102 protein-coding genes, 2 pseudogenes and 1 riboswitch (1 of these 105 only partly in view) are annotated in these 115,343 nt (G+C 42.3%); of the genes and pseudogenes, 77 read left to right on the forward strand and 27 right to left on the reverse strand.

Annotated elements, in window-relative coordinates; translation table 11 throughout:
* Nucleotides 1-86: 86 nt before the first annotated feature.
* Nucleotides 87-1,304, reverse strand: a complete 1,218-nt coding sequence (locus ACTJJQ_RS13260; protein WP_440600273.1) for a multidrug effflux MFS transporter — start codon at nucleotides 1,302-1,304, stop codon at nucleotides 87-89.
* Nucleotides 1,305-1,515: 211 nt separating this feature from the next.
* On the opposite strand from ACTJJQ_RS13260, the gene ACTJJQ_RS13265 reads away from it, so the two are divergent.
* The gene (locus ACTJJQ_RS13265; RefSeq protein WP_008342165.1) at nucleotides 1,516-2,052 is read left to right on the forward strand and encodes a GNAT family N-acetyltransferase; all 537 of its coding nucleotides are present in this window, start codon (nucleotides 1,516-1,518) and stop codon (nucleotides 2,050-2,052) included.
* 59 nt (nucleotides 2,053-2,111) lie between these two features.
* On the opposite strand, the gene ACTJJQ_RS13270 is transcribed toward ACTJJQ_RS13265, so the two are convergent.
* Nucleotides 2,112-2,318: a hypothetical protein gene (locus ACTJJQ_RS13270; protein WP_008342164.1), complete on the reverse strand. Its 207-nt coding sequence runs from the start codon at nucleotides 2,316-2,318 to the stop codon at nucleotides 2,112-2,114.
* 114 nt (nucleotides 2,319-2,432) lie between these two features.
* Between ACTJJQ_RS13270 and ACTJJQ_RS13275 the strand changes: the two genes are divergently transcribed.
* The gene (locus ACTJJQ_RS13275) at nucleotides 2,433-2,969 is read left to right on the forward strand and encodes a DUF402 domain-containing protein (protein WP_025206677.1); all 537 of its coding nucleotides are present in this window, start codon (nucleotides 2,433-2,435) and stop codon (nucleotides 2,967-2,969) included.
* Nucleotides 2,970-3,006: 37 nt separating this feature from the next.
* Here ACTJJQ_RS13275 and ACTJJQ_RS13280 read toward each other — a convergent pair whose 3' ends face one another.
* A complete protein-coding gene (locus tag ACTJJQ_RS13280; RefSeq protein WP_223255657.1) occupies nucleotides 3,007-4,620 on the reverse strand; it encodes a S8 family peptidase in 1,614 nt (537 codons plus the stop codon).
* Nucleotides 4,621-4,808: 188 nt separating this feature from the next.
* On the opposite strand from ACTJJQ_RS13280, the gene ACTJJQ_RS13285 reads away from it, so the two are divergent.
* From ACTJJQ_RS13285 to ACTJJQ_RS13295, 3 genes are all read left to right on the forward strand, one after another.
* Nucleotides 4,809-6,293, forward strand: a complete 1,485-nt coding sequence (locus tag ACTJJQ_RS13285) for an amidase (RefSeq protein WP_017358616.1) — start codon at nucleotides 4,809-4,811, stop codon at nucleotides 6,291-6,293.
* A 45-nt stretch (nucleotides 6,294-6,338) separates the two neighbouring features.
* The gene (locus ACTJJQ_RS13290; RefSeq protein WP_008342160.1) at nucleotides 6,339-6,902 is read left to right on the forward strand and encodes a TetR/AcrR family transcriptional regulator; all 564 of its coding nucleotides are present in this window, start codon (nucleotides 6,339-6,341) and stop codon (nucleotides 6,900-6,902) included.
* Between the two features lie 80 nt (nucleotides 6,903-6,982).
* Nucleotides 6,983-8,005, forward strand: coding sequence for a quercetin 2,3-dioxygenase (locus ACTJJQ_RS13295; protein WP_048001337.1), 1,023 nt, complete (start codon nucleotides 6,983-6,985; stop codon nucleotides 8,003-8,005).
* A 277-nt stretch (nucleotides 8,006-8,282) separates the two neighbouring features.
* On the opposite strand, the gene ACTJJQ_RS13300 is transcribed toward ACTJJQ_RS13295, so the two are convergent.
* Nucleotides 8,283-8,720: a MarR family winged helix-turn-helix transcriptional regulator gene (locus tag ACTJJQ_RS13300; protein ID WP_007498406.1), complete on the reverse strand. Its 438-nt coding sequence runs from the start codon at nucleotides 8,718-8,720 to the stop codon at nucleotides 8,283-8,285.
* A 262-nt stretch (nucleotides 8,721-8,982) separates the two neighbouring features.
* On the opposite strand from ACTJJQ_RS13300, the gene ACTJJQ_RS13305 reads away from it, so the two are divergent.
* From ACTJJQ_RS13305 to ACTJJQ_RS13320, 4 genes are all read left to right on the forward strand, one after another.
* Nucleotides 8,983-10,491 carry a class I adenylate-forming enzyme family protein gene (locus ACTJJQ_RS13305; protein WP_251185525.1) on the forward strand — a complete coding sequence of 503 codons (1,509 nt, stop codon included), beginning with the start codon at nucleotides 8,983-8,985 and terminating at the stop codon, nucleotides 10,489-10,491.
* Between the two features lie 66 nt (nucleotides 10,492-10,557).
* Nucleotides 10,558-11,940: an amino acid permease gene (locus ACTJJQ_RS13310; RefSeq protein WP_019743569.1), complete on the forward strand. Its 1,383-nt coding sequence runs from the start codon at nucleotides 10,558-10,560 to the stop codon at nucleotides 11,938-11,940.
* Between the two features lie 100 nt (nucleotides 11,941-12,040).
* A complete protein-coding gene (locus ACTJJQ_RS13315) occupies nucleotides 12,041-12,406 on the forward strand; it encodes a VOC family protein (RefSeq protein WP_008342155.1) in 366 nt (121 codons plus the stop codon).
* Nucleotides 12,407-12,519: 113 nt separating this feature from the next.
* A complete protein-coding gene (locus ACTJJQ_RS13320) occupies nucleotides 12,520-13,380 on the forward strand; it encodes an alpha/beta fold hydrolase (protein ID WP_065459765.1) in 861 nt (286 codons plus the stop codon).
* Nucleotides 13,381-13,419: 39 nt separating this feature from the next.
* Here ACTJJQ_RS13320 and ACTJJQ_RS13325 read toward each other — a convergent pair whose 3' ends face one another.
* Nucleotides 13,420-14,847, reverse strand: a complete 1,428-nt coding sequence (locus tag ACTJJQ_RS13325; protein WP_008342153.1) for an alanine/glycine:cation symporter family protein — start codon at nucleotides 14,845-14,847, stop codon at nucleotides 13,420-13,422.
* 33 nt (nucleotides 14,848-14,880) lie between these two features.
* Nucleotides 14,881-15,861, reverse strand: a complete 981-nt coding sequence (locus tag ACTJJQ_RS13330; protein ID WP_008342152.1) for a glutaminase — start codon at nucleotides 15,859-15,861, stop codon at nucleotides 14,881-14,883.
* A gap of 517 nt (nucleotides 15,862-16,378) precedes the next feature.
* Between ACTJJQ_RS13330 and ACTJJQ_RS13335 the strand changes: the two genes are divergently transcribed.
* The 3 genes from ACTJJQ_RS13335 (at nucleotide 16,379) to ACTJJQ_RS13345 (ending at nucleotide 19,893) form a co-directional block, all read left to right on the forward strand.
* On the forward strand, nucleotides 16,379-17,665 hold the full coding sequence (locus ACTJJQ_RS13335) for an ATP-binding protein (RefSeq protein WP_272511965.1): 1,287 nt from the start codon (nucleotides 16,379-16,381) through the stop codon (nucleotides 17,663-17,665).
* 4 nt (nucleotides 17,666-17,669) lie between these two features.
* Nucleotides 17,670-18,608, forward strand: a complete 939-nt coding sequence (locus ACTJJQ_RS13340; RefSeq protein ID WP_046526602.1) for a response regulator — start codon at nucleotides 17,670-17,672, stop codon at nucleotides 18,606-18,608.
* Nucleotides 18,609-18,801: 193 nt separating this feature from the next.
* Nucleotides 18,802-19,893, forward strand: a complete 1,092-nt coding sequence (locus tag ACTJJQ_RS13345) for an SEC-C metal-binding domain-containing protein (RefSeq protein WP_017366546.1) — start codon at nucleotides 18,802-18,804, stop codon at nucleotides 19,891-19,893.
* 48 nt (nucleotides 19,894-19,941) lie between these two features.
* Here ACTJJQ_RS13345 and ACTJJQ_RS13350 read toward each other — a convergent pair whose 3' ends face one another.
* Nucleotides 19,942-20,982 carry a DUF4352 domain-containing protein gene (locus ACTJJQ_RS13350; RefSeq protein ID WP_440600274.1) on the reverse strand — a complete coding sequence of 347 codons (1,041 nt, stop codon included), beginning with the start codon at nucleotides 20,980-20,982 and terminating at the stop codon, nucleotides 19,942-19,944.
* A gap of 466 nt (nucleotides 20,983-21,448) precedes the next feature.
* On the opposite strand from ACTJJQ_RS13350, the gene ACTJJQ_RS13355 reads away from it, so the two are divergent.
* A complete protein-coding gene (locus tag ACTJJQ_RS13355) occupies nucleotides 21,449-22,378 on the forward strand; it encodes an aldo/keto reductase (protein ID WP_008342143.1) in 930 nt (309 codons plus the stop codon).
* 35 nt (nucleotides 22,379-22,413) lie between these two features.
* On the opposite strand, the gene ACTJJQ_RS13360 is transcribed toward ACTJJQ_RS13355, so the two are convergent.
* Complete coding sequence (locus ACTJJQ_RS13360) at nucleotides 22,414-23,379, reverse strand: sensor histidine kinase (RefSeq protein ID WP_440600275.1); 966 nt, start codon at nucleotides 23,377-23,379, stop codon at nucleotides 22,414-22,416.
* Between the two features lie 11 nt (nucleotides 23,380-23,390).
* A complete protein-coding gene (locus ACTJJQ_RS13365; protein WP_024719011.1) occupies nucleotides 23,391-24,092 on the reverse strand; it encodes a LytR/AlgR family response regulator transcription factor in 702 nt (233 codons plus the stop codon).
* Nucleotides 24,093-24,252: 160 nt separating this feature from the next.
* Here ACTJJQ_RS13365 and ACTJJQ_RS13370 point away from each other — a divergent pair, with 160 nt between their 5' ends.
* From ACTJJQ_RS13370 to ACTJJQ_RS13380, 3 genes are all read left to right on the forward strand, one after another.
* Nucleotides 24,253-24,993 (forward strand): ATP-binding cassette domain-containing protein, encoded by a 741-nt coding sequence (locus ACTJJQ_RS13370; RefSeq protein ID WP_041508193.1) that lies wholly within the window; start codon nucleotides 24,253-24,255, stop codon nucleotides 24,991-24,993.
* The gene (locus tag ACTJJQ_RS13375; protein WP_017358600.1) at nucleotides 24,993-26,174 is read left to right on the forward strand and encodes an ABC transporter permease; all 1,182 of its coding nucleotides are present in this window, start codon (nucleotides 24,993-24,995) and stop codon (nucleotides 26,172-26,174) included. Before ACTJJQ_RS13370 ends, ACTJJQ_RS13375 begins: the two co-directional genes overlap by 1 nt.
* A 99-nt stretch (nucleotides 26,175-26,273) precedes the next feature.
* Complete coding sequence (locus ACTJJQ_RS13380; RefSeq protein ID WP_017358599.1) at nucleotides 26,274-26,492, forward strand: hypothetical protein; 219 nt, start codon at nucleotides 26,274-26,276, stop codon at nucleotides 26,490-26,492.
* A 305-nt stretch (nucleotides 26,493-26,797) separates the two neighbouring features.
* On the opposite strand, the gene ACTJJQ_RS13385 is transcribed toward ACTJJQ_RS13380, so the two are convergent.
* Nucleotides 26,798-27,859, reverse strand: a complete 1,062-nt coding sequence (locus ACTJJQ_RS13385; protein WP_024719008.1) for a DUF4352 domain-containing protein — start codon at nucleotides 27,857-27,859, stop codon at nucleotides 26,798-26,800.
* Between the two features lie 539 nt (nucleotides 27,860-28,398).
* Between ACTJJQ_RS13385 and ACTJJQ_RS13390 the strand changes: the two genes are divergently transcribed.
* Nucleotides 28,399-28,827, forward strand: a complete 429-nt coding sequence (locus ACTJJQ_RS13390) for a cell wall hydrolase (RefSeq protein WP_008342138.1) — start codon at nucleotides 28,399-28,401, stop codon at nucleotides 28,825-28,827.
* A gap of 112 nt (nucleotides 28,828-28,939) precedes the next feature.
* Entirely contained in the window at nucleotides 28,940-29,719 is a 780-nt protein-coding gene (locus ACTJJQ_RS13395; protein WP_008342137.1) for a glucose 1-dehydrogenase, read from the forward strand.
* Between the two features lie 19 nt (nucleotides 29,720-29,738).
* Here the strand turns inward: ACTJJQ_RS13395 and ACTJJQ_RS13400 are convergent, their stop codons facing one another.
* Nucleotides 29,739-30,779: an acyltransferase family protein gene (locus ACTJJQ_RS13400; protein WP_440600276.1), complete on the reverse strand. Its 1,041-nt coding sequence runs from the start codon at nucleotides 30,777-30,779 to the stop codon at nucleotides 29,739-29,741.
* Between the two features lie 213 nt (nucleotides 30,780-30,992).
* A complete protein-coding gene (locus ACTJJQ_RS13405; protein WP_242731487.1) occupies nucleotides 30,993-31,985 on the reverse strand; it encodes an LLM class flavin-dependent oxidoreductase in 993 nt (330 codons plus the stop codon).
* A gap of 417 nt (nucleotides 31,986-32,402) precedes the next feature.
* Between ACTJJQ_RS13405 and ACTJJQ_RS13410 the strand changes: the two genes are divergently transcribed.
* From ACTJJQ_RS13410 to ACTJJQ_RS13480, 15 genes are all read left to right on the forward strand, one after another.
* Nucleotides 32,403-33,005, forward strand: a complete 603-nt coding sequence (locus ACTJJQ_RS13410) for a TerD family protein (protein WP_017358594.1) — start codon at nucleotides 32,403-32,405, stop codon at nucleotides 33,003-33,005.
* Nucleotides 33,006-33,025: 20 nt separating this feature from the next.
* Nucleotides 33,026-33,607: a TerD family protein gene (locus ACTJJQ_RS13415; RefSeq protein WP_008342133.1), complete on the forward strand. Its 582-nt coding sequence runs from the start codon at nucleotides 33,026-33,028 to the stop codon at nucleotides 33,605-33,607.
* A 41-nt stretch (nucleotides 33,608-33,648) separates the two neighbouring features.
* On the forward strand, nucleotides 33,649-34,227 hold the full coding sequence (locus ACTJJQ_RS13420) for a TerD family protein (protein WP_007498343.1): 579 nt from the start codon (nucleotides 33,649-33,651) through the stop codon (nucleotides 34,225-34,227).
* 140 nt (nucleotides 34,228-34,367) lie between these two features.
* Nucleotides 34,368-35,147 carry a TerC family protein gene (locus tag ACTJJQ_RS13425; protein WP_008342130.1) on the forward strand — a complete coding sequence of 260 codons (780 nt, stop codon included), beginning with the start codon at nucleotides 34,368-34,370 and terminating at the stop codon, nucleotides 35,145-35,147.
* 82 nt (nucleotides 35,148-35,229) lie between these two features.
* Nucleotides 35,230-36,423, forward strand: a complete 1,194-nt coding sequence (locus ACTJJQ_RS13430) for an HpcH/HpaI aldolase/citrate lyase family protein (protein ID WP_417901070.1) — start codon at nucleotides 35,230-35,232, stop codon at nucleotides 36,421-36,423.
* Entirely contained in the window at nucleotides 36,407-37,738 is a 1,332-nt protein-coding gene (locus tag ACTJJQ_RS13435) for a phosphoribosyltransferase family protein (protein WP_440600288.1), read from the forward strand. Before ACTJJQ_RS13430 ends, ACTJJQ_RS13435 begins: the two co-directional genes overlap by 17 nt.
* Nucleotides 37,731-38,840, forward strand: a complete 1,110-nt coding sequence (locus tag ACTJJQ_RS13440; RefSeq protein WP_007498339.1) for a cysteine protease StiP family protein — start codon at nucleotides 37,731-37,733, stop codon at nucleotides 38,838-38,840. Before ACTJJQ_RS13435 ends, ACTJJQ_RS13440 begins: the two co-directional genes overlap by 8 nt.
* Nucleotides 38,837-39,652: an HAD family hydrolase gene (locus ACTJJQ_RS13445; protein ID WP_440600277.1), complete on the forward strand. Its 816-nt coding sequence runs from the start codon at nucleotides 38,837-38,839 to the stop codon at nucleotides 39,650-39,652. The genes ACTJJQ_RS13440 and ACTJJQ_RS13445 overlap by 4 nt, the downstream gene beginning before the upstream one ends.
* A gap of 70 nt (nucleotides 39,653-39,722) precedes the next feature.
* A complete protein-coding gene (locus ACTJJQ_RS13450; RefSeq protein WP_050826904.1) occupies nucleotides 39,723-41,339 on the forward strand; it encodes a YceG family protein in 1,617 nt (538 codons plus the stop codon).
* 14 nt (nucleotides 41,340-41,353) lie between these two features.
* Nucleotides 41,354-42,448, forward strand: coding sequence for a toxic anion resistance protein (locus ACTJJQ_RS13455; protein ID WP_025206695.1), 1,095 nt, complete (start codon nucleotides 41,354-41,356; stop codon nucleotides 42,446-42,448).
* Nucleotides 42,449-42,849: 401 nt separating this feature from the next.
* Complete coding sequence (gene opuAA, locus ACTJJQ_RS13460) at nucleotides 42,850-44,115, forward strand: glycine/proline betaine ABC transporter ATP-binding protein OpuAA (RefSeq protein WP_343489057.1); 1,266 nt, start codon at nucleotides 42,850-42,852, stop codon at nucleotides 44,113-44,115.
* 10 nt (nucleotides 44,116-44,125) lie between these two features.
* Complete coding sequence (gene opuAB / locus ACTJJQ_RS13465; RefSeq protein ID WP_024718999.1) at nucleotides 44,126-44,971, forward strand: glycine/proline betaine ABC transporter permease subunit OpuAB; 846 nt, start codon at nucleotides 44,126-44,128, stop codon at nucleotides 44,969-44,971.
* Nucleotides 44,971-45,852 carry a glycine betaine ABC transporter substrate-binding protein gene (locus ACTJJQ_RS13470; RefSeq protein WP_008342122.1) on the forward strand — a complete coding sequence of 294 codons (882 nt, stop codon included), beginning with the start codon at nucleotides 44,971-44,973 and terminating at the stop codon, nucleotides 45,850-45,852. Before opuAB ends, ACTJJQ_RS13470 begins: the two co-directional genes overlap by 1 nt.
* Nucleotides 45,853-45,960: 108 nt before the next feature.
* Nucleotides 45,961-46,767 carry an alpha/beta fold hydrolase gene (locus tag ACTJJQ_RS13475; protein WP_440600289.1) on the forward strand — a complete coding sequence of 269 codons (807 nt, stop codon included), beginning with the start codon at nucleotides 45,961-45,963 and terminating at the stop codon, nucleotides 46,765-46,767.
* Nucleotides 46,768-46,852: 85 nt separating this feature from the next.
* The gene (locus ACTJJQ_RS13480; RefSeq protein ID WP_242731499.1) at nucleotides 46,853-47,575 is read left to right on the forward strand and encodes an SDR family NAD(P)-dependent oxidoreductase; all 723 of its coding nucleotides are present in this window, start codon (nucleotides 46,853-46,855) and stop codon (nucleotides 47,573-47,575) included.
* A 47-nt stretch (nucleotides 47,576-47,622) separates the two neighbouring features.
* Here ACTJJQ_RS13480 and ACTJJQ_RS13485 read toward each other — a convergent pair whose 3' ends face one another.
* Complete coding sequence (locus ACTJJQ_RS13485) at nucleotides 47,623-48,750, reverse strand: M20 peptidase aminoacylase family protein (RefSeq protein WP_440600278.1); 1,128 nt, start codon at nucleotides 48,748-48,750, stop codon at nucleotides 47,623-47,625.
* 153 nt (nucleotides 48,751-48,903) lie between these two features.
* Here ACTJJQ_RS13485 and ACTJJQ_RS13490 point away from each other — a divergent pair, with 153 nt between their 5' ends.
* The 3 genes from ACTJJQ_RS13490 to ACTJJQ_RS13500 all read left to right on the forward strand — a co-directional run bounded on the left by ACTJJQ_RS13490 (nucleotide 48,904) and on the right by ACTJJQ_RS13500 (nucleotide 53,165).
* Nucleotides 48,904-50,334 carry a YfcC family protein gene (locus ACTJJQ_RS13490; protein ID WP_007498311.1) on the forward strand — a complete coding sequence of 477 codons (1,431 nt, stop codon included), beginning with the start codon at nucleotides 48,904-48,906 and terminating at the stop codon, nucleotides 50,332-50,334.
* Nucleotides 50,335-50,551: 217 nt separating this feature from the next.
* Entirely contained in the window at nucleotides 50,552-51,499 is a 948-nt protein-coding gene (locus ACTJJQ_RS13495; protein ID WP_025206699.1) for an L-lactate dehydrogenase, read from the forward strand.
* Between the two features lie 43 nt (nucleotides 51,500-51,542).
* Nucleotides 51,543-53,165: an L-lactate permease gene (locus ACTJJQ_RS13500; protein WP_061417836.1), complete on the forward strand. Its 1,623-nt coding sequence runs from the start codon at nucleotides 51,543-51,545 to the stop codon at nucleotides 53,163-53,165.
* 250 nt (nucleotides 53,166-53,415) lie between these two features.
* Here the strand turns inward: ACTJJQ_RS13500 and ACTJJQ_RS13505 are convergent, their stop codons facing one another.
* Nucleotides 53,416-54,405 (reverse strand): LacI family DNA-binding transcriptional regulator, encoded by a 990-nt coding sequence (locus ACTJJQ_RS13505; RefSeq protein ID WP_025206701.1) that lies wholly within the window; start codon nucleotides 54,403-54,405, stop codon nucleotides 53,416-53,418.
* A 109-nt stretch (nucleotides 54,406-54,514) separates the two neighbouring features.
* Here ACTJJQ_RS13505 and ACTJJQ_RS13510 point away from each other — a divergent pair, with 109 nt between their 5' ends.
* From ACTJJQ_RS13510 to ACTJJQ_RS13540, 7 genes are all read left to right on the forward strand, one after another.
* Nucleotides 54,515-55,840, forward strand: coding sequence for a DegT/DnrJ/EryC1/StrS family aminotransferase (locus ACTJJQ_RS13510; RefSeq protein ID WP_440600279.1), 1,326 nt, complete (start codon nucleotides 54,515-54,517; stop codon nucleotides 55,838-55,840).
* On the forward strand, nucleotides 55,815-56,681 hold the full coding sequence (locus ACTJJQ_RS13515) for an HAD-IIB family hydrolase (protein ID WP_242731507.1): 867 nt from the start codon (nucleotides 55,815-55,817) through the stop codon (nucleotides 56,679-56,681). Before ACTJJQ_RS13510 ends, ACTJJQ_RS13515 begins: the two co-directional genes overlap by 26 nt.
* Nucleotides 56,678-57,724 carry a Gfo/Idh/MocA family protein gene (locus tag ACTJJQ_RS13520; RefSeq protein WP_007498302.1) on the forward strand — a complete coding sequence of 349 codons (1,047 nt, stop codon included), beginning with the start codon at nucleotides 56,678-56,680 and terminating at the stop codon, nucleotides 57,722-57,724. The genes ACTJJQ_RS13515 and ACTJJQ_RS13520 overlap by 4 nt, the downstream gene beginning before the upstream one ends.
* 57 nt (nucleotides 57,725-57,781) lie before the next feature.
* Nucleotides 57,782-58,969 (forward strand): MFS transporter, encoded by a 1,188-nt coding sequence (locus ACTJJQ_RS13525; protein WP_065459787.1) that lies wholly within the window; start codon nucleotides 57,782-57,784, stop codon nucleotides 58,967-58,969.
* Nucleotides 58,970-59,094: 125 nt separating this feature from the next.
* On the forward strand, nucleotides 59,095-59,724 hold the full coding sequence (locus ACTJJQ_RS13530) for a LysE family translocator (protein ID WP_017358576.1): 630 nt from the start codon (nucleotides 59,095-59,097) through the stop codon (nucleotides 59,722-59,724).
* Between the two features lie 121 nt (nucleotides 59,725-59,845).
* Complete coding sequence (locus tag ACTJJQ_RS13535) at nucleotides 59,846-60,229, forward strand: UPF0715 family protein (RefSeq protein ID WP_138278070.1); 384 nt, start codon at nucleotides 59,846-59,848, stop codon at nucleotides 60,227-60,229.
* A 504-nt stretch (nucleotides 60,230-60,733) separates the two neighbouring features.
* On the forward strand, nucleotides 60,734-61,492 hold the full coding sequence (locus ACTJJQ_RS13540) for a YqcI/YcgG family protein (RefSeq protein ID WP_035703119.1): 759 nt from the start codon (nucleotides 60,734-60,736) through the stop codon (nucleotides 61,490-61,492).
* On the opposite strand, the gene ACTJJQ_RS13545 is transcribed toward ACTJJQ_RS13540, so the two are convergent.
* Complete coding sequence (locus tag ACTJJQ_RS13545) at nucleotides 61,487-62,836, reverse strand: amino acid permease (protein WP_025206708.1); 1,350 nt, start codon at nucleotides 62,834-62,836, stop codon at nucleotides 61,487-61,489. The two genes, ACTJJQ_RS13540 and ACTJJQ_RS13545, sit on opposite strands and share 6 nt — an antisense overlap.
* Before the next feature lie 82 nt (nucleotides 62,837-62,918).
* Between ACTJJQ_RS13545 and ACTJJQ_RS13550 the strand changes: the two genes are divergently transcribed.
* The 3 genes and pseudogenes from ACTJJQ_RS13550 to ACTJJQ_RS13560 all read left to right on the forward strand — a co-directional run.
* Nucleotides 62,919-63,515 (forward strand): DUF1989 domain-containing protein, encoded by a 597-nt coding sequence (locus ACTJJQ_RS13550; RefSeq protein WP_440600280.1) that lies wholly within the window; start codon nucleotides 62,919-62,921, stop codon nucleotides 63,513-63,515.
* A 195-nt stretch (nucleotides 63,516-63,710) separates the two neighbouring features.
* The gene (gene nadE, locus ACTJJQ_RS13555) at nucleotides 63,711-64,532 is read left to right on the forward strand and encodes an ammonia-dependent NAD(+) synthetase (RefSeq protein ID WP_007498287.1); all 822 of its coding nucleotides are present in this window, start codon (nucleotides 63,711-63,713) and stop codon (nucleotides 64,530-64,532) included.
* Nucleotides 64,533-64,876: 344 nt separating this feature from the next.
* A pseudogene (locus ACTJJQ_RS13560) lies at nucleotides 64,877-65,460 on the forward strand (transposase); the annotation flags it as partial.
* Between the two features lie 45 nt (nucleotides 65,461-65,505).
* Here ACTJJQ_RS13560 and ACTJJQ_RS13565 read toward each other — a convergent pair.
* Nucleotides 65,506-66,084, reverse strand: a complete 579-nt coding sequence (locus ACTJJQ_RS13565) for a hypothetical protein (protein WP_440600281.1) — start codon at nucleotides 66,082-66,084, stop codon at nucleotides 65,506-65,508.
* Between the two features lie 38 nt (nucleotides 66,085-66,122).
* Between ACTJJQ_RS13565 and ACTJJQ_RS13570 the strand changes: the two genes are divergently transcribed.
* Together ACTJJQ_RS13570 and ACTJJQ_RS13575 are read left to right on the forward strand one after the other, a co-directional pair.
* Nucleotides 66,123-66,542 carry a hypothetical protein gene (locus tag ACTJJQ_RS13570; RefSeq protein ID WP_440600282.1) on the forward strand — a complete coding sequence of 140 codons (420 nt, stop codon included), beginning with the start codon at nucleotides 66,123-66,125 and terminating at the stop codon, nucleotides 66,540-66,542.
* Between the two features lie 772 nt (nucleotides 66,543-67,314).
* The gene (locus ACTJJQ_RS13575; protein WP_041106640.1) at nucleotides 67,315-68,427 is read left to right on the forward strand and encodes a Rap family tetratricopeptide repeat protein; all 1,113 of its coding nucleotides are present in this window, start codon (nucleotides 67,315-67,317) and stop codon (nucleotides 68,425-68,427) included.
* A gap of 249 nt (nucleotides 68,428-68,676) precedes the next feature.
* Here the strand turns inward: ACTJJQ_RS13575 and ACTJJQ_RS13580 are convergent.
* Nucleotides 68,677-69,006, reverse strand: a pseudogene (locus ACTJJQ_RS13580) (sporulation protein); the annotation flags it as partial.
* Between the two features lie 305 nt (nucleotides 69,007-69,311).
* On the opposite strand from ACTJJQ_RS13580, the gene ACTJJQ_RS13585 reads away from it, so the two are divergent.
* The 7 genes from ACTJJQ_RS13585 (at nucleotide 69,312) to ACTJJQ_RS13615 (ending at nucleotide 77,231) form a co-directional block, all read left to right on the forward strand.
* Complete coding sequence (locus ACTJJQ_RS13585) at nucleotides 69,312-70,169, forward strand: citryl-CoA lyase (protein WP_268373360.1); 858 nt, start codon at nucleotides 69,312-69,314, stop codon at nucleotides 70,167-70,169.
* Entirely contained in the window at nucleotides 70,166-71,599 is a 1,434-nt protein-coding gene (locus tag ACTJJQ_RS13590; protein WP_440600283.1) for an aldehyde dehydrogenase family protein, read from the forward strand. Before ACTJJQ_RS13585 ends, ACTJJQ_RS13590 begins: the two co-directional genes overlap by 4 nt.
* A gap of 9 nt (nucleotides 71,600-71,608) precedes the next feature.
* Nucleotides 71,609-72,382, forward strand: a complete 774-nt coding sequence (aroD, locus tag ACTJJQ_RS13595; protein WP_242731513.1) for a type I 3-dehydroquinate dehydratase — start codon at nucleotides 71,609-71,611, stop codon at nucleotides 72,380-72,382.
* A 38-nt stretch (nucleotides 72,383-72,420) separates the two neighbouring features.
* On the forward strand, nucleotides 72,421-74,181 hold the full coding sequence (locus tag ACTJJQ_RS13600; protein WP_041508217.1) for a thiamine pyrophosphate-binding protein: 1,761 nt from the start codon (nucleotides 72,421-72,423) through the stop codon (nucleotides 74,179-74,181).
* A gap of 23 nt (nucleotides 74,182-74,204) precedes the next feature.
* Nucleotides 74,205-74,585: a cupin domain-containing protein gene (locus tag ACTJJQ_RS13605; protein WP_008342095.1), complete on the forward strand. Its 381-nt coding sequence runs from the start codon at nucleotides 74,205-74,207 to the stop codon at nucleotides 74,583-74,585.
* An 87-nt stretch (nucleotides 74,586-74,672) separates the two neighbouring features.
* Entirely contained in the window at nucleotides 74,673-75,875 is a 1,203-nt protein-coding gene (locus tag ACTJJQ_RS13610; RefSeq protein WP_017366576.1) for a CaiB/BaiF CoA transferase family protein, read from the forward strand.
* A gap of 45 nt (nucleotides 75,876-75,920) precedes the next feature.
* Complete coding sequence (locus ACTJJQ_RS13615) at nucleotides 75,921-77,231, forward strand: MFS transporter (protein WP_284564866.1); 1,311 nt, start codon at nucleotides 75,921-75,923, stop codon at nucleotides 77,229-77,231.
* A 241-nt stretch (nucleotides 77,232-77,472) separates the two neighbouring features.
* On the opposite strand, the gene ACTJJQ_RS13620 is transcribed toward ACTJJQ_RS13615, so the two are convergent.
* On the reverse strand, nucleotides 77,473-78,834 hold the full coding sequence (locus ACTJJQ_RS13620; protein ID WP_156060862.1) for a hypothetical protein: 1,362 nt from the start codon (nucleotides 78,832-78,834) through the stop codon (nucleotides 77,473-77,475).
* Nucleotides 78,835-78,977: 143 nt separating this feature from the next.
* On the opposite strand from ACTJJQ_RS13620, the gene ACTJJQ_RS13625 reads away from it, so the two are divergent.
* The 5 genes from ACTJJQ_RS13625 to ACTJJQ_RS13645 all read left to right on the forward strand — a co-directional run bounded on the left by ACTJJQ_RS13625 (nucleotide 78,978) and on the right by ACTJJQ_RS13645 (nucleotide 84,336).
* Nucleotides 78,978-79,751, forward strand: coding sequence for an IclR family transcriptional regulator (locus ACTJJQ_RS13625; protein ID WP_017366579.1), 774 nt, complete (start codon nucleotides 78,978-78,980; stop codon nucleotides 79,749-79,751).
* Between the two features lie 85 nt (nucleotides 79,752-79,836).
* Entirely contained in the window at nucleotides 79,837-80,394 is a 558-nt protein-coding gene (locus ACTJJQ_RS13630) for a shikimate kinase (protein WP_025206715.1), read from the forward strand.
* Nucleotides 80,395-80,806: 412 nt separating this feature from the next.
* Nucleotides 80,807-81,754: a dihydrodipicolinate synthase family protein gene (locus tag ACTJJQ_RS13635; RefSeq protein ID WP_017358563.1), complete on the forward strand. Its 948-nt coding sequence runs from the start codon at nucleotides 80,807-80,809 to the stop codon at nucleotides 81,752-81,754.
* A gap of 77 nt (nucleotides 81,755-81,831) precedes the next feature.
* The gene (locus ACTJJQ_RS13640) at nucleotides 81,832-82,839 is read left to right on the forward strand and encodes a LacI family DNA-binding transcriptional regulator (protein ID WP_039166332.1); all 1,008 of its coding nucleotides are present in this window, start codon (nucleotides 81,832-81,834) and stop codon (nucleotides 82,837-82,839) included.
* 120 nt (nucleotides 82,840-82,959) lie between these two features.
* The gene (locus ACTJJQ_RS13645) at nucleotides 82,960-84,336 is read left to right on the forward strand and encodes an MFS transporter (RefSeq protein ID WP_024718969.1); all 1,377 of its coding nucleotides are present in this window, start codon (nucleotides 82,960-82,962) and stop codon (nucleotides 84,334-84,336) included.
* A 230-nt stretch (nucleotides 84,337-84,566) separates the two neighbouring features.
* On the opposite strand, the gene ACTJJQ_RS13650 is transcribed toward ACTJJQ_RS13645, so the two are convergent.
* Entirely contained in the window at nucleotides 84,567-85,340 is a 774-nt protein-coding gene (locus ACTJJQ_RS13650; RefSeq protein ID WP_440600284.1) for a methyltransferase domain-containing protein, read from the reverse strand.
* Between the two features lie 118 nt (nucleotides 85,341-85,458).
* Here ACTJJQ_RS13650 and ACTJJQ_RS13655 point away from each other — a divergent pair, with 118 nt between their 5' ends.
* Nucleotides 85,459-86,364: a LysR family transcriptional regulator gene (locus tag ACTJJQ_RS13655; RefSeq protein WP_046342587.1), complete on the forward strand. Its 906-nt coding sequence runs from the start codon at nucleotides 85,459-85,461 to the stop codon at nucleotides 86,362-86,364.
* A gap of 198 nt (nucleotides 86,365-86,562) precedes the next feature.
* On the opposite strand, the gene ACTJJQ_RS13660 is transcribed toward ACTJJQ_RS13655, so the two are convergent.
* Complete coding sequence (locus ACTJJQ_RS13660) at nucleotides 86,563-87,348, reverse strand: carbon-nitrogen family hydrolase (protein WP_181891158.1); 786 nt, start codon at nucleotides 87,346-87,348, stop codon at nucleotides 86,563-86,565.
* 210 nt (nucleotides 87,349-87,558) lie between these two features.
* On the opposite strand from ACTJJQ_RS13660, the gene ACTJJQ_RS13665 reads away from it, so the two are divergent.
* Nucleotides 87,559-88,521, forward strand: coding sequence for an acetylxylan esterase (locus tag ACTJJQ_RS13665; protein ID WP_113747512.1), 963 nt, complete (start codon nucleotides 87,559-87,561; stop codon nucleotides 88,519-88,521).
* Between the two features lie 71 nt (nucleotides 88,522-88,592).
* On the opposite strand, the gene ACTJJQ_RS13670 is transcribed toward ACTJJQ_RS13665, so the two are convergent.
* Nucleotides 88,593-88,907, reverse strand: coding sequence for a hypothetical protein (locus tag ACTJJQ_RS13670; RefSeq protein ID WP_008342068.1), 315 nt, complete (start codon nucleotides 88,905-88,907; stop codon nucleotides 88,593-88,595).
* 60 nt (nucleotides 88,908-88,967) lie between these two features.
* On the opposite strand from ACTJJQ_RS13670, the gene ACTJJQ_RS13675 reads away from it, so the two are divergent.
* From ACTJJQ_RS13675 to ACTJJQ_RS13695, 5 genes are all read left to right on the forward strand, one after another.
* Entirely contained in the window at nucleotides 88,968-89,771 is an 804-nt protein-coding gene (locus ACTJJQ_RS13675; protein WP_080987776.1) for a nucleotidyltransferase domain-containing protein, read from the forward strand.
* 161 nt (nucleotides 89,772-89,932) lie between these two features.
* On the forward strand, nucleotides 89,933-90,850 hold the full coding sequence (locus ACTJJQ_RS13680) for a proline dehydrogenase family protein (RefSeq protein WP_007498256.1): 918 nt from the start codon (nucleotides 89,933-89,935) through the stop codon (nucleotides 90,848-90,850).
* A 23-nt stretch (nucleotides 90,851-90,873) separates the two neighbouring features.
* Complete coding sequence (gene pruA, locus ACTJJQ_RS13685; RefSeq protein WP_269379395.1) at nucleotides 90,874-92,421, forward strand: L-glutamate gamma-semialdehyde dehydrogenase; 1,548 nt, start codon at nucleotides 90,874-90,876, stop codon at nucleotides 92,419-92,421.
* A gap of 125 nt (nucleotides 92,422-92,546) precedes the next feature.
* Entirely contained in the window at nucleotides 92,547-93,779 is a 1,233-nt protein-coding gene (locus ACTJJQ_RS13690; protein ID WP_008342058.1) for a PucR family transcriptional regulator, read from the forward strand.
* Nucleotides 93,780-93,908: 129 nt separating this feature from the next.
* Nucleotides 93,909-95,207 (forward strand): arsenical efflux pump membrane protein ArsB, encoded by a 1,299-nt coding sequence (locus ACTJJQ_RS13695; RefSeq protein ID WP_035703154.1) that lies wholly within the window; start codon nucleotides 93,909-93,911, stop codon nucleotides 95,205-95,207.
* A gap of 227 nt (nucleotides 95,208-95,434) precedes the next feature.
* Here ACTJJQ_RS13695 and ACTJJQ_RS13700 read toward each other — a convergent pair whose 3' ends face one another.
* Nucleotides 95,435-96,112 (reverse strand): amino acid ABC transporter permease, encoded by a 678-nt coding sequence (locus tag ACTJJQ_RS13700; protein WP_008347854.1) that lies wholly within the window; start codon nucleotides 96,110-96,112, stop codon nucleotides 95,435-95,437.
* A 12-nt stretch (nucleotides 96,113-96,124) separates the two neighbouring features.
* Nucleotides 96,125-96,940, reverse strand: a complete 816-nt coding sequence (locus ACTJJQ_RS13705) for a transporter substrate-binding domain-containing protein (RefSeq protein WP_395947871.1) — start codon at nucleotides 96,938-96,940, stop codon at nucleotides 96,125-96,127.
* Between the two features lie 238 nt (nucleotides 96,941-97,178).
* Between ACTJJQ_RS13705 and ACTJJQ_RS13710 the strand changes: the two genes are divergently transcribed.
* Nucleotides 97,179-97,508, forward strand: coding sequence for a YckD family protein (locus tag ACTJJQ_RS13710; protein WP_007498247.1), 330 nt, complete (start codon nucleotides 97,179-97,181; stop codon nucleotides 97,506-97,508).
* 46 nt (nucleotides 97,509-97,554) lie between these two features.
* Here the strand turns inward: ACTJJQ_RS13710 and ACTJJQ_RS13715 are convergent, their stop codons facing one another.
* Entirely contained in the window at nucleotides 97,555-98,319 is a 765-nt protein-coding gene (locus ACTJJQ_RS13715; protein WP_281215650.1) for an MBL fold metallo-hydrolase, read from the reverse strand.
* Between the two features lie 115 nt (nucleotides 98,320-98,434).
* On the opposite strand from ACTJJQ_RS13715, the gene ACTJJQ_RS13720 reads away from it, so the two are divergent.
* Together ACTJJQ_RS13720 and ACTJJQ_RS13725 are read left to right on the forward strand one after the other, a co-directional pair.
* A complete protein-coding gene (locus ACTJJQ_RS13720) occupies nucleotides 98,435-98,854 on the forward strand; it encodes an Lrp/AsnC family transcriptional regulator (protein ID WP_008347846.1) in 420 nt (139 codons plus the stop codon).
* A gap of 24 nt (nucleotides 98,855-98,878) precedes the next feature.
* Nucleotides 98,879-99,685 carry an aminoglycoside N(3)-acetyltransferase gene (locus ACTJJQ_RS13725; protein ID WP_440600285.1) on the forward strand — a complete coding sequence of 269 codons (807 nt, stop codon included), beginning with the start codon at nucleotides 98,879-98,881 and terminating at the stop codon, nucleotides 99,683-99,685.
* A gap of 1 nt (nucleotide 99,686) precedes the next feature.
* Here ACTJJQ_RS13725 and ACTJJQ_RS13730 read toward each other — a convergent pair whose 3' ends face one another.
* From ACTJJQ_RS13730 to ACTJJQ_RS13740, 3 genes are all read right to left on the reverse strand, one after another.
* Entirely contained in the window at nucleotides 99,687-100,073 is a 387-nt protein-coding gene (locus ACTJJQ_RS13730) for a competence protein ComJ (RefSeq protein WP_041091056.1), read from the reverse strand.
* Between the two features lie 136 nt (nucleotides 100,074-100,209).
* Entirely contained in the window at nucleotides 100,210-101,907 is a 1,698-nt protein-coding gene (locus ACTJJQ_RS13735) for a methyl-accepting chemotaxis protein (RefSeq protein ID WP_251185510.1), read from the reverse strand.
* A 126-nt stretch (nucleotides 101,908-102,033) separates the two neighbouring features.
* On the reverse strand, nucleotides 102,034-102,462 hold the full coding sequence (locus tag ACTJJQ_RS13740; RefSeq protein ID WP_007498233.1) for a NucA/NucB deoxyribonuclease domain-containing protein: 429 nt from the start codon (nucleotides 102,460-102,462) through the stop codon (nucleotides 102,034-102,036).
* Between the two features lie 366 nt (nucleotides 102,463-102,828).
* On the opposite strand from ACTJJQ_RS13740, the gene ACTJJQ_RS13745 reads away from it, so the two are divergent.
* The 7 genes from ACTJJQ_RS13745 to ACTJJQ_RS13775 all read left to right on the forward strand — a co-directional run.
* Nucleotides 102,829-104,898 carry a hydantoinase/oxoprolinase family protein gene (locus ACTJJQ_RS13745; RefSeq protein ID WP_035703168.1) on the forward strand — a complete coding sequence of 690 codons (2,070 nt, stop codon included), beginning with the start codon at nucleotides 102,829-102,831 and terminating at the stop codon, nucleotides 104,896-104,898.
* On the forward strand, nucleotides 104,888-106,873 hold the full coding sequence (locus ACTJJQ_RS13750) for a hydantoinase B/oxoprolinase family protein (RefSeq protein ID WP_035703172.1): 1,986 nt from the start codon (nucleotides 104,888-104,890) through the stop codon (nucleotides 106,871-106,873). The genes ACTJJQ_RS13745 and ACTJJQ_RS13750 overlap by 11 nt, the downstream gene beginning before the upstream one ends.
* Complete coding sequence (locus ACTJJQ_RS13755) at nucleotides 106,870-107,955, forward strand: ABC transporter substrate-binding protein (protein ID WP_035703174.1); 1,086 nt, start codon at nucleotides 106,870-106,872, stop codon at nucleotides 107,953-107,955. Before ACTJJQ_RS13750 ends, ACTJJQ_RS13755 begins: the two co-directional genes overlap by 4 nt.
* Before the next feature lie 8 nt (nucleotides 107,956-107,963).
* The gene (locus ACTJJQ_RS13760; protein ID WP_284564871.1) at nucleotides 107,964-109,055 is read left to right on the forward strand and encodes an ABC transporter ATP-binding protein; all 1,092 of its coding nucleotides are present in this window, start codon (nucleotides 107,964-107,966) and stop codon (nucleotides 109,053-109,055) included.
* Complete coding sequence (locus tag ACTJJQ_RS13765) at nucleotides 109,055-109,924, forward strand: ABC transporter permease (protein ID WP_008347830.1); 870 nt, start codon at nucleotides 109,055-109,057, stop codon at nucleotides 109,922-109,924. Before ACTJJQ_RS13760 ends, ACTJJQ_RS13765 begins: the two co-directional genes overlap by 1 nt.
* A complete protein-coding gene (locus ACTJJQ_RS13770; protein WP_440600286.1) occupies nucleotides 109,917-110,720 on the forward strand; it encodes an ABC transporter permease in 804 nt (267 codons plus the stop codon). Before ACTJJQ_RS13765 ends, ACTJJQ_RS13770 begins: the two co-directional genes overlap by 8 nt.
* A 368-nt stretch (nucleotides 110,721-111,088) precedes the next feature.
* A riboswitch (cyclic di-GMP riboswitch) is annotated at nucleotides 111,089-111,181 on the forward strand.
* A 141-nt stretch (nucleotides 111,182-111,322) separates the two neighbouring features.
* Nucleotides 111,323-115,343, forward strand: part of the annotated coding region (locus ACTJJQ_RS13775) for an amino acid adenylation domain-containing protein (protein ID WP_440600287.1) (this coding region is incomplete at its 3' end). The annotated region continues 4,636 nt past the right edge of the window; 4,021 of its 8,657 annotated nt are in view.

Raw genomic sequence — 115,343 nt, forward strand, 5'->3', positions numbered from 1 at the left:
TGCAAAGGTTTTCTATCACGCTGAAAAGAAGACAAAGGGCTAAAATCAAGTTCATTTTAGCCCTTTGTCAACAATCTGCCACCCGCTTATGCGGGTCTTTTTTTCGCTCTGGCAACAAAGAAAAAATAACAGCAGAGTGCGCCAAGGTCACAGAGCATAATAATCAGCCCCATGGGAAAGGCAGTCTGGCTTCCAGCTAAGCCGACAAGGGGTGTCATGCAAGCGCCTAGCAGCATTTGCGCCACACCGATGAGGGCAGCGGCACTTCCAGCATGTGCGCCGTGATGTTGCATCGCAAGAGATGGTGCAGAGGTGCCGACAATCCCAACGCTTGAGACCACAAAAAAGAGCGGAATGAGAATGCCATAAAGCCCTGCATCAATAGAGATCATCACACACAAGGTGACGCCTCCTAAAGCAGCTGTCAGCAGCCCGATGCGAAGGACTTTCTCCTCACCAATTTTCGCAGCAACGCGGGCAAATACTTGTCCGGCTGTGATGATGCCAAGACTATTCACCGCAAAGGCAGCGCTGAAGCCCTGCGGAGAAAGGTTGAAAATTTCCTGCAATACAAACGGTGACCCAGAGATATACGCAAACATGGCGGCGAAGACAAGCCCTTGTGAGAGAGCATATCCGACAAAGAGTCGATCGCTCGCTAGAATTTTCATCGCACCTAGGATCTGTTTGAAGCCTCCAGTCTGTCTGCGTTCCTCAGGTAAGCTTTCTTTCAATGAAAACATCGATCTTAGGAGCATGAGCGCCCCGAGGATTCCTAGCAGAACAAACACACCCTGCCACGTCGTGAATCGTAACATTTGTCCGCCCACGATCGGTGCCGCTGCTGGAGCCACTCCGTTGACTAACATGAGCAAAGCAAAGAATTTCGTCATTTCTGAGCCTTCATAATGATCTCGCACGATGGCTCGTGCAATGACAATGCCTGCTGAACCAGCAAGTCCTTGAATCAGCCTTAAAAGAATGAATGTCCAAATTGATGTGACCACTGTACATAAAAGAGAGGCCGCAATAAAAATGATCAATCCAATCATGAGCGGCTTTCTTCTGCCGACTGTATCACTGATTGGACCTGCAATCAGCTGTCCAAGCGCAAGTCCAATCAAACAAGCCATGAGACTTAACTGAGACAGCGCCGTGCTTGCTTCAAAGTCACGGGCGATATTAGGTAAAGTAGGTAAATACATATCCATTGCCAGCGGTGCAAGGGCTGTTAAAGAGCCAAGAAGCGCGGCAAGGAGGAATCGATTTTTTTTCGATTCTTGGGGATAAGATAAAGAATTCATATGATGCCACTCCTCGTATACGTCCTCAAATCAGCATAATGAATCAAGCTTTCCATTTCAATCAAAATTTTCAAAGAAGTTTTCGTGCAAAATCATTGATCTTTCGAAGGAGACTCTTTACATTGAATGAGTAGAGAAAAGAATCAGATCATCGGCATGCAATGATTGCATGATTCGTATATCCATTCATAGACAAACAGGAGGTGCTGGCATGGAGCAACAAGAGTTGATCATTCGTCAAGCGGTGAGCGAAGATCATGAGGCGATCACACATGTGTTGATCAAATCATACGCACAGTATGAGCCTCAATTTACAGAGGAAGGCTGGCAAAATTATTCTGCAGCGCTGCGAGCGGCTGTAGATAACCCAAACATGGAGTTGATGCTCGTGGCCGAGCTTGAGGGCAAGGTCGTGGGGACCCTTCAAATGTTTCGATCATCAGAACAGGCATATGACAAGCCGGAGATGGGCATTACTTCAGCGATTGTCCGGTTTTTAGGGGTAGATCCTGATGTGAGAGGAAAAGGCATTGCAGAGTCATTGTTGCGTAAAAGTATAGAACTAACGCAATCGTGGGGCGAGAACGTCCTGTACCTTCATACGTCGGATAAAATGCAGGCCGCCATTCGTTTATATGAAAGAATGGGCTTTGAACGGGCACTTGATAAAGAATTTGTGAATCAAAATGGGACGCATGTGAAGAGCTATCAGTATGTGATTAAAAAAGAACAGCCGGCTGGCTCATAATATACACCGAATAAGAAGAGGAAGAGTATGTCCTGCATGGACGGGACTCTTCCTTTTTCTCATGACACCCATACGTTCAGTGCCATATATGAAAAGCACCAAGAGATTAACCCGAACATGACAAAAAATTTCAACACATGTTCATAAGGGGTCAGCTTTCGATCTCTTTTCGTTTTCACAAGCCGCCAGTAAAGGGCATAGCCACAAAAAACCAAGATGATTTGTCCGAGTTCTGCTACGGTTTCGATGATTGTGATTCCGTTCATTTGTTTTCACCTCACCATATGTCTTCCATAGGCAGCAGCAGTGAACCTTTATTTCTTCAAAAGAAAGCAGTGTATACTAGAATAAGAAGTAGATGCAGAAGGGGTTGTGACCGATTGTTTCCGCTATATGCAAATTCTTGGGATGACGTCATTGAGAGAAAAATCAAATACGATGATCAGGTTGTGGAACATACGTGTCAGCTGTTAGACGCACAGGAGCAGCAAGTCGTGTTGTTTCATAAAATTCAAGAACCATTTACAATGGTTGCTGGTGATGGCACTGTCACGATTCCAAAAGGGAGTTATACGACCGCCTATTATTGGACAGACCGGCCTTACAATGTCTATTTTTGGCGGGATGATCAAGGCAATGAAATTGGCTCTTATTTGAATATCGTCAGACATACATGGTTTGAAGAACGGGCGGTTGTTTTTGAAGATTTATTGATTGATCTACTCGTTCTTCCGAATGGTGATTTCTTTGTTTTGGATGAAGATGAACTGCCGGAGAGTTTAGCTTCCTTTGAGCAGGGCTCGGTTCATCGGGCACTCCGTGATGTCATCCATTCGTTAGCGCACATCCTCGATCAAGTGAGGCTGGATGCGAAAGGGAAATATCATCACACCCTGTTTCAGAAGATGTTGAAATAGAAAAAACGATTCCTTGCTGAAAGGAATCGTTTTTTTATCAAACCTTGATCCGGTTGATTCGTTTTTGTAAATCAGTTTTTGTTTTAGATGCTTTTAGTTGTTTGACCGCACTTTGAGCGGTTGCTTTTGTTTTCTTTGTTCGTTTGGCTTCGGCTTTTTTGACTTTTTGTTTGGCATCTGTCACTTTCTTTTGATAGGCGACTTGTTTTTTGACTTTGTCGAGCCGGTTTTGCAGGCTTGTTTTTTCTTTGCCTTTGGATAGCTTTTTAATAGCCGTTTGGGCACTTTTAATCGAGCCTTGGGTTTTACTTTTTTCAGCTGATTTGACCTTCGCTCGTGCGTCACGAATATCAATGGCTGTTTGGACTTTTTTGACTCGGTCAGTGAGTGCGGTTTTTTGCTTGCTGGCAGTCAGTCTGCCAATTTTCGTTTTGGCTTGATCAACATCTGTCTGTTTTTTAGATGTTTCGGCTGTCTTGACTGCGCTTGTCGCAGCCTTTAAAAAGGTTGACTGCGGCACATATTGCACGCGGCCATAGCCGAATTGTGGATCTTTTCCTTTTGCGCCAAGATCCACTGTATAGCTGCGCAATAAAGTGCGGAGCTGAACATTTGTTTTCTTAGGATGTAGCTGTTTTAAGAGCGCCAGCATCCCTGTGACATGCGGTGCCGCTTGTGATGTACCCGTGGCATACCAATATTCATTTTTCAAATAGGTACTGATGACGTTCTCGCCGGGAGCGGAAAATTCAATTCCTTTCCCCGTATTAGAGATGGAGGCGAGTTTGTCTTTGTCTGTCGTTGCGGAAACAGCAATGACGCTATTGTATGCGGCAGGATAACTAATCCCATTCTTCTTTCCATCATTTCCACTTGCAGCAACGACCAGCAGTCCTTTTTTGTATGCTTCATCAACTGCTGAACGTAAAATCGGAATGTTATCTTCAAAAGCTAGACTTAGGTTGATGATGTCCATCTTATTGCTAATCGCCCAATCAATGCCTCGGAGCAGACTGTATAAGTCGCCCTCTCCTTTTTTATCTAATACTTTTACAGCATACAGCTTCACACCAGAAGCGACGCCGACCGTACCGTAATCATTATTGAGCGCCCCAATTGTACCGGCGACATGTGTTCCATGTCCTTCATCATCTTTGTAAGAAGACGTGTAATCGACGAATGATTTACCGCCGGCTACCTTTAAATCTTCATGTGGGAAAATACCAGTATCGAGAACGGCTACTTTCACATTTTTCCCTGTCACGCCTTCTTTGATTGCTTGCTTTACATTGAGCTTCTGCAAGTTATAAGATTTTTGTACCAAAGCATCCTGACCAGTAGCAGCAGCCGTTTTTTTCACGGTAGAAGCAGCGAGTTTGACCCTGACGTTTTTTGAAACATAAGCGATGTTCGGGTCTTTTTTAAGTGAGGTGACAGCTTGCTCATCTGCTGTCACTGCTACAGCTGGAAGGTGTATGTATTGAGCGTTCACTTTTTCACTTTCTTGAATAGCCGTCTGTTTTCCTTTTTGATTTTTATAGACGATGATGACATCTGTTTCTTTTGGTGGTGCAACTGCCTGCGAATGGAAGGGCAAAGCAGTTGTCAAAGCAAGAAGAAACGCGATGACCACGACGATTTTCTTTTTCAAGGCAATGGCTCCTTGCATATGAGGTGACCTCCGTCTTTTTTTCTTTATTATATCGGAGAAATAAGATAGATGGTTAGAAGAATCATAGTCTAGAAAGAAAGTTTTTTTCACACGTATCCCGAAATTGAATTTCATAGAATTCTAGTAGACAATAGAGAGATCATAATATGAGAAAGAAGGACATGCCGATGAATGTAAAAGAGTATATGACGTATGATGCGACGGGACTGGCGTCACTTGTGCAGAAAAAGCAGGTCACGCCCGAAGAGCTTGTACAAGCCGCATTTGCTAGATTGGAAGAAGTGAATCCAGTACTAAATGCGGTGATTCAGACAAGGCGAGATCAAGTGTTCAAAGACATGAAGTCACTAGATGCGGATCAGCCGTTTGCTGGTGTTCCGTTTGTGTTGAAAAATATATCGCAGGGGCTGGAGCATGAACCTTTGACGGCGGGTGCTTTGCTGTTAAAGGATGTAAAGGCGCAAACAGATTCCCACTTTGTCCGTCGATTGAAGCAGGCTGGGCTCCTCATGATCGGTCATACGAACACACCTGAATTCGGATTGAGAAATGTGACAGAACCCTTTTTATATGGTCCGACGAGAAACCCTTGGAATGCTGACTATTCTCCGGGCGGTTCAAGCGGCGGGACGGCAGCAGCTGTGGCAAGCGGCATCGTACCGGCGGGTGGAGCGAGTGATGGCGGAGGGTCTATTCGGATTCCGGCATCCTTTACTGGTTTATTTGGACTCAAGCCAACAAGGGGGAGAACACCGGTCGGCCCGGGTGCAGGAAGGCAGTGGCAAGGAGCTTCCATTGACTTTACGCTCACAAAAACAGTTCGAGACAGTGCAGCCCTGCTTGATTTGCTTCAAGTCATTCAGCCAGAGGCTGCGTTCCAAACGCCATTATATGACGGTAGCTATCAGGAGGATTTAGTGAAACGAACCTCTTCGATGCGAATTGCTTACAGTGTAGACTCTCCAGTAGGCACGAAGGTGAGTGAGGAAGCAAAGCAGGCAGTCTTGAACACTGTGAAATGGCTGAGTGAACAAGGGCATCAAATAGAGGAAGCGAAGCCGGACATTGATGGTGTCCATCTGATGCAGCAATATTATGTCATGAACAGCGGTGAAATGTCTGCCTTATTTACCTCTCTGGCTCGTTCATTCGGGCGTCCGGTGAAGCCTGAGGAGACAGATATTGTGGCATGGGTACTGGCGGAAGCAGGAAAAAATGTGACAGCTGCTGCTTATACAGAAAGTCTTGATGCATGGGATATGGCCGCTGCAAAAATGGCCGCATTTCATCAAACCTACGATCTATATGTGACCCCAGCTACTGCCTATTCGGCTCCAAAGGTTGGCGAGCTGATGCATAACGATCAAGAAATTGCTGCATTGTTACGTGTGTCATCCCTTTCAATGCAAGCACAGCAGGATCTGATTTATGAAATGTTCCTCAAGAGTTTGACCTACACACCATTTACACAGCTGGCTAACCTAACCGGCCAGCCATCTATGAGTGTGCCAGTTCATCTCACAGAAGCAGGCATGCCTTTAGGCGTACAGGTGACAGCACCGAAAGGAAAAGAGGACTGGCTGCTCAGACTGGCGTCAGAAATAGAATCATCCTCATTATGGAAAGGAACGCATCCATTACTGAATCAATAATACAATGGCATCGACGTTGGTCTATGGAGGAAAGGAGTGTCACACGTGAGTACGAAGGACAAAATCATTCAAACGGCCGCACTTCTTTTACGTAAACAGGGGTATCATGCGACAGGGTTGAATCAAATCATTCGAGAGAGCGGCACGCCGAAAGGATCTCTTTATTATTACTTTCCAAATGGAAAAGAAGAGCTAGCCATAGCAGCCGTTGAATATATGAGTCAAAGGGTCATCGATCAAATTGAAGCAAGCTTTGCCTATTCTGATGACCCATATGTCGCCGTCGATCATTTTATGACAAATATTATTCGGGGTTTTATGGAGCAAGAAAGTGAAAGAGGGATACCGATTGTCTTACTGGCGGCAGAGTCAAAACCTGAACATACAAAACTTCATGCTGCATGCAAACAAGAAATGATCCGCTGGCAAGAGCTTGTCAAAGAAAAGCTGATGAATAGCGGATATGATGAAATAAAAGCGGATGAGCGGGCATCTCTCCTTCATTCAATGGTCATCGGCGGATTATCAATGACTACTGCATTAAAGCAAACGACACCTTTAGAGCACGTAAAATGTTACCTTAGACACTTATTTATGCGAGAAGAGTAAAATCTCTCGCATATTGCCTATCTATTATATCAATTGGTCTATATAATAAAGATAGTCAATTAGTCATGAGGAGTGATGGGATGTCGGAGCAACCACAATCGATCAAGCAATCCGAAGATACCTCTTTTTATACCGTGTCCGGTTCGGGGGAGCTGTATGGTTTGGAAAATCAGCTTGTACATGTGCTGGCAGAAGCAAATCAAACAAATCAACTGTTTGAGCTTGTCTTAATCACAGGTGGGAAAGGTGCTTACTTTCCGCTGCATTGTCATGAGACGCTATTTGAAACCATCTTTGTGCTGGAAGGGAAGCTGGAAGTGATACTGGACGGTAAAAAGTATATGGTGACGGCCTGCGATTATATTCATATTCCGCCCAAAACAATTCATGGCTATAGAATGCATAGTCACAAAACAAGGTTTATTTCTTATACACTGGGCGGGCAAATGACAGATGTCTATCAGCAAATCGGAAAGAGGCTGTTGCAGAATGAATGGCCGATGACTGATCACCCATTTGATGCAGACAGCTTTCATCAGGCTGAAAAAGAAAGCGATATCATATTGATGCACGGCATTAGGGAGCTATCCAATACAACCAAGCCAGCTGTTTTGTTTCATAGTCAGCTCCCGCGCGCAGTGCAGCCATATGTGCTGGAGGCTGGTGAAGGAAAGCAATACATGGTCGAAGGTCAGCTTCATGAGCTGATTGCGACAACGGAAACAACAGGAGACGGATTTAGTTATTTTGTGATTGAAGGGACAAAGGGAAAAGGATTACGTTCGCATTATCATGAAATGCATACAGAAGCACTTTATTGTGTTGAAGGCAGAATAAATCTTCAGTTAAACGGAGAAAATATTTGCTTGATGCCGGGGGATTTTGCCTATATTCCTCCGAATACCGTTCACTCGTATGAATTCGTGTCTCATTCAAATAAAATGTTGGTTTTGCTGCTGCCTGGCTATATTGAGCAAGTGTTTGAACAATTTGAAGAAGCACAAAGTCCAGGAATGTGCCCTTATTTTATACAGGAAGGGAACATGATGGAGGGTGGGGAGACCTCTACTCAGTATGATTTGGTGTTTGTCGAAGATAAATAGCTGTGTAACGCGTTACACAGATTTGAATAAACAGCCTGTCGAATCAATCGGCGGGTTATTTTATTTCCCTTATGGAACAGCATCCCTATTTACATGCATGAACCCTCGCATTCGGTGTCAGTCCTGCGTGATGGTGCTCATTAATGTCACATTCACTCCGCGCCAGTACGTGTCCTTCCTAGACTGCAAAGGTTTTCTATCACGCTAAAAGAAAACAAAGGGCTAAAATAAAGTTCATTTTAGCCCTTTGTCAAAAATCCGAGGCTTAGGATAATTCCTAAGCCTTTAATGTGCGCTCGTCCATCATTTTTTCGATTAATTCAAAAAATGTTTTTTTATCTTCTTCTGATAGGTGATTGAACAGTTGATTGACAAGCAGCTGACGATTGTCGATCATTTGTCTGGCGATTTGTTCACCTGATTCAGAGAGTGTAATCCATACCGTACGGCGGTCATTGTTATTTCTAGAGCGGATAATCAGCCCTTCATCTTCTAAGTGATTGAGAGCGGTTGTTGTTGCGGAGGGAGATAATGAAACTTCCTGCAGAATATTTTTAACAGTACATGATTGATGGCGGTAGATGATGCGTAAAATAAACCCTTTTACATTCGTGACGTTTTTGGGGATATTCTCTTCATCTATTCGTTTCGTCGCCTTTAAATACTTTGTCAGTGCATGGTCTAACAAACTTGCCTCTAGCTCGAAATGTTGCATTCTCCATACCTCTTTTCCTATTGCATTCGCATTTTCCGATCAATTACTAGGTCTATCTTATCATAATAAGCATCATCATTTAAACCAAAATGGAAGACGGCTATAAAATTACCTATATTATCAATTAATAAAAGGAACAATTCCAAAATGAAATGATTTTACTTTCACCTTTTTTTATTTTAGAATGTGAATGAGATAAAATCTGCCAATCCAATTCTCTGGAAATTGGCTATTGGACATCAAACGTTTGGAGATGAAGATATTGAATACTTTACAGGCATTACTAAACGACAGAATGGAACGCTCTTCACAAATTGAAGCGGTAACTGGCGGAGGTGTGTCTTATACATTTGAAGAATATGCAAAACGCATTGATCAGCTGGCGCATTACTTACATCGTAAAGGAATTCGAAAAGGTGACCGGGTTTGTTTTATTTGTCAAAACCATCATCACTTTTCTACGATTATGCTGGCAGCCATTAAAGCAGGTGCAGTCGCCGTACCGCTTAGCTGGCAGCTTACCTCTTTTGAGCTAGAAGGTATCTTGAAAAAAGCAGAGCCAAAGGCTTTATTTTTTGACCGTGAATTCCGTGACATCATTGCGGCAGTGAATGTGTCTTTAGAAGATTGTCTCATGGTGGAATCTGGTGTCAATGCGAAAACAACACAGCTGTTTGAAGACATATTGGCGTCTAATGATGGAAGTGATCTTGCTGAAGAGGTATCAGAAGAGGATTTGGCCATGATTTTATTCACTTCAGGTACAACAGGCAATCCAAAAGGTTGTATGGTCGGACATGGGCGAATCTATCAATTTTTAACAAGACAAGGGAACCGAGGATTTGATCTGAAAGGAAAACGATACTTGGCAAGTCATCCGCTGTATCATATGAGTTCAATTAATCACCTGATTGCAGCTGCAATTGAAGGGTATACGTTAGTCTTCTTACATGATGCAACGCCGAAACGCATTTTAGAAACAATTGAGAAAGAAAGAATTACGTTTATGATGGCTTTCCCATCAGCTTACACGTACATGCTAGAAGAAATGAAGCGCGGTTCTTACGATCTCTCATCTTTTGAAATTGCAATTTCTGGCGGTACGAAGGTACCGGTACGCTTAATTAAAGATTACAAAGAAGTAGGCATTCAGATGATGCATGGCTATGGAAGTACGGAAGCGTGGGTTGTGAGTGCGTGGCATCCAGCGATGGGCGAGGATAAAATGGGCTCTGCTGGTAAAGTGGATCCGGATGTAGAAGTCAAAATCGTGCATCCTGAGACAGAGGAGGCGCTGCCAGCTGGAGAAATTGGCGAGGTCGTCATGAGAAGCCCATTTTATTTCTTAGGCTACTATCATCAACCTGAAGCGACAGAGAAAGTGCTCAAAGATGGCTGGTTCCATATGGGGGATGCAGGCTATCTGGATGAAGACGGTTTTCTTTACATCACAGGGAGATACAAAGATGTGATTCTATACGGTGGGGATAATATTTATCCTGACCAAGTGGAAGAGGTCATTGATCAAATTCCAGGTGTAATTGAATCTGCTGTCATTGGGGTACCAGATGACTTATATGGTGAAGTACCAAGTGCGTATATCGTAAAAGACGAATCTGTCGATTTCTGCGAAGAAGATGTGTTGAATTACTGCAAGGAACGTTTAGCAGATTACAAAGTGCCATCCATTCATTTCACGCAGGATCTGCCAAAAAATAAACTTGGTAAAATCATGAAGAAAGATTTACGTGAATTGGTTGTGAATGCGTAGGACCTATTCTGCTATAATGAAATTTGAATGATTTTTTGTTTTTCTAACGTTTTGGAGGGAAAGGGTTTGCGACATATACTTCGTAAGAAACACATTCACGATTTGTTAGAACAGAGCAGACAGCAAAAGGTAAAGAAAACACTGGGCGGGCTCGATCTCACGCTCCTTGGCATAGGGGCTGTGATTGGGACGGGGGTCATGGTGTTAACCGGAATTACAGCAGCTAAGGATGCAGGACCGGCTGTTATTTTCTCCTTTGCGATCGCAGCGATTGTGTGCAGTTTAGCAGCACTCTGTTATGCAGAAATGGCTTCCGCGCTGCCTGTGTTCGGCAGTGCGTACATTTATTCATATACCACAATGGGTGAACTCGTAGGTCATCTCATGGGATGGACGTTATTATCTGTTTATATGCTGACTGCTTCAGCTGTAGCGAGTGGCTGGTCGAGTTATTTTAACAGCCTGCTGGAGGGGTTTGGAATCTCAATTCCACATCAATTTTTAGCTGGTCCAGAACAAGGCGGATATATGAATTTGCCAGCAATTATCATTGCTTTACTCATTGCGTGGATCCTATCTAGAGGAACGAAAGAAAGTAAAAAATTCAATAATATCATGGTGTTTGTGAAACTTGGCATTATTGTTCTTTTCATTGTAGTAGGAGGTTTTTATGTAGAGCCAGCCAATTGGCAGCCGTTCATGCCGTTTGGTACGGAAGGGATTATTGCTGGAGCCGCTGCTGTGTTTTTTGCCTTTTTAGGATTCGATGCCATTTCGGCTTCTGCAGAAGAGGTGAAAAATCCACAGCGGAACCTGCCAATTGGCATTATTGGTTCATTGCTCATTTGTACGATCATTTATATTGTCGTTTGTTTGGTCATGACAGGCATGGTGCACTATACGAAGTTGAATGTGACAGAGGCAATGTCTTATGTACTGCAAAGTGTCCATCAACATAGCGTGGCTGGTATTATTTCTGTCGGTGCTGTGATTGGATTGATGGCTGTGATTTTCGCCAATAATTATGCGGCAACTCGAATTGCTTTTGCGATGGGGCGGGACGGGCTTTTGCCTAAAGTGTTTTCAAAAACAAACAAAAGTGATACACCTGTTGCAAGTATATGGGTGATTGGCGGAATGACAGCTGTTATTTCAGGGTTTATTGATTTGAAGGATCTGTCCAACCTAGCCAATATCGGTGCATTATTAACGTTTGCGATGGTGAGTTTATCCGTACTCATTTTGAGAAAGACACATAAACAGCTGGAAAGGGGATTCCGGGTTCCGTTTGTACCGGTTTTGCCAATTATCTCGATGGGCTGTTGTGTGTTTCTGATGCTCAATTTACCAGGCCGGACATGGCTGTACTTCGGGGTTTGGCTGATTATCGGTGTCGTCATGTACGCAGCGTATTCTAACAAACACAGTGAATTAGCGAAATCTGCTTAAGAAAAAGGTGCAAATCCGTTGACGATTTGTGCCTTTTTTCATACGATTTGGGATAAGCTATATAAGAGATAATGAACGGAACAAGAGGAGGATGAGGGAAATGATCAGCGTTAGTCCTTATATTGTCGTAGAAGATGTCAAAGAATCTCTTCAATATTATCAAGGAATTTTTGGCGGAGATATTCGTATCTTAAATGAACATCAAGACCGTGTATTGCATGCTGAGCTACACCTTGGAGAATCACTGCTCCACTTTTCAGATACATTTGGTCGCACACCAAAACCGGAGAATCTTCGATTGATCATGCAGTTTGACAATGAGGAAGAGTTAAAGGCTGTATACGAGGCGCTTGAAGCTGATGGAGATGTCCTTGTGGAATTACAGGATACGTTCTTTGGCGCACTTCATGGACAAGTACAAGATCGGAAGAATGGTTTGATATGGGTGCTGAATTATATGAAATAAATAAAGACCTTCACCCTTGTGAAGGTTTTTTTGTGAGTGTTTTTATTTTCTGAAAAATGGAAAATATGCTATGTTGGAAGAATGATAAGACATGGGGAAAGGGTGGAAAAGGAATGGATCAAGTTGAGTTTCAATATATTCAAACAAACGGCATAAAGCTCCATACAGCAATGGCTGGTCCTGAAGATGGTCCGCTGCTGGTCCTGCTGCATGGATTTCCTGAGTTTTGGTATGGTTGGAAAAATCAAATCCTCCCCCTAGCTGAGGCGGGGTATCGTGTCGTTGTTCCTGATCAAAGGGGATACCATCTGAGTGACAAACCAGAAGGAGTCGAATCATACGTCTTAGACAAATTAAGAGATGATATCGTGGGATTAATTAAGGCGCTGAGCCCAAATCAAAAGGCTATTGTCGGCGGACATGATTGGGGTGGAGCTGTTGCTTGGCATCTTGCTTCAACCCGTTCTCAATATGTAGAAAAATTAATCATCGTCAACATGCCGCATCCTCGTGTGATGATGAAGGTCCTTCCGTTTTATCCGCCGCAGTGGAAGAAGAGCTCTTATATCGCGTTCTTTCAGCTTCCAAATGTACCGGAGGCAGCCCTTCAAGAAAATCACTTTCAAAGACTGGATGAAGCCATTGGATTGTCTGCTAGACCTCATCTGTTCACGAAGGAAGATGTCTCAAGCTATAAGTTGGCATGGACGCAGCCGGGAGCCATTACGTCCATGTTGAATTGGTATCGAGGCATTAAAAAAGGCGGCTTTGAAAAACCGATTTCCAAACGAATTCTCGTTCCTGTCCGCATGATCTGGGGAATGGAGGACAAATTTCTAAGCAGAAAGCTCGCAAAAGAAACGATCAAGATTTGCCCAAATGGACAGCTGATTTTTGTCGATGATGCCACTCATTGGATCAATCACGAAAAACCAGATGTCGTGAATAAGCTCATACTCGAATTTTTGACATAAAGAAAAAAGCTCTGATCAGATGACCAGAGCTTTTTTAATTTACCCGATTTGATTCTTTTTCAAGGAAACAGGTTCGTCGTCCCAGCATTCAATCTGTTCATTGTTCGGAACGGCGTTTTTATAGAAAACAGGATCTTTGCCTTCTTTTTTCTGTCGCATGTAATCCTTCAGTGCTGCAAAGGCGACTTTAGACAGCATGGTAATGGCAATGAGGTTGACGATGACCATGAGACCCATGAATAAGTCGGCCAGACCCCAAACGAGAGGAACAGTGGCAATGGCTCCGAATAGAACCATGCCAATGACAGCCACACGATAGATGTTGAGCCAAATTTTATTCGCTCCCAAGAATTCAATGTTCGTTTCACCATAGTAATAGTTACCGATTAACGTACTAAAAGCGAATAAGAAAATCATGATCGCTAGGAATCCAGAAGCCCAAGGCCCAATGTGCTGACTTAATGAAGCCTGAGTTAGCTCAATTCCTTGCAGATTGGTTGTTTTATAAGCATCAGAGAACAGGACAAGAAAGGCTGTGCTTGTACATATAATTAACGTATCTGTTAACACACCAAATGCTTGGATTAACCCTTGTTTGACTGGGTGGCTCGTGACAGCAGTTGCTGCTGCGTTAGGGGCGCTACCCATACCAGCTTCGTTTGAGAAGAGACCGCGTTTAATCCCTTGTAACAGTGCTCCGCCTAGTGTACCGCCGGCAAACTGTTCAAATCCGAAAGCATGTTTCACAATCGTACTGATGACACCTGGCAGTTCAGTGATATTTGTGACAATCACAAAGAAAGCAATACCGATGTAAGCAACGGCAAGAACAACGACAATATATTCAGATGCTTTTGCAATCGCTTTGATCCCTTTGAAAATAATCGCTGCAAAAATAACAGCCATAACGATTCCGACAGTTAAACGATCTAGACCAAAAGAGTTTTTAAAAGCGACGGTGATTGTATTTGATTGCACTGCGTTAAAGACAATCCCAAAAGAGATCGTGATCAGGATGGCAAATAAAATCCCCATCCAGCGCTTATTTAACCCTTTTTCCATGTAATAAGCAGGTCCACCGCGGAATCCTGTTTTATCTTTTACTTTATACACCTGAGCTAGTGTACTTTCAACAAAGCTTGAAGCAGAACCGATAATCGCTACGATCCACATCCAGAAGATTGCGCCAGGTCCACCGATCGCAATAGCGATGGCAATCCCTGTGATATTCCCTGTTCCTACACGTGCTGCCATACTGATGGCAAATGCTTGAAACGGTGAGATTCCCTCTTTTTCTTTTCTTCCTTCTTTTAGAACACGCAGCATTTCTTTCAGCATTCTGACTTGCAAGAAGCGTGATCTATATGTGAAGTAGACCCCTACTCCAAGTAACAGAGCAATGACAAGATAAGTCCAAATAAAATCATTTGTAGTTGTTAAATAAGATAGCAAAGCTTTTTCGTTCATAACATCACCTCTTCGAATTCATCACTGTTCTTTTTAAAAAATACTGAGATCCCACTCTTTGGCGAGTTTCTTCAGCATCATGACACCGGTAATACTATTTCCACAATCGTCAATGGCAGGACCATAAATGCCGATCCCGCAGCCTGTCTGAAATGGGAATTCTCTTCTTGCGCTTGGCGGAACGCAAGCCATGATTCCTCCAGACACACCACTTTTGGCTGGAACGCCTACGAAAGCAGCAAAATTACCAGACGCATTGTACATGCCGCATGTCAGCATCAATGCCTTTGTTAGTCTTGCGATATCTTTTGGGATGACTTGGACTTGTTTAAAGGGATGGTAGCCATCACTTGAAATAATCAGTCCAATCAAGGCGATGTCCTCTGTTGTGACCTCAATGGAACATTGCTTTAAATACACTTCTAACGTGTCCTCGACATCTGATTCTAAGTAATTGGTTTCTTTTAAATAATAAGCAAGTGCCCGGTTGCGGTGTGCCGTTGCCCATTCTGATTGATAAACCTCTTCATTAACAGAAGGACGCTTACCTATTAAGTTTTCGATTAAATCGAAAATATATGCTAGCTTTTCTGTAGAAGTCTTTCCAGGAAGGATGGAGGATACGGTAATAGCTCCAGCATTAATCATTGGATTAAAGGGCTTCCCTGGTTTATGCATCTCAAGGCGGTAGATGGAATTAAATGCATCACCAGTTGGCTCTACATCTACCCGATCCAAGACGTATGGAACGCCTCTTCCTAAACAGGCAGCTATAAAGCTGATGACTTTTGAGATACTTTGCAGGGTAAAGGGAACGTCCCAATCACCATAACGTACAGATGATCCATCTGGGCCTATCACGCTGATACCAAGTTGAGAGGAATTTACTTTTCCGAGTGCTGGAATGTAGCCAGCGTTCTGCCCGTTTTTGTAATACGGACGTATTTCTTCTGCCCATTGATCAACAGAAGACTGGCATGCGTGTTGTGTATTATTAGAAATTGCTGTTTTCATACGATTCCTCCAATCAAAAATCAAAAAGTACCCTATTGAATTGGCGGATGACAAAAAATGCGATCAAATAGGCACGAAAACATGTTACACATCTTCAAAGAACTTGTCATGCGCTGCTTGTACCACTCCTTTACACCTAAATATATGTTCAAATGAAGGCTTTGGCGGCGAAACAACAAAAAGGGTTTTTAGTGAAAATTCAGAAAACGCTTACATATAGTTTCACTAAAATTGTTCATTCAATTTATCTTGGAAACTACACAATCTGACGAAAATCTACAGAAAAACTTACAAATAAAAATCAGTCTGCATGCAATTGTCTAAACAATTCCCATTATTGTAGACAATCTCCAAATCGTAGGATAGCTGAAAGGTCACCATGCCTCCTCGGAGAATAGTCATAAAAAATGATTTTGAAGAGAGAAGAAGCCGTGAAAATAATTTTTTTGCTCATTGTGGAGCAAAGAGTCTCCTTGTATACTGTGGCTATGTAAACAGGGGAAGGGATGTCAGTCATTTGAGTTTAAACCAGCTTGTCAAAAAAGACGCATTTATTTTGATTTTTATGATCGTCATTGTGCCGCTTGCGGGAGAGCTGAAGTTTTATCCTGTGAATGAAACATTTCGTATTAGTTTTGGGGCACCTGCGTTTTTCTTTTGCTTATTACTTTTAAGAAAATCAAGACCCTTGCTGCCAGGGTTTTTAACAGGCGCAGCCATTGTCCTATTTCGGGTAGGTTTAGATCTTATTCAGCAAAAAGCTGATCTGGCTCTGTCATTTTATCAGCAGTTTCCGAGCTTCTTTTTTTACTTTACTTATGCTTTTCTTTTCTTTGTTGTCCGTACAGGACGTTTTAAGCAGCGTTCCATTTTTATTGGGCTGATCGGACTGATGATTGAACTGCTTGCTGATTTTGTTGAGCTGTTTGTACAATTTTTAGTGTTTGATACAACCATGACTTTCTCAAAGCTGAGTGATATGATCCTCATTGCATTTGCTCACAGCTTCGTGGTCATCAGCTTTTTTAATATGATGAGGCTGTATGAGGCACAATCAAGAGAGAAACAAATCATGAAGCAAAATGAGCATATGATGATGGTCATTTCAAATTTATATGAGGAAACAGTTCATTTAAAGAAAACGTTAAATCATACAGAGCACATAACGCAAGAATCCTATCGGCTCTATCGTCTGCTGAATGAACATGAGGCGGGAAGGAAAGTGAGTCAGGAGCTGCTCAAGCTTGCAGGGGAAATACATGAAGTCAAAAAGGACAATCAGCGTATTTACGCTGGGCTTTCAAAGCTGATTTCAAAGGAAAATATGCAAGATTATATGAGGGCAGAGGATCTTGTTCAAATCGTGATTCGCATTCAAGAGAAATATGCGCTATCTCTCGGGAAGAACATTTCCTTTACATCTGATATAAAAGGCATTCACTTGCATGAGTATCATGTGTTCATTTTCTTATCGCTGATTAATAATTTAATGGCAAATGCAGTTGAAGCAATTAAGCATGATGGAGCCATCTCACTCGTATTAAAAGGAAGTCATGATAAAATAGAGGTTCGGGTCGAGGATGATGGACCGGGTATTCCTGAGAAATTGAGAGAGATTGTATTTGATCCTGGATATACCTCAAAATTTGATGCATATGGAACACCGTCAACTGGGATTGGCTTATCCTATGTGAGAGAGCTGGTTCAAGAGCTGGACGGTCAAATCCAGATTGAGCAAAAAGAAACGAAAGGAACAGCTTTTCAGCTTGTCCTTCCGATAAAAAATTTAATACAGAGAGGGTGAGTGTATGCGATTTTTCATTGCAGATGATGATCGTGCAATACGCTCGATTTTAGGTCAAATCATCGAGGATGAGGATTTGGGAGAGGTCGTGGATGAGGCTGATGACGGCGTTGGATTAGAGGCGCATTCATTGAACCTGAAAAAAGTAGACATCCTTCTGATTGATCTTTTAATGCCAGCTAGAGACGGCATTCAAACCATACGTCATATTCACCCTGAATTCAAAGGCAAGGTCATCATGATATCTCAAGTAGAAGCAAAAGAGATGATGGCAGAAGCCTATGAACTTGGAATTGAATATTATATTCATAAACCTGTCAATCGAATTGAAATTGTCAGTGTCATTCGAAAGGTCATGGAGCGGATCAAGCTGGAAAAATCAATTTACGATATTCAAGCTTCTCTTCGGCATGTGCTGCCATTAGAGCCAGTGATTTCTCATGAGACAGGTACTGGATCAAAGCGAAGAACGATGAAAGAGGCAGGAGAATTCCTCCTATCTGAATTAGGAATTGTCGGAGAGAGTGGCTCTAAGGATTTACTAGAGATATTGATCTACTTACATGAAACGCAGACAGCCAATTCTCATGAGGTGAATTTTCCGCCATTAAAGCAGCTATTTATCAAAACGGCGGAACGAAAGCTTGGTCGTGGTGCGGCGGATGTGGAAGTGATGCGGGAAGTGAAAGCAGCAGAGCAGCGAATTAGACGAGCCATCCATCATTCCTTAAATCATTTCGCATCACTAGGGCTTACAGATTTTTCAAACCCTAAATTTGAGCACTATGCGTCGAAGTTTTTTGATTTCACTGATGTCAGCCAAAGAATGAAAGAAATGCAGAAGACTTCTTCATCCGCAGGGTCAACAGGCAGAGTCAATACGAAAAAGTTCGTGCAAATCTTTTATTTTGAAGCAAAGCAGCTATTCGAAGGAATGAGCTGAGGGAAATCTATTGGAATGATTGGAGAAAATAAACAGAGACAGAGTGCTTTTGACTATGAGCCGCCTTGCTCTTTTAGACGTCTTTGTTATTTATCTGATCATTCTGATTTTTCTTTTTTCTTGAAAATAAAACTCTCCTGTGCAATCGTTTGTTAAAATAGTGAGGTTAGACTAGAATGTCGGAGGTTTTATTTTGGGAAAAATTAAACGAAATGCGCTCTGCCCATGCGGAAGCGGAAAAAAATATAAACATTGCTGTGGTCAAAAGTCAGGCGGAGAACAAACGTCTGAGCTTGTGTTTAAGGAAGCTGTACAAGTTCAAAAGGATTTAATGAATTATGCGTTCTCTAAGCATCAGAGAGCGATCAATCAATTCATTAATGAGTTTTCTTTCCTAGCAGATATGGATAAAGAAACGCAACAAATCTCAGTCTTTCATTTGAGTGTATGGGGCATCTTCTTCCGCCCATTAACAGATAAGAAAGAGACCATCTTCCAAGAATTCCTGACAAAAAAAGCAGAAGATATTACCCGGCCTAAAACAAGACAAGTGGTTGAATCTTGGACAGACATGGAGCCATCTTTGCTTTTATTAAATGAAAAAACGGACGAGTCTCTTTACTTTGAGAATATGGTGACAGCTGAGAAGGTTGAAGTTGATGTGAAGCCGGATCAAACCGTGCTGCCAGAGAAAGGTAGCCTTGTTCTTGGTTTCCCTGTTCAGTTTGAAGAAAAAGCAGAGTTTTTCATTCAATATACGATGTTCGCGAAAGAGTTTACTGATACGCTTCTTCTTCAAGTTCGCCAGCTCGTTGAAGCACATGAGGCAAACGGAGGAGCACGTAGTACATTTATGAGAGAAGCCTTCCCTGAAGTGCTGAAGTGTATGTTTGCGAAGCAAGAAGTTGAAGAAACAGAAGCGCCTGCTCAAACAGAAGGAAATACAGTAGGACTATCAGCAGATCGTATGGAATGGGCTAGTGACGTTCAGCTGGAAACAGCCAAGCTGATTGAAGACGGGATGAAAGAGCACGGTGACCAAAGCCTGACAGATGGCGCTTTAACGGTTTGGAAAGCTTACTGTGATCAGAAAGCACCTGTGATCCGTAAAGCGGCGTCATTTGCTGCAGGAATCGAATATTATATTCATTCACTTGCAAGCGATGCCCCGCTTTCTCAAGCACAAGTTGCTAAAAAGTATGGAATTAGTGCGTCCACTGTATCGAGCCGATTTAAAGACATTGAAAAAGCGGTCAAAGAAGAGCAAGAGACGACTGTATCATAGCATGAAAAAAGACGCGGCACCTTTCAAGGAGCCAGCGTCTTTTTTTCATCATCTTGTTTTAATAAAACCACTCATGTATTGCTCTGTATTATAATCATTGAGGTCAATTTTCCACTGACCATCTCCGTTACGTTTCATTTTCACTTCATACTCAGCAGGGCTTGAGACTGGAGGAAGCTTTTCAAACTCAGATGCGTACATATTCAAGCTTTTCTTATACAATTCTTCTTTCGAACGGATTTTGCCGTTGTAAAACTCATCTCTTTGTTTGTCTAGTTTGTCTTTTAAGTTAGAAGCATCAATACCGGTTACTTGAGCGACAACCTTCGCTTCGTCATCTGAGATGGTTTTCACACTTGTTTCCACTTTCGCTTTATCCTTCATTGCATTTTGCATGCGTTTGTACATGGATAAAATATCGCGGTCACTGACTTCGTTTCCGTATATGCCTGCACTTCTCTTGAAGTCTTTCACAAACATTTCGTGATATTTATTAACGACATCTGATTGATTGTCACCTGTTAATTCTGAGAATTGATCATTCTTTTTGTCAAAAACAATGATATCTGTATAAGCAGATAGTGCTTTTGCTGGGTTATCTAGCTTTTTCGCTGTATCCAGTATCTTTTCGCCATCTAGTTCAATTTCGATCGAATCGCTGTTTTTCTTGATGCTATCTTGGTACACGAACTGATATTTTTTGCCTTTATCTACTAGGAAATAAAGAGCTCCTGATAGTGATTTCCCTTTGTTCAATGACCCAAGATCAAGGCGGTCTTTACTGCCGTAGAATTTTAAATCAGAGACTTTGGCATCGTCCTGATAAAGGGTGAAATCAGAGTTATATAATGAAAGGGCTTTGTCACCTTTGTTCGTGATCGTCAGGTTGACTTTTAACACCAATTCATTGTCCCGCAGGGTAGTTGTTGAGTCTTCTGGTAACGTATATTCGTAGCTATTCACTTTTACCTCTGCTGTTTTTGTTGATTTTTGGTCAGCCTTTGTTGATTTTGCTGAGCTCTGGCAGGCTGCAGAGATGATCATCACGAATGAAATCATGAGGAGTGCACTTATTTTTTTAAGATTCACAGTTGATGCTCCTTTGCTTTTCTTTCGTCATTTTCTTCCCGCTATCTGACTGAGAAAAAAGAAACAGATAGAATGGTATATTCGGGTGTTAAAGGGGAAAATATCCTAATGACGATTTGCACTATTCATTCTATCGAATTTCATTCGTGATGAGGAATAGGTTTTAGTACCTATCTTTGATAGATTTTTACACAAATACCTATAAAAAACGGAATTTAATAAGTAAAATATACTAGTTAATTAGAATTAATTTATCTATTTATCATGGGTTTTAAATGTTTTTTGTATAAAATTCTTGAAATGGAGGTAGTTTTCATTTCAAAAGATGTGTTAGAATTCACATCGCAAAACTTTTTTCTTTCAAAGCGTCCACCTTCAGATTGATTTTCAGAGAGCAGAATACTTGAATGTTGAAAATGATTCATGGGAAAATAAGGATGATTAAGCAGATAAGGGAGATGAGCTTTTGAAAAAAGTAACGCTTGGACGAACTGATTTACAGGTGAATCCGATAGGGCTTGGAACAAATGCAGTAGGCGGGCATAATTTATTCCCGAATCTGAGTGAAGATGCAGGGCGGGAGCTAGTAGAAACTGCTCTTGATCATGGTGTCAATTTCTTAGATTCTGCTTTTATTTATGGGCTGGGCCGTTCAGAAGAATTGATTGGCGAGATCATTGCCAAAAGAGGCGGCAGAAAAGAACTGGTTCTTGCGACAAAAGGGGCTCATAAAGAAGTAAACGGACAAATCGAACTGGATAATAGCCGTGATTTCTTAAGACAGCAGGTCGAAGACAGCCTGAAGAGGCTGCAAACCGATTATATTGATTTGTACTATATGCATTTCCCAGATGGCCGCACGCCGCTGGATGAAGTGGCCGGTACTTTAAAGGAATTGAAGGATGAGGGGAAAATCCGGGCAATTGGGGCATCAAACCTTGATTTTGAACAGCTTCAAACCTTTAATCGAGATGGATACCTAGACGTGCTTCAATCAGAGTATTCTCTGCTGAAACGTCAGGCCGAGCAAGACCTTCTCCCATACTGCGTGGAGCATGGGATTTCCTTTATCCCTTATTTTCCATTGGCGTCAGGCCTGTTGACCGGGAAGTTTACAAAGGATGCGACATTTGATGATATTCGAGCAAAGGACCCGCTTTTCCAAGGCGATGCTTTCCTTCAAAACCTCGAAAAAGTAGACAAGCTGAAGGCCATTGCGCAATCAAAACATGCCGAAACAGCTCATGTAGCGCTGGCGTGGCTATTGGCGCAGGATGGCATTGATGCCATAATTCCGGGTGCAAAACGAGCCGAGCAAGTCTTACAAAACTTGAAAACAAACGATGTTCAATTAACAAAAGAAGAAATCAACGAAATCGATCAGATCTTTTCATAATATAAAAAATAAGGTGCCAAGTAGCACCTTATTTTTTATGCCATTGTGAGAGGAATCTTGATTACGAGCCTCAGGTTTGGAGAACGATACGTAAAATCAAGCGTGCCGTCTGCCTTTTCAACAAGCTGATGAATGATATAAGTACCCATACCTTGATGATCACCGCCTTTTGTCGAGCGGCCAAACGTCTTGAACAGATGATCTAATACGTGTTTTTCCATTCCCTTCGTACTGTTTTCACAATGAATCAAAAAGAGCCCGCTCCGGATGGAAGTCGTGATCGAGATGCTTCCCTCGTTCCCAGCTTGCTTCGCTTCAATGGCGGCATCTAATGCGTTATCAAGCAGGTTGCCAGTAAAACTCACCTGATCCGCTTTAGAAAAAGGAAGAGAAGAAAAGGGTGCTTGAAGATCTAGTGAAAGGGCAATCTCCTCTTTTTCAGCCCGCTGGAAAAAGGAATGAAGGGAGGAAGCCAAATAAGCATTTTCCCCTTTGATCCAAGGGAAATGTTTCACGTATTGCTGAATCAAATCTTTGATCTCATGCTCGTCATTCGATGCGGAAAAGGCATTTAAATGTCTAGCTGTTTCATGGTGTTTACTTCGCAGCTCAAGCAGCAAGTCATTGGTTCTCGACTCAGCATGAATCAGCTCTTGAAGCCGTCCATTTAATCGTTGCTCCGTTTGCATCACCTTGAAGGAAAGGAGATCGGCTGTCAAAATGATGATGACAGTTAAAAGATGGCTTAGTCCATTTCCGTGCGTGAGAAAAAGTGAAATGCCTGAACAGGTGATGAGCACAAAAGTGCCTAATATCATGTAACCATTCATACCTAGCCAAAACCTTTTGTAAATGAAAAAGGTGTAAAGGCACATGATGCAAAAGGTCAGAAGCCACACCATGCTTGATGACAAAGGCAGAACAGCTTTAGCAGCAGCTTGAACTGCAAGACCGAGCCAGATGAGCGTATATATGCGAAATCCAAGATAGAAAGCGTTCACGTTCGTTCTCCTTAAAAGTAGTATTTCTTAAAGTATTCTAATTGCTGCTTCGTCATCATGGCTTTTTTATCAGTCCCTTCAAAAGACACGATAAATGAATTTTTAGCATACGCCGAAAAGTTCTTAATGTAATGAATATTGATGATAAACGAGCGGTGGGAGCGGATAAAGTCTTTCTCAGCTAAATCACCTTTTAACTCGTTGAGAGTTTGGTATGTTTGAATATCTCCTGTTGTTGTGACAATGGTCGTCGACCTGCCAGTACGTTCAACAAAGATGACATCCTTTTTTTGCAGTACATGGATATTTGATTGCTGCTTGATGAGAAGCCGTCCGTGAATGCTTTTCTCCTGCTTGGTGGACATGTAGCGCTCTAAGGATTTGGCGATTCGATCAGCTTGATAAGGCTTCATAATATAATCATGGACATTCAAATCAAAGGCATGGACAGCATACCCACTGTTTCCCGTCACAAATACAACATCCACATTCAGTGCATGAGAGTGAATAAGGTCTGCTAATTCATAGCCTGACATGCCAGGCATCTCAATGTCTGCAAACAATAGATCAATGTCGCCCTGTTTGACCTTCTCATATGCATCCTCCGCTGACTGCGTCACAAAAACGATGTCAACGGCATCCATTCTGCCGACAATGGCATGCAGCTTTTCTAAATCCACTCGGTAATCATCGACAAGACCTACTTTTATCATAAAAATCACCTATGACTCTTCTTATTATTTGTCTATTTTACCATTTGTTTTTTAAAATGGATCATTTCAAGACAGAAAAAGGACGTTTCGCGACATTTTTATGTCAGACAGGCTGTATTTTTTCTATCATAGACGTAGATAGTCGAAAGGGGCGAACCAAATGATTACTCTCAGCGATTGTAGTTGCTGGTTTACAGATAAGAAAAAAGTCGTAAAGGCGATGAAACATATGACATTCTCCGTGAAGGAAGGAGAAGTCGTCGGCATCTTAGGAGAAAATGGAGCGGGGAAAACCACATTATTACGCGCCGTTGCCACATTATTAGAGCCTACGCACGGATCAGTCACTGTCGCAGGCTTTGATACAGTCAAAGAAGCAACTGAAGTGAAGAAGCGAATTGGGGTCTTATTTGGCGGTGAGACGGGACTTTATGACCGTTTGACGGCTCGTGAAAACCTTGAATACTTTGGGAAATTATATGGCTTAGATCAGCATGAAATCAAAGCAAGAATTGAGGATTTAGCAAAGCGATTCGGGATGAGGCAGTACATGGATCGCAAGGTAAAAGGATTTTCAAGAGGGATGAAGCAAAAGGTGGCGATTGCCAGAACATTGATTCATGACCCTGACATTATTTTGTTTGACGAACCGACAACAGGTTTAGATATCACATCGAGTAATATTTTCAGAGAATTTATTCATCAGTTGAAACAGCAAAATAAAACGATTCTATTTTCAAGCCACATCATGGAAGAAGTCAGCCTGCTTTGTGACAGTGTCATGATGATTCATCAAGGAGAGCTCGTGTACAAAGGAACGCTTCCAGAATTATATGCACAGGAACAAAGTGAAGACTTGAATTACATCTTTATGTCGAAGCTCGCAAGGGGGAATGCATAATGTGGAAAACCGTCTTTTTAAAAGAAATGACAGATTCGCTCAGAGACAGGAAAACGTTGCTCTTAACAGTGTTGATCCCTCTTTTGACGATGCTCGGACTCGTGTTTTTCTACGAAAGCATGATCGCTGATCCAGGCGACAAAACGTATACAGTCGCAATCAATGAAAAGCTTCCGTCCGATATGAATGATATGATCAAAGAAGTGAAAAACCTGAAACTTGAAACATTTGATGACCCGCAGCAAGCCGTTAAAGACGGTGAGGCAAATGCTTATCTAGAAATGCCAAAAGATGCAGGCGATATGCTTCAGCATCAAACATCGTTTGCCATTAAAGTCCATGGGTATCCAACAGATGATGATTCCGTGATTGCGGTTCAAATGCTGCAATCATTGCTTGAACAATATCAAAATCAAGTCGTAGAAAAGCGTTTGGCACAGGATCAGATCAAATCGTCAGTGATTCATCCGTTTGAGGTGCAATCGGTTGATGTGCAAGAAGGAGAGGACGGGGATGGAGAAAACGGGGTGACCACCATGCTGCTGTCGATTCTTCTTCCAATGATTTTAGTGACCTCTGTGATCTCAGGTGCTTTGCCAGCTGCGCTTGATATCGTAGCAGGTGAAAAGGATAGAAAGTCAATTGAAGCTTTATTCCTGACACCGGCCAGCAGACTTCAGCTTTTAATTGGAAAATGGCTAGCTGTTTCTATGTTTGGTATATTAAGTGGCATTGTGGCGATTGGCATGCTGCTGCTCTCTACATTGCTCTTTACAGAAAAACTGAAACAAGCGCTGAACTTCGGAGATCAAGTGTGGAGCATCATCGGTGTTATGTTTGCGGCATTAATTATTTTCTCATTCATGGTATCCATGATTGAACTGCTGCTCAGTGTCGTTTCAAGCTCAGTGAAAGAAGCACAATCGTACATGTCCATGATCATTACACTAGGTGTGATTCCGATGTTTTTCACCATGAGAGCAGGCGCTACGCAGCTAGATACGTATTATTTTGCGATCCCATTCCTTAATATTCACGCACTATGCAAGCAATTGATGTTTGGCATTGTTGACCCGATGTCAATTGCCCTGACGCTCGGCTCCTCGGCGCTGACAGTGATGATCTTGTTTGTCATCGTGAGAAGTTTGTTTATGAAAGAGAAATGGATGCTTGCGAAATAGAAAGAACATTTCATTGATAGAAATGAAGAACTTGTAGATTTTTTCTACAAGTTTTTTGTTTTGTATGTTTAAGTGAGTGATAAAAAAGGGCTGATAGAATTGAGAAATGCAATTGATAGAGCTTTAGGTTCTGTTGCACATTTATTCCAATCTGACTATGAAGGCGATGAAACTTATATTGCTTTAGTAGACGATGAGCAAAGGTTCGAGAAATTAATCACTCCTTATGTAGAGGAATACATACAAGAAGATGATGCAGTTGATCCGATTGACATCATAAAAGGATATGATGCTGAAAAGGGGAATTCATCTTCATAGTATGTTGTATCCTTTTGTCAGTATACGCCTTACAATAAGGAGGTGCGAAAATTGCCCGCAGCTTTCAGTTATGGAATCACCTGTTTCATCGCTTTTCTACTAATCATTTTCGTTATCACCCATAAAAAACTAGAAAAAAATTAGATCTCACAATTTTGATCGTAGTAGCCACCACATTATTGATGGTGAATATCTTGTAGGTGTGGATCACCATTTTCTTCCTTACTTGTTTGTATGTCGGAATCAAATATAGACTTCAATCAAAAAAAGACTAAAGAAAACCCCCGGGAACCGGGGGTTTTTCTTTAGTTCTTGATGAACTTTTCAACCAATGAGCTTGTTTTGTAGTCGTTCAAATCAAGTTTCCATTGGTCGATATCGTTTTTCTTCATGTTCACTTCTACTGTTTCTTCAGAAGATGATGGTCCTAATTTTTTAAATTCATCTGGATAGATAGAAAGTAGATATTTCTGAGCATCATCATAAGATGCTGTACGGTTTTTGCTGTAGAATTCAGTTGCTTTTTCTTTTAAACGATCGACAAGCGGGCTTGCATCAATTGGTGTAAGTGTCACAGTCACGACAGCTTTATCACCGCTGATTGATTTTGTTTTCGTTGATACTTTTGATTTTTCAGCTAATGTTTCTTTTACAGCTTTTAGAAGCTTATCAAGGTTTTCGTCTTTTGCTGAGCTAGATGAAATACCAGAAGAAGAAATATAGCCTTGTTTGAATGATTTATCAAATTCGTTTACGACAGTTGATTTGTTATCACCTGTTAGTTTTTCGAAATCGTCATTTTTCTTGCCAAAAATCATGACATCAATATAAGAAGAAAGGGCTTTTGCAGACGCTTGAAGTGTATCTGCCTTTTTCATCAAGTCTTTTCCTTTAATATCGAATTCTAGTGTTTTGTCATCTTTTTTCGATCCAGTACCAGGCTCTGTGTAAACCAATTGATAGTCTTTTTCTTTATCAACCACAAAGAAAAGACCGCCTTTTGATACTTTACCTGCATTTAGAGAGCTTGAAGATAATACTTCGTTGTAGTCATCAGGAGAGATGGTAGACACCTGAGCGTCATCTTGGTAAAGCGTAAAGTTGCTTTTATCCACATTCAATGGTTCTTTGCTGATGTTTTTTACAGATACATTCACTTTTAGGACATATTGATCATCCTGAACAGATGTATCGTATTGAGGTGGTAAAGTGTACTCAGCACTTTCTACTTTTACTTCAGCTGCATCAAGGGATTTTTTTGTATCGCTTTCTTTCGCAGCAGTTTTGTCTTTTCCACCACTACAAGCAGCAGCGACAACAGTTACACACAAAATCAGAAGAAACAGGGATAATTTCTTTTTAAACATGAGATGTTTTCCTCCTCGGGTTTTATGGTGAATTTCATTGGAAAGCTTTAGTTCATATCGTTCTTTTTGCACAAAAAGAAAAATACTGTATGTTTTTTACTGTAGAATGAAGCGAAAGTACTGTCAATACCTCAGTGCGTTCGAAAGGTTCATCCACTTCAAGTAGTAAAAATGACACTATGTTGAGAGGAGAAATGTGTATTTTATTGTTTGAAATCTCCTGTAAAAACTCAACATTTTATATTTTAAGGTTTTGAGTCGGATTATTGAATAGGTTCAAATGACTGTTTTTGAAGAAGATGTAGCAAATAGAAGGATTTTTATGACTTGTAAATGAGTCGTTAGTAATGAATATTTTTTCCTGTGATGTGTATGATCACTAGGTTTGTGTGTTGTTGACATAGAGACACTTGTCCAGCGAAATGTTGAGGTATTTAGACAGGCTCTCGACACGGAATGTGTCTTTTCCCTTCAAAATGGCAGTCATCTACACAGAAACCCTACATAAAATAAAAGAGAAATGAATGGGAGGTGGATGTATGGCAGTGGTAAGAGCGACAAGCTCTGATATTGATTTAATGGCCAGACTGCTGAGAGCCGAAGCGGAAGGTGAAGGGAAACAAGGGATGCTGCTTGTAGGAAATGTAGGCATCAATCGTTTGCGTGCCAACTGTTCTGACTTTAAAGGGCTGCGTACGATTCCACAAATGATTTATCAGGAGCATGCGTTTGAGGCAGTCACGCATGGCTATTTTTATCAGCGAGCACGAGAAAGTGAAAAGACACTTGCACGGAGGAACATTAATGGTGAACGATTTTGGCCTGCGAAATTCAGCCTTTGGTATTTCAAACCGCCTGGAAATTGTCCATCCACTTGGTACAATCAGCCGTTTGTGGCAAGGTATAAGTCACATTGCTTTTACCAGCCCACAGCTGAAACATGTGAGAATGTTTATAACACCTTTTAGCTTAATGAACAGCACAATCCTTTGTATTCAAGAGGATTGTGTTTTTCTTTTTTTCAAAATGGGTAACCATTGTGTATCAACAAGATGAAGCACGTGATTGGAGGAAATGAGAATGTATCAAGACTTAAAAGGGAAAACAGCCATTGTGACAGGTTCTTCTAAAGGCATAGGACAAGCCATCGCCTTGAGATTTGGACAAGAACAAATGAACGTGGTTGTGAATTATAAAGGTGATGAAGAGGGTGCTGAAGAAACAGTACAAGCCATCCAGCAGCATGGAGGTAGGGCGGTGAAAGTACACGCAGATGTCTCCAAAGAGGAAGGAATTCAGGCGTTAATGGATGCCGCGCTGGAGAATTTTAACGCACTAGACGTGTTCGTCAATAATTCGGGATTTAATGGTGAAGAAGCAATGCCGCATGAAATGACGTTGGAACAATGGCAAAAGGTCATTGATGTGAATATCACAGGCTCATTTTTAGGAGCAAAGGCAGCGATTGCCTATATGATGGAACATGATGTGAAAGGATCAATCTTGAATATATCCAGTGTCCATCAAGAGATCCCGCGTCCGTTTAATGTTCATTACTCTACTTCTAAAGGAGGAATGAATATGATGACGAAGACGCTGGCTCTTGATTATGCCGAAGCGGGTATTCGGGTCAATGCGATTGCACCAGGTACAATGGCAACGGAATCAAATGACGATCTTCAAGATGAACAGAAAAAACAAAAGCAGCTTGAGAAAATTCCAATGAGAACGTTTGGCGATCCGAAAGAGATTGGGTCTGCCGCTGCATTTCTCGTATCGAAAGAAGCTGCCTATATTACAGGTACTACATTATTTGTTGATGGAGGAATGACACTTTATCCATCTCAATTAAATGAATAATAGAAAAACATCCGCCCCGTTAGCCGGCGGATGTTTTTTCTTTGTAGCGGTGTGCTGACTTTGCTGGTTTGCCGAGCAGCATAGGATACTTGCTCAAGAAAGAGATACATGGCACCATGAGCAGCAATGTACCGATCGTATAAAAGAGCGTCCAAGAAAGCTGCGCTGTATCAGAGATATTGATGCCTAGCCCATAATAAACAAATGCCTTCATGATATCGATACCGGCAAATTGCAGGACGAGAATCACAATGGAATGACGTCCGAGATACGTCAATATCGTGGACGTTTTCAATTTGAAGCTTAAATAAATGACAGCAGATGAACCGAGCAGTGCACAAGCATAAAAAATGAATAGATCCCCATAGTCATTCACCCGCATATCAATTCGTGAATTAAAGCTTTGCATATATGCAGTCAGTACAAGCAGACCTGTACATAACAGAAGGGTAGGATCTGTTTTTAATTCCACAAACCATTGTTTTGCTAAAAATCCAATTGAATAAAACACAACAGCCGTTAACGCAACGTTGGCGTTCCAAGGGAGACTCTGGTTTAACAATAGCGTGGAAGCATATCCGGCTCCGCCGCAAAGGACGGTCAGTAAAATCAATACAGCTGGTTTTCCTTTTGTCAGACGATGCATCAAGAAAAACAACATTTCCACTAAAAAGAGCGTCGTTAAAAACCAGATGGCTGGGTTATGCGTCAGTCTTGCTTCATCGGCATTTGAAATGAAAATTCCCGTAAATGGAACGAAGGGATCAATATCTGTTTGCCCCTTAAAGGCGAAAAATCGGGTCACCGTGAACCAGAAAACGTACGTAATAATGGAGAAATAGAGATAAGGTAAGAGCAAGCTTTTCGCTTTTTTCTGTATAAATGACATAGCAGATTGTGAGGATGATCGAAACATCATACCTGATAGTAAAAAGAAGAGTGGCATATGAAAAGAATATATAAATTGCTTGAATGAATCAGGAATGGGTACATGTGCCATTACGACGAGCAGAATGCCGATTCCTTTAGCCGCATCCACCCAGTCGAGTCGCTTATTCAAGGCCAGTCATCTCCTTCCTTCTCAGCATTGTAAACCGTTACTTCATATGTACCTCTACTATATAAAAGGTACACCTACCATGCGTTTACAGTTCGCTAACGATTAGAAGACACATTTGCGATCAGATGACAGAAGGAAGCTTTTTGACATCTCGATGTTACATTTCCCATTTTTTATAACAATGTAAAAAAAGAAGCCAATGAAAGATTGGCTTCAAAATAGTTCTGCGATTCGTTCAAAGGAACGCTGTTTTTCCATTGGATTAAATGAATTGTTTAATATCATGATCTCGTCCGTTTGATAGCGGTCCATTAAGATTTGCAGCTGTTCTTTCACTGTTTGCTTTGAGCCAACAATCATTCGCTGGCGGTTTTGTAACACTTTTTTCTTTTCTTGCTCAGTGTAATGATAGTTCTCTGCTTCTTCTATAGAAGGAACGCGACTGTCCAGCCCTTTTTCAACCCGAAGTAGCCATAAGTCTGTACTGGTGGCAATGCGGCTTGCTTCCTCGTCTGTGTCTGCACAGATCACAAAGACAGCAAACATAGACTGAGGCTGACGTGAGAAAACGGATGGAGAAAAGTGTGACCGATACGCTTCAAAAGCTTGCCTGCCTCGTGCAGGATGAATAAAATGTCCGAAAATATAGTTGATTCCAAGTGATGCCGCCTGGATGGCACTGTTTTCCCCGAGTCCAAGCAGCCAGACTGGCGGATAAGAATCAACGAGCGGAGCCGCTTTCACTCCTGCATGCCGATGACCAGAAGGCAGGCTGTCAGATAAGTAAAAAAGAAGGTCCTCCAGCTGGCGGTCAAATTGAGACAGTTCTTTCTTCACGCCGTCTGTCAAAGCGAGTCTCGTCCGTTCAATTCCGCCTGGGGATTTACCAACCCCGATCTCAATCCGCCCAGGGTAAAGGGCTTCAAGCTGGCGGGTGACTTCTGCTACTTTAAAAGGGCTGTACTGCGGGAGTAAAATACCTCCGGAGCCTGTGCGCAAAGTCGATGTATGTGAAGCAATATGTGCCATTAATATTTCAGGCGCTGTACTCGCGAGTCCTCTCGTGCTGTGGTGTTCAGCAAACCAATACCGCTCATACCCCAGTGTTTCCGCAAGCTTGGCCAGCTCTGTCGTATGAACCAATGTTTCTTGTGCGGACTGGCCTTTAGGGATGGCGACTTGATCTAATATATGAAGTGATGGCATCATCAACACCCTTTCATCAATACGTTGAATTCTATCCATAAGTATAAAGAAAGTCATGAACGGAAGGAAATGAAAGGGTTTATCACAGCTATGTATGTGAATTTTCTATATCAACATATGAAGTGGATGCGCGCCCTGTTTTTAAGCGAGAGGCTGTGTAACGGGAACATTCGACAATGTTTCACATGAAACACTTCTTTTACGACATGAATCATTTTTGTCATGGATCTTTCTTTAAAAAAATATCATCATATTGAAACCTCTTTTATACATAGATCGTATATACTAGTAAATAGAAAAAAGAGTAAGAGGCTCCAATGTCATTTCATGAATTTTGTCGAATTTTCATGTATGATGATTTTAATAGGGTCCATCGCTTAATAAATAGATTTTTATTATGCTGGAGGAGTGATTGATTTGGCGATTACATTAGAAAAAGGTCAACGTATTGATTTAACAAAAGGAAAAGCAGGACTAACCAATATTCTAGTTGGACTTGGCTGGGACCCTGTGTCACAAGGCGGCGGTTTTCTTGGAAAGCTGTTTGGCGGAGGCGGCGGTGCTGATATTGATTGTGACGCTTCAGTGCTGATGCTGAAAAATGATAAGTTTGTTGAAAATAAAGATTTGATTTACTTTGGTAACTTGAAAAGCAAATGCGGCAGTGTTGAGCATACAGGTGACAACCTGACAGGTGAAGGAGACGGAGATGATGAACAAGTCCTCGTCAACTTAAGCAAGGTACCAGGCAATGTGAATAAATTGGTGTTCGTTGTGAACATTTATGATGCACTTAGAAGAAACCAACACTTTGGTATGATTCAAAATGCTTACATCCGAATTGTTGACCGTTCAAACAATCAAGAATTAGTGAAATATAATTTGAAAGATGAATATGCAGGTAAAACATCATTAATCGTTGGAGAGCTCTATCGCCACGAGAATGAGTGGAAGTTTGCAGCTGTAGGAAATGGTACAAACGATGCGAAGCTTGCCGATATTACGAGAAACTACATTTAATTAGAAGGGAGAGGTTCCTAGTGGGAATTTCTTTAGCGAAAGGTCAAAAAATTGATTTAACAAAAACGAATCCAGGTTTAACAAAAGTAGTCGTAGGTCTTGGCTGGGATGTAAACAAGTATGATGGCGGACATGACTTTGATCTAGACGCAAGCGTATTCCTTTTAGATGCAGCAGGGAAAGCAAACTCTCCATCTGACTTTGTCTTCTACAATCAAACAACTGGCGGTGGCGGAAGTATCGTACATACAGGCGATAACCGTACAGGTGAAGGAGACGGAGATGACGAGCAGGTCAATGTTGATCTTTCAACTGTACCAGCAAGTATTGAGAAAATCTCCTTCGTCATTACAATCCATGATGCAGAAGCACGCAGCCAAAACTTTGGACAGGTGTCTAACGCTTACGTCCGTATTTTAAATGCGGCATCAAATGAAGAGCTCATTCGCTATGATTTGGCAGAAGACTTTTCAATTGAAACAGCGATTATTGTAGGTGAATTATACCGTCATGGCGGAGAGTGGAAATTCTCAGCTGTTGGATCAGGCTATCAAGGCGGACTTGCCCGCATTGCAACAGACTTCGGCTTAGATATCGGGTAACGCCCGTTTTCATATTTTCAGAAGATAGGAGAGATACGAATATGGCGATTCAGCTTTCAAAAGGACAACGTGTCGATTTAACGAAAACCAATCCAGGGCTGACAAAAGTGATGATCGGACTTGGCTGGGATACGAATAAATATTCAGGCGGAGCCGAATTTGATTTGGACGCTTCGGCTTTCTTAGTAGATGCAAACAATCGTTGTCAACAAGATACAGACTTTGTGTTCTATAATAATCTGCAGCATCCAAGCGGCAGTGTTACTCATACCGGTGATAACCGTACGGGTGAAGGAGATGGAGATGACGAGCAAATTCTCGTTGATTTCTCGAAAATTCCTGCTAACATTGATCGTATCGGAATTACAGTGACGATTCATGATGCAGAGGCACGCAGCCAGAATTTTGGACAAGTCTCTAATGCATTTGTTCGTGTTGTAAATGAAGAGGGCGGGGAAGAATTGATTCGTTTTGATTTAGGGGAGGACTTCTCAATTGAAACAGCTGTCGTCGTATGCGAACTATACAGACACGGCAGCGATTGGAAGTTTAACGCAATCGGAAGCGGATTCTCTGGCGGACTTGCTGCTCTTTGTCAAAATTATGGGTTAGAAGTGTAAAGAGAAGAAACAACTTCATTCAAGAGGCGCTGCCAATGACTCATATGAGGGTATTTTCCAAAGTGAGAAAGAAACAGCGATCAAGAATAACAGCAGGCGAAAGCCTGCTGATGCTTCTACACTTATAGGAGGAAAACCAGTTGGACATTTTGAAACATATGTTGGACACGTATGCCTCGTTTTTTGATTGGCATATGTGGGCAGAGGTATTAACAGACCCTGTCTCTTGGGGGCTTATTGGGACCCTTGTCGTGCTTGAAGGTTTGTTGTCAGCGGATAACGCACTTGTATTAGCTGTAATGGTGAAACATTTACCTGAAAAGCAGCGTAAAAAGGCATTAACCTACGGATTAATTGGCGCTTATTTCTTCCGTTTTCTATTCATTGGCGTAGGGATGCTGCTTATTAAGTTTTGGTGGATTAAGGTTCTAGGCGCTGCATACTTAGCTTGGCTGGTCATTAAGCACTTCTGGTTAGGTGACGGAGATGACGAAGCGAAGGAATTGAAAAAAGAAGGCTGGATGATTCGTGTATTTGGCGTCTTCTGGGCAACTGTTATTTCTGTAGAAATTATGGACCTTGCCTTCTCGGTAGATAGTATTCTTGCTGCATTCGCTGTATCTGAGGAAGTATGGATTCTTCTTTTAGGTGGAATGCTTGGAATTCTCATGATGCGTACAGTGGCACAATTATTCCTTGTACTCATCGACCGTATACCTGAGCTTGAGAATACGGCATTTATTCTCATTGGAATTATTGCCATCAAAATGGGCTTAAGTGCTGCTCATATTGAAATCCCGCATCTCGCATTCTTTGCGATTATTATCCTAGCGTTTATCGGAACGTTTATTGTTCATAAAATCAATAAGAAGAAGCATCAAGGTGTAACAAACGAAGCTGCGGCTTCAAAAGAAGAATAGGACGATCAAAAAGGAATGGAGTTGACTAGCGGCTCCATCCTTTTTTGAATCATCAAGTCATTACAACAGGAGGTGGCACTGCATGCGATATTTTCGTTTTTTATCAGAGACGAGACAGCACGATATTTTTTTTAAGCGGCCGGCGGCAGTTCATTCATTGACGCCAAGGCATGTACTTGCGCATGCATTAGGTGCTACTTTGTATATGCCTGCGACTAGACAGGATGTAGCAGACATGCTGCTTTCGCAGAAATATGAAGCGCTTTGCTCTGTTGTGTTTTGCTTGGAGGACGCCATTGGTGATCAGGAAGTGGACATGGCTGAACAGAATATAGTGGCACAATTGACCTGCCTTTCTGAGACAATTCATCACTCTCCAGAAATAGCTGAGCATTTGCCGCTTTTATTTATTCGGGTTCGTTCGCCCAAACAGCTGCTCAAAATGGCAGATTTGCTCGGCCCCTCTCTTCATTTACTGACTGGTTTTGTGTTTCCAAAGTGCTCCGTTCACAATGCAAAGGAATATGTGGACAGTTTGAAACAGGCTTCAGCACAAACTCAGAAAACACTATACGGAATGCCCATTTTAGAAACACCAGATTTATTAGAAAAAGAAACGAGATATCAGGTGTTGTCTGAGTTAAAGCAGATCATGCTGAATGATGAGGAATATATTTTGAATATTCGCATTGGGGCAACGGATCTGTGTGGATTATACGGCATTCGCCGTGATCGCGAGACCACCATTTATGAGATCAGAGTCATTTCTGAGTTGATCACAGATATCATCAATTATTTTGGTCGTTCATTTGTGATATCAGGTGCTGTATGGGAGCATTTTGGACCGGCACGAAAAGAACAAAATCCATTCATCCGTGCAATTTCTAAGAGCGGTGAATCTTCCTCATCTGAACTCGATCATATGCAAGGTCTGCTCAAAGAGACAAAGCTGGATGTGGTAAACGGTATTCATGGCAAGACAGTCATCCATCCAACGCATCTCAAGCCAGTTCAAAGCATGTACGTTGTCACAAAGGAAGAGTACATGGATGCATTAAGTATTTTAGAGCATGCAGATGGTACAGTCGGCGTGATGAAGAGTACCTTTTCTAATAAAATGAACGAAACGAAGCCGCACTATCGCTGGGCGGAAAACATTTTAATGAAGTCAGACATTTACGGGGTGTTTCATGAAAATAGAAGCTATATCGACATACTCACAGAAGCAGAAGCCGCATACGCTGAACATCTTGGAACATATGGAGGTGGAGCTTAACCTCAAAGAAGGTACGCTTCAGCTTGAAAAAGAACATCTTTTTGACATGGCGGCACGGGTGAACAAAAAGAGAGCCTTTTTATTTGTTAGTAAGGTGCTCGGGAAACATATGCCTGTTCACCCGTTGAAACCACTCCTCGTCTCAGGTCTTTTGGCAATGGCTTATGCAAAAGAACAAACAGGCAAGACGCCCCCGCACCAAGACTGTGTAGTAGATGCTCTAAAAACGGATGATCATGCTAAGTTAATCGAAGCCTATGCAGCGCTCAAACAAGAGAAGCTGCCGGTAAGTAACGAGCCGATAGTAATCGGCTTTGCTGAAACGGCAACAGCGCTTGGTCATGGTGTGTATGACGTCATAGAAGGAGCCTCTTACATTCATACGACACGTGAACAGCTGTTGGATCTTGATCCTTCACTCGTATTTGAAGAAGAACATTCTCATGCCACGGATCAGCTTTGCTATGCAGACGGCGCCTTACTTCGTACGGATCGTCCGATTGTGCTAGTAGATGATGAGGTCACGACAGGCCGGACAAATATGAATATCATTCGGGATCTGCACGCAAAGCACCCTAGATCCTCTTATACGATTCTATCCATTTTAGATTGGAGAACAGAGGAGCACGAGGAAGCGATGCTTCAGCTTCAAGAGGAGCTGGGGGTAAATATCACATCATTATCTTTATTAAAAGGGCAGATGATGTTTCGGGGGACAACACTGGATGAGCCTACTTATTCATATGAGATTGCTGCGCAAGAGAAGAGACCTGAACTCTCTTTTCATTCTCTTCAATCCTTCTTTAAGCAAGTGCCATATTCACTTTCCCATGCAGTCAATCCGGCGGGGCATTCGCCGTATATACATGAAACAGGTCGTTTCGGTTTAAGCGCAGTGGATACGGTCGCCATTGATCAAGCAGCTGCTAAGGCTGGGCTGAAGCTCCAGCAAGAGCGAAAAGGGAAACAGACCCTTTGCTTAGGGACAGGAGAATTGATGTATGTGCCGATGAGGCTTGCAGCTCATATGGGCGAAGGTGTCCTTTTTCATTCGACGACAAGAAGTCCGATTCATCCGGTTGAAAAGGAAGGGTACGCTGTTCAAAACGGATTCGTATTTTTGAGTCCAGAGGATGCCCGCATTCAGCACTACGTGTACAATATCCCTAAAGATCAGTACGATGATGTCTTTTTGTTTTTTGAGAAAAAGGTGTCTCAAGAAGCTTTGATGCCGCTGATCCACTTATTTGCTGAGCGGCATGTGAAGCATGTGCATATTGTGACTTTATCAGATGAGGTGAAGGTGAATGGCTAACGTGTATACAAAGATGGGAAGCTATCCAGAGCAGGACGTAACCTTCTTACTCAAGGATTTATCATCGATTGAGATGGAGAAAAGTACAGAAGAGCGGGAGCGCTCTATTCAAAGCGGTGCCCATTACTCAGAAATGCTGCCAATTGAATATAAGCCGACGGCATCTTATATGGACTTATTCTATCAATCTCTTGAAGAAAGTAAGCAAAAGGTAGCGGAAGCCGTAGCGGTTGTCGCAGAACAAATTGTGAAAAAGCGAGGCTTTCAAACCGTTCTTTGCAGCTTGGCACGGGCTGGGACACCAATCGGGGTGCTCATTAAACGGTATATCAGAAAGACGTATGGTCTCGATTTGCCGCATTATAGCATCTCTATTATTCGTGACCGTGGAATAGATGAAAATGCGCTGCATTATATACTCAAAGAACATCCAGGTTTTGAGATTGCCTTTATTGACGGTTGGACCGGAAAGGGTGCTATTTCCAAAGAGCTTCAACAAGCGGTGCTTGATTTTGAACAGAAATATGGAATTCGTCTTTCGAGTGAGCTGGCTGTGCTTGCTGATCCTGGTTATTGTACGAGTGTTTACGGAACGAGAGAGGATTTCCTCATTCCAAGTGCCTGCTTGAATTCAACGGTATCTGGCCTAGTTAGTCGAACGGTGCTAAACAACCGCTGGATCCATGCCGATGATTTCCATGGGGCCAAGTATTATGAAGAGCTCATTGATGAGGATGTCTCTAATCTGTACGTTAATACAATTGAAGAAGCATTTTCTGAACTTAATGCAAATGTACAAGAGAAAGCAGAGACCCTGCTCGCACAAGGAACGCCTCCTGACTGGCGGGGGATGACCTCCATTGAAGCAATTGGTCAGGAGTTCCAAATTGACAATACGCATTTGATTAAGCCGGGCGTCGGTGAGACGACCCGTGTGCTGCTCAGAAGAGTTCCTTGGAAAATACTCATTCAGCCAGGATCTCGGGAAAAGCTCAAGCACATTTTACTACTCGCAGAGGACAGAGGCGTGCCCGTGATTGAATATGCCAACATGTCCTACACATGCTGTGGGCTCATCCGCCCGTTGGAGCAATCGTCATGAAGAACATGGCATTTGCCAGTGATTTAGACCGGACACTGATATACTCATATCGAATGCTGGAGCAGTATGCATACAAGGGAGCATACGAATTAATTGAGGTACTGGACGACCGGCCGCTTTCCTATATGTCGATTGAAACGAAAGCCTCCTTGCAGGCAATTCATCAAGCAGGCTGGTTTATCCCAGTGACGACAAGAACGACAGCACAATTTGAACGAATCACTCTCTTTCAGCAAGAGATCAAACCAGAGTATGCCGTCACAACAAACGGCGGCTGTATCCTTCATCACGGTAAGCCGCTTGAGGAGTGGCAGGCGATTGTAGATGAGAGACTGCAAGAGTGTATGCCGGTGAGAGATATGCTGCGGGCGATCTCTGAACTTCCGGTTGCCGCTTGGGTTAAACGTACTCGAACAGCTGAGGGAAGATTTCTTTATTTAATTGTGAAAGACGAGTTTCTTTCTCATATTCCGCTTGCTGAATTAAGGCTGTGGGGTGAGGAGAGAGGCTGGCAAGTTTCCCTTCAAGGCCGAAAGCTGTATTTTATTCCAAAGCCGCTCAATAAGTGGGCTGCTGTTGCTTTTCTAAAAGAAAGGCTACACCTTGAATATGTTTATGGAGCGGGCGACTCCTTGTTAGATGCTGATCTCATACGTCAAGCAGATAAAGGCTTCGCTCCGAGTCATGGGGAAGTCTTAGATGCTGAGCTATCGTTTGAACCGACGACAGCCTCTGGCATGGCGGCGGCAGACGAAATCGCCGCTTCTGTCGCAAAGAAGATGAACACAGCAAAAAAGCCTTCGATTCGATAGCAGAAGTAGAAGGCTGAATGATATGATAGTAGTAGCTTTCTAGAAAATATAGGAGAAAGGAAGGAGCGGCGTGAGTTATAAAGAAATCAACGTAACCCAGACACGGGCGAAACAGGAAGCCTGGAAAAACCTGCTGAAAAAGCCGCTCCCTGAACGAGACGGCTACGTCAAGGACGAGCACACCTTATCCTTGCCGCGTCTCGCTGCCCGCGTCCTTGGAACTCCGCATGATGCAACCGATTATTTTATTTATTTACATGAATTATACGAAACTGACGGCATGCATATTTTAAGTGAAACCCTCAACCGGCATATTGAGCCGGAGCACTTTCAAGCGCTCCAGCGGATTCATATGATCAATCAGGAAGAAAAGGGATTGTCCGTGAATCGATTTGTGGCTTTCTTAGATGGTGAACAGCTCATTGTCCGTCATCCAAACCCAGTGATGAACCGGCATATCCGCCTTTCGTTAATCCAGGTGTTTGAACATTTCAAGCAGCTGCATGAAGGGGGATTCCAGCATCCTGATTTCCGCCGTGTGCTGCTAGATGTGGTGAAGTTTTCAAATAATCATCTAGGACCATGGCTGAAGGAAGGCAATATGGAAGAAAAAATGCCAGCTGTCATTTGGTATGGAGAGGCGAATAAAAGTCAGCTTTATTTTCTTTACTATGTCATGCTGATTGGCTGTGATGTGGTGCTGTTTCATCCAGAAGGCAAGGATCAATTTCGTGAATTAGATCCAGAAGAAAAGCTGACTTTTATTGATCAGTATCCAGGGACGTCAAAGCTTGAACCGTTCCCTACTGAAAAGCCTGAGAGGAAATCAACGGTGGCGTACCGTTCGACAAGAGAGCTTGAAGAGGTACTTCACACAGAAGATTCCATGCTGTATAAGCCATGGCAATTCAGAGATCATACTCCTCATTCCATTACGCTAAAGACAACGTATGATGAGCTGTTTTTAATTGCAAAGGAACGGTCGTTTATCCGCCCGAATTTCAAAGCAGACCGTGACACCATACAGATTCCGAATCTTTTTGCGAAGATGATGGGGGTGACGAGAGACAAGCGAGAATATTGGGACCGTATTCATACGCTAATGGAGGGGAAAGAAACGAAAACGATCCGTCATTTCCCTTTCACACAAGAAGTGTCTTCGAATTATCAATTTCATTATCAGCATGCACTCTCTAAAGCAGGAGAGGTTGACCCTGATTTGGTAATGAAAAGCAATGTGTGGCAGTTCTCGCATTTATATGAGGGCACGCAACGTGCGATCGCAGAGGCCATTTCTCGCATATGTCAGCATCCGAAGCTGTTAAAAGAAGGCCATGAGACCGAATTAGATGTGCGTATTTATTTATTCAAGCAGCTTTTGCATATGAACCAAGATGTAATTGAACTCATTCAAACCTTTGATTATGCCCAGACTGTGCCGAAAGTGATTTTATACCATACGGAATATAATGGTGAGCTGACTCGTTCTGATGCGGCTGCCCTGATTTTCCTAAATGAAATGGGTGTGGATCTCTTCGTCTATCATCCCGCCGGCTATCAGTGTATAGAGCGGTATATAGACGATCAATTATTTGATACACATTGGCTTGATGAAATGGTCATGAACCAAGAGTTTAAAGAGCCGTCCATTGTGAGAAAGTTATTTCAATCCATTAAAAACCGATAAGGAGATCAAAGCTTATGACAAATACAAACGGAAATGACATCATTTCAATTGATAAAGAGGAAATCACGATTGAAAAGGCAGACGATATTCGCGTTCAGCTGCGCAATGAACCAGAAGTCCAAAACATTGCGAGACAGATTGATGCCAAAAATCAGCTTGAACTGCTTGAATACGGAAAACAGCCGGCTGTCGAAATCTCTAAGTTTTCTGACCGTATTCTCTCTATGATGCGTTCAACAAGTGTCACAGACTCAGGAACGATGCTTACACAGCTTGGAAAAATTATGGATCGTTTTGATAAAAATGATTTTGACGAGCCTAAGGGTGGTTTGTTATCAAAAATCTTTAAACGCGGCGGCAGCATGATCGAAAAGATTTTCAGCAAATATCAAACGCTCGGTGCAGAAATTGAAAAAATCAATGTGGAAATCAGTAAATACAAAGATGAAATGACCAAATCGACGGTTACGCTTGAAGAAATGTATGAGCATAACATTCAATACTATATGGAGCTTGAAAAGTATGTCGTCGCAGGGCAAATGAAGATCGAAGAATTAAAACAATTGGTTCCTTCTTATGAAGAAAAAGCGGCGGGGGGAAACCAGCTGGCACAAATGGAGTTGGATACGCTTCGTAATGGGATTCAAGCGCTTGAAGAGCGTGTATATGATCTTGATATGGCACGGATGGTGGCACTTCAAACGGCACCGCAAATCCGTTTGCTACAGCGTGGTAATACGAAATTAATCGGGAAAATTAACTCTGCCTTCATCATTACGATTCCAATTTTCAAAAATGGAATTATTCAAGCGGTGACAGTGAAGAGACAAAAGCTTGTGGCTGATTCCATGAGTGAACTGGACAGAAGAACGAATGAAATGCTGAAACGAAATGCTGAAAATATCTCAAGTCAAAGTGTTGAGATTGCTAAATTATCAGGTCGTCCAAGCATCGACATTGAAACGATCGAATCATCCTTTAATACGATTGTACAAGGGATGAAAGAGACGAAGCAGATTGAAGAAGAAAACAAACGATTACGTGAGGACGGAACAAAACGTATGCTTGAGCTTCAAGATAATATTAAGAAAGCTGCCCTAGAGTCCTAAAAAAACAGGCTGTCTGTAACGAAAGTTGCAGGCAGTTTTTTTCATGAATTTGATTAAAATTTGAGGAAAAAGGTTTTTATGTGACCTTTTTCGGGTAAATCCTGTTCAGGGGCATGGTTCACCCATGAAAGAAAAAGTCCGCTATCACAAGGATTCGACTTATTTTTTAGCACAATAAGGAATTTCCAGTAAAATATTGTCTGGTGAGAGAAAATACCCCGTAAAATATGTAGTTTATGAAGCATTCTATAGGATTTACGAGTAATACGGCGTATAAACTGTAATCACCAGACCTCTATATGGAATTCATACATATTGTACGGAAATAAGCGAATTCTAAAGATTGTTCGCATCATAACGCTTATGTTACGGTTATAAAGATGCTAATTTGGAGGGAAAAAATGAATTCTGAAGAGAGAAAGATCAAAATCAAGATAAATAATGTATCTAAAATTTTCGGTAAAAATGCTAAAAAAGCATCTCAAATGCTTGAAAAAGGGAAGACAAAGAGAGACATCCTAAAAGAGACCGGCGCAACAGTTGGTGTCAATCGAGCAAATTTTGATGTGTATGACGGCGAGATATTTGTCATCATGGGGCTATCAGGGAGCGGAAAGTCCACACTTGTGCGGCTGCTAAATAGGTTAATCGAACCAACCTCCGGCGAAATTTATATTGATGGGGATATGATAACAAATATGTCAAAGGATCAATTGCGTGAAGTCAGACGGAAAAAGATCAGCATGGTCTTCCAAAACTTCGCATTGTTCCCGCATCGTACCATTCTGGAGAATACAGAATACGGGCTTGAATTGCAAGGTGTAGAAAAAGAACAGCGCCGCTCTAAAGCGCTTGAATCTTTAAAGCTTGTTGGACTTGAAGGTTTTGAAGAGCAGTACCCAAATCAATTAAGTGGCGGTATGCAGCAGCGTGTTGGATTGGCACGTGCACTAGCTAATGACCCTGATATTTTGTTAATGGATGAAGCATTCAGCGCACTAGATCCATTAATTCGTAAAGACATGCAGGATGAATTGCTTGAGCTTCATACGTCTGTAGGAAAAACAATTATTTTCATCACGCATGATTTAGATGAAGCGCTTCGTATTGGCGACCGCATTGTCCTCATGAAAGACGGGAATATCGTTCAAATCGGAACACCAGAAGAAATTCTGATGAACCCATCGAACGAGTATGTTGAACGTTTCGTTGAAGATGTAGACCTTTCTAAAGTATTAACCGCTGGTCATATTATGAAACGTGCAGAAACAGTTCAGATTGATAAAGGGGCACGTGTTGCGCTCACACTCATGAAGAACCTTGGTATTTCGTCTATCTATGCAGTAGATAAGAAAAAGCATTTATTAGGTGTTATTTCTGCACAAGCAGCGAAAAAAGCGGCAGAAACGGGTGCGTCGCTAGAAACTGTTCTTGATAAAGAATTTACGACAGTATTGGAATCAACGTATTTAACAGAGATCTTTGACGCGGTGTCTGATGCGAACATTCCAATTGCCGTTGTAGATGAGAAAAACAGAATGAAGGGTATTGTGGTCAGAGGTGCATTGATTGGTGCATTATCAGGTAATGATGAATATATCAACATGTCTTCTAACAAGCTAGAGGAAATTAAAGCACAAGAGCCTTCTGCACAGGAGGTAGAATAAGATGTTTAGTATGAGTGATTTACCTAGAATTCCGTTCGCGGATTATATCGATCAATTTGTTGACTGGTTAACATTAACCTTTGGTGGTTTCTTTGATGGCATCACAAATGGATTAGCTGGAACAGTAAATGGTATTGTAGCTGCACTTGGCGTCATTCCATCCATTATTTTAACGCTTATCTTTGCCGGCATTGCTTGGTGGATCAGTACAAGAGGAGTTGCTCTTTTCACACTTATTGGATTCTTACTGATCGACTATTTAGGCTACTGGCAGCCAATGCTGCAAACACTTGCGCTCGTTCTGACAGCTGTGGTCATTTCTATCGTGATCGGGGTTCCGATCGGTATTTGGGCATCACAGAAGGAAACAGTGCGTAAAATTGTCACACCTATTTTAGACTTAATGCAGACAATGCCTGCATTCGTTTACCTTTTACCAGCGATCTTCTTCTTTAACATCGGAGTAGTACCTGGCGTTGTGGCATCGGTTATTTTCTCTATGCCGCCAACGATTCGTATGACCATTCTCGGGATTAAACAAGTACCATCTGATTTAATTGAAGCAACAGAAGCTTTTGGTTCAACGACATTCCAGCGTTTGTTCAAAGTTCAGCTTCCACTTGCTACAAAAACCATCTTAGCTGGGATTAACCAAAGTATCATGCTTGCTCTATCCATGGTCGTCATTGCGGCAATGGTTGGTGCACCAGGACTTGGTTCGGAAGTATATAGTGCAGTAACGCAGCTGAAAACAGGGATTGGTTTTGAAGCTGGTATTGCCATTGTTATCGTAGCGATTACACTGGATCGTATTACACAAAACATTAAAACGAAAAAAACCAGGGGGAATGCTTAATGTGGAAAAAGTCTCTCTACATTGGGATGACCGCCCTGCTCGTCTTTTTACTAGCGGCTTGTGGTGCACAATCAGATTCAAATGCAAGTGCAGCACAGCAGGTCAATAAAACGATTATCGGGATTGATCCGGGTTCAGGTATTATGGCCTTAACCGATCAAGCGAAAAAGGATTACGGTTTAGAGGATTGGACGGTTGTATCTGCCTCAAGTGCAGCGATGACAGCGACATTGAAGAAATCGTATGACCGTAAAAAACCGATTATCATCACTGGCTGGAATCCTCACTGGATGTTTTCCCGCTACGATTTGAAATATTTGGATGATCCGAAAAAATCATATGGTGATGAAGAAGAAATTCACACCATTTCTCGTAAAGGATTTGCGAAGGATCAGCCGGAAGCAGCCAAAATGCTCAGTCAGTTTAAATGGTCTCAAGATGACATGGGTGAAGTGATGCTTGATATTCAGGATGGCGTCAAACCAAAGGATGCTGCTGTTAAATATGTGAAAAAGCATAAAGATCAAGTAGCGAAATGGACAAAAGGCGTGAAAAAGTCAAACGGTGACAAAATCAATCTTGCCTACGTTGCGTGGGATAGTGAGATTGCAAGTACCAATGTGGCCGCAGAGGTATTGCGTGAACTTGGCTTTAAAGTGACCTTGACTCAGGTTGAAGCGGGCCCAATGTGGACAGCAATTGCAACCGGAAGTGCTGATGCATCATTATCTGCATGGCTTCCAAATACGCATAAAACGTATGCAGCGAAGTTTAAAGGAAAATATGATGATCTCGGTACAAGTATGAAGGGTCTTCGCATGGGTCTCGTTGTTCCGACTTATATGAAAAACGTCAACTCGATCGAAGATTTGAAAAAATAGCCAATTGTATAACAGTTCCCTTATAATAGAAGGGAGCATATGGAAAAAGCAGTCTGCTCAAAAAGCGACTGCTTTTTCTTATATATAAGGATGGTGGATGAGTTGTCGATGGTGGAAAAACCAATGATGATTTTCCTGCACGGTGGAGGCGTAAGCAGCTGGATGTGGCAGGAGCATATGGAAATATTCAAGGAAACGTATGAATGCTATACCCCTGATTTTATCGGACACGGGACAAGAGCAAATGAAACGTCGTTTTCCATGCGAGGAAGTGCTCTTGAAATCATTTCATGGATAAAGGAGCATGCACATGGTCGTACAGTCATTCTAATTGGCTTCTCTCTAGGTGCACAGGTAGCCGTTGATGTGTTATCGAGAGAGCCAGACATCGCAGACATCGCCATCATCAATAGCGCCCTTGTGTTGCCATTACCATGGCTCTATTTGATGGTAAGGCCCATTTTACCTCTTACATATCCGTTATTAAAGAAAGATTGGTTCATCCAGCTGCAAGCAGAGAAGATGGGACTTCCAAACGATGTATTGGATCATTATGCAGCGGATTCCAAACAATTGCAGAAGAAGACGTTGCTTACGATGTTTCAAGAAAATCTTCATTACAAGCTCCCAGACACATTTCAACAAGCGAAGGCACGGATTCTTGTGACAGTGGGAGAAAAGGAAAAGGGCATTATGACTAGGTCAGCAGAAAAAATCACGAATGCACACCCGAATGCAGCGGGGGTCATCGTTCCTGACATTGGACATACGTTTACTTTTGAAAAGAAAGAACTTTTTGTCGACATGATCAAAAGCTTTATAGAAGAGCGTGCGTTACCAGCGGAATTAAAGGAAATAAGGAAGCTAGGCCATTTAGAAAGTGAAGATGAGCATAAAAGGGGCAGGCATGTATAAGACACTGTATGATATAGGTATAAAACGCTTACAGATGAGTTGGTGTATGGATGGAAGCTCGTAAGTGAGCCATGAAGGAGGAAGCATGAGTAAAAACTATATCATATTTGGTGCGAGTCAAGGATTAGGGGATGCCTTTGTAAAAGGTCTTCCTTCAAGTGGAGATACAGTATGGATTGTGTCACGAAGTGAACCAAGCAGTTTGAATATAGATGACGGAGTGCGTAGAATCTGGCTGAAGATCGATTTATCAAGCCAAACCCATATCCCTTTTATGCTCGAAGCATTGAAGGATCAGACAATTGATGTACTCATTTATAACGTCGGTTTATGGGAGAAACGCGGCTTTGAAGATGATTATTCTTTCGATCATGATCAACCGGAGGATATCGCTCATTTAATCAATGTGAACGTTACCTCAACGATTGCCTACATCCAAGCTCTGCTTCCGCACGTAAGGACATCTGAGAATGGAAAGATCATCGTCATTGGTTCTACTGCGGGACTTGACCATACGAATTTGCCTCAGGTTTCTTTTGTTGCTTCTAAATTTGGGCTTCGTGGTATTGTGAACGCACTAAGAGAGCACGTAAGGAAAGATAAAATATCCGTTACCTGTATCAATCCAGGAGAGTTGGCGGCAGAAGTTCCGTACGAAGATGGCGCTGAAAAAGCCATTGCTCTGTATGATGAAACGAGAATACCTGTACAAGATATTGTCGAGCTGGCAAGATGTGTCATCCATCTATCAAGGGTGTCCTGTGTGAAAGAAATCAATGTACCGGCAATGACAGATGTGAATGCGTAAAATAAAGGAGACCACCCGCTTCAGAAAAGACGGGTGGTTTTTTTATTTTACGATGAATGCTGTTGAAGTGTTTCGTATACAGCTTCCGTCAAAATCTCAATACCGGTAAAAATGGCAGAGCGGTCAAATGTCATATAAGGGTGGTGTAGCCCTGGTTTTAAATCACAGCCTAAACCGAGCATCGTCGATTTAATATGCGGAACCTTTGCTGCATAAAAATGAAAGTCCTCTCCGCCTGTCGTCACGATCGGTGGATCGAGCTGTTCTTTGCCTAGCACTTGCTCTATGGCATGTGACATGATCTCCACAGCTTCTTCATTTAATGTCGCAGCTGGAAGACGATGATCAGTTGAAAGTGTGATAGAGGCGCCAAAAGCATCCGCTACAGAATGGCATGCTCTTTCAATTTCCTTTTCTAATTCATCCATCACTTCATTTGTCTGTGCCCGAACGTCGAGTGTAAAAGAGGCCTTGCCAGGTATGATGTTGGAGCTGCCGCCGCCTGCATTTAAATTGGTCATTTTCACAGAATGGGCGACTCGTGGATCGACATGGATATGTGCCAGTCTCTGCACAAGCGTAGATGCAACTTCAATGACGTTGACCCCAAGATGCGGGCGTGCACCGTGAGCTTCCTCCCCTAGAATGGTCCCGACGTAATGATTACTTGATCCGTGCAAAATGGCAGGAGCGCAGCGTCCGTTTAAGGTTTCTTGAATTGGGCGCACATGTACCCCGTATAAATAATCGACGCCAGCTAACACACCTTTTTCGATCATCTTTAAAGCGCCGCCGCCTCTTTCTTCGGCAGGCTGAAAAATGAATCGGATCGTGCCACTTGGAAGTTCTTTTTCTTTCAATGCCATGAATGTCCCAAGTGCCATCGTCATATGAGCATCGTGTCCGCATGAATGGTTGGCTTGAAATACGCCATCTACTTCCTGCCACAATGCGTCAATATCGGCTCTCACAGCGACTACTGGTGCGCCTTCCCCAATTTCACCGATCACCCCTGTACAGTCTTCAAATGTTCTCGTTTTACAGCCTGCTTTCTTTAATAGATCTTCAATATAAGCCGTCGTATTTGTCTCTTCCCAGCTGATTTCTGGATGGGCGTGCAGATGTTCAAAGATGTCTGTCACGGTTTGTTTCATCTCGTTTGTCAAAGTTGTCATGAGAAGCCTCCTTGCTGACAGATAATCTGCCAAAACATTCTTTTAGTGAAATAATATTGATCTTAAATATCATCAGTGTTTATAATATAACACATCATTTGATTATTCAGAAAATTAAGTGAAATTCCGATCGGGACAAAGGGGTTTTGACAGATGAAAACAGCGACAGTATCAGCACCTGAGAAACAAAAAAGAAAACTTCAGATGCCGGATGCGTATGTACTCTTATTTATGATTGCTTTAATTTGTACGATCGCAACGTATTTTGTACCAGCCGGTGAATTTGATCGGAAAACGTCAGGAGAGATCACAACAGCTGTTCCTGGCAGTTATCACCGTATTGATCAATCACCAGTTAGTCCGGTTGGTTTTTTTACAGCGATTCAAGAAGGGATGGTGGGTTCATCCTCTATTATTTTTCTGATTCTTTTTACTGGCGGAACCATTGCAATTTTGGAAAAGACAGGTGCCATTAACGGGATGATTCACAATGTCATCAGCCGGTTCCAAACGAAACAGCTATTGTTTATTTGTATTGTTGGCGGATTGTTTTCTGTACTTGGGACGACCGGAATTGTGGTGAACTCGGTCATTGGCTTTATTCCTATTGGGATCATTGTGGCACGTTCTTTAAAGTGGGATGCAGTGGCGGGAGCGGCGGTTATTTACATCGGCTGTTATGCAGGTTTTAACGCAACCATTTTGTCTCCATCTCCACTAGGTTTATCACAAACGATTGCAGAACTGCCGATTTTTTCTGGTATTGGGCTGCGTGTCATCATTTATCTTTGTTTTCTTCTATCTAGTATTGTGTACATCTATTTATATACAAAACGCTTGAAAAATAAAGAAAAGGGAAGCCTGCTTGGTGACGAGTGGTTTCCAGCTAAAGGGCTAGGAGGAGCTGATGCGGAATCTGTGGACAAACCTGAATTCACCGGTAGACATAAGCTGATTTTAGCGGTATGCGGTTTGTCGCTTGGGGGGTTCTTATATGGTGCGCTTCAGCTTGGCTGGACCGATAAGGAAATGGCTGGTGTGTTCATTTTCATGGCCATTGCTGCTGGACTGCTTGGGGGATTAGCTGCCAATGATATTGCAAAAACGTTTATTGTCGGCTGTCAAAGCCTTGTATACGGCGCACTCATTGTCGGCATGGCACGCTGCATTTCAGTCATTTTGGAAAACGGCAAGCTGCTTGATACTGTGGTGAATGGGCTTGCGAGTATGCTGACAGGGTTTAGTCCAATCGCTGGTGCGATCGGCATGTATATCGCCAGTGCGCTCCTTCACTTTTTAATTTCATCAGGATCAGGAGAAGCGGTTGTCTTTATACCGATTCTTGCGCCGCTTGCTGATTTAATGGGTATCACGAGACAAGTAGCGGTAGAAGCAGTGATGCTCGGTGAAGGGGTGGTCAACTGTGTGAATCCGACTTCAGGTGTGTTGATGGCTGTCTTGGCTGCAAGTGGGATTCCATACGTGAAATGGCTGCGTTTTATGGTGCCGCTTGCGCTCATTTGGTTCGTCATCGGCCTTGTCTTTATTTGTATCGGTGTCATGATCAATTGGGGACCTTATTAAATAAGAGAGAAGCTGCCAAAGAGTGTTTGGCGGCTTTTTTCTTATGAGAACATGTATGGGGACAGCGGTTTAAAACCACAATAAGAGTGTTCACAAAATGGCTACATTATTTTTTTGAGCAATCCCCTTGCAAAAGTTTGTGAAGTGTTGCACAATAAGAATGTGAAATACTTCACATAAGAAAAACAACCTAGTTTTACTCAGGAGGATGAGATAAATGACAAACGAAAAAGTAAACAAAGTAGCACTTATTGGAGCAGGTTTTGTCGGCAGCAGTTATGCCTTTACATTAATAAATCAAGCAATCACAGATGAATTGGTAGTCATCGATTTGAATCAAGACAAAGCAATGGGTGATGTCATGGATTTAAACCACGGGAAAGCATTCGCCCCGCATCCTGTGAATACTTGGTATGGAGATTATGAGGATTGTCAGGATGCTGACATTGTATGTATCTGCGCTGGTGCAAACCAAAAGCCAGGTGAAACGAGACTTGATCTTGTTGAGAAAAATTTAAATATATTTAAAGGCATTGTAGACAATGTGATGAAAAGCGGATTCGATGGTATTTTCTTAGTTGCTACGAACCCAGTTGATATTTTGACATATGCGACTTGGAAATTCAGCGGACTGCCAAAAGAACGAGTGATTGGTAGTGGAACAACGCTTGATACGGCAAGATTCAGATACATGCTTAGTGAGTACTTTGAAGCAGCGGCGCACAATGTGCATGCGTACATCATTGGAGAGCATGGGGATACAGAGCTTGCTGTTTGGAGCCATGCGAATATCGGAAGTGTACCGATCACAGAATTAATGAAGAGAAATGACCAATACAAACAAGAAGATTTAGACGATATCATGGAAAATGTTCGTCATGCTGCTTACCAAATCATTGAGAAAAAAGGCGCGACTTATTACGGCGTAGCGATGAGTTTAGCCCGTATTACTAGAGCCATTTTACACAATGAAAACAGCATTTTGACTGTCAGCACTTATTTAGATGGAGAATACGGAGCAGAAGATGTCTACATTGGTGTACCTGCCCTCGTGAACCGAAATGGTGCAACAGAAATTATGGAGCTCGCACTGAATGACACAGAAAAAGAAAAGTTCGCACACAGTGTGAATGTGTTAAAAGAGATTTTAGCTCCTCATTTTTAATCAATCAAAGGCAACCTATCTGAGCAGAAAAGGATGAATCACTATGTGGCAGCAAATATATGATCCGTTTGGTAATGAGTTCGTCAGTGCATTGGTGGCCATGCTTCCAATCTTGTTTTTCCTACTAGCATTAACTGTATTTAAGTTAAAAGGGGTATTAGCCGCTTGTTTTACCTTGATCGTCAGTTTTGTAACAGCTGTTTTCTTCTTTCATATGCCAATTGAAAAAGCATTATCTGCTGTGGTGCTCGGTGTATCTAATGGGCTGTGGCCGATTGGGTATATCGTCATCATGGCCGTGTGGCTCTATAAAATTGCTGTGAAGTCTGGAAAGTTTGATGTCATTCGTTCTAGTATTGCAGGAATTTCTCAAGATCAACGGTTACAGCTCTTATTAATTGGTTTTAGTTTTAACGCATTTTTAGAGGGAGCCGCTGGATTCGGTGTACCGATTGCGATTAGTGCCGCTCTTTTAACAGAGCTTGGGTTTAAACCACTAAAAGCCGCCATGCTCTGCTTGATTGCAAATGCTGCGTCTGGCGCTTTTGGTGCAGTAGGTATCCCGGTTATTACTGGAGCACAAATGGGTAATATGACGCCGCTAGAGCTGTCTCAAACCCTTGTGTACACCATTCCGTTTATTTCTTTCTGTATCCCGTTTCTGCTTATCCTCATTGTAGACGGCTTTAAAGGGATCAAAGAAACGCTTCCAGCCTTGCTTGTTGTGAGTGGAAGCTACGCGATTCTGCAGGCTGTTACAATGGTCACGATGGGCCCTGAGCTTGCCAATATTATTTCAGCTTTAGCGAGTATGGGAATTTTGGCTTTATTTCTTCGAAAATGGCAGCCGAAACATATTTATCGTGAAGAAGGGGCACCAGCCATTGAGAAGAAACAAACGTATAGCGGGGTTGAGGTGCTGAAAGCATGGTCTCCGTTTTATATTTTAACTGCCGTCATTACTGTATGGAGCCTACCAGCTTTTAAAGCATTATTTGCTGAAGGAGGACCGCTCAACTGGACAACCATTTTAGTGAAAATGCCGTTTCTGCATCAGCAAATTGTGAAATTACCACCTATTGCTCAAACAGAAACACCGATTGATGCGATTTTTAAAATTGATGTTATTAGTGCAACAGGTACCGCCATTCTAATTGCAGTGATGCTGACAGGATTGTTCAGCAGACATATTACATTAAAAGAAGGGGCTGCCTGCTTAAATGCAGCGGTCAAAGAGCTTTGGGTCCCTGTTCTTACGATTTGTTTTGTCATGGGCTTTGCCAACTTGGCGAACTTTGCAGGTCTAAGTTCTGCTATCGGACTAGCGCTTGCTAAAACAGGCGATTTATTCCCGCTTGTCAGCCCAGTGCTTGGCTGGATCGGCGTGTTTATTACGGGATCTGTTGTGAGTAACAATGCCTTATTCGGTAACCTTCAAGCAGTCACCGCTTCTCAAATCGGCTCTCAGGCAGGTTTGTTAATCGGGGCAAATACGACCGGTGGTGTGATGGCGAAATTAATTTCTCCACAATCCATTGCCATTGCAACAGCAGCTGTTGGAGAAACAGGTAAAGAATCTGAGCTCTTCCAAAAAACAGTGAAGTACAGCTTCATTTTGCTCGGCATCGTATGTATATGGACATTCATTCTTGCTCAATTTGTATAGGTTGATCGATTGATTGAAAAATGGAAGACTGAGAGATTTCTCAGTCTTCAGATTGTTAACAAAGGGCTAAAATGTACTTTATTTTAGCCCTTTGTCTTCTTTTCAGCGTGAAAGAAAACCTTTGCAGTCTAGGAAGGACGAGCACTGGAGCGGAGCGAATTCGGCATTCGTGAGCACCAGAGCGCAGGACTGACAAAGAATGCGAGGGTTTGTCTACACGCTGAGACTGAGAGATTTCTCAGTCTTTTTTTTATGTAGATTCTCGTGTGACAAGCCGAGTAGGTAGCTGAATATGTTCACGTTGTAATGGTTTTTGATCTTGCAACAGCTGAATCATTTGTTTGACAGACTGCTGGCCAAGCTCGACGATGGGGATGTCGATGGTCGTGATCGTTGGAGCTGTCACCTCGCAAATGTCTTGATTGTCATAACCGATCACCGCTACATCCTTAGGAATGTCATATCCATATGAAATGGCTTGTTTAATGAGGCCTGCTGCGACTTGATCATTGCCGGTGAAAATCGCATCCGGCGCATCCGGCATCCGGTGGATTAAGTCCATCAAACGAAAGCCGTCCTCAATGGTAAAAGCCTCGCCGAACAGCCAATCTTCTTTAAGCGGCAAACCGTGATCAGAAAGCGCATCAAGATAGCCTTGCTTTCTTTGTTTTTGCGCTTCACTGCTTTCTGTATCAAAACAAAATCCAATGGATGTACGCCCTGATTGAATCAAGTAGTCAACCGCTTTATAAGCAGCTTCCCGCTCATCATATCCGATAATCGGAATGTCTGCTGTTTGATGATACTCATTTGCCATGACGATCGGGCCGTTTGCTAAAAATGGCTCGATTGTTTCCCACTTATTTTCTAACGCCCCCAATATGACACCATCTACTTCTTTTCTTTTTAATAATTGAAGCCCTTCAAGTTCTACTGATTCTTGATAAAACGTCTGGAGCACGATGGCTTTATACCCTTGATCCAGTGCTTCCTTTGAAATGCCTTTAATCAATTGTGCAAAAAAAGGATGGTCGACAGCTGGAACAGACACAGCAATGGTTTTTGTCTGATGTGACCGAAGGGTGCGGGCTGCTGAGCTTGGTGTATACTCCATTTCCTTCATCACCTGTAAAATGTGCTGTCGCTTTTCTTCTGATACATATGGATGGTTGTTCAGCACCCGAGAAACAGTGGTCGTTGAAACCCCGCAGCGTTTGGCAATTTCATAAATTGTACACATATTAACAAATCCTTTACACAAAGTTATTGTTCTGAAATCGATAACATCATTTACAATGTGAAACAAGTTAAATATTAACAAATGGAATTGATTAATTGGAGGGAATGGAATGCAAATATTGACGAAGATATCAGGTAAAAGCAAGGATTATCTACCGTTGCTGGATATGATCAATCAAGGTGTTCAAGTAAAGGCTGATTCAGTTGAAAAGAATCTAGCGAATGATAAGCTTGCTGCGTTCCTTGAGCAAGATATTGAGCGTACAGGTTTGGAAAAAATTCTCTTCCATTATAAACAAAATAAGGAAAAAAAGATACCGTTCCTGCCGGTCGATAAACTCATTTCGGAGGATGAGATCGATGACATTATGCAGGTGCTGAAAGAAGTATTAAGTTCAGGCCGTTTTACATCAGGCCCTTATATTCCAAAGTTTGAAAAGACGCTTGCAGCGTACTTAGGGAAAAAGTATGTCATTGCCACATCAAGTGGAACAGATGCCTTGATGATCAGTTTAATATCAGCAGGCGTCCATCCTGGAGATGAGGTCATCCTACCTGCCAACAGCTTTGCTGCAACAGAAAATGCAGTGCTTGCGATTGGTGCGGTTCCAGTCTATGCCGATATTGATCCAGACACCTACTGCCTAGCGCCGAATGAAATAGAAAAGCATATCACAGATAAGACAGTATGTATTCTCCCGGTTCATTTGTATGGAAAGCAAGTGGATATGAAGGCCATTTCGACGATTGCGAAACGGCATGGTCTATCGATCATTGAGGATGGCTGTCAGGCGATTGGTAGTAGCGGGCTTGGGGAATTTGGGGATGGACTTGTTCTCAGCTTTAATCCTTACAAAAACCTTGGAGTTTGCGGAAAGGCAGGAGCCATCGCGACAAATGATGAAGCCCTAGCCGAAAAGTGCATGGAAATCAGCTATCACGGTTTTGAACCAGGAAAGAAAAACGTGAAGCGCAGTGACTATGGCTTTAATTCTAAGATTGATAACTTACAGGCCGCAATCGGGCTAGAACGAATGAAATATTTAGGTTTACAAAACTTTAAACGCTTTTACTTGGCAAAGAGATACATAGATCAGCTGCAAACGCTGGAAGACGAAGGCTATATTAAGCTTCCGAAGCTGACAGACGATCATGTATGGCATCTATTCCCGATCAGAGTGGTGAAGGGAAGCCGAGATGAGCTGGCAGAGAAATTACTGGAAATGGGCATAGAAACAGACGTCTATTACCCAATTTTATCGCATCAGCATCAAACGAATCTTGTTTCTCAAAAGTATAAACAAACGGCACTTCCACATACGGAAAAAGCCGTACAGCAATTACTCCATTTGCCGCTTTATCCAGGTATGCCGCTGCAAGATCAGGAGAAAGTCATCGAGGGGGTCCATCATGTTATCAAATCTTCCATTCAATAAAAAGCTGGTGCATCAACCACAACATCCGCAGTGGATCGTCTTCTGTGATTTCGATGAGACCTATTATTCTCACGGAATGACCGAGGAGCAGAGAGAGGATGTAAAACGGCTGGAAGCTTTTGTGGCAGAAAAGAGCGAAGCCGGCCAGCTCATGCTGGGCTGGGTGACGGGAAGCAGCCTTGATTCTGTTACGAGCAAAATGGAGAAAGGCGGTTTCTATCAATTCCCGCATTTTATTGCGTCGAATTTAGGAACTGAAATCGTGTATACATCAGATGGGAAATTTGGACAGCCGGATGCAGAATGGATGAAACGGCTTGATGCACAGGGCTTTTCAGACGAAAAAATTGAAGGTATTCTGCAAGCCGTACGTGAAAAGGGGATCACCCTTAGGCCGCAAACGCAGCTAGGCAGCTCTGGGTATAAAAAGAATTTCTATTATCAGGAGCAGGATGAACGAACAGATCTCCATCATCTATCGTTCATCCAAACACTTGCGAAGGAGCGGGGTGTGGCGGTGAACATCAACAAATGCAACCCACTTGCGGGTGACCCTGCGGATTGCTATGACGTTGATTTTTTACCAGTGGGAACAGGGAAGGATGAAATCGTTCGTTTTATGCTGAATCAATATAACCTGTCAAAAGATAAGGGCTTTGCTTTTGGTGATAGTGGGAATGATTTGCGGATGCTTCAATCCGTCACGCACGGCTTTCTTGTCCAAAATGCAACAGCGGAAGCCAAACGGCACCATCATCAAATTTGTCATCATGGGTATGCAAAAGGAATCTATGAAACATTGAAATCAGTGATGTATAAACATGAGGAGGCACATTCATGAAGAAAATTGGAATTGTTGGAGCAGGGAATATTGCAAAAGCACATGCTAGAGCATTATCAACGATCAAAGGTGCAGAATTATCTGGGGTCTATGACTTGCACGAATCCGTCGCACAAGGATTTATTAAACAGTACGGCGGACGGGTGTATGCCAGTATCGAAACACTAGCGGATGCATCAGATGGATTGATCATTGCTTCCCCTAACTTCTGTCACAAGGACCATGCCCTTCAGGCGCTTAGAGCAGGACAGCCGATTTTATGTGAAAAACCGATGGCTGTATCGTTAAAAGAAGCGAAGGAAATGGTGGAGACAGCCAAACAGTTCCAGGTTCAAGCCAGTATGGGCTTTAACTATCGCTATTTATCCTTTGTGAATATTTTGAAGAACTTGATCGCCAATGGTGAATTAGGACGCGTTTTGACAGTACGGACACATTTTAAGAAAAATAGTGCCCTTAGAAGAAAGACATTTTCGTGGAGAGATAGCGGCGAAAGTCTGCGTACAAGCGGTGCATTAGGAGATTTAGGGATTCATTTGATTGATATGCTGTGGTACTTATTTGGCAGTGAAATGAAAAAAGAATCCCTTAATACGAAGATGCTGACACATGTAAAGGAAAAAGAAGAGAAAAAGGTACAGGTTGATGACCATACCGAAATTTTTGGGCAAATGGAGAATCAAGTGTTCTTTCATTTGGTGACGTCCAAAAGTACGCAGCCCGAGGAATGTGGATTTAGTGTAGAAGTGGTGGGGCATGACAAGGTTTTTAAATACCATACAAACATGAAAAACGAATATGAGATCAGTGATGGTTTGTGTGTAGAGCGTCATCAAATGCCGCAAACATTGCTGACAGATCCGCCGAATGAATTTTATGGATGGTCTGATACATTCCGTGATCAGCTGATGCATTGGGTAAATACAAACTCATATCCATCTCATATGAAGGTAGCTGATTTTGAAGATGGTTATCGCGCGCAGGCTGCGCTGAATACATGCTTCGAGAGGGAAGAGGCTGTCGTCTCTGCCCGTGCATATTAATGAAGAGGTGGAGCGGAGGATATCATGACTCCGCTCCTTTTTAGAGGAAGTGAAAAGATGAAAAAGGTGTTTTATTTTGGCTGTATCTTTTATTTTTTTATTGGGACCATTCATGTGTTTTTTGGCAGTTTAACGCCTTATTTGCTGTCTAGTTATGATAAGGGTCCTGGGGAATTATCTTCTTTAATCTTCTTTCAGTTTATTGGCTTTTTGACAGGCGTTCTTTTGTCGCCCATTCTTGTGAGGAAAAAAGGCTACGGCGCTGTTCTGACGATGGGATTGCTGCTGATGATCGGAGCGCTTCTTCTTGGCCTTTTGGTACCAGGTTGGACGATTCTTGTGGTGGCAGGTTTTTTCCTTGGGAGCGGTGCTGGCAGTCTTGAGACAACGGCCGGGGCGTATGTCATTTCAATGGCAAACAGTGCAAAGCGAATCAGCATCATGGAGGTCTTTTTTGGATTAGGTGCATTATTATTTCCACTATTGATTCTGCTGACTGTGACAGAGGAAACGTGGCATTATGTATTTTTATTTCAAGTCGGTGCACTGACTTTTTTCCTTATGCTGTGGCTTACTTTTATGAATAAACTCCCTCGTGGACAGATGGCAGCTCCTTCTCAAGACATGAAGAAACCATCTTTGCTGTTTGATCGAGGGAATCGAATGATTGTGGTGATTATGATCTGTTTTGCGTTTTTCTACGCAGGAATTGAAACGAACTTTGCGAACTTTTTACCGTCGATCATGCTAGAAAAAGGGGGAGACAACTGGGGTCTTTTTGCGGTCTCTACTTTTTGGACAGCGATCGTCATTGGCAGAACTGTCATTGCGAGAAAAGCCGATCAGCTGCATCCGCTTCGTTTTTTAAAGTTAAGCGCAGCGCTGATGATTGTGCTGCTCGCCGTATTTGCTCTAGCCACCCACATCGCCGCGCAGCTAATTCTTATCTTTTTCATCGGTCTGTGCGCAGCTGGCATGTTCCCTATTGCCCTGACGGCTTCTGCATTAATGATTGAAAATGCCATCGACGAGGCCACGAGTTATTTTATTGCCGCCGCTAGTTTAGGTGGAGCTTGTTTGTCCTTTTTGATTGGGTTTAGCCTTGAGTGGGCAGGTGCGGCAAGCGCCGTCTTTGTTTTCGCCTTTTTAGCTGTTCTCCTTTTTGCGGCTGCCATTCAAATGAATCGATCTCGGAAAAAAGAAACCATACCCACACAGCCGCCGGCGATGAAAGCCGATCGATAAGCAGCTGCTCTGGTGGCTCCTCCTTTTGTATAGCATATCTTCAGAAAAGGTGACGAAGGACTTGTACTAAAACAACGAAAGCGTGAATAACATGTACAAGTCAGCATCAAAAGGAGGACGTCTATGTGGCGGTGTTTTTTGGTTATATCTTTTTAGGGTTGTCACTTTCAGCGCCTGTTGGGCCAGTCAATGCAGCCCAAATCGACAGAGGAATTAAAAGTGGATTTTGGCACGCTTGGATTTTTGGTGTGGGGGCTATGGCTGCGGATATTGTCTATATGCTCCTCATCTATTTTGGTGTCGCCCAGCTTTTGACTGCACCTCTTGTGAAAACCTTTTTGTGGCTGTTCGGCTTTTTCGTTCTGACCTATACCGGTATTGAAAGCCTTCGTAAAATCAATTTGCAGGAAAGCCCAAAGAAGGATGGAGGAAACACGTCGATCGGGCATTCGTTCATGACGGGATTTTTTATTTCTCTTTCCAATCCGCTTAGTATTTTATTTTGGCTTGGAATTTATGGAAGTATTTTGGCCAATACGATTGAAAAGTATGGAGCATCTCAAATGCTGATGTACAGCATGGCTATTTTTATCGGCATGCTCTTATGGGATTTCTGTATGGCGCTGCTTGCCAGTACGTTTAGACGGTATTTAAATGAACGAATTTTGCACGGCTTATCCGTTCTGGCAGGTCTCTCTTTACTTGGCTTCGGTGCCTATTTTGGATATCAAGGAATCATGGCGCTCATTGGATAGAATGGTTGATAAGAAAAAGGGCTAAAATCTAAATCATTTTAGCCCTTTTTTATATTTGACAGAAATAGGACACTCTTCAATAATGATGGAAGAGATACATAAAATTGAAGGAGTTTTTGCCATGCGTATGTTCCTGCCAGCATTCAACTATGTGTGTATGCTGATTTTGTCTGTGATCACAGCGACATTTGTTTATACCATGTTGTTTGCCCCACCTGAATCCAGATTCAGTTATGTGGAGGTCACCAGTCTTTTCATTTTGATCGCTTATGTCCTATTTGCTACACCTATCCAAATGGTTTTACACCGTCATCCTGAGAAGTTTCGACGCCGTGATTTATTGGTTTATTTTATCGGGGCGTGGGTGGTTTGTACGGCGCTCGCATTATGGATTGATTATGGTGTTGTCGTCTTTATTAGCTACAAAGTTTATCTATTTAGCTTTTGCGCGGCCTTCATTTATTGGCTGCTTGATTCCGCCTTTTTAAAGAAGAAACAATCATAAAGGCTTTTCCCGTTTTTTCTCTTGAACATGAACGTGTATGACCTTCGAGAATCCGCTTGATACAAAAGCAAAAGCCGTCATCAGAAGGACCCAATATAGATTGCTAAGGTCAAATCCAGTATAAGCGAAGATGAAAATCATCGAAATCACGGACGTTAATATGAGGACAGGCCATATCCGTTTAAATAGCAGATAACCAAAAAATCCCCAAAGGAAAGCCATCACTGGTAGTGTAAATAAGATCAGATACATCGGATGGAGAAAAAGAAGACGCATGTCATTCACCCATTTCTTTTATAATGACCAACTCTATTAGATAGAGGCGGCTAAATGATGATATGCAGAAGCATACTCATACATGATTAGATAAATGGAAGTGAATTCCTGCCTCATCTGGCAAATCAACCACCTTGTGAATGTCCGTGAAAGTCGTTGAAGGACAGTCACCACAGCTTTTTCCTCCTCATAGGCTATGGAGAAGACGCTAAAACGAGGTGGAAGAAAATGGCCCAGCTGTATGCAAAAAGTTGCCTTGATCAAAATCTACGATCACTCGAAGAATGGAAGCAGGATGCCTTCACACAGTTTGGAGAGATGGTAGGGGATGAGGCAGATACATTTCCGTGTGTACCAGGCAGACAAGGATTTTTTCTCGATCATTTACGCTATGGATTTGTCGGTGATCTGCGGGGAGACGGGGCAGTGAATGAGTTAGCAGAGCTGCTAAAAGAATATCAAGGCTGCGCTAAACAAACTGGTCAATACGCTTCATTTATCTGCTTTTTTGAAACTCCGCAGGATTTAAAGGAAAGCCCAATTGAAGAATTTGAGCAGCAGTTCTGGTCATTGCTTCAACGGTTACATCAAAAAGATGAAGTGCCATGGCCAGCGGAGATTCCACTGGACCCTCATCACCATGAATGGGAGTACTGCTTTCATGGCGAGGCTTATTTTATTCTGTGTTCAACACCAGCTCATAAGCTCAGAAAGAGCCGCCACTTTCCATATGTCATGATGGCATTTCAGCCCAGATGGGTGTTCGAAAAATTGAATGGATCGACCAAGTTTGGACAAAAAATGAGCCAGCTCGTTCGCAAGCGGCTCAAAGCATATGATCAAGTTGACGTCCATCCATCGTTAAAATGGTACGGTGATCCAACAAATCATGAATGGAAGCAATATTTTCTCCCAGATGAAGAGGCGGAGAAACCAGCCTCCGCCAAATGCCCATTTACTGCTTTAAAAAACATGATGAAATTATGATGCGGCCTGATCCTGTTTCCACTTTTTTCTCATAAAGAGTACCATGATGCCAATCACGGCGATGATCCCAATGCTTATAAAAAAGCCGGGGCGTCCGCTTGCCTCTGTCAGAGTGCCTGAAACAGCCGCACCAATCAAGAGCAGGGCAAGAACCGTTTCACACGTTTGACGAGTAGATGGTTTTGACAGCTTTTTGCTCGAAAGCAGAATAAACACCCATGTGTATAAAAGAGTTAAGCCGGCTGCTGTTGTGAGATGCTCATATATGTGTTTGGACAAAAAGAGTGCCAGCAAAATCGAGACAATCAATCCAGCAGCAGTTAACAAGATCGAAGACCATCTGACATGAGATGGTTCTTTTTGTTTAAAACAAGCAGGTGCATCGTGATGTTCCGACATCGTGCCAAGCAGCGTCGTGACTGCATAGAGGGAGGCAACCAATGTGGAAAACCCAGCAATAATGAAAATGCCATTAAAGATATGAAGAAAAATCGATAAATGAAATGGTTCCAGTGATGTAATGAATGGACTGCTATTCTCGTTAAAGGCTGTCACTGGCACAAGCAAAAGCGCAAGTCCGATGGAGACGATATAAATGACAGCAAGAATGATCAGCATCACACGTCCAGATTTTGCGGCATCTTTCGGGTCTTTTAAATGAACCGCCATCAGCCCCATGACTTCAATTCCCCCGAAAGCATAAAACGCATAAATCAGCCCATTCCATAGACCGAGCGGGCCGAGCGGCATCCATTCATGGTCTTTATTTGGCAGGTGGAGAGTGGGCCTATGCTCTGTGAGAATGCCGCATAAAACAAGAACGGCAAGGACGACAAACAATAGGATCGCCCCGGTTTTCAGCACGGCAAGAACATTTTCCGTCTTTTGAAAAGAAGAAAGCCCAATGATAATCACAAGCAGGGCAAGAGCGGAATAAATCGCTGAAAATACCCAAAGTGGAATGGATGGAAACCAGTGACGAGTAAAAAGAGAAATCGCCGTCAGCTGACTACCTGTAATCAGCATTTCTGAAAACCAATACACCCAGCCATTACTAAAACCCGCCCAGCGCCCATAGGCTTTTCGGGCATAGGAACAAAATGATCCCTTATCTGGGTTTTCGGCTGTCATCGCAGCCAGGTGTTTAAAGACGAGATATGTGCCGACTGCCGCAAGCAAAAATGAAATGCAGACGGAATAACCGGATTTTGTAATGGCGATGCTGGAACCAAGGAAGAAACCAGTGCCGATTGTACAGCCGACTCCGATAAGAGAAAGCTGCCACCAAGATAAAGATTGTTCTTCTTTCAATTTGTGTGCAACACCTTTCCGATTCAATAGCATTAGCTTGTGACCGCCTCTTTTTTTTATACATGATCAAGAGGACGTTTTGGGCATACTGTCAACATGGAAAGGAGTGCATGTGATGAACGGAGAATACGTGATTTTACCAAAGGATGGATTTGGCTTTCGGTTAGGAAAAGGACAATGTATGCGAGTGGTTGATGTCGAAGGGCAGCAAGTAGCAGACGTGATGGCCTATCATGAAAAGGATTTTTATGAAAAATTTGATCAAGGCGCTACAATGGATAGCCTGTTCTCTTCCAAGGTGAAAAGGGGAGATCAGCTTTATTCTAATTTATATAAACCAATGTTTACGGTCATTGAAGATACAGTCGAATGTCATGATTTATATATGCCTGCGTGCCGGCAAGAAATGTATCAGCTCTTATACGGCAGGACGCACCTAGAGGTCATGCATACATGCTACGATAATCTCAGAACGGCTTTTGAGCCATTCGGGATTCCAAAGGAGGATATGTATTATCCTTTTAATGCGTTTATGAATACAGTCATTGATGAGAAAGGAAAACTGTCTGTCGAGCTACCAAAATCGCTCCCTGGTGATTACATTCGTCTGCGTGCAGAAATGGACCTTATCGTCGCGGTGTCTGCATGTCCTGCCGACATTGGAAAATGCAATGGCTCAAGCTGTACATCCATCCGGGTGGAGATTGATTGAAAAGGAAAGACCAGTCAAAGAGACTTGGTCTATTTCGTTTGTGAATGTTTGATCATTTATGAAAAAGGGGAACGTCTAAAAAATATCTTTTTTCAAAACATGATATAATAAAGTGGCTAAAATCGTAGGTAAATCAATTGAAATGGAAGTAAAACCTGTTCTCTTCATGTAGAGGATGCTTAGGAGGAAAAGTGTATGAGTTTGCAGAAAAAAATCAGCCAAGAGTTGCATGTGCAGCCCTCAATTGACCCAAAGCAGGAGATCGAAAAACGGGTTGGATTTCTAAAGGCTTACTTGAAAAAGACCGGTGCAAAAGGATTCGTTCTCGGTATTAGCGGCGGACAGGATTCAACGCTTGCCGGCCGTCTCGCTCAGCTCGCTGTAAGTGAGCTTCGTCAAGAAGGAAAAGAGGATGCTGTCTTTATTGCAGTCCGCCTTCCGCATGGCACGCAGCAAGATGAAGACGATGCGCAGCTGGCTCTATCATTTATTCAGCCGGACAAGTCTTGGAAATATGATATCGCGCCTGCCGTGACGGCATTCAGTGAACAATATCAAAAGGAAACAGGCGGTGCGCTGTCTGATTTTAATAAAGGGAACGTCAAAGCACGCATGAGAATGATCGCACAGTATGCGGTCGGTGGACAGGAAGGCTTACTTGTCATTGGAACGGATCATGCAGCCGAAGCTGTGACGGGCTTTTTCACGAAGTATGGTGATGGCGGTGCAGATGTTCTCCCGCTCACAGGTCTGACGAAACGCCAAGGACGGTTGTTACTTGAGACTCTTCAGGCGCCGGAGCGATTATACTTAAAGAAACCGACAGCCGATCTGCTGGATGACAAGCCTCAGCAAACGGATGAAACAGAACTTGGTATTACGTACAATGAAATTGATGATTACTTAGAAGGAAAACCAGTTTCAGATCAAGCAGCAGAAGCGATTGAAAAACGCTATGTTCAATCAGAACATAAACGTCAAGTACCCGCTTCTATGTTTGATGACTGGTGGAAATAGAATAAGTGACCTCTCCAGAAGATGGAGAGGTTTCAGGCTGTCGAGAAAATCTCGACAGCTTTATTTTTTTCCTTAAAGTTTCCATCTCCAAATTTTATAATAGAGATAATCCACTAAAGGAGGTGTTTTTTCTTATGTTCCACACTAGAAATTCTTCTCAGCACGAAGCCGAATTTGTATTACTAGATCAACTGGTCGAAGGATCACCTGCTTCGTAAAATTGATCATTGATTTTTCATTTATCATAGACAAAGTCAAACCTTATTATAGTGAGAATAATGGTCGTCCTTCTCTTGATCAACTTATTTTGTTTAAAATGAAATTTATCGCATACCTGTACGGTATCCGTTCTGTATCTTGATCGATTGGATCACCAAATCACCCGATTTGATTTTCAAGTAGAAGCGGTTACCATTGATTCTGGTTATTTGACAACATCAATCTGTAAAGGATTTATCCGATCGCCGCATTTTTGGTGTCATCGCACATAGACGCTTTCATCGAACAAGAGGAAATTCCAGTATCATTTTGAACATGATCATTACATATGCCCAAATGGTGAAAAGCTATCATATACGACAACTGACCGAAAAGGTTATAGGTACTATAAATCAGACCCTAAAAAATGCGTTTCTTGTCCTTTCCTTGAAAGCTGTACAAGATCGAAAAATTATCAAAAAGTGATCTCAAGACATGTATGGGAGGAACAAAAAGAAAAGATTAGACAAAATCGTCTGTCTATCTCTGGAAAAAATTATATAAAAAGAGAAAAGAAAAAATAGAGCGAAGCTTTGCAGATTCAAAACAACTGCATGGGCTTCGCTACTGTTGGTTGAGGGGAAAACAGAATGTGAGTGTGCAAGTTCTCCTCACAGCTACGTGCCAGAACATGAAAAAGATTGCCACAGACCTAGCCAAGCTAGGCTAGGTCTGTGGGAGGCCTTTTTTATTTATTGTTGCTTAACAGTAATTTTTAAGGTATTTTTACAGTATATGCTAAATTAACAAACATAATATTTACGCCTACATCAACTTTCTTATATTTGTTTTTAACTGCCCATGCAACAGCACCAGAAGTTCCAGCAGTAATAGCCGCAGCGGCTCCAGCACCCCATGGTCCAGCAGCAGCAATTCGACTTGTGTACCAACCGATATATCCGGCTGCAAATCCACCTGCTACTATGGCATTCATGCTTCTAACTTTCGGTCCTAATTTGAGGTGTAAACCTACAAAACCTAATGTCTGCATGTCACCTTTTTTCTCATTCTCTTCAAAACTAAATTCTTCTGATTTCATTGAAGTCATTAGTAGACTGTCGTGTTCTGAAATTCCCATTTCCATAAGGGTTTCTTTATCAGCTGTAAAATGAATATTTCCATCCGCATCTAATTCAAAGAAATTAGATAGTTTCTCTGCTAATTCCAATTGTTTTTTATCTACACTGACTGGGGGGTTCTCATTATTACCTTGACTGGCATGACTAATCATTGGAGAAGAGAAACCAGATGTAATAGTAAGCACACATAACACTACTAGAAATTTTTTAAACATAGGTACCACTCCTATTTGTTTTTTGGAGTAACGCATACATGATATTTCCTTCTATTGGGGTGGAATACTTAGAGGTTAAGGAGAGTAATAAAATGTATTTATTCTTATTTACTTTGATTTATTGTGTAATCACACAAATGTTGAGTTTTTCCTTTGAGATGTCTTTTGGTGTGTACTTGATAGGGTTAGCTTTAATCAAAGGACTTTCCAGTGGGGAAATTAAAGACATCTTTAATTTCAAAAAGACAAGGGATGTGTTCAAAGAAAACAGATTTATAGATTCTTTGATGGAATTGTTTTCTTTGGTAATAGTGTTTATTAATGCATACTTAATTGATTATGAGCCATTCTCTCCCTTTGAGTTTGTTTATACTTTTTTCTTGCTTGTAGTTCTGTACAGGTTCCTATTTTGGGGGATCATAAGAGAGTCTAAAAAATGGTTGCATAAAGAGTCATAAGAGACATGGGCTTATAAAAATCACTCACTTTCTTTGATACATTCCAATGCTACCATTTATTTCTTTATAATTGGTAATTTGATGGGAATTTTATTTTTCAGTTGCGGTGTCCGCAATTATGGTTCTTTTAATTGGGAGGAGAAATTTCGAATAGAGAAGAATTAGATTGTCAATTATCGCTAATGAACAGGCTGGAGAGCCTGTTTTTAAAAAAAAATATTATGTTTTTGTTGAAAAATCCCATTTTGCTTGCGGTGTCCGCAAGCATTTTTTTTATTTTTCAGTGCTTCATTTTGACGGATTTTTTTGTGATAAAATCCAGTCACTGCGGAGGTGAATCATGTGAAGATAGAAGTAGGAATAAACCTGTTTGAGATAGGATTTCTCATTCTAGGTGTTTCAGTTTTGTTTTTAATCAAAGCTAATAAGGAACGAAAACGAAAGAGAAAGAGCTAGGGTGCTTCTTGAAAGGCGCTTGACGGAAATCAAGAGATTTTAACACTTACATAGAGGTATACTTAAAAATTTCAGTTGAGATCGCTCAGATTTGATTCTGATCGCTTTTTTGTTTAGGTATTAAAAGTAGGGGTGGTGTGTCAAAAACGCTTATAAGGGCTTTAAATGTGTTTTTTCGTTTTGGCTACTGAAATCAGTTTGAAAATCTGTTTGCGAGATACCGAAAATTTTCAAAATTGGAACTAAAATGGGTTTTGGGCGTATTTCATGTGCTAGGATTTAACATAAAACGGCAAAAATTGAGGGGGATGAATGAATGGCAGCTGTATCTTCAGCGAAAATCGGTCAGAAGATTAATGAATGGTATCAGAATATCAAGAGGCTGAATGTAACAGATGCGGAAATGCTTCGGAGTGAGATCAGAAGGGATTTAGACATCATGGAGGAAGATGAGCAAGCTGTTCTTTATTTTCAGCTTATGGAATTCCGCCACGAACAAATGCTTGAATACATGAATCTAGGAGCTCGGAAATTAAACAAAGCGGAGTACCTGCGATCAGTTGAAGGGCAAGGGCGGAAGCTTACTGGAATCCTGGAATACTATTTTAATTTTTTCAAAGGGATGTATGAGTTTTCGCAAGGTGATTACATTACTGCGATTACTTTTTATCGACAGGCAGAAAAACGGTTGGATCGAGTGGCGGATGAAGTTGAAAGAGCAGAGTTTTACTTCAAGATGGCAGAGATTTTCTATCACATGAAGCAAACTCAAATGTCTATGTATTACATCATGCTAGCCCTTGATACATATAAGGCGCACCCGACATATCTTGTCCGAGAAATTCAGTCTCGTTTTGTTGTTTCAGGAAATTATATTGATCTTAACAGTTCTGAAAAGTCTCTCCCGCATTTAGACAAAGCATTAGAAAAATCACATGCGATTAAGGATGAATTAATGATTGGTATAAGTTTGATGAACTTGGGTCACTGTTATTCTAGTTTGGAAAAATATCAGTTGGCATTAGATCATTTGGAGGAAGCTGAAATTTATTTGAAACGTCATTCTCACATACGAGCAATCCTTTATCAGCAGGCTCTGATCCATTTTAAATTGGGTAACGATGAATTGGCCAAGGAATATTTGCAGCGTGGCATAGATTATCTAAAATCAAACCCTGATCAATTATTCGAATCTTTGTACGATTTTCTTGTAAACCTATATATAAAGCCACTTAATCTTGATGATCTCAAGGATATTTTGAAACGATTTGATAACATTAGGGGTTATCCATATTTAGAAGAACTGGCATTAGAGTCCGCAGAATTTTATACTAAATGTGAGCGTATGGAGGAATCTGTATATTTGTATCAGCAAATGGTGTACGCTCAAAAACAAATTCGAAGGGGCGACTGTTTGTATGAACATTAGAAAAAGCTTTGTTTTAGCTGGTCTTGCGATCATGATGTTGGTTGGTGGTTCATATCTGAATCATACCGAGACTGCTATGGAGTTGGCTATTCGATTAGGTACATGAAAAATGGCAGACCTTTTGGGTCTGTCTATTTGGAAATTCTTCTGGAACAACACCAATGCACTAACAGACACTCAGAAAAAATCCCTTCCAATTGGATAGGGATTTTTTGAGTAAGCTGTGATCTAATTCAAAGTTGCATAACCCTAATCAACAACAAACAGTACTGCCGTTCCATCTTCGTATTCATTTAGTTGATGGGATACCCAATATCCCGCACCTCGATTGTCTGAAAGAGATATTTATTCAATATCGGCTCCTGCACCGCCTTCTTCACACATAGCCATAGGGAATTCATCTCGATCATATTCCCTTTTTACTTGTATGTTTTTCAATGATTCTTCTCCATTTTTATCGGCACCTTCTTTATCAATCGTGCAGACGGCAGAAGCGCCCTTTTTTATAGCATTTTTTATGTCTCGTGCTGTTTCTGGATACTTATCAAACGGAAACTTCAATTTCACATCATACTGAGACCTCTCCAGAAGAAGGAGAGGTTTTTTTATGTCGAAGTGGGTTTGACAAAACAACCAAAAATTCATTAAATTAGTAGAACGATCTACTTAAGTCCATTTAACTAAATATCAATTTTTTTGATTAAAAAAGAAAACATAATTAGTTCGATTCACTTAATTTCACTTATATTGACAGTATTTTCAGAAAAAATGATTGACGATAAAAACGAATGCGCTTACAATGAAAACACATTCCAAAAAGTGAAATTGAATTCCACTAGACGGAATAAAAGGAGTCGTTCATCTCCAAATAAGTGGCTAAAGGAATGATTCACACAATGAAAAATCGAAGTGCACTGGAAATATACAAAGAAGGAGGCGCTTGGTGGGAGACTGAGATTAGTCATATTCAAAAAAATTCAATTGAACTTCGGGGCTATCCAATTGAAGAGCTTATTGGTCAATTATCGTATCCACAGATGCTTTATCTACTGCTTGTTGGTGAATTACTAGATGATTCGAAGGCAGCTCTTTTTGAAAGTGTTCTTGTCGCAGGTGCGGATCATGGGCCAAGAGCACCGTCTATTGCAGCGGCAAGAATGGCGGTTACGTGCGGCATTTCGTTTAATTCTTCTGTTGCAACAGGGGTGAATCTATTAGGTGATATTCATGGCGGAGCCGGAGAAAAGGCGATGCGTATGTTATACGAAGCCAAAGCAGCCTACGATGAATACAAGGATATCAAGTCTGCTGCAAAGCAAGTATGTCAGACGTGGTTAGCCCGCAAGGAAAAAATTCCGGGAATCGGTCATCAGCTGCATGATGATGATCCGAGAGTGAGACGGCTGTATGAGCTGAGTCAAACATATGTGCAGCAAGGTGATATCAGCGGAACGTACTTACGGTTAGCTGAGGCGATTAGACATGAACTTGAACAATTAAAAGGGAAAAAAATCACGATGAACATAGATGGTGTATCTGCTGCGATCCAATGTGAATTAAACATTCCAGCTGAAGCGGCAAAAGGCATCTTTTCCTTATCCAGAGGAATGGGCATCGTGGCGCATGCATATGAAGAGCTGACAAAAGGTGCCCTAGTGAAAGGTCCTTGTCCGAATGAAGAAAGACTTGTTCGTTATGCGGGGGTCGGGACGCGTCACTTGAAGGAGGGTGAGAGAATTTGAGTGAATTGAAAGCGTTGTCATATATAAACGGCGAATGGCTGGATGCAAACCATGTCAAAGAAGACATTATCAATCCATACTCTGGGGAAATGATCGGTACATCCTATCTTGCATCCTCAGAAGATATAGAACAGGCGCTTTCTATTGCGCAGCAAGCTAAAAAACAATTAGCGGCAATATCAGCATTAGAACGCTCAACGCTTCTAACAAAGGCAGCTGCCTTATTGGAAGAACAAAAAGAGCATTTTGCAAAACTCATTTCTTTAGAATTAGGCAAACCGCTTAAAAATACAAGAGATGAAGTCTCACGATCAATTGAAACGCTGGTGCAGTCAGCCGAAGAAGCCAATCGACTAATCGGTGAGACCATTCCTGGCAATGTATCTTCCCGTGGACAGAGAGCAATGGCGATGACATTTAAAGTGCCGGTTGGGGTTGTGCTGGCGATTACGCCTTTTAATGCGCCTCTCAACTTAATTTGTCACAAAATCGGTCCAGCTTTTGCGGCAGGGAATGCCATTATTTTAAAACCAGCACCGCAAACATCAGCTGTTGCCACAGCGTTTGTTAAGCTCCTGCTTGAAGCAGGGTTTCCTGAAAAGAGCCTGCAGCTTGTGATTGGAGGAGTAGACGCCGGCAGACAGTTAGTCACTGATGAAAGAACCAATCTTGTTTCTTTTACTGGCGGTGCGGTGGGAGGAGAACATATTTCAAACTCGGCTGGATTAAAAAAGGTACTGCTGGAACTCGGAGGAAATGGAGCGACGATTGTTCATCATGATGCAGATATCGAGCAAGCCGCCTCTCTTTGCGCCAAAACGGGCTTTAGCAACTCTGGTCAAAGTTGTATTTCTGTTCAAAGAATTTATGTTCACAAGCAAATTTTGTCGACATTTACTGAGACACTTAAACAAAAAGTAGAACAGCTCGTCGTTGGAGATCCGCTGTCTAGTGAAAGTGATATCGGCTGTATGGTTGATGTACAGGCAGCAAAACGTGTGGAGGCATGGATACAAGAGGCAGAGAAAATGGGTGCCGAGCTTTTATCTGGAGGACAACGAAATGGCGCAAGCATCACACCGGCTATTTTGCTAAACCCGCCAAAACAAGCCAAGGTCGTCTGTGAAGAAGTGTTCGGCCCAGTTGTCAGCATTCTCCCATATGAGGAGCTGGATGAGGCAATCAAAGAAGCAAACGATAGTCGATATGGTTTGCAGGCAGGTGTCTTTACGAATCAGCTAGATGTTGCGTTACACGCAGCAAAAGAGCTTGAAACTGGCGGCGTAGTCATCAATGGGACATCGAATTTCAGACTAGATCACTGGCCATATGGCGGGATTAAACGAAGCGGTATTGGAAGGGAAGGCCCGCGTTTCGCCATCGAGGAGATGACCGAAACCAAAATGGTTGTGCTGCCAAATGGGCTATAAAGGGGGCAGATGGTTGTGAATGTCTTTCAGCAAAAGGTAAAGAGTGCGCAGACAGGCGGTCAGCCAATGATTTGTACGCCGCTCATTGGACAAACAAAGGAAGAATTGTTTCTTGAAGTTGAGGTGTTAGCTGAGAAGAAACCTGATGTGATAGAGTGGCGAGCGGATTTTTTCAATCACCTCAATGACATGGAACAAGTCATCGACACCCTGAAAGGGATGATCGAAAAGGCAGATAACATCCCATTTTTATTCACCATTCGTTCTGAAAAAGAGGGCGGCGAACGCATCTCACTCTCAGAGGATGAAAAGGTTTCCCTGCTTGTCGAGCTTTGTTCCACTCAGCTTGTGGCTGCCGTTGATTTTGAATTAATGCATGATGTCTCGCATATCCAGCAAGTCAGTCAGGCGGCTAAGAGAAACGGGGTCATCTTGATTGTGTCGTACCACGATTTCCAGCGTACCCCTGCGGCGGATCGGCTCGTGGAGCTATTCACCCATGCAGAATCGGTTGGCGCCGATATCGCAAAGATCGCCGTCATGCCGTATTCCTATGAGGATGCATTGACACTGCTTTCTGCGACGGGCAAGGCGAACAAGCATCTGTCCATCCCCGTTATTTCGATGGCGATGGGGGAATATGGCGCCTTCACAAGAATGGTAGGTGGACTCTTTGGGTCTATCATGACCTTTGCTGTAGGGAAAGAAAGCTCAGCACCTGGACAAGTTGCGATACAGGATTTGAATACCGTTCTATCGATTGTGTTTTCAAAGAATCAGTGAGTAGCAGATTCATAGCTGCACCGTGAGAGGAGAGAAACATGAAGAAGAATATATCTACACAGGTCATTCAGTATTTAGAAAATCGAGGAGTTGAGCATATCTTCGGTCTGTGCGGTCATACGAATATTGCTTTTTTATCAGCGCTAGAAAAAAGCCGTATTCAATTTGTGAATGTCAGACATGAACAGATAGCTGCGCATGCAGCAGACGGTTATGCACGAGCGAAAAAACAGACGGCTGTTGTGCTCAGTCACTTAGGTCCTGGACTCACCAATGCGGCAACAGGCGTAGCGAATGCTGCACTCGATTCCATTCCAATGGTTGTCATTGCAGGAGATGTTCCAAGTCATTACTACGGAAAGCACCCACACCAAGAAATCAATCTTCATTCCGATGCTTCTCAATACGAAATTTATCGCCCGTTTGTGAAAAGAGCATGGCGAGTCGACATTCCAGAATTATTTCCAGAAATTCTATCAAAAGCGTTTCAATTAGCTGAAAGCGGCCGCCCTGGGCCAGTCCTGATTTCAGTTCCGATGGATGTGTTCTCAAAAGAATTAGATGTGTCGTTATTTGAACAAATCGCTCATCATACACACACCGTTGAAAAACCATCTATTGATGATCAAACAGCGAATCGGATATTAGATCGACTGCTGCAGGCAGACAAACCGCTCTTATATGTAGGGGGAGGCATTTTACTAGCCGATGCAGCAGAAGAGTTAAAGGCATTTTCTGACCATTTGAGTATCCCTGTTGCCCATTCTTTGATGGGGAAAGGGGCGATGCCAGATGATCATCCAATGACCCTTGGTATGACAGGGTTTTGGGGGACGAAATTTATCAATGATCAGTGTAAAGCAGCGGACTATATATTGGCTTTAGGCACCCGTTTTGCTGAAGCAGATGCGAGTTCGTGGGAATCGGAATATACGTTCAATTTCCAATCAACCAAGCTCATTCATATTGACATTGATCCGAATGAAATTGGCCGAAATTATCCTGTGGAAATTGGAGCGGTAGCAGATCTCAAGCAGGCCCTGACCGTACTCAATCGTGTGGCGAAAGAAAGGCTGCCAGAAGGTCTGGATCGCCCTCAATTGAAAAAGGATATTGCGGTATATCGTGAGGAATTTCAGAAGAGCAATTTGACGAATATTCAAGACGAGTCTTTCCCAATGAAACCACAACGTATTTTGCAGGAAGTGCGGGAAGTATTGCCGCCTGATGCCTTCATTACAACCGATGTTGGCTGGAATAAAAATGGGGTCGGACAGCAATTTCCTGTATACACGCCAGGCACTATTTTAACCCCAGGTGGTTTTGCGACGATGGGATTTGGCGCTCCCGCTGCACTTGGAGCAAAGATTGCCCAGCCTGACCGTGTCGTTGTATCACTTGTCGGGGACGGCGGATTCGGTCAAAATCCATCTGTTCTCGCAACAGCTATGGAAGAAAACATTCCTGTCGTGTGGATTGTGATGAACAACAGTGCGTTTGGGACGATCGCCGGCTTGCAAATGGCACACTATGAAACGACATACGGCACTGTTTTTAGAAAAGATGGAGAAAGCTATTCGCCTGATTTTGCAGCCATTGCAAGAGGTTATGGGATGAAGGGGATCAAAATTACGGCGGCTTCTGAATTCAAAGAAGCTTTGGCTGAAGCGATTGCTTCTCAGGAACCATGTGTCATTGATGTAGCGATGAAAAATGATCCTGTGCCTACTGATGGACATTGGAACATTAATGATATTTATTCACCAAATACAAAACGTTCACATGTCAGTGTGAACTAAACATGACTAGGGAGGAATCAACAATGAAAATTAAAGTATTAAATCCATTTCAAGACGGTCATCCATTATGGTTAGGTTTAGATCATCCAGAAGAGAAAATGATTCGGAAGGTGTTTCAAACGATCACACCAGATACCGTTGGATCAGAGCATATGATGGCAGGTCTCACTATTTTTGAGCCGGGAGAAGCAAGCTCAGTACACAATCACCCGGGTTCAGAGGAATTTGATTATGTGATTAAAGGGTCTGGCGAAGTCATTTGCGATGGAGAAAGACAATCATTTAAACAAAATGACTTTATGTTTATTCCAGATGGTGTCTCACATCAGCATGTGAACACAGGGGACGAACCTTTATGGCTGATTTGGCTCTATACACCGCAAGGGCAGCTTCCGAAGGACTAAAGAAACCTTGCACGAGAGAAAGAAGAAAAGGGGCTAAAATAGAAAGCATTTTAGCCCTTTATCAATTGAACGAAAGGGAGTCAAGCAATGAATAAGAATACACCACTTGAAGGAATCAAAATATTAGATGTTTCAACGATGATTGCTGCACCATACGGCGCGGTGCTTCTAGGAGATTTCGGTGCAGAGGTCATTAAAGTCGAGATTCCTGGAAAAGGGGATACACTGCGGCATGTTGGCCCTTTTGCAGATGGTGAACCTTTGAGATGGTCAGGGCTTTCAAGGAATAAGAAATCTCTTACACTCGATCTACACAAAGAAGAAGCAAAAGACATTTTTAAAAAGCTTGCAGCGCAGGTTGATGTGATCATTGAAAATTTTCGTCCGGGCACACTTGAAAAATGGGACGTTGGGTACGATGTATTAAAAGAAATCAACCCTCGTTTAATTATGATTCGAGTTTCGGGTTATGGGCAAACCGGTCCATTTAAGGACAAGGCGGGATTTGGTACACCTGCGACGGCGTTTAGCGGCTTTACATATATTCAAGGGTTTCCAGATCGGCATCCAGTCAGCCCGTCCTTTTCCCTTACGGATTATATCGCAGGAATCTATGTGGCGTTTGCCACTGTGACAGCGATGTATTATCGTGACACACATCCAGAAGGAACAGGGCAAATGGTGGATTTGGCTCTCTATGAATCTGTGTTCCGCATGTTAGAATTTTTGGTTGCAGAATATGACAAGCTAGGGAAGGTGCGTGAGCGTTCACCAGGGTTAAGCGGTCATTCAAGCCCTGCCGGTACCTATGAGACAAAGGATGGGCATTATTTGGTTCTTGTGACGAGTACAGATTCGACCTTTAATCGATTGGCAGAGGCGATGAATCGCTTAGATTTACTAGAGAACGAGAAATTCTCTGTGAATGCAGCCAGGCTGAAGCATAACGATGAAATGGATGCGATCGTCTCGCAGTGGATTGCGTCCAAAACAAGAGATGACGTCCTAGACATTCTAGATACACATGGTGTGCCTGTGAGTCCGATTCTAAGCATTCGGGATATCTTTGAGCATCCGCAATTTAAAGCACGAGAAAATATTGTCGAGGTGCATCATCCGCGTCTTGGAAAAGTGAAGGTGCCTGGAATCATTCCGAAGTTTGAAAAAACCCCCGGCCGTATTCGCCATATTGCGCCTGATTTAGGTGAACATAATTATGACATTTTAACGAAAATGCTTGGCTTCACAGAAGAAGAGTGTAAACAGTTAGAAGAAAAAGGGGTCATTTAAGACACTCAACCGATCCGCACGCTGCGGAAACAAAGGAGGATGGTTATGAAAGTGCATTCAGAACTGAAGGGGAACGACTTGCGGCCTGCTTATGCGAAACCAACAAAAGCTCGTTTCGGCATCTTGATTCTGTTGTTTTTTATTACCGCTATTAACTATATTGATCGAGCCAGTGTATCCATTGTTGCACCTGCGATTCAGTCTTCATTGCAATTAAACCCTGCCTTATTAGGCCTCATCTTTTCAGCATTTAGCTGGACCTATACAGCCATGCAGATCCCTGGCGGCTTTATTCTTGATAAGTTTGGATCAAAGGTAACGTATGGAATATCACTCATTACTTGGTCTATTTTCACCGGTTTACAGGCGTTTGCGAACAGCTTTGCCTTCTTATTTGGCTGCCGTTTGTTTATCGGAATTACAGAATCTCCCGCATTTCCTGCGAATAATCGCATTGTGACCACATGGTTTCCAAGGCGGGAACGCGCATTTGCAACAGGGGTATATACCGCTGGAGAGTATGTGGGGCTTGCATTTGCGACACCTCTTCTTTTTTGGATCATGACAACTTTCGATTGGAGAACCGTCTTTATCACTGCTGGTGCGCTCGGTATTATATTTGCTTTCTTTTGGTACAAGTATTATCACGAACCGAAAGAGCATCCAAAGATCAATGAAGATGAGTTAGAATTGATCCGTCAAGGCGAAGGGCTGACAGTGGCATCACAGGAGAAACTGAAATGGGCAGACTTTGCCGCACTTTTGAAATATCGTAAATTGATTGGACTCTATATTGGTCAATTTTCTGTTGCGTCTACCCTCTTTTTCTTTTTAACATGGTTTCCGACCTATTTAGCAGAGGCGAAAGATATGGCCTTTCTCAAAGTGGGTTTTGCGGCATCCCTGCCATACATCGCTGCATTCTTTGGGGTGCTGTTTGGAGGCTATGTGTCTGACTGGCTGCTTAAAAAGGGTGTATCGGTCAATGTAGCGAGAAAGCTGCCGGTTGTGGTCGGTCTGCTTCTGACAAGTACCATTGTTTTAGCGAATTTTACAACGAATATCCCGCTTGTGCTGACTATTTTATCCATCGCATCCTTTGCGCAAGGACTGTCTAATATCTCCTGGACCATGCTGTCTGAGGTAGCACCAAGAGAAATGGTCGGGCTGGCTGGCGGCGTATTCAACTTTTTTGCTAACTTATCCGGCATCATCACCCCGCTGATCATCGGATTCATTGTATCGGCGACAGGCTCTTACAACGGCGGTATTTTATTCGTCAGCCTAGTGGCATTAGGCGGAGCGTTGTCGTATATCTTTATTGTAGGTAAGATTGAACGGATTCAATTAAAATAATAGAGAGTAAGAAAAAGAGAACTCATTGGGTTCTCTTTCAGCGTGTAGACAAACCCTCGCATTCGTTGTCAGTCCTGCGCTTCGGTGCTCACGAATGTCAAATTCGCTCCGCGCCGGTACTCGTCCTTCCTAGGCTGCAAAGGTTTTCTATCACGCTGAAAAGAAGACAAAGGGCTAAAATCAAGTTCATTTTAGCCCTTTGTCAACTATCTTAAAAGAGAACTCATTGGGTTCTCTTTTTCTATGAATAAAAGATGACGGTGATGATCGTTGCACATGCGATCCCCATGCTGATATAAAAACCAGCAAACCAGATATTCCATCGTGTGATTCGGTAAGGGTTGACCTTCATCAAATCGGCTAATAGGGAGACAGATACATTATATGGGCTAAACATGACCGTTGAGGTTCCAGCGATAATGAGCATGATGGCGATGGGAAGGGCAGGCAATTCATGAATGACAGGTGCCATCAAGCTCACTAAGAGAGCAAGCGAAACGAGCGGGTGAAAACCGCAAAGAGCGGTGATGAGAAAATACAGCCCGATGACCCCATAAACCCAAATGGCATGATCTGATATACTGACGATAAATGCTTGAATCGGCTGCAAGCTGTTTGTGACAAGCAGCATATCGACAAAGAAGCCCGCGCTTAAAAATAGACACATATAATTGGAGAGCTGGCGGGTCCGTTCTTTCCAATGGGGAATAGAGACGGCTACATATTGTTTTCGTTTTTTGATGATAGACGAGAATAATAGAGCGAAAGGAATAATCGTCAGCACAACAGCGAACAGATAACCTTTCCCAATCCAGGCGTCAACAAGCGAAACGACTGTCATAAAACTGAGCAGCATAAAAGCAAGCTGAAGGGTTTTTCTCTTAATGCGATGAGGGTTGGGGTGAGCTTCTGCCGGCTGGATGATATGCGGCAATCGTTTGCTTTGACGAGAAAACAGCAACCAATCCGTCAACAGTACAAGCACCATTAAACAAAACGTAACGGGTGCAATCTGATAATATTTCAATTTGGTTGCATCAATGGTGACACTCACCAGTACTTCGACAGGACTCCAGCTAAGACATAGCGCATATGACCTTAAAAGATTGCGCGTATAAAGGTGCTGTTTGACTTGTTCCTGAAGGGCGTTCAGCGACGGTTTCAAGGATGTATATAATAAGGGAATCGTTGCGATATTTAAAAACATGCCAAGAACATGAGTGACAAATGAACTCTTGCGATAAAGCTGATTTGTACTCGTTGTATGTAGGGTAAGCAGTTTATTTAATTGAGTATCGAAATGTCCAACATGTATGAGAGAATGAATAAATGGCAACATGAAAAATAAAGAAAGCAAGCCTAGCATGGAATGAAAATGAAGAAAAAGCGTATGCAAAGGCTGTTCTGACCAGAAAAATAACACCAATCCAATCAAGAGAAACATAGCACCCGTTTTCAAATAAAGCCCACTTGCCTTCTTAAAGGAAATGGTGAGCGAAGCAGCCGCCAGCAGACCAACCAAATAGGAGAGAATGGGAGCAGGGAATAGTTGATGAACGATGTATAAGCTAATAAGAAGTGTGAAAATGAGCAGGTAGATCATAATATCTCCTCCATCAAAACATCTATCGGTTTTATTCCGTACGATGGAATTTGTTTTCTTTTAATGGAACATTTAAAATGGATTATAGCAAAATTGGTCAATCATGTCGATAAGAAATCAAAGGGGAAAAGGAGAAAGTGAACATGGCTGATAAGAAGTCAAAAGAAGAATCAGGATTGCGTACCGTTCAGCGCGCTTTGGATATTCTTTCTTGCTTTAGCGAAGAACGTCAAGAGCTGACGCTAACGGACATTTCAAAAGAGATGAACTTAGCAATGTCTACCACAACGAGACTGCTCAAGGCACTTGAAATGAATCATTTTGTGGAAAAGAACCAAGAGACAATGAAGTACCGGCTCGGTCAAAGACTTTATCTTCTCGGTTATATTGCTGGGAAGTCCATCAAATTGAGGGAACTGGCAAAACCGCTCATGTACACACTTCGTGATGAAACAAAGGAAACCGTCAACCTGTATGTGCTCGATCACAAAAGCAGGGTATGTATTGAACAAGCCGAAGGGCTGCAATCGATTCGGCATCTTGTGAAAATCGGTGAGAAGCTGCCGTTATACGCTGGTGCTGGTGGAAAGGTGCTGCTTGCTTTCCAAAGCGAAGAGTTTCAACAGCAAGTTTTCGCGTCTGAGGCTGATCACATGACGATGGAGGAATGGCAAAAAGAATGTCGTCATATTCTTGAAACGCATACCGCTTGCAGTATTGATGAACGGGAAGTCGGATCGGCGGCAGTGGCGGCACCGATCTTTAACATTCATGGGGAAGTGCAGGCATGTTTATCCATATCTGGACCGACCCAACGATTTACTGAAGATGTCATCCCTCAGCTGCAGCAAAAAGTGAAAGAGCATGCCGAGAAGCTCTCCGAACAGCTCGGTTACGTCGTCAAACACAATTTTTAAGAATGCCTATCTTTTCTCAGTCCATTTATCATATAATAGAAACATTATGTAGCATTCCTTGTCGTAAGGAGGACGTGTCACGAACATGAAAAACAATAGAGAGATTCCTGTGAGACAGCGAAATATTGTCCTCATTGGCTTTATGGGCGTTGGGAAAACAACCATTGGGCAGCTGGTTGCCAAAAAGTTATATAGAGATTTTATTGATGTTGATCAGGAGATTGAGAAAAAGTACAACATGACGATTCCAGAAATGTTTCAGCAAAAAGGAGAAGATTTCTTCAGACAGGCTGAAAAGGACTATATCGTCGATTTATGTGAACATACTCAGCTAAAGATCGTGTCTCTTGGAGGCGGTGCGTTTAAACAGGAAGAAATCAAACGATCTTGCTTAAAGCATTGTACGGTTCTTTTCCTTGACCTATCTTGGGAGAATTGGAAGCAGCGGCTGGATATTTTAATTGAAAACCGTCCTGTTCTTCATAACCGCACACTTGACGAGATGAAAGAGCTGTTTGAAGAGCGCCGGGAAATTTATTCCCTTCATAACTCAAGAGTGGAAACAGATCATCTAGAAGCTGAAGAAGTCGCCAATTATATTGTCGACACACTCAAGCTTGGCTGGGATCTATATTCGAAATAAAAAAGTCTATCCTAAGGGGGTAGACTTTTTCTATTAGATCAGGAGTAGTCAAAGAAATCACAGTCTAAGTTGGATGATGGATGAAAAAAAGAAGAAAAGATGTTTTTTCCTTCGTCATTATATCAAAATGTATGCATCCTTTATGTGGTGTGTCTAGCCATTTGAAAAAAGTGGTGATCAGACTACAACTAGGTCAAGATGATGAGGTTTTTTGATTGATGTGGGAAACGAAATATATCTCTCATTTTCTTTTTTTGAAAAAATAAAATAGTATCTAAATTCTAATAATAGTTTTTTGAATTATTATAATTTTTAAAAATATTGTTGACACCTTCGGTTAGATCATTCTATGATTATTAACGTAAACGCTTACCGTAAACGTTTACTATAACGGATGGGGAGGAATTTGTTGATGAAAAATAAAGAAAAATGGAGCGGTGTATTCCCGGCAGTCTTAATTCCTTTTAAAGATGACTATTCAATTGATGAACCTGCTTTTCGTAAGCTTGTTCGCTGGGTGGCGGGGCACGAAGGGATTAATGGGATCGTTGTCAATGGACATACTGGCGAGATTATGACTTTGCTGCCACATGAACGAGCTGAAGCTGTGCGTATTGCAGCCGACGAATTAAAGGGAGAAATTCCTGTCATTTCTGGGGTTTCTGCTGAAGGGACAATCGAAGCGATCCAGCATGCAAAAGCAGTAGAGGAAGCTGGCGGAGAAGGTATTCTTCTTATGCCGCCACATTCATGGCTGAGATTCGGTATGCAGCCTGAGTCACCTGTCCAATTCTTTCAAGATGTTGCAGAAGCAATTGATATTTCAATCATCGTCCATCAGTATCCAACATGGACAAAAACCTCTTATACAACCAGTCAATTATTAGAAATGTCGGAGATTCCAAACGTTGTCTCATTTAAAATCGGTCAAAGAGACATGGCGCAATATGAAGTCGATGTGCGCGCACTGAAAAAGCATGCACCAGATGTATCGTTGCTCACATGTCACGATGAATATTTATTGCCAACATTAGTTCAAGGAATTGATGGGGCGCTTGTAGGTTTCGGCTGTTTTGTCCCAGATTTGATTGCTGAGCTTGTGAAATGTGTGGAAGAACAAGACCTTGTAGCGGCTAATAAAGTGTACGATAGAATCTTTGAATTAAAGCATGCTGTGTATAAAATGGATGAACCTTCCTCTACCTCTCATCTGCGAATGAAGGAAGCGATGTTCCAGCGAGGTTTGATCAGCAGTTCGCTTGCGAGGAAGCCAGTATTACCTTTAACTCAAAAGGAAAAAGAAGAGATTCGTCAGGGCCTTCAAAGTGTTGGTTTACTTAAGGAAAACGTTAGTAAATAACAGACCATTGATTTCATGATGAAGGTGAGTCAGGTTATAATAGAGTATAAAACAACAGACTCCCGGAGGTATGAAATGTGTCAGTAAGTATTAAAGATGTCGCATTGAAAGCTGGAGTATCTATCGCCTCTGTTTCCCGAGTATTAAGTGGCAAACCAGGAGTAGGTGCTCAAACGGCTGAAAGAATCAAACAAGTGATTGATGAATTAGGCTATCGTCCTAATTTAGGAGCTAGAGGGCTCGTTAAAAGAAAGACTGGCAATATTGCTGTCGTGGTTCCTCGTGGTTCATATATTTTGAATAATCCATTTTTTTCGACGATTTTAGATGGGATAGCGAAGGAATTAGATGAGACTGAATTCAATATGTTGATGTCATTTACATCTGTGCAGCAGCAGCGATTACTTGAAACGCAGGCTGTAGATGGTGCCATTTTATTTTCTCCAAGAAATGAAGAATTGAGCATGGATTGGTTAAAAAGTTTAGCTATTCCCATTATCGTTGTCGGAAGTTACTTAGAGGATTCTCCATTTCCATGTGTCAGGCCAGATGATGAGGAAGGTGTGTGTCAATCTGTCACGGCCTTATTTGATAAAGGTCATCGAACCATTGGACTGGTCAATGGTCCAATGAGTTCGATGCATAGTGTGAGGTATTACAAGGGGTATGAGCGTACACTGAAAAGTTTAGGATTAACAATGAACAAAGAGCTTGTGTTTGAGTTAGATGAATTTGATGGGGGAAAAGTAGTAGAAGTGGTTTCTCAATTTCTCCAAGGAAACCAGCACATGACTGGAGTTGTATGCTCTTCAGATTTTTTGGCGATAGGGGTCATGAAAGCGGCAGATATCGCAAATGTGTCAATACCTCATGATTTGTCTGTCATTGGTGCTGATGATGTGCCCATTGCAAGTTTTCTAACCCCTTCTTTATCTTCTGTTCATGTTGATTTAGTTGGAATGGGAAGAAAAGCGGTTTCTTTACTAACGCAGTTAGTAGAAGGAGAACAGTTAGAGAAGATGGAACACATCTTCCCGATGTACTATGTAGATCGTGGCACCACGGGAACGCCAAAAAAGAAATGATAGATGCTGAAAACTCATATGATCGCTTTAGAATGTCTCTTCATTTAAAATGTAAGCGATTTCTTTTGTGCTCATCAGCATGTACTTTTGCATCATTTCCTCTATTAAGGAGGAGATTTCATGACGTTAGAACTCAGCGGAAATTCAAATTCTCATGATGAGCAAGTTGTTGATAGAGCTTCACAACTATTGACTAGGATGGAAAGTGTACCTTTTTCGAGATGGCATTTAAAACCTCGTATCATTATGGGATCTGCTACCTTTTTTGATGCTTTTGATGCGCTATCTTTAGCGTTTGTTCTCCCAGTTCTCATCGGCATGTGGAATTTATCACCTGCTCAAATTGGTCTTCTTATTGGGTCTGGTTATATCGGACAAGCGATTGGTGCTATTTTCTTTGGGTGGTTAGCAGAAAGACGTGGCCGTGTATTTAGTGCAAAGTGGACTGTATTTCTCATGTCTATTATGAGTATCGCATGTGTATTTTCAGGTAACTTTATGGCCCTTTTTATTTTTCGTTTTATACAGGGGATTGGAGTAGGAGGAGAAGTGCCAGTAGCGGCCTCATATATCAATGAGTTGTCCCGGGCCCAAGGCAGAGGGAGATTTTTTATGCTCTATGAGATGATTTTTCCATTAGGATTAATGATCTCAGCTCAAATTGGTGCATTTGTTGTCCCTAGCTTTGGCTGGAAATGGATGTTCTTGATTGGTGGAATTGGGGGGTTAATCGTCTTTGTCTTCTTTTTCATGTTGCGTGAATCTCCAAGATGGCTTATTTCAAAAGGCAGGTTAGATGAAGCCGAAAGAATCATTGAAGAGATTGAAGCTAGTACGGACAAACGAATGCCTGTTGCAAAGCAAGTGTCCAGCAGCACTGAAAAAGGCGACTGGAAAGAGCTCTTTTCTACTTTTTATCGTAAAAGAACATTGATCGTATGGGGACTATGGTTTTCTGCCTACTTTGTATCGAATGGATTAAATAATTGGTTACCGAGTCTTTATAATACGGTTTACAATTTGCCGGTTGGAGATTCATTAAGGGCAGCCTCTCTCACAAATATTTTACAGACCATAGGGGTATTCGCTTGTGCATTTTTAATCGATAAAGTAGGACGGAAGCGCTGGGCAACCATTGCATTTATCGTAACAGGTGCTTTATTAACGGCTTTATGGATCAGCGGAGCAAATTCTCCAGAAAGCGTTATTTATTTAGGGTCCGCTGCCTACGGAATGATGGGAACAATTACAGTTCTTCTCTATTTATATACACCTGAAATCTATCCTACCCGTATGAGGGTAATTGGTACGGCATTTGCTACAGCGTGGCTTAGGCTGGCCTCAGCGATTGCTCCTATTATGATAGGTTTTATTTTAGAGGTGAGCGGTGTTTCAACTATTTTTATTCTTTTTGCAAGTGTGACTGTAGTGGGAGCAATTCTTGCTTTTAAAATGATCGAAACGAGAGAGAAAGTATTAGAGGATATTGCACCGTAAGTGATGCATGCAGTGAAGAACTTATTCTAAAGAGGGTAGGTTCTTTTTTTATTCAGAGGATTTACGTACACTTTTGAAAAAGCCTAACCTACCTCAGTTCAATTATCTTATAATAGAAACATCATGCAGCACTCCTTGTCACGAACATGAAAAGTAATATCTATCAGATAGTGGAAATGTATATTCATAATATAAAAGTCTACCGGCTAGGGTAGACTTTTTCGATCAGGTTAATGTTTGATCCCTTGAAGCAGTGCAGCTTTTAGGCAAAAGGATGTTGGCTGACGATGTTCGTCGAATTGCAGTTGAAACAGCTGTTTCGTTTCATCGTCTGCAGCATGAAGGTGGGCAACGATTTCCTTTTGAACATTTTCTGGTGTACGTCCTCGTATGATCCAGTCCTGATAATCAATATGCAGATCCCAGTAACGGATATCTTCTTTCGTCAGATGGTTGTCAGCGAAAAGCTCTTCCCATTCTGATAACGAGCTTTCTCGCACATGGGAGGGATCTCTCAGTCTATTTAAATGATTAATAAAGTCATCCTGTGCTTGGTTTTCAGGTGCATAATGATCGACAAGTAGAAATTTGCCGCCTTTCTTTAAGACTCGGCTGATTTCAGACATGGCTGCCGGGAGATGTGGGAAGTGATGAGCAGCAAATCGGCATGTGACGAGATCAAATGATGCATCAGAAAAGGGCAATGCGTCTGCGGATGCCTGCTCAAACGTAATGTGGTTCAGCTGTCGCTCTTCCGCAAGTGCTGTAGCAACCTCGATCATTTTGGGTGTGACATCAATCCCGATTCCTTTAGAGATGACGTCTGAAAAGGAAAAAACGGTATGACCTGCCGCGCAGCCGATATCAAGTAGATGCTCATCGCCCTTTGCCTTCGCCGCCGTTTTCATCCATTCAAGTTCTTTTCCCGCTGCAAAGATGGGTGAATCTCGGTAGTTCTCTGCATTTTGTGAGAATTGTTTCTCGGCTTTTGAATATGGATTCATTCCTTTACCCCCTTTTTGTTGTTTCTTTATCGTAGGGTTCTTCCCGTGATTTGTCTAAGACATAAAAGATATGATATGAATAGTTAAAACCTATGAGGTGAGAGAAGTGGATATACGAATGATGGAATATGTCATGGAAGTGTACCGGCAGCAAAGCTTTACAAAAGCAGCGGAAAAACTTCACATTGCACAGCCCTCGTTAAGTCAGCAAATTAAAAAACTTGAGGAGGAATTAGATACTCCTCTGTTTATTCGGAAGTATGGACAAGTCACTCCTACACCTCAAGGAAACCGATTGATCAAAAGAGCAGAAACCATTTTGAAGGAACGAGATGATTTGTTGCGTGAGATGGGGGAAGCTGCTTATGAGGTAGGGAAAGAACTGAAGATCGGTGCGCCAGCTGTCACAGGGGGATATGTCCTGCCAAGTTTATTAAAAACCTATTGTCAAACGTATCCGCACGTTCACGTTCATTTGATAGAAGAATCGCCTCGTGAGCTAGAAAGACGTTTACTCGCTGGGAAACTGGATCTGGCGATTCTTTCTCTGCCTGTCGAGCATGAATCATTGAAAACAAAACAAATGCTGACAGAGCCGCTTCTCCTCGCCATTCCGCAAACGGCTCAACCGTGGTTGACGGATGAACTGAATGAAATCATCAATCAAGCGGATCAAGAAGGGTCTATCTCGTTTCATCTTCTGGAAGATGCCCCATTTATTATGCTGAAAGAGGGATATGGCTTTCGGCAAGTGGTCACGGAACTGTGCCGTCATCATGGCTTTCGGCCGAGGATTGCATTTGAAACAAGTCATATTCAAACAGCTCAGGCATTGGTTGAAAATGAGCTAGGTGTGACGGTGGTGCCGAAAATGGTGGCACAAGAGGAAAGGAAAGCAGTCACTTATTTACACATTGATTCATGCCCAACCCGCACACTTGTGTTTGCATATGTGGAAGAAAGATATTTAACGAAAGCCGCTCAAGCCTTCATGGACCTTCAACAGAATCAAGGAAAAGCTTAAACAAACGTTTAATTAAACGCAAAAAGCAGGGGAGTCCCCTGCTTTTACCTTTTTTCAGCGTGATAGAAAACCTTTGCAGTTTAGGAAGGACGAGTACCGACGCGGAGCGAATTTGACATTCGTGAGCACCGGCACGCAGGACTGACACCGAATGCGAGGGTTTGTCTACACGCTGAAAGCAGGGGAGTCCCCTGCTTTCTAATATAAATCCAGCCGCTGATCTGTCATGACGGGGATTTGTTGTCTCACTTCATCTACGAGCTGAAGATCAATGTTTGCATAATAAATGTCTTCTTCATCATTTGTCTCAAGCAGAATGCGTCCGAGCGGGTCAATCACCATGGAGTGACCAGGGAATTCAGTGTCTCTGCTTGTGCCCGTCCGGTTCACCGCAATCACAAATGACTGATTCTCAATGGCTCTTGCGATGAGCAGACTGCGCCAATGGTCCACTCTTGCTGACGGCCATTGAGCGGTATTAACAAGCACCTTCGCCCCTTTGTTCACGAGCGTCCTAGAAAGCTGAGGGAAGCGGAGGTCATAGCAGATCATGGTGCCAATCTTGACATCTTCATCATAGTTAAATAAACCAAGCTGATGACCGGCGGTTAAATAGTTGTGTTCATCCATTAAGCGGAATAAATGAATTTTATCATAATCTAACAAAAGCTCACCTTGACGGTCAAACACATACATCGTGTTGGTGATATCTTCATTTGTTGTCCGTTTATTCAAGACACTTCCAGCGATGAGATACACTTGGTGCTGACGAGCAAAGGAAGAGAAGAGTTTTTTTGTCCGCTCACCATCTGCATCGGCAAGCTCATCCGCTTGTTCCAGCGCATAGCCGGTATTCCACATTTCAGGTAGAATAATCAAATCAGGCTGTTGGCGGATGGCTTCTTCTAAACATGCTTCTGCTTTCTGAAAGTTTACATCAGGTTCTCCTATTTGTACGTCCATTTGAATCAGGGCGATGTTCATGTCGGTCTTCCTCCTTTATTCGTTTCATGCAATGAATGATTCGGGTGATATTGCCTGAAGCATCTAGTCTTCAAGCCAGTTTCTTTATCATAAAGCTTTCCGCCATCTTTGCCAATAGAAATGTCAGAAGGTTTTGTGAAATGACTTTCTCAATCAAGAAATGAGTGGTATGATACTCATAACTAATAAAACAAAGGGGAATAGTATGATATGCAATTGTTCGATTTATCACTAGAAGAGCTAAAAAAATATAAACCAAAGAAAACAGCACGTCCTGATTTCTCAGACTTTTGGAAGAAATCGCTCGAAGAACTGCGCCAAGTGGAGGCAGAGCCAACACTCGAATCTTATGACTATCCAGTGAAAGGCGTCAAGGTGTACCGCCTGACGTATCAAAGCTTTGGACATTCTAAAATTGAAGGCTTTTATGCTGTGCCTGATCAAACTGGTCCGCATCCATCGCTCGTTCGTTTTCATGGCTATAATGCCAGCTATGACGGCGGCATTCACGACATCGTCAACTGGGCGCTGCATGGCTATGCGACGTTTGGAATGCTTGTCCGTGGTCAAGGTGGCAGTGAAGACACATCAGTGACGCCAGGCGGGCATGCATTAGGGTGGATGACAAAAGGCATTTTATCGAAGGATACGTACTATTATCGAGGCGTTTATCTAGATGCTGTTCGTGCACTCGAAGTCATTCAGTCTTTCCCCGAAGTAGATGAACACCGTATCGGCGTGATCGGTGGAAGTCAGGGGGGTGCGTTAGCGATTGCGGCCGCAGCCCTTTCAGACATTCCGAAAGTCGTCGTGGCAGATTACCCTTATTTATCAAACTTCGAGCGTGCAGTGGACGTTGCCTTGGAGCAGCCTTATTTAGAAATCAATTCATACTTTCGCAGAAACAGTGATCCTGAAGCTGAAGAAAAGGGATTTGAGACATTAAGTTACTTTGATTTAATCAATTTAGCCGGCTGGGTGAAACAGCCAACATTGATGGCGATCGGTCTGATTGATCAAGTGACACCGCCATCCACCGTGTTTGCGGCATACAATCATTTAGAAACAGATAAAGAGCTGAAAGTGTACCGATATTTTGGGCACGAGTTTATTCCTGCTTTTCAAACAGAGAAGCTGTCCTTTTTACAAAAGCATTTGCTTCTATCAACATAAGAGCATGACAAAGAGCTAAAATGACATTCATTTTAGCTCTTTGTCTTTTTTCAGCTATTGGAGCGATCAGCTTAATAACTGGTGTTCTGTCTTGTTTTTTCATCAGGTACTAATGCTGTAACGATCAGGGCAAGGGCTGTGATGATGTGAAGGATGAATCCGAGAATCGGAATCCATGCAAGGCAGGATGTGACAATTCCAATGATACTTCCGATCATTGGTCCCTGGTCTCGCTTCGATAAGACGAGTGTGATAATATGCAGAATAAGCATGACCATGAGCGGTGAATAGCCATTGCTGATAACGAATAGACCTCCGATCACAGGGATAGCAAGGCAAGCTTCAAAAATCCCAGTGATCCATTTCATAATGCGAGATATAGACATCAGATCCAACTCCTTTTTCATATATGTCTTATTCGTATTTTCCCAAAAGGTGAAGAAGTCATGCAGAATTCTATAGAAAGAGTTGATGGACACTTGAGAGAGAGAATTAAGGAAGAGCTGAAAATCATTGAAAAAACGTATGACATCAAGATTTGTCTCGCCGTTGAATCGGGCAGCAGGGCATGGGGATTTCCTTCAACTGACAGTGATTATGATGTTCGCTTTTTATACGTTCCCCGGAAAGAATGGTATTGGGCGATGGAAGAGCATCGTGATGTCATTGAACGGCCAATTGATGACATGCTTGATATAAGCGGCTGGGAGCTGCGAAAGGCGTTGCGTTTATTCAATAAATCGAATCCATCCATTATGGAATGGCTGTCTTCTGACATCATTTATGCTGAATCCTTCTCTCTAGCCAAGCAGCTAAGAGAATTAAAGGATCGAGCGTTTTACCCTGCGGCTTTGATGTATCATTACCTCAATATGGCGAAGCGGAATGAAAGCCGGCATTTACGAGGAGAGCAGGTGCGAATCAAGAAGTATTTCTATGTGCTTCGTCCGCTGCTTGCCTGTCAGTGGATTGAACGTTATCGAACAGTTCCACCAATGGACTTTCATGAATTACTCAAGGAGCTAGTGGAGGAAGGCCCGCTGTTAACAGAAATTCACGAACTGCTCAAACGTAAAATGGACGGAGAAGAAATGGATGTAGAGAACCGTCTCGCTCATGTCCATCCATTTATTGATCAAGAGCTGGTGCGTTTTGATGAATTGGTGAAAAGCTACAATCAGCCGAAAGACAATCTGATGCAAGAATTAAATGAGCTTTTGCAGTCTACCCTTGATGAGGTGTGGGCGTAAGCATGAAAGAGCCAGCCGGTTAGCGGTAGGCTCTTTTTTATCTCTTATTGTGATAAAACCACAAAAAAAGTCAGAATTTTTGTCATCTTCAAATATTGTAGTGGACAGCTCATGAGCCTTACAATAAAGACATAGCTTACAAAGAGTGGGAGGTGCCCTTTATGGAGTCGGTCACAAGAAATTTCTTCTTGTTTTTGTCAAAGAGCAGTCTCTTGAACCATATTGCTCGTAATTGGGGAAGTGCTGTTGCATCAAAGAAAATCATCGGTGGGAAGGATTTTGAGAGCGCTATCCCTGTCATCAAACGATTAAACGATCAAGGTATGGCCGTAACGGTTGATCACCTCGGTGAGTTTGTCACAAAGGCAGAGATTGCAAATGAGCGGACGAATGAGTGTATTCAAACCATTCAGCGAATTGCAGAGGCGGGACTCAATTCCCACGTCTCACTTAAAATGACATCGCTTGGCTTAGATATTGACGATGACCTTGTGTATCGCAATATGAAAAGCATTTTAGATACGGCAGAGAAACACCGTATTATGGTGACAATTGATATGGAGGATGAACAGCGCTGTCAAAAAACGCTGGACATTTTTAAAGAAATGAAATCTCAATATGAGTATGTCAGTACGGTTTTGCAGGCGTATTTGTACAGAACAGAACAAGATCTTGATGACCTAAATGAGTTGCAGCCATTTTTAAGACTTGTAAAGGGTGCCTATAAGGAATCTGCCGAAGTGGCGTATCCAAACAAAAAAGACGTCGATCAGAATTACAAGAAGCTGATCGAAAAGCAATTACTCTCAGGGAACTATACAGCCATTGCGACACATGACGATCAAATGATCGAATTTACGAAACATATTGTGAAAAAACACAATATACAGACAGATCAGTTCGAATTTCAAATGCTGTATGGCATGAGATCAGAAACGCAGCAAGCACTCGTGAAGGAAGGCTATCAAATGAGGGTCTACACCCCGTATGGACGAGAGTGGTATGGCTACTACATGAGACGTCTTGCAGAACGACCGGCAAACATTGCATTTGCTTTAAAAGGGATGACGAGAAAATAATTTGAAACGGGAGCGTGACAAAGATGACAACACCTTACAAGCATGAACCATTCACGGATTTTAGCCAGGAAGAAAATCGCCAAGCGTTTGAACAAGCATTAGCCAAAGTAACAGAATCACTTGGGCAAACCTATCCGCTTGTGATTAATGGAGAAAGAATCGAAACAACAGACAAGATTGTCTCGATCAATCCGGCGAAGAAGGAAGAAGTCGTGGGTACCGTATCAAAAGCTGGGAAAGAAGAGGCAGAGCAAGCGATTCAAGCTGCGGCAAAAGCGTTTGAAACATGGCGCTACACGTCTCCAGAAGAAAGAGCCGGCGTCTTATTCCGCGCTGCGGCAAGCATTCGCCGTAAAAAGCATGAGTATTCAGCCCTTCTCGTAAAAGAAGCAGGGAAGCCTTGGAATGAAGCGGATGCAGATACAGCAGAAGCCATTGACTTCCTAGAGTATTATGCCCGTCAAATGCTAGAGCTTGCGAAAGGCAAACCGGTGAACAGCCGCGAAGGGGAACGCAATCAATATGTGTACACACCAACTGGCGTGACGCTTGTCATTCCACCATGGAACTTCTTGTTTGCGATCATGGCAGGAACAACCGTTGCACCAATCGTCACAGGGAATACAGTTGTTTTAAAACCAGCAAGTGCGACGCCTGTCATTGCAGCCCGCTTTGTAGAAGAACTGGAGCAAGCAGGTCTTCCGAAAGGTGTTGTCAACTTCGTGCCAGGTAGCGGAGCAGAAGTAGGAGATTACTTAGTAGATCATCCGAAAACAAGCCTTATTACATTCACTGGATCAAGAGAAGTGGGCACACGTATTTTTGAACGTGCGGCAAAAGTACAGCCAGGACAACAGCATTTAAAGCGTGTCATTGCTGAAATGGGCGGTAAAGATACAGTCGTTGTAGATGAGGATGCAGATGTTGAATTAGCGGCTAACGCCATTTTCACATCAGCCTTCGGATTCTCAGGTCAAAAATGTTCAGCTGGATCTCGGGCAGTCGTCCACGAGAAACTGTATGACCAAGTCGTTGAGCGAGTGAAAGAAATCACAGAAACGAAAAAAACAGCGAATCCGTTATCAGCTGATGTGTACATGGGACCTGTCATTGATCAAGCTTCCTTTGACAAGATCACAGAATATATCGAGATTGGCAAGCAAGAAGGCCGTCTAGTCACTGGCGGAACAAGTGATGATTCAGAAGGGTACTTCATTCATCCAACCGTGTTTGCAGATCTAGAGCCAACATCTCGTTTAATGCAAGAAGAAATCTTTGGACCTGTCCTAGCTTTCTCAAAAGTCTCAAGCTTTGATGAGGCGCTTGAAGTAGCCAACAACACAGAATACGGGTTAACCGGTGCGGTCATTACAAATAATCGTGATCACATCAACCGTGCGAAGCAGGAGTTCCATGTCGGGAACCTTTACTTTAACCGTAACTGTACGGGAGCGATTGTGGGTTACCACCCATTTGGAGGCTTTAAAATGTCAGGAACTGATTCAAAAGCAGGCGGACCAGATTATCTTGCTCTGCACATGCAGGCCAAAACGATTAGCGAAATGTTTTAATATGGAAAAGCATGAACTCGTGCAGGCGAGTTCATGCTTTTTTTACCTGTCTACGACTTGTTTCTATACAAATATCACTGGAAAGAAGTATGATAAATGTATCACTTATTCAGGGAGCAATCGGGATGGAAGAGATATTAGAAAAGCTTCATACATTTTTTGATGTCGATAAATTAATTGCATTTATTAGTGGTTATTTAAAGAAACCAGTCATTTTAGAAAGTACTGAATGTCAGCTGCTTGCTTATAATTCTTACAGCATCCAGCAGTTCGACCCAGTCAATCAGCAAACCATTTTCTCAAAGGAATGTCCGGGAGCTGTGGTGGATTGGTTAAAAAAAACAGGGGTCATTGAGCAGCTATATACAGATTCAAATCCTTTTTATGTGAATGGTCATGAGGAGCTCGGGTTTAATCGACGAGTAGCTGTGAGCGCCAAGCACAAACAAGAGGTTGTCGGCTTTATTTGGGTGCAGGACATTGAAGATTCTCTCTCTCAAGAGGAGCTGCAATTTTTACACGAGGCATCGTTTCAAGTTGGAAAAGTCATTTATAAAAATAAGAAACAGTTGGAGAAAAAAGAAGGCAAGATTGAAGAGTTCTTCAAAAAGGTCATGGATGATCATTTTTATACAGAAGAAGAGCTGAAATGGGAAGCTGAGAATTTAAGCATACCACTGCCAGCTGTCTTTACTGTGATGGTTGTTCATGCCGCCGATAACAAAAGTGAGACGGCAGAAGATGTGAAGGATATGATTAGAACCTATTTACAGCTAGAAGACAAGGTCAATCATGTCTACTCTGTGCAAGCAGACATCGTCGTGATATTAGGCAGTTTGTCAGATCGCCACTCACCAAAAGCGACCGCTGCGGATGTCGTCGCCCATCTTCAATCGAAAACGCATACACACCCATCTCCTTTATATATTGGGATGGGAAGAGAATATCGAGATGTCATGAAAATGAGCACAAGTCGATTTGAAGCGATAGAAGTCGTGAAAGCAGTGAAGATTGTCGGCGGACAGGAATTGATTCCATACGATTACGAGCATTTGGGGGTCTTCCGGTTCTTAGACTCGATTTACAGTCACCAAAAAAAGAAAAACGACTTCAATCCAGATTTGTTGCGCCTAAAGGAAAAAGACCGTGACAGCCAAACATCATTTTTAAAAACTTTAGAGGTCTACTTATTGAATAATTGCAAGCTAAAACCAGCTGCAGAGCAGTTGTTTATTCATCAAAATACACTAAACTATCGAATGAAACAAATTTTTGAAATGACGTCTATCGATTTAAGTCATTTTAGCCAGCGATGTGAGTTATTTATTGAATTGATGCTGATGAAAAAAGATCAATAGGCGTGGACTCCGCAGGTGCAAAGGCTGACCTGCGGATTTTTATGCGAGATGATAAAATGGCATACAATTGCCTTATTTCGTTGTATGATAGATAAAGATTTTATAAGGAAAGTGAAAGGAGGGCCACCTTTGGGATCAGTCACCTTGGCCATTTTAATTTTCATCATGACCCTCGTCCTTGTCATTTGGCAGCCAGGACGTTTAACCATTGGATGGTCAGCATGCGGGGGAGCGATTCTTGCGCTTGCTTTTGGGGTCGTTCATTTGGACGATGTATGGGAAGTTACCCAAATTGTTTGGAACGCCACCTTTGCATTTATTGGAATTATCATCATTTCATTGATTTTAGATGAGATTGGTTTTTTTGAATGGGCGGCACTTCATATGGCAAAAGCCGCAAGAGGGAACGGGGTCCGCATGTTTATTTATTTAACATTGCTCGGCGCTGTGGTAGCAGCTTTTTTTGCCAACGATGGAGCGGCACTTATCTTAACCCCGATCGTTTTATCTGTGGTCAGAGCGCTGAAGCTGGATGAGCGTATGATCCTGCCATTTGTCATGGCAAGCGGCTTTATTGCAGATACGACGTCTTTGCCATTTGTCATTAGTAACTTGGTCAATATCGTTTCAGCTGATTATTTTCATATTGGCTTTCTTGAATATACAGCAAACATGTTCGTCCCAAACCTTGTATCGCTTGGCGCTAGTATGCTTGTGTTGTATGTGTTTTATCGGAAACTCATCCCGAAAACGTACGATGTTTCGCAGGCGAAGGAACCAGCTTCGGCCATTCGTGATCTGCGCATGTTCCGGTTATCTTGGTATGTGTTAGGGTGCTTGCTTGTTGGATATTTTGCTGGCGAATTGGCAGGCATTCCGGTGTCAATCATTGTAGGAGGCATTGCCATTGCTTTCTTATGGCTGGCGAAACGGAGTCCACAAGTAGCGACAAAACGAGTCGTCAAAGAAGCGCCGTGGTCGATTGTGTTTTTCTCTATCGGCATGTATGTCGTGGTGTATGGGCTGAAAAATGTCGGCCTGACAGAAATTTTAGCGGCGTGGATTGAACAGGGGGCGTCACACGGTTTACTTGCGGGAACGATGTTTATGGGGGTTCTGGCAGCAGTGCTATCTTCTGTCATGAACAACCTCCCAACCGTTTTAATTGATGCGATTGCCATCGGTCACACAGATACAGCAGGTGTGATGAGAGATGCACTGATTTATGCCAACGTCATCGGCTCAAACCTTGGTCCGAAAATGACCCCAATCGGTTCATTGGCGACATTGCTGTGGCTTCATGTCTTGAAGAAAAAAGGTGTGCATATTTCTTGGGGAGCATACATGAAAGCTGGAATCATTCTAACCATACCAACGCTGATCATCACGTTATTGGGGTTGTATGTGTGGTTATGGTTGATACATTAAAAAGCAGATCCCATGGATTTGCTCAGCGTGAAGACAAACCCTCGCATTCGGTGTCAGTCCTGCGCGCTGGTGCTCACGAATGTCAAATTCGCTCTGCTCCAGTGCTCGTCCTTCCTAGACTGCAAAGGTTTTCTTTTACGCTGAAAAGGAAACAAAGGGCTAAAATCAAGTTCATTTTAGCCCTTTGTTAACAATCTGAGCAGATCCAATGGATCTGTTTTTTGTTGTTATAGATATTTTGCATAGCGTTTTTCCAAAAAGTCTTGGAGCAATGAGACCACACTGCATATGCCCCAGTAAATCAAGGCAACCAATATATACATGGTCATATAATCAAATTCTCGTCCACCCACAATTTTTGCTTGCTGGAAGAGTTCTGGCACAGTAATCATTGCCGCTAGTGAGGAAGCTTTGATTAAATCAAGCATGACGTTGGTCAGGGGCGGCAGTGCAATGCGCACGGATTGAGGCAAAATGACTCCGCGCATCGTTTGCCAATAACTGAGACCAAGTGATTTGGCGGCTTCCACTTGACCACTTGGAACAGAGGAGAGAGCCGCCCGGTTAATTTCGGCAATGTATGCAGCACTATTGAAGCTGAATCCAATAATAGCAGCAGTGACAGCTGTAAATTCAATGCCGATGTAAGGGAATCCGAAATAAAGGATAAACAAAATGACCAGAATGGGAACCCCACGCATGAATGAAATATACAGCCGTGCAGGCAGCCGAAGGAACCACGTATTTGCCATTCGAGCAAGGGCAATAAAAAAGCCTAGAATCGTACCAAAAAACATGCTCACAAAAGAAATGAGCAGCGTCAGCCAGATGCCTTTCATGACAAATGGAAATGACGCTTTTGCCAGTGCAGGATTAAAGATATATTCTAAATGAATATCTCCCACGGCTGCGGCTCCTTATTTAGAAATGTCGACATCTTCGACATCAACATCAATTTTCTTTGAGACGTCAGCATGATTAAAGAATTTCTCCGAAATCTTTTTCATGGTTCCATCTTTTTTCATCTCTTTTAATACACGATTTAATTCTTTTTGAAGCTCTGTATTGTCTTTTTTCATCACAAACCCTTGTTCATTCGGCATGTATTTTAAGTCTGGATGGATCGTAATATTTAGCTTAGGGAATGCAGCAAGCGCCAGTGTTTGCAAGTAGTAGTCATTTAAAATGACATCTGTACGGCCGTTTGCAACATCCTTTAAATATTGCTCGTTTGTGGCATTATCATAGATGACTTCTTTTGCACCATACTTACGGGCAACATCCATATAAATAGTCGTTGCAGCACCTGCTGCTTTCTTTCCTTTTAAATCCTTTAGCGTTTTAATACCTGACAGATCATCTTTTCTGACGATAGCGGTTCCATATGAGTATTTATAAGGTGTTGAAAAGGCGAACTTATCTTTCCTGTCATCTGTGATGTCGATATCGTTTGCAGCGGCATCCACCTGACCTGAATTAATGGCACTGAGCATACCGTCATAACCCATTTCTTTAAATTCTACTTTTACGTCAAGGCGCTTAAATGCTTCTTTGACGACTTCCACTTCATAGCCAGTCAATTGATCCTTGCCGTTCGATGTATCATGGTAAGACGTAGGATACAAAGTGCCTGAAGTAGCGACCACGATTTTCCCTTTCTTTTGAATCTGATCCCACTTTGATTCTCCAGACTGAGGTGAGCCTGATTGATTGCAAGCAGACATGACAAGCATGAGAGCAGACACAACAAGCAGCACCCATATAGGTTTTCTATGATAAAAACGACTCATTTAAGAATCCTCCTCTATTTTTTATACAAAACAAAACATAGCACGCTTTTTCAGTTAGGACAACGTTTTCAGATGAAAAGCGAAAAAGTAAGAATATTATGTGCAATTTGACGGTGTGAATAATGTATAAAAAAGGAAAGGATGCGCAAATTAAAATCGAATAAAGGAGGGAACGACAGAGATGAAAAAAACAAGTGGTTTGATCATACTAACGATGGTGATATTATTTGGTTTTCAAGTGAATACGGCTCATGGAGAAACACCACAAATGGAAAAGCGCCCCGTCACGCATCAAGTAAAATTAACGACAGAGCAACAAAAACAAATTGAAGTACTTGAACAGCAAATTTTGTCTAAACGAAAAGAAGTGATCGAAAAATACGTTCAGTATGGTGTGTTAACGAAGGAACAAGGTACGCACATCACAAAACGAATGGATGAACATTACAATCACTTAAAAAATAACGGGTTTGTTCCATTACTAAAAAAACCACAGCACCATCGACCATAAGTTCAAGAAAACCGGCAGCAAGGTGCCGGTTTTTATTGTTTATGTGTTAAAAGGTCAGCGTCTCACCATCTTGAGGGACAAAAATGGCCTGATCTGCATGATTCTCTTGAATGTAAGATGTTAATGCCGCTCTTGTTAATAAACAATGATTCACGGCTTCAAGGTGACAGGCGATGATTTGAGCTTGTGGTTGAGTATGGTGAATGTCTACAATCTCTTCCTTTGTCATCGTAATTGGATCTCCCTCTAAAAATTGGGCAGCCCCACTATTGACCACAATAATATCTGGCTGGCATGTATTCACAACCTCTTTCGGCTCATCACACCAAATGGTATCTCCTGCAATATAAAGAGTAGGCTCATCAGGATGAGAGAAAACAAAACCGCTCACTTGTCCCATCCGTTTAGCGGTTTCTCCTGTCCCGTGCTGCCCGCCAGTTCGTTTGATATGAACACCGCAAACATCCATTTCATCTTCAATGCATGTGACATGCTGAAATCCAGCTTCTTTTACTTCCGTGCGATCTTTCTCTGATTGAGTATAGATCGGCAAAGTTTGAGCTATTCTCTTTTTTGCCTCGTCGTCAAAGTGATCTACATGTAAATGAGTGAGCAGGACAGCATCAGGCTGTAATATCTTGTCCAAATCAATGTTTGCAGGCAGCTCAACAATTGGATTGTTTACATGTTGATTGGCAGTATGCGGGAACGGTGGATAGGTTCCTTTTGCTGCTAAAAAGGGATCGATTAAAAATGTTGACGGACCATATTGAAGGTATAAAGTAGCATTACGAATGAGTGTTATTTTCATTAGAAGGCCTCCTTTTTTTCTTATTAAGTTTACAGTATATTAAAAGAGCCTCATGTGACAGAGGATCATGAAAGTCTTTCAGCGGAACGACTTGATTTTTGAAAGAGGTGAGCTAATGCTAGACAAAACAGATATGGATATATTAAAAGAACTCTCAAAGAATAGCCGATTGACGATGAAAGCACTTGGTGAAAAAGTCCATTTAACCGGTCAAGCTGCTAAAAATAGAGTTTTAAAGCTTGAGGAAGAGGGGATTATTGAAGCCTATACCATTTCAATTAACTGGCGGACACAGCAGAACATCCAAACATTTTTGCAGCTCTTTACCCGAAGTTATGATCATGAACCGCTTTTATCGTTTCTCCACCAAAAGGAAGAAATCAAAAACCTGTTTAAAATAAGTGGAGAGGGCTGTTATATGGCTGAAGGACATTTCTCCAGTCATGATGAGCTTGATCAATTTTTAACGGAGCTAACAAAGCATGCAAATTATAAATTGTCTATCGCTGTGAAACGTCTCACTCATCAAGAATAGATGAGGCGCAGGAGGAAATAACCGATGAAAAGATTAATTGAACATCAGGCTGAACCGATCACAAAGGAAAGAATCAAAGCGGATTTGGTTCAACTTGGTGTAAGGAAGGGCATGACCTTATGTGTCCACTCATCCTTGTCATCTATTGGCTGGGTGAATGGAGGGGCCATAGCAGTTATCCAAGCTATGATGGATATTTTAACAGATGAAGGAACACTGATTATGCCGGCACAAACATTAGAGCTGTCTGATCCTGCTGATTGGATCAATCCGCCTGTTCCTTATTCTTGGTGGAGACCGATCAAAGACACGATGCCTGCATTTGATCCAGCTTACACAGCTCCAACAGCAATGGGAAAGGTAGCGGAGACCTTTTGGAAATACCCAGGCGTAGAAAGAAGCAATCATCCTCATTTCTCATTCACCGCCTGGGGGAAAAGGAAACATGAAGTGTTGAACCACCATGCGCTTCCTTATGGTTTAGGAGAAAATTCACCTCTTGGACGTATGTACAATCTTGATGCAAAAGTGCTGCTAATTGGCACATCATTCGAGAGTGTTACAGCTTTTCACTTAGCTGAATATCGAATCTCACAGCAAGACCTCATGACACGAGGGGCCCCCATTTTAGAGAATGGTTGGAGGGTGTGGAAAGAGTATCAAGATATCATCACAAGAGAAGAACTATTTGAACAGATTGGTCGTGACTTTTTACAATCAGAATGTAGTTATAACCACAGTCAAATCGGGCTAGCCAATTCGTATTTATTGCCGATGAGAGAATCAGTCGATTTTGCAGAAAAATGGCTTGAGCAGTACGACCAGGCGTGATCTAAGCAGTCTGAAAATCAAAATAATAGAGATCTTGATCAGGGTGCTCAGATATATAGCAGGTGAGCTGATAGTCTCCTTTTGGAATGGAGAAAGACAGTACCTGGGCCATGACGCTTGTCAGATAAACCTGATCACTTGAATGAGTAAATGGCACTGTGATGACTCTATCAACGGATGATGGAGGCTCATGGCTGTTTAATGTCACGATAATAGAAGCCTTTCCGTTATTGATGCCTTCAAAAGAAATACCTCGATCCCCAGTTGCAAATCCTTGAAGAATATCGTCATCTGTCCAATCAATCACAGGTGGCGTCGTGCTTCCAGTGTATACGGTGATTTGGTGATAGGAGATAGATAGGGGATACGTTTGATTTAAATCATTCATATAGATAACTCCTTTATTCATAAAATTTGTCCAGCTCGCGATCATGTTGAAAAGTGAATGTTTGAAAGTAAGATAATTGAAGAGAATGTTAGGCAGCAAGACGATTGTCGCCGTCTTGCGCTACTGTTTGAGGGATCTAGATGTGAAATTGTGAAACCATTTCTTTTAGGTCTCCTGCTAAATGGGCAAGAGCCTCTGATGAAGCTGTTACTTCTTCCATTGCTGCAAATTGTTCTTCTGTTAAACCTGCTACTTGTTGTGAATGTTCACTCGCCAGTTTAACGCCTTCTGTGATAGAGGCAAAGGTCTGCTTCGCATCATTTGTATAAGCTGCGATTTTTTGGGATGCATCTGATAAATGTTTAATGCCATCTGCCATTTCCTTCATTGACTGCTGAATGTCAATAAATGAATCCTCTGTATGAGAAATAAGAACAGCCCCTTGAGCCGCTTCCTCTCGTACTCGTTTAATGGCACTCGTCGAATGATTCATCTCTTTTTGTATTTCGGAAATGAGATGTGAAATCATGTTGGATGATGTTTGCGATTCTTCTGCGAGCTTCCTCACTTCGTCTGCCACAACGGCAAAACCTTTTCCATGTTCACCTGCGCGTGCTGCCTCAATGGCCGCATTAAGAGCAAGTAGATTTGTTTGGTTAGCGATATCTGTAATCACTTTGGAAATTTGATCAATCTCGGCTGAACGTGTTTCCAGTGCTTGAATTGCTGTACCATTCTCTTCAATTGATTTTGCAATAGATGTCATTTGTGAATTGACTTCACCGATATTTTGTACACCTTTTTGGGCCATTTCTTGTGCGGACTGGCTTCTTGTTGCCATTTGTCCCGCATTTTCAGTGATGTTTACCAGCTCGTTAGATACTTGTCTCATCGTGTACTCACTAGCTGTCATTTGGGCTGATTGCTGTTCAGACGATTGAGCGACTTCTTGAATGGTATGGGTAATTTTTTCTGATGCTGCACTCGTTTCTTCTGCGCTAGCTGACAGCTCCTCAGAAGAGGTGGCTACTAATTCAGATGTTTTGATTACATTTAAAATGGTGTGATTTAATTTCTCACGCATCTTATTAAAGTGACCTGCCAGCTCAGAAAGTTCATCGCCTGTGTGATCTGTCACGTTGATGGTTAAATTTCCTTCGCCTGCACTCTTAATAGCAGATGCCATATGTTTGAGACGTGTCTGAATCCGCTTTGTGAAAATAGAAATAATGATAACAGAAACAATTAAACTTAACAGTAGAACCGTGACAAATTGAATAAAGAAAGACTGAAGCATTTGTGAAATCATGCTTTGATTTGCACCGGTATAGAAAATACCAATCGTTTCCCCTGTATCATTTTTGATGGGCATATAAGCCGTTTGGTAGTCTTTCCCGGCAACATTGGCTGTTCCGTAATAATTCTCGCCTTTATCCAAAACAGCGGCCTTTACTTCAGGTGAGACTTCGGTTCCTACAGCTCGTTTCCCGTTTAACATGACATTTGTGGCAACACGGGTATTTCCTTGGAAAATCGTGATTGTATCACCAGTATATTCGGCTAATTGATCAACCAATGTGTCATGGTTATTGATTTGAGTATTTCCTTTGTAAAGCTTGCCATCTTTTATCTGCCACGAGCCAGCAACCTTTTCAGTTAGGTAAGCGTATCCTAGCTTTAGATCGCCTTTTGCTTTTTCGGTGGCCATTTGCTTAATGTTCTCTGTCATTTCGCGGTTCACTACATAACCAACCACTGCTGAAAATACGATGAGGACACTTAAAAAGATCAGCATTATTTTGGCGCCAAGCCTCAGTTTTCCTTTTTTCTTCATGCTTTTTACTCCTTTAGGTATAAGGTAGGGTATCCCTCCTTAAGGATTATCGGCATGAAAAAAATGTTTGATATACGTGAATGCACTTACACAGAAATTTTTGTTGTGAAAAAAGGAAAGATAGTGCTACTCGATAATAAATTGGATTCTTGTGCCATCAGGATCATCTGATAATTGATGACTTACCCAAGAGCCTGCCCCCCTATTATCCGAAGGACGTACATATTTGACAGAAGCCCCTGCTCCACCTTCTTTACACATCGCCATTGGCCATTCATCACGATCATAACCACGCTTTGTTGGAATGCCATGAAGTGATTTGTCTCTTTGCTCATCACTATTTTTTCGATCAATGGTGCAAATGGAAGAATGACCTTCGTCAATAGCTTCTTCTATGTGCTTCGCGGTTTCTGGATATCGATCTGATGGAAAGTGAATGGTTTTGTCATAAGAAGAGTTTGTCGTCTCTTGTTTATGTTGCCCTAGTTGGACATAGCCTGTCGCTATACCAATGACAATCAATAAAAGCAAGAGAATGGTTTTAAGAAGTTTCATAGATGCTAGCTCTCTTTCTCTTTAGCGTATTTTGTAAACAGAAGTATAGCAGAATTACTTACCAATTTCTCCTCGTTTTGAAAAAACGTCTTTTAAAGTTTGAAAAACGGTTTTTACTTGTTTATGCTCTTTTCCTCGTTGTACAAACTCATAAAAATTTAATTTTGCTGCTCAAAAAACATATATGCTGATGCAAAATGGCTTTATGATTGGTTTTTGGGCTAATTTCAAGATTTTAACACACAGAAATTTCAAAAAAATAAAATTGACTAGACCGATATGCTTTAATAATATGGAGTCAAATATCAAAAAATGTCGTAATTTATCAAAATATGATTCCAATTACATTGCAGGAGGGAAGTACAAATGGCGGATGTCTCTTATCGGCTCGGAATAGACATAGGTGGAACATTTACTGATTTATCGCTGATGAATGAAGCGACAGGGGAGCTGACTGAACTCAAGACACCTACAGTGACAGATGACCCAGCTCAAGGAATTATCAATGGGCTGAAACTTCTAAAAGAAAGAGGTGTCGATTTATCCAAAATACAATATCTCGTACACGGGATGACAATCGGTCTTAATACATTATTGCAGAGAAAGGGAGCAGATTTAGCCCTTTTTGTAACAGAAGGTTTTCAAGACATTTTGTCATTACAGCGTTTACGTCTACCCATCCCTTATGACTTCAATTCTCAATTGCCAGAACCATTGATACCACGAAAACATGTATATCCAATCTCTGAAAGGCTCATACATGATGGTTCGATCAAAAAACCTCTCCAACTGCAGCAATTAGATGATGCTGTCCAGCAGGTCATGTCTAAAAAACTAGCAGGCATTGTCATTTCTTTTTTACATAGTTATCAGAATCCAGTTCATGAATTACAAGCTAAAGCCTATATTCATCACCATTACCCACAGTTAGAAGTCCTGACGTCTTCTGAGTTATGGCCCCAAATGAGGGAATATGAGCGGACAGTGATGTCTGTTGTCAATTTGTACATTCAACCAAAGGTGAAACAATATTTACAAACGTTGAAAAGCCGCTTGAAAGAAGAAGGTGTACCAATTTCTCCATACATTACCCAATCAAATGGTGGTTTAATGGATGCAGAAAGTGCAGCCACTTCACCCGTTAAAACACTTTTTTCTGGCCCGGCAGCTGGTGTAATTGGTGCGGCGAGAATTGCAACTTCTGCAAATGAACCCAATTTAATTACGTTTGATGTTGGTGGCACAAGTGCAGATATCTCGATCATTCAAAATGGGCAGCCTACAATGGCTCAATCGAATCAGCTTTCAGGATTTCCGATCATTCTTCCATCTGTTGCAATGTATTCGATAGGGGCTGGCGGAGGTTCTGTCGCATGGCTTGATCAAGGCGGGCTTCTTAAAGCAGGACCGGAATCAGTTGGCTCGCAGCCTGGACCTGCTTCGTATGGAAAGGGAAAAAAAGCTGCTTTAACCGATGCGTTTCTCATATGCGGTTACCTCAATCAAGATCGGTTTGCCGGAGGACATTTACAATTGCAGCGGTCTGCAGCGGAAATAGCCTTTCAGCCAATTGCTGATCAGCTTCATAAAACAGTCGAACAGGCGGCTGACCAGTTGATTCAAGTGGCTGTTGCCAATATGTACACAGAACTAAGCAATGTCATGGAGCAGCAAGGGTTTGACCCTAGAGATTTTAGTTTGTTGGCATTTGGCGGGGCAGGGCCTGTTGTTGCGAATTTCCTTGCGAGAGAAATTCATGCAAAAAATGTGGTCGTCCCTCCAAGTCCAGGAACATTATGTGCGCTAGGTGCACTTACAGCCGATTTTATCCATGATGCTGTGTTGTCTAAGAAAATCTGCTTACAAGACTATACGATTGACGAATTAAAACAAGATTATGAAATGCTTTCTCGCAAAGCAACGGATTGGTTCAGCCAGCAAAACATTCAACATATCAAACAAACGTCCATTTTGTTATTAGCAGATGCCCGCTATCAAGGACAGGCATTTGAGATTGAATTGCCATTATCGGTGGATTGGCTAAAGCAGGAACAAGACGTCTATCACCTGATTGAAGCTTTCCACAACCTGCATGAGCGTCAATATGGCCATAGAGATGATCAGGCGAACATTGAATTTACTCATTTGCGAGTTCGGGTTATAGGTGAAACGCCTCCACTGCCTTTCTCTCCTGGTGATGAAAGTAGCGGACAGCCTTTAATACCACAATCATACAGACGAATCTTTATAGAAGAAAAAGAGTACGAAGCATCTGTTTACAATCGGAGTACTTTGTCATTAGGTGCTGTTGTGAAAGGACCTGCCATCATTGAGCAAGATGATACGACAACATTGATTTTGCCAAACTGGGCAGGCAGCATAGACCATTCAGGAAACTTGGTGATTTCAAGGGAGGCGGCTTTACATGGGAACTGATCCAGCAAAGCTTGAGATGATGAGGAGTTATTTTAATGCGATTGCATCAGGCATGGGACATGTCATTGAGCGGACATCCTTTACAACATTCGTAAAAGAATCGGCGGATTTTGCCACAGCATTAGCCACGCCTTCTGGGGATTTCTTTGTTTACCCAAAAACAGTCGGTGTCACGATCTTTTTAGGGCTGAGTCTCAAAAAAGCGATTGAAGAAAGCGGACCGATGCAGCCGGGTGACATTATCATCACAAATGATCCTTATACGACAGACGGTTTAGCGACTCATTTGCCAGATGTCCATATCATCAAACCCATTTTTATAGAAGATGAAATTGTCAGCTATGCCTGGTCTTTTGTTCATGTAAGTGATGTGGGAGGTCTTGTCCCTTCAAGCATTTCTCCAACTGCAACAGATGTTCATCAGGAAGGATTAAGAATTCCACCAGTGAAAATCTATGAAGGTGGAAAAGAGAATCAGGTTGTTCGTACCTTTTTAAGAGCTAATAGCCGGGCGAGTCATTTAAATGATGGCGATATTAATGCGATGATTGCCGCTGTTAATACAGCAGAAATCAGACTAAAAGAAATGATCGAGAAATTTGGAAAAAACGAAGTGAAGCAAGGAATGATTGATCTGCTGAAGCAAGCAGAGGATCGCGCAGGCAAAGTAATTGAAGCCATCCCTGATGGAACGAGTGAATTCGCTGATTACTTGGATGATGATATGATTTCGGACGTGCCGATCCGATTAAAGATAAAGCTGACGGTCAAAGGGAAACAGCTGACACTGGACTTCTCTGAGTGTGACCCGCAAGTTAAGACAGCTTTTAATCTTGTCACCAATGGTCAAAAGCACTCCTTCTTGTATCAAGGGTTGATCAATTACATCATTAGTAAAGATCCTTTTATTCCGATTAATGGTGGGATTACGTATCCGATAGACGTGATTTCACCTAAAGGAACGCTTGTCCATCCAGAATATCCGGCTTCTGTCGGTATTCGGCATTCCATTACAATGAGACTGTATAATGTCGTGCTAGGTGCTATTGGTAAGCTGTTGCCTGAAGCAGTGCCGGCGGCAGGTGCAGGTCAATCTGCTATCGTCGTTCTCTCTGTTCCTGATGATCAAACAGGAGGCAGAAAAATGTCTGTGGTCGAACCGTTAGGCGGAGGCGGCGGTGCTCAAAAAGGGACTGATGGAGTAGATGGAATTGATCATTCGTCAGGATTTTTAAAAAATACACCCATTGAGAGCTTGGAACAGCATATTGATATTCATGTACACCGATATGAACTGCTGCCAAACACAGGTGGAGCAGGGGAACATAGAGGGGGACATGCAATTGGTTTAGAATTTGAAATGATCAAGCCAGAATCGATGGTGACGGCACGAGGAATGGAACGAATGAAGTTTCAACCTTGGGGGTTAATGGGCGGACGTGCAGGAGCAATTGGTGAGGTGAAATTGACCAAACCAAATGGGGAGACACAAAACCAGCCGAAAATTGATGTCATGCGTCTTGAAAAAGGCGATATTGTTCAATTGGTTTCACCAAGTGGAGGAGGATGGGGGAATCCATTTTCTAGAACGAAAGAAAAAGTCCTTCATGAAGTGGAAGCAGGGCTATTAAGTGAAGAAAGAGCACTTCAGCAATATGGCGTCAAAGTCTATCGAGATCATAATGAATGGAAAATTGATGACGAACAGACGAGCAGGCTTCGTGAAAAGATGAATGATGCTGATGCTGTCGCTTGGGATTTTGGAAAACAAAGAGCAGCTTATGAGAAAGTGTGGACGGACGAAGCCAGCAGTGAGCTTGCTGTGCAGCTTCGTTCATACCCAGCAAATGAGCGTACGCACTATAAACATGCGGTTCATTCTCATTTTAGTCATAGACAGGAACCATTAACAAAGATGGATATTATTCAAGCACTTCATCAGTTGAATCAACAAAAAGGGGGAAACGAATTATGAAAAGAAGATTAATGACCATATTTGCAGGTGTCCTATCCATCATGTTACTGCTGTCTGCATGCGGTGGAAATGGGCAGGACCAAAGTAAACAGCAGCAGACTGTGATCGTTGGTGTCTACGGAGGGGATTGGGAAAAGAATATTAAGCCAATCCTCGAAAAGTTTGAAAAGGATACAGGCATTAAAGTACAAACGGTCTCTGGGGCAGATTCTGAATGGTTTACAAAATTAAAAGCATCTAATGGTAAAAATCCACCGTATGATTTGCTTATTTTACAGCCTGATACGATTCAAAGAGGTATTGCGGCAAACGTTCTTGCGCCTATTGATGAAGATCAAGCACCGAATGTGAAAAAGCTTTATCGTTCTGTTCAAAAGAAACTCACTGTTGATGGAAAACAATATGCAGCAGGCTTTAGTATGGGACAGCTTGGAATTGCTTATAGAAAAGATCTTGTCAAACAGGAGCCAAACAGCTGGACAGATTTATGGAGCGATCAGCTGAAAGGGAAAGTGGCGATTTCTTCCCCAACTTATTCAGCGGGCTTACAATTTTTCTCTGCACTTGTCCATGCTCAAGGAGGGGCAGAATCAAATCCTAAGGATATTGATAAAGCATTTAAAAGCCTAGCACAATTAAAAGGGCGTGTAGCTGCTTTTCCTGATAACCCAGGGTCTATTCAAACGCTGTTAGAACGTGGTGACGTGACGGCAGTTCCATATTGGGATGGCCGAGCATTTGCACTTGAAGAAGAAGGGATGGATATTGGATTCTCATATCCGAAAGAAGGCGCTGTGGCAGCAGTTGCGAGCTGGGCGTTAACAAAGGGAAGTCAGCATGAGGAAGCGGCTTATAAGCTATTAAACTACCTTAGCGGGAAAGAAGCTCAAGAAGCCTTCTCAGAAAAATCTTACTATGGCATGTCGAATTCTGATGTGAAATACGGAGACAAAATTAAGGGGAAAGTGAAGGTTGGCGAAAATTATTATAGCAAGCTGACTTGGGTAGATTACGAAACAGCGACTTCGGAGCTCGGTCAATGGACAAATCGATGGAATGAAGTATTAGGCGGAGGAAAATAGGTGATCGCATGAGTGGAATCAATTTAGAACATATCAGCCAGCATTTTGGCGAGCAGATTGCTCTTGATGATGTCAGTCTTACGGTAAAAGAGGGAGAGTTTTTCTCCCTTCTTGGCCCTAGTGGCTGCGGAAAATCAACTTTACTCAATATCATTGGTGGTTTTTTAGAACCGACAAAAGGAGTCGTCTATATTGGTGATCAGGATGTGACGACTTTACCTCCTTATCAAAGAAAAACGGGGATGGTCTTTCAAAGTTATGCACTTTTCCCACATCTCACCGTATTTGATAATGTTGCATATGGGTTGAAGGTTCAAAAGAAAAAGAGGGCGGAAATCAAGCAAAAGGTGATGGAGAGCTTGTCTCTTGTTCAATTAGAGTCATTTGCCAAACGTATGCCGCACCAATTAAGTGGTGGTCAGCAGCAACGGGTCGCAATTGCACGGGCACTTGCTATCCAGCCGGCTGTTCTCCTTCTTGATGAACCACTCAGTAACCTAGATGCAAAGCTAAGAAAAAATATGCAGACGGAGCTGCGAAATATTCAACGGAATGTCGGAATTACGACTATTCTTGTGACGCATGATCAGGAGGAAGCCTTAAGCCTTTCCGACCGAATTGGGATATTAGGTGAGGGGAAAATTCAGCAGATTGGGACACCTTTAGAAGTATATCGTCAGCCAAATAATCGTTTTGTTGCTGAATTTATCGGACAGGTCAATCTATTTGAAGCGGAGTATGATGAAGTTACTTCCACATACACTGTTCCACATTTCACTCAATCAAACGGGAAGCAAGTTCAGCTAAAAGCTGCCGCATTTAAAGAGAAGAGCGAGAAGCATTTACTCATGCTGCGTCCTGAGAGAATCAAGTTATCTTCTGGCGGGGAGGAAGTTCAGCCAAATCATGTCACAGGAATGTTGGCAGATGTCAGTTATATTGGGCACTCTTTACGTTTGGTCGTTGGGCTTAATCAAGGTGAAATCATTGTCCATGCATCAGACGCAGCATTTCCCGAGCTGCCTCGAGTTGGAGAAACTGTGCATATTCATTGGCAACCTGAAGATATTGTGTTCTTAGATTCGAAGGTGCATGCGTGATGCGAATCAAAAAAAAGAATCAGCGCTTTCATTGGTTTATGCTGCTGCCAGCTTGTTTGTTTCTAGTTGTATTCCTTCTTGCTCCGCTTGTGATGATGTTTGTCCTCAGTTTTCGTGATGTGGATTCGATGATGAATACGTTACAATCCTATAGTTTGTCTCAATATTTACATGTATTTACGACAGATGCATATGTGAAAGCAATTGGAAGTACTGTGTGGGTGGCCTTACAGACAACGGTGATTTGTTTATTGATGGCATATCCTGCAGCTTATGTGCTAGTGAAAGCACCTCATCCAAGATTGCGGGCTTTTTTCTATATCTTACTTGTATCGCCGCTTTTGACGAGTGTCGTCATTCGGACATTTGCATGGATCGTTCTTCTTTCGCAAAATGGCTTGATTAATGGCATGCTGATCGATTTACATCTGATTGAGAAACCGCTATCGATGCTGTGGAATATGAATGCGGTCATTATTGCTTATGTTCAAGTGATGCTGCCTTTTGCAGTGCTGCCTATTGCAACGAGCTTAACTGATATGGACCGTCACTTAAGACCGGCTTCTATGAGTCTTGGTGCTGGTCGTATTCGGACATTTTTTCATGTGACCTTGCCGCTTACGATTCCAGGCATGATCACCGGAGCAATTATTGTCTTCTCACTTGCAGCAGGAAGTTATATTACTCCTCTGCTAGTCGGCGGACGGATGCAGCCGCTCTTGCCACTGTCCATTTATCAGCAGGTCATGCAGGTGTATAATTTGCCTCTTGCCGCTGCGATGTCCTTTACTTTATTGATTTGTGTGCTAGCGGTCGTCAGTCTATTAAGCTATCTATTGAAGCGATGGGAGGCGAGGATGCATGCGTAAAAAATCAATAAGTGACCGTTTGCTTTCGGTTCTGATATGGACCGCAGGCTCACTCGTTTATCTCTTTTTAACCGTACCTGTTCTTGTCATTGTTCTTTCTGCTTTTAGCCCGAATGCCTTTCCTGAATTCCCGCCGACTTCATTTTCCGTTCGTTGGTTTCATGAGGTCGTGTCGAATCCAGAATGGATGGAATCTTTGCGTATTAGCGTGATTCTGTTATTGATTGTGACGCCGCTTACTGTTCTTTTAGGAACGATGGCTTCTTATGCTTTAGCAAGGCTTTCTTTTAAGGGAAAGGAAGCTGTTCAAGCCTTTATTTTGTCACCTCTTATGATTCCTCAGGTGGTATTAGGGATTGCGATGCTGTATTTGTTTACGGCTATGGGTTTTACAGGGTCTTTGTGGGCATTAGTCATTGGGCATGTCATCATTTGTTTTCCTTATGTGGTACGAACCGTGGGTGTCAGTGTTTCAAATCTTGATCCACGTCTTGAGCTAGCTTCCATGAATCTTGGTGCAGGGCCCATACGTACTTTCTTTCGTGTGACACTGCCATTGATCAAGCCGGGCATTATCGCAGGTGGCGTGTTTTCTGCTGTGACATCATTTGGTGAAATCTCGATTAGTTTGTTCGTTTCTTCACCTCAAACCATTACGATTCCCGTGAGGACGTTTAATTACATTGAGCAAACTTTTGATCCGAGTGTCAATGCGATATCTGTCATATTTATTATCATTTCTATCATTGCGTTGCTCATTATTGAGAAAACGATTGGTCTGTCTAAGGTGATGTAAATATAATGAAGAAACAAGGAGCTGTCATTTGAAATGACAGCTCTTTTTGTATTGTTTTTTATGGTAAAAATATTCAAAGTTTTAGGGAATATAGTTCTTAAGATTTAAGAAAATGCGAGGCGTGATAGGAGACCTCTCTCCTACATTTTCGGTCATATTTGCAAAATTTAAGGAAAAACATGAAATTTTTGCGGTAATTGGTCATTTATTTTCGGTGGAACGCAACTATTATTAGTTATTTTCGGTAAATATCGTAAATTATGATGTGATCCCTTCGGCATAACGCATGAATCTTTACACCCATTTTTCGGTGAAAAAAACAATAATTTCATATAAAGTGGACGTAAATAGAAAATATCTAAAAGAAAAGAAGAAAAAGGCAAATCTATGGAAACATAGAGACGCAAAGCCATGTCCTAAGGTAAAAGTTTCTTTTTTACTATGGTCGGCAGGTTACCGAATCAAAATGGGAGTCCCTCCGTTTTATTCGGGGTGGGCTCCTTTTCTGTTATTCCGTCTATTTTAATGAAATAGACTTGGTTCTTTTGATATAGAGGGTGCAGGGTATCACATTTGGTGGAGAAAACATAGAAGAGCGGAGGATGAGAATGAGTACAGTTTATTACCCCTTAACACATGCGCAAAAGCGAGTATTCTACACGGAAAGATTTTATCCAGGCACAAGTATTTCTAATTTGGGTGGGTTTGCCAAGTTGAGATCGGTATCAGGTCTAAATCCTTCTTTGATCGTTGATGTGCTTCAAGCGTACATTCGTGAAACTGATTCTCTTCGTTTAAGGCTGGTGTATCAACATGAGCAGGAGGAGCCCGTTCAATATATCAAGCCATATGAAAAACAGCCGATTCGTTTGGTGAAAGGATGGAGTGAAAAGGAAGTCAGGGCGTGGGCGAACGAGGAGATTCGTGAGCCGATGGAACTGATTGACCGTTCCTTAATCGAATTTACGGTCTTTCAAATCAGTGATCAAGAGTGCTGGCTGTTCTGTAAAGCGCATCATATTGTGGCTGATGGTATTTCAATTATCTTGATGGGAAACCGAATCATTGATCTATACCATGACATGCTGCAGGGGACAGACGTCTCCCCAATTGAAGATATTTCCTTCGTTGATCACATCATGAGTGAGCAAACGTATGAATCTTCTAAACGTTTTCAGAAAGACCAAGCTTTTTGGAACGAGCAATTTGCCAATATTCCAGATTTCGCTTCTTTAACACCGCATAAAGGTTACGAGATGAGCTTACATGCGGAGAGATTTTCAGGGGATATTCCTGATTCTTTAAAGGAAAAGCTTCGAGTCTTTTGTGAAGAAGAGAAAGTCAGTATGCTTTCTATGTTTATGTCCGCTGTCTATATTTACTTGCACCGATTTAGCGGCATGGAGGATGTGGTCCTTGGAACCTTTATGGGCAATCGGACAAATGCAAAGGAAAAAAAGATGATTGGGATGTTTGTGTCGACCATTCCGATGCGCGCATCTGTGCAAGGATCCCTCACATTTCTTGATTTCGTGAAGCAAGTCATGGCGGATCAGATGAAGATCTTGCGTCATCAAAAATATCCTTACAATGTGCTCATGAATGATTTAAGGGAAAGAGATGGATTTACAGGACGCCTGTTTGATATTTCTTTAGAGTATCAGGTCATGCAGTGGCAGAAAAAAGAGAATCTTTCGTTCATTACGGAGCCGATTTTTAGTGGAAGCGGAATGAATGATATATCGATTCATGTGAAAGACCGCTGGGATACAGATACATTGACCATTGATTTGGATTACCGTACAGATCTATTTAGTGAAGCCGATATGAGTAAGCTGTTTGATCGATTGATGATTTTGCTGGAGGCGGCAGTCTCTCAGCCAGATCAGCTGATTGGGGCTCTCTCTTTACTGCCAGCAGATGAACAAAAGCAGCTGCTTCAATTATCTAAGGGAGAAGCATTTGATTTACCAGGAGCGAAACCAGTTCACCACTTATTTGATGAGGTAGCTAAAACGTATTCAGAACGGGCAGCTGTGGTAGCGGAAAATGGAACGTTCACTTATGGAGAGCTGTATCAAAAAGCGGACAAACTGGCACGATTTTTACAGATGAAAGGTGTCTCGCGTGATGTACCAGTTGCCGTTTTAATGGAACGGACGGCAGATGCGATGGCTGCCATTTTTGGGATATTAAAAGCTGGCGGTGCATATGTACCGATCGATCCGGCATTACCTGAGGAACGCATTCAATTTATTGTAGAAGATTCTGGTGCTTCTATCGTTTTAACAGAAGAATCGTTTGTTCAGCGATATTCATCCATTGCGGAAAAAATGATTGTCCAGCAGCATATGGAATTAGAAGATCGTCCGCTGCCTGAGCTGATCGATCAGACGACATCACAGGATTTGGCTTATCTCATTTATACATCGGGTACGACTGGAAAGCCGAAGGGAGTGATGATCGAGCATCTTCAGCTGCATCATTTGGTTCATGCCCTGCATCACGAAGTGTATGAGGGGGCAAATCAGCTTCAAGTGGCGCTTCTTGCACCATTCCATTTCGATGCATCTGTTAAACAAATCTTTGCTGCTCTTTTATTTGGACATACGCTTCATATTGTGCCAAGAGAAACGACACGAAACGGTGTACAGCTAGCGGCTTATTACAATGAACATCAAATCAAAGCAACAGATGGAACGCCAGCACATTTGCAGCTTTTACTTGCAGCTGATTTGGATGGGCTTGCACTGACTCACATGCTGATTGGGGGAGAAGCACTCCCTGCGAAAGCAGCGCAGGCGCTGATTGAAGCTGTACGTGTCAGCCAGCCCGATTTTGCCTTGTGGAATGTGTATGGTCCGACAGAAACGTGTGTGGATGCGGCGGTTCACCGTCTAGATCTCAGTGAGCTGCAGAAGTCACCAGAACAGCGCTATGTGTCAATTGGAAAGCCACTGGGCCATCACCGGATTTATATTTTAAATGAACATGAACAACTACAGGTGCAGGGAGCTGTGGGAGAACTATGCATTGCGGGAATAGGAGTTGGACGGGGCTATGTGAATCAGCCTGAATTAACGGAGAAGGCATTCAGACCAGATCCATTTTTCCCTGAAGATCGGATGTATCGCACAGGTGATGTAGTGAGATGGCTTCCAGATGGCACAATTGATTATCTTGGAAGAATAGATGACCAAGTAAAAATAAGAGGTTACCGCATCGAAACAGGTGAAATTGAGGCGGTCATGGAGCGGGTAGACGGAGTCGATCAGGCTGTCGTCCTTGTCGTGGATGAACCGGACGGTGGAAAGGCTTTAAGTGCTTACTATCAAGCACGACAAGAATTTCTTTCCGTGGACACCCTGCAAGCCGCTATCAAACATCAGCTGCCAGCTTATATGATGCCGCTTTATTTCAAGCAGCTTGAGGCATTTCCACTGACAGTGAGTGGGAAAGTCGACCGGCGTGCGCTTGCTGCATTAAAAGGAGACAAGGCTGTCAGTGCTGTTTATGTAGCGCCTAGAAACGATGTAGAAACGAAGCTTGTTCGTTTGTGGGAAGACGTTCTTCATCAAGAGAGCATAGGTGTGTACGACTCATTCTTTGACATAGGCGGGCATTCACTCAAAGCGATGAAAGTTCTTACACTCGTTCAGCGGGCTTTTCAAGTGGAGGTCCCTTTATCTGTTTTATTTGAACAGCAAACGATTGCAGCACTTGCTGTTTATATTGAACAAGCGGAAAAGTCTTCACAAGTGGTCATACCGAAAGCACCGACTGCCGCCGATTATCCACTGTCACCAGCGCAGCAGCGTGTTTATATGGTGACTCAGCTGGAGCAAAGCATCGCCTATCATATGCCTGCCGTTGTGAAATTAAGAGGAACGCTGCAACGAGAGAAGTTGGAGGGAGCTTTTGAAAAACTGATTGCACGTCATGATATGCTGCGCACTTCTTTTCATACAGTCAAAGGAGTCCCTCGTCAGCGGGTAGCTTCATCCGTTCCATTTCAAATAGAACAGCTGACAGGCAGTACGATGGAAGAGAACATGCGTCAATTTGTCCGACCTTTTTATCTTGAGCAGGCTCCGCTTTTGCGTGTTGGGCTACAGTCTTTACATGATCAGGAGCATCTTCTCTATTTCGATATGCATCATCTGATTTCAGATGGTCTTTCAATTGATTTGATGCTGCGTGAGTTGTCTGACGCATATGAGGGATTAGTGAAAGCGCCATTGAAGCTTCAATATCATGATTATGCTGTTTGGCAAGAACAACAGGCAGAGCAAGGCGGTCAAATAGATGAAGCATTCTGGCTGAAAGAATTTTCAGGAGATATCCCTGCTTTGCAGCTGCTAACGGATTATCAGCGTCCGGCTGTCCAGTCTTTCGCTGGAGACCGCGTTCTCAGAAACATCGATGAGACGTTAACAGGCCGTTTGCAGGAGCTTGCAGCGAATCATCATACGACGCTGTATACCGTGTTGCTTTCTGCTTACTATACATTGCTTGCGAAATACACAGGTCAAAAGGAGTTTGTGGTGGGGACGCCAACAGCAGGCAGGGTGCATGCAGATTTGAATGACATGATCGGCATGTTTGTCCAAACACTTGCTTTAC

Origin of the sequence: Bacillus sp. 22483, from assembly GCF_052044605.1 — a bacterium.
GTDB lineage: Bacteria > Bacillota > Bacilli > Bacillales > Bacillaceae > Bacillus > Bacillus altitudinis.

What these genes read in the sequence shown, in the direction of transcription:
- ACTJJQ_RS13660 (WP_181891158.1), bottom strand. Translation starts at nt 87,348, where the DNA reads ATGAACATCGCCCTGATTCAAATGGACGTACAAATAGGAGAACCTGAT.
- ACTJJQ_RS13505 (WP_025206701.1), bottom strand. Translation starts at nt 54,405, where the DNA reads ATGTGTACAATTTATGAAATTGCCAAACGCTGCGGGGTTTCAACGACC.
- ACTJJQ_RS13490 (WP_007498311.1), top strand. Translation starts at nt 48,904, where the DNA reads ATGAAAACAGCGACAGTATCAGCACCTGAGAAACAAAAAAGAAAACTT.
- ACTJJQ_RS13630 (WP_025206715.1), top strand. Translation starts at nt 79,837, where the DNA reads ATGAAAAACAATAGAGAGATTCCTGTGAGACAGCGAAATATTGTCCTC.
- opuAA (WP_343489057.1), top strand. Translation starts at nt 42,850, where the DNA reads ATGAATTCTGAAGAGAGAAAGATCAAAATCAAGATAAATAATGTATCT.
- ACTJJQ_RS13300 (WP_007498406.1), bottom strand. Translation starts at nt 8,720, where the DNA reads ATGCAACATTTCGAGCTAGAGGCAAGTTTGTTAGACCATGCACTGACA.
- ACTJJQ_RS13440 (WP_007498339.1), top strand. Translation starts at nt 37,731, where the DNA reads ATGGCTAACGTGTATACAAAGATGGGAAGCTATCCAGAGCAGGACGTA.
- ACTJJQ_RS13420 (WP_007498343.1), top strand. Translation starts at nt 33,649, where the DNA reads ATGGCGATTCAGCTTTCAAAAGGACAACGTGTCGATTTAACGAAAACC.
- ACTJJQ_RS13730 (WP_041091056.1), bottom strand. Translation starts at nt 100,073, where the DNA reads ATGAATGATTTAAATCAAACGTATCCCCTATCTATCTCCTATCACCAA.
- ACTJJQ_RS13745 (WP_035703168.1), top strand. Translation starts at nt 102,829, where the DNA reads ATGGCGGATGTCTCTTATCGGCTCGGAATAGACATAGGTGGAACATTT.
- ACTJJQ_RS13480 (WP_242731499.1), top strand. Translation starts at nt 46,853, where the DNA reads ATGAGTAAAAACTATATCATATTTGGTGCGAGTCAAGGATTAGGGGAT.
- ACTJJQ_RS13765 (WP_008347830.1), top strand. Translation starts at nt 109,055, where the DNA reads ATGCGAATCAAAAAAAAGAATCAGCGCTTTCATTGGTTTATGCTGCTG.
- ACTJJQ_RS13320 (WP_065459765.1), top strand. Translation starts at nt 12,520, where the DNA reads ATGGATCAAGTTGAGTTTCAATATATTCAAACAAACGGCATAAAGCTC.
- ACTJJQ_RS13395 (WP_008342137.1), top strand. Translation starts at nt 28,940, where the DNA reads ATGTATCAAGACTTAAAAGGGAAAACAGCCATTGTGACAGGTTCTTCT.
- ACTJJQ_RS13570 (WP_440600282.1), top strand. Translation starts at nt 66,123, where the DNA reads ATGATATTTCCTTCTATTGGGGTGGAATACTTAGAGGTTAAGGAGAGT.
- ACTJJQ_RS13645 (WP_024718969.1), top strand. Translation starts at nt 82,960, where the DNA reads ATGACGTTAGAACTCAGCGGAAATTCAAATTCTCATGATGAGCAAGTT.
- ACTJJQ_RS13615 (WP_284564866.1), top strand. Translation starts at nt 75,921, where the DNA reads ATGAAAGTGCATTCAGAACTGAAGGGGAACGACTTGCGGCCTGCTTAT.
- opuAB (WP_024718999.1), top strand. Translation starts at nt 44,126, where the DNA reads ATGAGTGATTTACCTAGAATTCCGTTCGCGGATTATATCGATCAATTT.
- ACTJJQ_RS13535 (WP_138278070.1), top strand. Translation starts at nt 59,846, where the DNA reads ATGCGTATGTTCCTGCCAGCATTCAACTATGTGTGTATGCTGATTTTG.
- ACTJJQ_RS13430 (WP_417901070.1), top strand. Translation starts at nt 35,230, where the DNA reads ATGCGATATTTTCGTTTTTTATCAGAGACGAGACAGCACGATATTTTT.
- ACTJJQ_RS13390 (WP_008342138.1), top strand. Translation starts at nt 28,399, where the DNA reads ATGGCAGTGGTAAGAGCGACAAGCTCTGATATTGATTTAATGGCCAGA.
- ACTJJQ_RS13720 (WP_008347846.1), top strand. Translation starts at nt 98,435, where the DNA reads ATGCTAGACAAAACAGATATGGATATATTAAAAGAACTCTCAAAGAAT.
- ACTJJQ_RS13445 (WP_440600277.1), top strand. Translation starts at nt 38,837, where the DNA reads ATGAAGAACATGGCATTTGCCAGTGATTTAGACCGGACACTGATATAC.
- ACTJJQ_RS13475 (WP_440600289.1), top strand. Translation starts at nt 45,961, where the DNA reads ATGGTGGAAAAACCAATGATGATTTTCCTGCACGGTGGAGGCGTAAGC.
- ACTJJQ_RS13655 (WP_046342587.1), top strand. Translation starts at nt 85,459, where the DNA reads ATGATGGAATATGTCATGGAAGTGTACCGGCAGCAAAGCTTTACAAAA.
- ACTJJQ_RS13725 (WP_440600285.1), top strand. Translation starts at nt 98,879, where the DNA reads ATGAAAAGATTAATTGAACATCAGGCTGAACCGATCACAAAGGAAAGA.
- ACTJJQ_RS13650 (WP_440600284.1), bottom strand. Translation starts at nt 85,340, where the DNA reads ATGAATCCATATTCAAAAGCCGAGAAACAATTCTCACAAAATGCAGAG.
- ACTJJQ_RS13405 (WP_242731487.1), bottom strand. Translation starts at nt 31,985, where the DNA reads ATGCCATCACTTCATATATTAGATCAAGTCGCCATCCCTAAAGGCCAG.
- ACTJJQ_RS13600 (WP_041508217.1), top strand. Translation starts at nt 72,421, where the DNA reads ATGAAGAAGAATATATCTACACAGGTCATTCAGTATTTAGAAAATCGA.
- ACTJJQ_RS13715 (WP_281215650.1), bottom strand. Translation starts at nt 98,319, where the DNA reads ATGAAAATAACACTCATTCGTAATGCTACTTTATACCTTCAATATGGT.
- ACTJJQ_RS13545 (WP_025206708.1), bottom strand. Translation starts at nt 62,836, where the DNA reads ATGCTATTGAATCGGAAAGGTGTTGCACACAAATTGAAAGAAGAACAA.
- pruA (WP_269379395.1), top strand. Translation starts at nt 90,874, where the DNA reads ATGACAACACCTTACAAGCATGAACCATTCACGGATTTTAGCCAGGAA.
- ACTJJQ_RS13750 (WP_035703172.1), top strand. Translation starts at nt 104,888, where the DNA reads ATGGGAACTGATCCAGCAAAGCTTGAGATGATGAGGAGTTATTTTAAT.
- ACTJJQ_RS13550 (WP_440600280.1), top strand. Translation starts at nt 62,919, where the DNA reads ATGAACGGAGAATACGTGATTTTACCAAAGGATGGATTTGGCTTTCGG.
- ACTJJQ_RS13565 (WP_440600281.1), bottom strand. Translation starts at nt 66,084, where the DNA reads ATGTTTAAAAAATTTCTAGTAGTGTTATGTGTGCTTACTATTACATCT.
- ACTJJQ_RS13770 (WP_440600286.1), top strand. Translation starts at nt 109,917, where the DNA reads ATGCGTAAAAAATCAATAAGTGACCGTTTGCTTTCGGTTCTGATATGG.
- ACTJJQ_RS13385 (WP_024719008.1), bottom strand. Translation starts at nt 27,859, where the DNA reads ATGTTTAAAAAGAAATTATCCCTGTTTCTTCTGATTTTGTGTGTAACT.
- ACTJJQ_RS13510 (WP_440600279.1), top strand. Translation starts at nt 54,515, where the DNA reads ATGCAAATATTGACGAAGATATCAGGTAAAAGCAAGGATTATCTACCG.
- ACTJJQ_RS13495 (WP_025206699.1), top strand. Translation starts at nt 50,552, where the DNA reads ATGACAAACGAAAAAGTAAACAAAGTAGCACTTATTGGAGCAGGTTTT.
- ACTJJQ_RS13620 (WP_156060862.1), bottom strand. Translation starts at nt 78,834, where the DNA reads ATGATCTACCTGCTCATTTTCACACTTCTTATTAGCTTATACATCGTT.
- ACTJJQ_RS13500 (WP_061417836.1), top strand. Translation starts at nt 51,543, where the DNA reads ATGTGGCAGCAAATATATGATCCGTTTGGTAATGAGTTCGTCAGTGCA.
- ACTJJQ_RS13525 (WP_065459787.1), top strand. Translation starts at nt 57,782, where the DNA reads ATGAAAAAGGTGTTTTATTTTGGCTGTATCTTTTATTTTTTTATTGGG.
- ACTJJQ_RS13515 (WP_242731507.1), top strand. Translation starts at nt 55,815, where the DNA reads ATGTTATCAAATCTTCCATTCAATAAAAAGCTGGTGCATCAACCACAA.
- ACTJJQ_RS13585 (WP_268373360.1), top strand. Translation starts at nt 69,312, where the DNA reads ATGATTCACACAATGAAAAATCGAAGTGCACTGGAAATATACAAAGAA.
- ACTJJQ_RS13625 (WP_017366579.1), top strand. Translation starts at nt 78,978, where the DNA reads ATGGCTGATAAGAAGTCAAAAGAAGAATCAGGATTGCGTACCGTTCAG.
- ACTJJQ_RS13740 (WP_007498233.1), bottom strand. Translation starts at nt 102,462, where the DNA reads ATGAAACTTCTTAAAACCATTCTCTTGCTTTTATTGATTGTCATTGGT.
- ACTJJQ_RS13370 (WP_041508193.1), top strand. Translation starts at nt 24,253, where the DNA reads ATGATTACTCTCAGCGATTGTAGTTGCTGGTTTACAGATAAGAAAAAA.
- ACTJJQ_RS13705 (WP_395947871.1), bottom strand. Translation starts at nt 96,940, where the DNA reads ATGCTTGTCATGTCTGCTTGCAATCAATCAGGCTCACCTCAGTCTGGA.
- ACTJJQ_RS13365 (WP_024719011.1), bottom strand. Translation starts at nt 24,092, where the DNA reads ATGATAAAAGTAGGTCTTGTCGATGATTACCGAGTGGATTTAGAAAAG.
- ACTJJQ_RS13665 (WP_113747512.1), top strand. Translation starts at nt 87,559, where the DNA reads ATGCAATTGTTCGATTTATCACTAGAAGAGCTAAAAAAATATAAACCA.
- ACTJJQ_RS13295 (WP_048001337.1), top strand. Translation starts at nt 6,983, where the DNA reads ATGTCGGAGCAACCACAATCGATCAAGCAATCCGAAGATACCTCTTTT.
- ACTJJQ_RS13325 (WP_008342153.1), bottom strand. Translation starts at nt 14,847, where the DNA reads ATGAACGAAAAAGCTTTGCTATCTTATTTAACAACTACAAATGATTTT.
- aroD (WP_242731513.1), top strand. Translation starts at nt 71,609, where the DNA reads ATGGTTGTGAATGTCTTTCAGCAAAAGGTAAAGAGTGCGCAGACAGGC.
- ACTJJQ_RS13710 (WP_007498247.1), top strand. Translation starts at nt 97,179, where the DNA reads ATGAAAAAAACAAGTGGTTTGATCATACTAACGATGGTGATATTATTT.
- ACTJJQ_RS13675 (WP_080987776.1), top strand. Translation starts at nt 88,968, where the DNA reads ATGCAGAATTCTATAGAAAGAGTTGATGGACACTTGAGAGAGAGAATT.
- ACTJJQ_RS13485 (WP_440600278.1), bottom strand. Translation starts at nt 48,750, where the DNA reads ATGACAACTTTGACAAACGAGATGAAACAAACCGTGACAGACATCTTT.
- ACTJJQ_RS13375 (WP_017358600.1), top strand. Translation starts at nt 24,993, where the DNA reads ATGTGGAAAACCGTCTTTTTAAAAGAAATGACAGATTCGCTCAGAGAC.
- ACTJJQ_RS13265 (WP_008342165.1), top strand. Translation starts at nt 1,516, where the DNA reads ATGGAGCAACAAGAGTTGATCATTCGTCAAGCGGTGAGCGAAGATCAT.
- ACTJJQ_RS13755 (WP_035703174.1), top strand. Translation starts at nt 106,870, where the DNA reads ATGAAAAGAAGATTAATGACCATATTTGCAGGTGTCCTATCCATCATG.
- ACTJJQ_RS13315 (WP_008342155.1), top strand. Translation starts at nt 12,041, where the DNA reads ATGATCAGCGTTAGTCCTTATATTGTCGTAGAAGATGTCAAAGAATCT.
- ACTJJQ_RS13270 (WP_008342164.1), bottom strand. Translation starts at nt 2,318, where the DNA reads ATGAACGGAATCACAATCATCGAAACCGTAGCAGAACTCGGACAAATC.
- ACTJJQ_RS13330 (WP_008342152.1), bottom strand. Translation starts at nt 15,861, where the DNA reads ATGAAAACAGCAATTTCTAATAATACACAACACGCATGCCAGTCTTCT.
- ACTJJQ_RS13470 (WP_008342122.1), top strand. Translation starts at nt 44,971, where the DNA reads ATGTGGAAAAAGTCTCTCTACATTGGGATGACCGCCCTGCTCGTCTTT.
- ACTJJQ_RS13635 (WP_017358563.1), top strand. Translation starts at nt 80,807, where the DNA reads ATGAAAAATAAAGAAAAATGGAGCGGTGTATTCCCGGCAGTCTTAATT.
- ACTJJQ_RS13340 (WP_046526602.1), top strand. Translation starts at nt 17,670, where the DNA reads ATGCGATTTTTCATTGCAGATGATGATCGTGCAATACGCTCGATTTTA.
- ACTJJQ_RS13610 (WP_017366576.1), top strand. Translation starts at nt 74,673, where the DNA reads ATGAATAAGAATACACCACTTGAAGGAATCAAAATATTAGATGTTTCA.
- ACTJJQ_RS13455 (WP_025206695.1), top strand. Translation starts at nt 41,354, where the DNA reads ATGACAAATACAAACGGAAATGACATCATTTCAATTGATAAAGAGGAA.
- ACTJJQ_RS13760 (WP_284564871.1), top strand. Translation starts at nt 107,964, where the DNA reads ATGAGTGGAATCAATTTAGAACATATCAGCCAGCATTTTGGCGAGCAG.
- ACTJJQ_RS13540 (WP_035703119.1), top strand. Translation starts at nt 60,734, where the DNA reads ATGGCCCAGCTGTATGCAAAAAGTTGCCTTGATCAAAATCTACGATCA.
- nadE (WP_007498287.1), top strand. Translation starts at nt 63,711, where the DNA reads ATGAGTTTGCAGAAAAAAATCAGCCAAGAGTTGCATGTGCAGCCCTCA.
- ACTJJQ_RS13605 (WP_008342095.1), top strand. Translation starts at nt 74,205, where the DNA reads ATGAAAATTAAAGTATTAAATCCATTTCAAGACGGTCATCCATTATGG.
- ACTJJQ_RS13285 (WP_017358616.1), top strand. Translation starts at nt 4,809, where the DNA reads ATGAATGTAAAAGAGTATATGACGTATGATGCGACGGGACTGGCGTCA.
- ACTJJQ_RS13575 (WP_041106640.1), top strand. Translation starts at nt 67,315, where the DNA reads ATGGCAGCTGTATCTTCAGCGAAAATCGGTCAGAAGATTAATGAATGG.
- ACTJJQ_RS13520 (WP_007498302.1), top strand. Translation starts at nt 56,678, where the DNA reads ATGAAGAAAATTGGAATTGTTGGAGCAGGGAATATTGCAAAAGCACAT.
- ACTJJQ_RS13435 (WP_440600288.1), top strand. Translation starts at nt 36,407, where the DNA reads ATGGAGGTGGAGCTTAACCTCAAAGAAGGTACGCTTCAGCTTGAAAAA.
- ACTJJQ_RS13670 (WP_008342068.1), bottom strand. Translation starts at nt 88,907, where the DNA reads ATGTCTATATCTCGCATTATGAAATGGATCACTGGGATTTTTGAAGCT.
- ACTJJQ_RS13690 (WP_008342058.1), top strand. Translation starts at nt 92,547, where the DNA reads ATGGAAGAGATATTAGAAAAGCTTCATACATTTTTTGATGTCGATAAA.
- ACTJJQ_RS13680 (WP_007498256.1), top strand. Translation starts at nt 89,933, where the DNA reads ATGGAGTCGGTCACAAGAAATTTCTTCTTGTTTTTGTCAAAGAGCAGT.
- ACTJJQ_RS13260 (WP_440600273.1), bottom strand. Translation starts at nt 1,304, where the DNA reads ATGAATTCTTTATCTTATCCCCAAGAATCGAAAAAAAATCGATTCCTC.
- ACTJJQ_RS13735 (WP_251185510.1), bottom strand. Translation starts at nt 101,907, where the DNA reads ATGAAGAAAAAAGGAAAACTGAGGCTTGGCGCCAAAATAATGCTGATC.